Source organism: Streptosporangium sp. NPDC051022, from assembly GCF_040683035.1.
GTDB lineage: Bacteria > Actinomycetota > Actinomycetes > Streptosporangiales > Streptosporangiaceae > Streptosporangium.
This window is the reverse complement of the sequence record NZ_JBFBCF010000042.1, coordinates 1-87,436: the sequence shown is the minus strand read 5'-3', so window position 1 is coordinate 87,436 and position 87,436 is coordinate 1. Positions and strand designations below refer to the sequence as shown.

The window sequence follows — 87,436 nt, the reverse complement described above, 5'->3', positions numbered from 1 at the left end:
CCCGCCCCGGCCACACCCCCACCACCACCGACCTGCGCACCCACCTGACCCCCCACCTGCCCGACTACATGATCCCCACCACCTACCTCCACCTCGACACCATGCCACTGACCCACAACGGCAAAACCGACCGCAACGCCCTGCCCCCACCCCACACCTGCACCCCCCTCCCCACCACCGACACCGGAGGAGAGGAACAGCAGGGGCCGGCCACCCCCCTGCACCACACCCTCGCCCACATATGGGAACGGGTGCTGGGAGTGCCTTCTGTGGGTGCCGACGACGACGTGTTCGAGCTGGGGGCGCACTCGTTCGCGATCGCCAAGGTGAAGGCGCGCATCGCCGTCGCCCTGCGGATCGACCTGCCGCCGCGGGTGTTCTTCACCGCCCGCACGGTCGCCGAGCAGGCCGAGGTGCTCCTGGAGAAGGCGCCGTCACCGCGGGCCGTCCTGCGCCGCGCCGCGGCGGTCGCCGCGCTGCCGCGGCTCGACGACCAGGCGTGGGTGGCGGCCGTGAGCGACGTGACGGTCGATGAGGAGGGCTGACGTGACAACCGTCGAGCAGGGCTGGCAGCCGCTCAGGCCCGGGAACCTGGAGACCGCGCCGCTGTCGTACGGCCAGCGCGCGCTGTGGTTCCTCGACCGGCTGACCCCGGGCACCGCCGTCCACAACATCCCCTGGCTGCTCCCCCTCGAAGGCCCGGTGGACGCCGGGCTGCTCAAGGAGTGCCTGAACGCGATCGTGGCGCGGCACGACGTCCTGCGCACGGTGTTCGCGATCTCGGTCGCGGAGCCGTACCAGGTGGTCCGGGGCACCGCCGAGATCGACATGGCGGTGATCGACTGCCCGCGGGAGGCGGTGGAGGACCTGACCCGCCTGGAGGCGCGGCGCCCGTTCGACCTGGAGCGCGATCTGCCGGCGCGGGCGCGGCTGCTGCGGTGGGCTCCCGACGGGTGCGCGCTGGTCGTCGTCTTCCACCACATCGCCTGTGACGGGCTGTCCCTGCCTGTGTTCGAACGCGAACTGGCCGAGCTGTACGCGGCGCGGACCGAGGGACGCGAGCCCCGGCTGGCCGCGCCCGCCGTGCAGTACGCGGACTTCGCGGCCTGGCAGCGGGAACAGGATCCGGCGGAGGACCTCGACTACTGGCAGCGGCGGCTCGCCGGGGCGCCGGAGCGGCTGACGCTGCACACCGACAGGCCCCGCCCGCCGGTGCGGTCGACGGCGGGGGCGGTCCACGCGTTCGACCTGCCGCCCGAGGTGGGCGAGCGGGTGCGGGCGCTGGCCATGACGGAGGGGGTAACGCCGTTCGTCGTGCTGTTCGCCGCGTTCGTGGTGCTGCTGCACCGCTACACCGGCCAGGACGACATCGTGGTCGGCTCCCCGGTCGCGGGCAGGGACCGGATCGAGCTGGAGGAGCTGATCGGGTACTTCGTCACCATGCTGCCGTTGCGCACGCGGGTCGGCGGGGACGAGAGCTTCCACGAGCTGCTGGCGGCGATCGGCCGCGACGTCATGGAGGACCTCGACCACCACCGGGCTCCGCTCGACATGGTCCCCGACCGGCCGCTGATGCACGTCGCCTTCGGCGCGCACAGCAGGCACGACGCGGGCCCGCTGCGGCTGGGCGAGGCGAGCGGGGTGCCGCGCGTCCTGACGACGGACACGGCGAAGTTCGACCTTCTCTGGTCGGTCTTCGACGACGGGCACCGCCTCCGGGGTGAGGTCGAGTACAACACCGGCCTGTTCGACGCGGCGACGATCGAGCGGATGGCCGCGCACTGGCTGACCCTGCTGGCCGCCGCGGCCGAGGCTCCGGGCACGGCCGTCGCCGAGCTGCCCATGCTGACCGGCGCCGACCTGGACGTCGTCCGCGGGCCCGCCCCGGTGAGCCGGGGTGCCGACGCCTGCCTGCACGAACGCTTCGAGAGCGTGGCCGCGCTGTACCCGGGCAGGATCGCCGTGGAGGTCACCTACGGGGAGCTGAACGCGCGGGCCAACCGGCTGGCCCGTCACCTGCGCGCCACCGGGGTGCGCCCGGGGGACCGGGTCGGGCTGCTGCTGGAGCGGACGCCCCGCCAGGTGGAGGCCGTGCTGGCGGTCCTGAAGGCGGGCGCGGCCTACGTGCCGATCGCCCCCGAGACCCCGCGCGACCGCGTCGCGTTCATCGTCGCCGACGCGAACGTCAAGGTGACGGTGGCCGACCGGACGGGCGAGGGGGTGACGGTCGGCCTGCTGGACGACGAGGCGGAGATCGCCGCGCACCCCTCGGACGACCTCCGGCTGCCCGTCGCCACCGGTTCGACCGCGTACGTCATCTACACCTCCGGGTCGACCGGCCGCCCGAAGGGGGTGGCGGTCGCGCACGCGAACGTGATGGAGCTGTTCGCCGCGACGGCCGACCGTTTCGGCATGGGCCCCGGCGACGTGTGGACGCTGTTCCACTCCTACACCTTCGACTTCTCGGTGTGGGAGATGTGGGGGGCGCTGCTGTACGGCGGCCGCCTCGTCGTGGTGCCCAAGGAGGTCGGCAGGTCCCCCGAGGCGTTCGCCCTCCTCCTGCAGCGGGAACGGGTCACCTTCCTCAACCAGACGCCCTCCGCGTTCGGCCAGCTCGTCGGCCTGCTGGAGGAGGAACCGCGCCCCCTCGACCACCTGCGGTGGATCGTCTTCGGAGGCGAGGCGCTGCAGCCGCACCACGTCAGGCGGTGGTTCGCCACGGGCTCGGCGCCGAAGGCCCGGCTGTGCAACATGTACGGCATCACGGAGACCACGGTCCACGTCACCGCCTACGACATCACCCCGGAGACGCCCTTCGGGCGCAGTGTGATCGGGCGGCCCCTGCCGCACCTGTCGGCCGAGGTGCTCGACCGGTACGGCCGTGTCGTCCCCGTCGGGGTGCCGGGCGAGCTGTTCGTCGGGGGGTACGGCGTGACCGGCGAATACGTCGGCCGCCCCGGACTCACCGCCCGGCGTTTCCCGCCCGATCCGGCCGTGCCGGGCGCCAGGCGGTACCGCAGCGGCGACCTGGTGCGCTGGCTGCCCGACGGCGACCTGGAGTATCTCGGCAGGATCGACGACCAGGTCAAGATCCGCGGCTTCCGCATCGAGCCCGGCGAGATCCAGCGGGTCCTCGCCGACCACCCGGCGGTGCGGTCGTGCGTGGTCGTGGCGGCCGACGGGCGGCTGGTCGCCTACGTCGTCCCCGGCCCGGAGCGTCCGGCGGCGGCCGAACTCCGCGCGCACCTCACCGACAGGCTGCCGGAGTACATGGTGCCGTCGGCGGTCGTCCTCCTGGACCGGATACCGCTGACCGCCAACGGGAAGGTGGACCTGCGGGCGCTGCCGGAGGCGGGACGCCCCGAGACGGCCTACGACCCCCCGGAGGGACCCGTCGAGCAGGCCCTCGCCGACGCCCTGGCCGAGGTGCTGAAGCTGGAGCGGGTGGGCAGGAACGACAACTTCTTCGAGCTCGGCGGCGACTCGGTGCGCAGCATCCAGGTCGCGGGACGGCTGCGGAAGGCGGGCTACGCGCTGCCCCTCGACGTGCTGTTCGCCCACCCCACGGTGGCCTCCGCCGCGACCCAGGTGACGCGTGCCGAGGACGGGCCGCCGCTGGAGCCGTTCGCGCTGCTCGGCGAGCGCGACAGGGAGCGGGCGCGGGCCCGCGGCGACGTCGTCGACGCCTACCCGATGACCGCCATGCAGCTGGCGATGGTCTACCACATGGAGCTGGAGCCGGAGCGGCGGCCGTACCACAACGTCAACAGCTACCGGGTCGCGGCGCCGCTGGACGAGCGGACGCTCACGCGGGTCGTGACCGAGGCCGTCGAGCGCCACCCGGTGCTGCGGACCTCCTTCGACATGGTCTCCTTCGGCGAGCCCATGCAGCTCGTCCACCGTTCCGTGCCGCCGCCGCTGACGATCGAGGACCTGACCGGGGCCGACCAGCGGGCGGCGGTCGCCGCGCTCGTCGAACGCGAGTGGTCGACGCCGTTCGCCCTCGGGCAGGCCCCGCTGTTCCGGGTGACGGCCCAGCGGCTGTCCCCCTCGGCCTTCCAGCTGACGCTCACCGAGCACCACGCGATCCTCGACGGCTGGAGCTTCACCTCCCTGGTGGCCGAGATCCTCAACCGGCACGCCCTGCTGCGGGAGCACCCGGACACGCCGAAGGCACCGCCGCCGCTGTCGCGCTTCGGCCAGTTCGTCGCGCTCGAACGCGCCGCCACCTCCTCCGCCGAGTCGCTCGCCTTCTGGAAGGAGCGGCTGTCCGGTCTGGACGGCGCCCTGTTCCCCGACTCCGGTGCGGCGGCGACCATGGCCCAGACCATCGACCGCGAGGTGACGACCGAGCTGTCGCAGGCGATGGCGCGGCTCGCCAGGACCGCGGGGGCCGGTATGAAGAGCGTGGCGCTGGCCGCCCACCTGGTGGCGCTCGGCCGGGTGACGGGCCGGGCCGACGTCATCACGGGCCTCGGCGTCAACGGCAGGATCGAGGAGGCGGCGGGCGCGGAGGCCCTGGGCCTGTTCCTCAACATCATCCCCTTCGCCACGCGTCTCGACGGCGGGACCTGGATCGACCTGGTACGGCACGTGCACCGGCAGGAAACGTCGATCATGCCCCACCGGCGGACGCCGTTCGCGAGGTTCGCCCGCCACATGCGCAACTGGAACCTGGACGCCAACTTCACCTTCAACCGGTTCCACGCGCTCGCCGGTGTCCGGATCGACGACGAGCGCATCGGGTGCGCCCCCACGATGCGCTACGAGCCCAACCACTTCACGCTCAGCGTCGGATTCGTGCAGGATCCGGCGTCGGACCGGGCCCTGCTGCTCGTCGACTACCCGGCCGCCAAACTGCCGCACACGGTCGCCGCGGACTACGCCGACTCCTATCTGGAAGCCGTGCACGCCATGACCGGCCAGCCGTACTCCAACTACCGCGAGGGGTTCTGATGACGTACATCGTCGTGGTGAACGACGAAGAGCAGTACTCGATCTGGCCGGCCGAACGGGAGCTCCCGCCCGGCTGGGCCGACGCGGGCACGCGCGGCTCCGAGGAGGAGTGCCTGGCCCACATCGAGCGGGTGTGGACCGACATGCGCCCGCGCAGCCTGCGTGAACGGGTCTGAGGCCGTGCAGCTCATCGAGGAGGCCCTCGCGCGCCAGGCGAGCCTGCGCCCCGACCGCCTGGCGATCACCCACCTCGGATACGAGAGCGGAGGCGAGCCGCGGCGGTCCGACGTGACCTTCGGCGAACTCCACCGTCGGGCGGCCGCCTTCGCGGCGCGGCTGAGCTCGGCCGTACTGCCGGGGCAGCGGGTCATGCTGCTGCACAACACGGGTGTGGACTTCGTCGTCGAGTTCTTCGGCTGCCTGCTGGCCGGCGCCGTGCCCATCCCCGCGCCGGAGCCCGAGATCCCCTACCACCGGGCCGCCGAACGCCTCACGCGGATCGTCGAGGACGCCGACGTCACCGCGGCGACCGCCGCCCCCCAGGTGTCCACGGCCGACGTGATCGGGCTGAGCCCGCGCCTGGCCGGTGTGACGTGGCTGGACCGTACGGACGGCAGTGCGGGCGACGGTGCGGGCGACGGTACGGCCCCCGGCCCGGAGGTCCCCCTCCGCGAACGCCCGGCGCGGCGGGACGACGTCGCCTACCTGCAGTACACCTCCGGCTCGACCGGGTCGCCGCGCGGCATCGAGATCACGCACGGCAACGTGCTGGACGAGGTCGACCACTTCGGCGCGGCCCTCGAACTCGGCCCCGACTCGGTGCTGGTGAACTGGGCGCCGCTCTTCCACGACCTCGGCCTGGTGCTGGGTGTCCTGGTCCCGCTGCTGCGCGGCGGCCACATCGTGACGATGTCGCCGCAGGCCTTCATCCGCGACCCGGAACGCTGGCTGCGGGCGATCTCCGACTTCGGCGGCACCCACTCCGCGGCCCCGAACTTCGCCTACGACCTGTGCCTGCGCCGGATCCCCGAGGCCCGGCGGGCCGGGCTGAAGCTGGACACCTGGAAGGTGGCGATCAACGGCGCCGAGCCCGTGCGCGCCGAGACCGTCGACCGGTTCGCCGAGGTCTTCGCCCCGTACGGCTTCCGCGCGCAGGCGATGCGCCCGTCGTACGGGCTGGCGGAGTGCACGCTGGCGGTGACCACTCCCCCGCTCCACGAGACGCCCGGCCGGTTCGTCGCGGACCGGGACGCGCTCAGCGAGGGGCTCGCCAAGCCCGCGGCGGCGGGACGGGTCCTGGTGTCCTGCGGCCGCCCGGTGACCGGGATGAACGTCACGATCGTGACGCCGGGCACCCGGGAGGAGCTGCCCGAGGACACCGTGGGCGAGATCATGGTGACCGGCTGGGGCGTCGCCAGGGGGTTCCACGGGCAGCCGGAGAGGATGACCGAGCTGCACACCGGTGACCTCGGCTTCTTCCACGAGGGCGAGCTCTACATCACCGGCAGGCGCAAGGACGTGATCATCGTCCGCGGCCAGAACTACCACCCCGTGGACCTCGAACAGGTCGCCGAACGCGCCGACCCCCAGATCCGTCCCGGCTGCCTGGCCGCCTTCCAGACCGGCGATTCCGTCGGCCTGGTGTGCGAGGTGCGCGGCCAGCGGAGCGAGGAGTCGCTGGCGGAGACCGCCACCGCGATCCAGCACGTGATCTCCGAGACGTTCCAGCTCAAGCTGGACGTGATCGCCCTGGTCCAGCCGGGAAGCGTGCCCAAGACCTCCAGCGGCAAGGTGCGCAGGAACGAGTGCGGCCGGAGGCTGGCCGCGGGCGAGCTGCGCGTGCGCCACCGCACCCAGCGGGAGAGCGCGGCGGTGCGGATCAGCGCGGCGGCGGCCAAGCCGATGCTCCGCTTCCTGCTCGCCAGGGTCCTCGGCACGCCGGTCGCCGAGCTCGACGACCACGTCCCCTTCGCCGACTACGGCCTCGACTCCAAGGGCGCCCACGAGCTCGCGGGCGAGCTGGAGCGTCTGCTCGACAGCCCGGTGCCGTCGTCGACGATCTTCGACTATCCGACGATCTCGGATCTGGCGAAGGCACTGGAATCACGATGACAGCGATCGCCGTCGTCGCCATGGCCTGCCGGTTCCCCGGCGGCGTCACCTCGCCCGAGGACCTGTGGAGACTCCTCGTCGAGGAGGTCGACGCCATCGGGGAGGTGCCGCCGGAGCGGTGGCCCGTGGACCGGCTGTACTCGGCGGACCCGGCTGAGCCGGGAAAGATCAGCAGCCGGTGGGCGGGCTGCGTCGACGGTATCGAGGAGTTCGACGCGGCCTTCTTCGGCCTGTCCCCCGCGGAGGCCGAGCAGATGGACCCCCAGCAGCGCATGCTGCTGGAGGTCGCCTACGAGGCCATGGAACGTGCCGGACTGCCGCCCTCGCACGACCTGGTCCGCGACTGCGGCGTCTTCGTCGGCATCAGCGGCAGCGACTACGGCCGTGCCCTGGGCGGTGACCTGTCGGCCATCGGCCCGTACTTCAGCACGGGCCAGGCCCTCTCGATCGCCGCCAACCGCATCTCCTACGCCTGGGACATGCGCGGCCCCAGCGTCGCGGTGGACACCGCCTGCTCCTCCGGGCTGGTGGCCGTCGACATGGCCGTGCAGAGCCTGCGGCGCGGCGCCTGCTCCGTCGCGCTGGCGGGGGCGGTCAACGTCGTGCTGGGGCCGGAGAACTGGGTGTCGCTGTCGAGGTTCGGGATGATGGCGACGGACGGCCGCTGCCGGTCGTTCGGGGCCGGCGGCGACGGCTTCGTCCGCTCGGACGGCTGCGCCCTGCTGCTGCTCAAGCCGCTGGAGGCGGCCGAGCGCGACGGCGACGAGATCCTGGCCGTCATCCGGGGCTCAGCGGTCAACCAGGACGGCCGGAGCAACGGGCTCACCGCGCCCAACGGGCCCGCGCAGGAGACCGTGATCCGCCGGGCGCTGGCGGACGCGGGCCTGCGCGCCGACGCCGTCTCCTACGTCGAGGCGCACGGCTCGGGCACGCAGCTCGGCGACCCGATCGAGATGGGCGCGCTGCTGCGCACGTACGGCAGGCGGGAGACGGGAATCTGCCACGTGGGCTCGGTGAAGTCCAACATCGGGCACACCGAGGCGGCGGCCGGGATCGCGGGCCTGGCCAAGCTGATCCTGTGCCTGCGGCACGGCCACCTGCCCGCCTCGCTGCACTCCACGCCGCCGAACCCCCGGCTCCGGCTGGACGGCACGAAAATGCGGGTTGTCACCGAGGCACTGCCGTGGGCCGCCGCGGAACCGCTGACGGGCGCGGTGAGCTCGTTCGGCTTCGGCGGCACCAACGCGCACGTCATCGTCTCGGCGGGGCCGCCGGGCCGTACCCGGTCCTCCGCACCGGTCCCCACCCCCGTCCCCGTCCCCACCTCCGTCCCCGCCTCCACTTCCGGTTCCGTCCCCACCCCCGTTCTCGTCTCCACTTCCGGTTCCGTCCCCGTCTCCGTTCCCGGTCCCGGCCCCGCTCCCGGTTCCGTCCCCGCTCCCGGCCCGGCGTCCGTTCCGCCGCCCGGCCCCGTCTCCGTTCACGGGGCGCTCGTCCTGCCGCTGTCGGCACGGAGCGAGACCGCGCTGCGCGTCCTGGCCGGACGCTACGCCGACTTCCTGCGCGCCCGCGAGGAGGTGTCCCTCACCGACCTGTGCCACAGCGCGGCCGTACGGCGGGCCCACCACAGGCACCGCGCCGCCGTGGTCGTGCGGGACCGGGAGCAGCTCCTGCGAGAGCTGGAGGACCTTCCCGTGACCGCCGACGACGGCGCGCCCTGGCGCGACCCCGTCCTGGTGTTCTCCGGTCAGGGCGCCTGGCGTCCGGGCACGGCCCGTCACCTGCTGGACGAGGTGCCCTTCGCCGAGGTCGTGGCCCGTTGCGAGCCCGTCTTCAGGCGCTCGCTGAACGTGTCGGTGCGGGCGCTGCTGGGCGGCGAGGAGCCGCTTCCCCCGCACACCGACGTGGCGCAGGCGGTGCTGTTCACCTTCCAGGCCGGGATGTACGACCTGTGGCGTTCCCTGGGGGTGGTCCCCGCGGCCGTCGTCGGGCACAGCGCGGGAGAGACGGCCGCCGCCTACGCGGCCGGGCTGCTCGATCTGGAGTCGGCGGCGAGGCTCACGGCCGCGCGTGGCGCCTCGATGCGGCGCGTCCACGGGTGTGGCCGCATGGTGGCCGTCACGGGGCCGGCGGCCGAGGCCGTGCCGTACCTGGAGGACGGCGTCGTCATCGCCGCCCACAACGGCCCCGGCTCCTTCGTCGTCTCGGGGCCCGACCCGGCCCTCACCGGCGTGACGGAGGCGCTCGGGCGGGCCGGGTTCGGCTGTGTGCCGCTCCCCGGCGAGTACGCCTTCCACAGCCCGCACATGCGGCCCGCCGCGGAGGCGATGCGGGCGGCACGGGTGGATCCGGCGGCTCCCGCCGGATCGGCGCTGTTCTGCTCGACCGTCCTGGGCGAGATCGTCGGCGGCACCCGGCTCGACTCCGGCTACTGGGCGGAGGGCATCACCGGCCCTGTCCGCTTCCAGCAGGCGATCGAGACGCTCCTGGAGACCGGCTTCAGCGCCTTCCTGGAGATAGGCCCGAAACCGATCCACGCCTCGGGAATCGCCGGAACCGCGCGGCGGCGCGGTGACGCGGTGCGCGTCGTGCAGGCGCACCGCGACGGCGGAACCGTGCCCACGCTGGTGCGGCTCTACCGCGCAGGAGCCGAGCTGAACTGGGACGCCGTCTGTCCAACCGGCGTCTTCGTTCCCGACCTTCCCACCTATCCCTGGCAACGGACCCGACACTGGGCGATCACAAAGGACAGCGGCATGAGGGACGACATCGTCACAACGATCAGGACGTTGCTCGCCGACCACCTCAAGCTGAGTCCCGCCGAGGTCTCCGACCACGCGAAGTTCCTCGACCTCGGGGCCGACAGCCTGGTGCTGCTGAAGCTGGTGTCCCAGCTCAACGAGCGCTACGGCTCCTCGTTCCAGCCGACGATGCTCTTCGACGACTACCCGACCGTGCGCGCGCTCGCCGTCGCCATCGAGGCGCAGGCCCCCGCGCCCGCACCCGCGCCGGCGGCGGTGGCCGTGGCGGTGGCCGCCCCCCAGGTGACGGTCGTGCCCGCGGCGGCCGTACCGGGGACGACGGCCGTGCCCGCGGTGGCCGTATCGGGAACGACGGCCGTGCCGCCGGGAGCGGGGGCCGGGCCGGTGACGGCCGACGAGTCGATAACCCGCATCCTCGCCGCGCAGCTGGCCGTCATGCAGGAGCAGTTGCGCGTCCTCGGCACCGGCGGGAACGGCTCCGGCGGGAACGGCAGCGGAACCGGCGGTGGGGGAAGCGGCTCCAACGGGAACGGCGGCGGCGCCTCGGCGGCGCGTTCGCAGCCCGCCGTCCCGTCCGCCCCAGCCGCCGCATCGCCTGCCGCACAACCTGCCACGCCGCCCGCCGCACCACCTGCTACACCACCCGCCGCACCGTCAGCCGGTCGTTCCCGCGCCGACCGGCTCAGCCCGCCCCAGCAGCGCTACGTGGACGAACTCGTGGCGCGGATGAGCGCGCGCGACGACTCCGCCAAGAAGCTGGCGGGCACCTACCGGCCGCGCCTCGCCGAGAGCCGCCCGTGGGCGAACTTCCGGCCCGAGCTGAAGGAACTGCTCGTCCCCGTCGTGGCCGAACGGGCGCGGGGCGCACGGATCTGGGACGCGGCGGGCAACGCCTACACGGACTACTGCATGGGCTTCGGCGTCCAGCTGTTCGGCCACAACCCCGACTTCGTGACCGAGGCCGTACGGCGCCAGCTCGACCAGACCTACTCGCTGGGATACCAGCTCAGGCAGAGCTACGAGCTGGCCGAACAGTTCTGCCGGGTCACCGGCCACGACCGGGTCACGTTCTGCAACACCGGCTCCGAGGCCGTGATGGGCGCGGTCCGGCTGGCGCGGCTGGCCACCGGGCGGCGCAGGATCGCCTACTTCGAGAAGTCCTACCACGGGCTGGTCGACGCGGTCCTGGCCCGCGGGGGCCTGGAACCCGGACAGTCCCTGCCGATCGCGCCGGGCCTGTCCCCCGGGGCGGTGGACGAGGCGATCGTGCTGCCCTACGGCGAGGACGCCTCGCTGGAGCACCTGAGGGCCGTGGCGGACGACCTCGCCGCGGTCATCATCGAGCCCGTGCAGAACCGCAACCCGTCCGTACAGCCCGCAGCCTTCCTGGCGGCGCTGCGGCGGCTCACCGCCGAACGCGGCATCGTGCTGATCGCCGACGAGATGATCACCGGCTTCCGCGCCGGCCCGCGCGGCGCGATGGGCCACTTCGGCGTCACACCGGATCTCGCCACCTACGGGAAGATCCTCGGCGGCGGCCTGCCGATCGCGGCCATCGCCGGCCGCTCCGACCTGATGGACGGCATGGACGGCGGCTCGTGGGGCTACGGCGACGACAGCGCGCCGACCGCGAGGACCACCCTGTTCGGGGGGACGTTCCAGAAACACCCGCTCTCGGTCAGCGCGGCGCGCGCGGTGCTGGACCACATCGAGGCGCGGGGACCCGCCCTCTACGAGGAGCTGAACGGCCGGGCCAAGCGGGTCACGGACGCCCTGGCGGAGATCATCCGCACCGAGGAACTGCCGTACACGATCGCCTCGTTCGGCTCGCTGTGGCGCGTCGAGTACCGCGGCGCGTCCAGTTTCTACCAGCCCCTGCAGCTGGAGATGCTCTACCAGAGCCTGCTGGCCGACGGGGTCTACGTGTGGGAGGGCCGGACGTTCTTCCTGTCCACCGCCCACGACGACCGCGACGTGGACCAGCTCCTAGAGGCCGTCGAGCGAGGCGTCGACCGGCTCAGGGAGGCCGAGTTCCTGCCGCCGAGGAAGGACCTCCAATGGCCGGCGACCCCGCAGCAGCGACGGCTGTGGCGGTTGCAGCGCGACCACGGCCCCGAGTGGACCGCCTACCACGAGAGCGTGCTGCTCCACCTGCGCGGCCCGCTCGACGAGGAGGCCGCCGTCTCCGCGGTGCGGTCGGTCTGGCGCCGTCACACCGCGCTGCGGGCCACGGTGGCCGAGGAGGGAACGCTGCTGCGGTGCGACCGGAACGTCACGCTGGACGTCCCCGTCGTCGAGGGCGACGACTTCCGCCGGTGGACGAACGCCCCGTTCCCGCTCGAAGGCGGGCCCCTGTTCCGCGCCGCCCTGCTCAGGCACGGGCCGGACCTGCACACGCTGGTCCTGTGCGCGCACCACCTCGTCATGGACGGCGTGTCCGCCGCGCTCATCCTGGCCGACCTCACCGACGCCTACGCCCAGGCCGTACACGGCGGTTCGCCGCCCACCGCCGTCGTCCCGGTGCCCGAGCGCCTGCGCGGCCTCGCGCACGAGGGACGCGGAGGTACGGCTCCGCCGCCGGAACCGGTCGCCGCCGTCGACTTCGAACCGGCCTCGCGCCACACCTCCCGCCTGCCCTCCGGCTTCTGGTCCGCCGTCACCGACCGCGCCAAGCGGGTGGGGTGCACCCCGTTCATGCTCGCGTTCAGCGCGTTCGGGCACGCGCTGCACCAGGTCACGGGACGGGCGGAGCTGTCCGTCGGCGTACACGTCGACCGCCGGGCCACCCCGGACGAGCACGCGTTCGTCGGCCACTTCCTCGAGGTGGCCACCGTCACCAGCTCGTCGAGCGAGTCGTTCGACGACTACCACGGCCGGATCCAGGGACGGCTCACCAGGCTGCTGGGCGCCACCGACCGGCTCGACTCGGCGGTCGAGGTGGTGTTCGACCTCAACCCCGCGCTGACGGAGCTCTCCTGGCCCGGCCTGGAGGTCGAGATCGCCGCGCCCGAGGCCGGGCACGCGAAGTACGGGCTGTTCTTCGACGTCATACCGATCGGCGAGGAGGGCCTGGTCGAGGTGACCTACCGGGCCCCGTTCGACCACGACCTGGTCGAACGACTCCACGACCGCTGGATGTCCCTGCTCTCCTAGAACTCTCCCGGCGGCTCTCCCAGGACTCTCCCGGCACGGCGACCGCTCCCCCTCACCACCTCCGTGGCCGCCCGAGCCGGCCACCGCGTCCGTGATCGTCCGGGCGCCGGTACGGCGGGCGGTGGAGCGGGGCGGATCGGCGCCACGGCCGGGAGACCAGGACCGACAGGAGCATGGCCGCCCCCACCAGCCCGAAGACGGCTCTGGGCGCGACGAAGGCGGACATGACGCCTCCGGCCAGCAGCGCGGCCGTGCTCGCGACGTTGAGCAACGCCACGTGCGCCGCGAAGACGCTGCCCCTGACCGCCGTGTCGACCGACCCCGCCAGCAGGGTCTGGCGGGCCACCCCGAAGGCCCCGTAGGCGAAGCCGTTCAGCACCAGGAGGGCGAACAGCGTCCGGACGTCGCCGACCGCGGCCACCGAGGTCATGACGACGGCCATCACGAACGTCGCCACCGACGCCACCGACGCCGGGTTCCACCTCGCCGGCAGGCGACCGGCCGTCCAGGCCCCGCTGACCTGGCCGGACGACCAGCCCACCATGAGGACTCCGAACATCCCGGCGCCGGCCCCGAGGTCGTCGCGGACGAAGAAGACCTCCACGACGTTCACCACCTGAAGGGCCACGGTGAGGACGACCCCGAACCCGACCACCCGCAGGAGGCCCGGCGCGGCCGCCATCGCGCGAAGCCCCGGCAGCAGACCGGATCCGGCCCGCGCACCACCGGAGACGGAGGAGCCACAGGAGGAGGAGTCACAGGAGGAGGAGCCATGGGAGCCGATGGGGCGCGTCCCCTCCGTGCCGTCCCTTCCCGCCCGCAGGAGCAGGGCCGCCAGCGGCAGCGCGGCGAAGCTCGCCGCGTCCACAAGCAGAACCGTCCGCAGCCCGGCCGCCTCCATCAGGACACCGCCCGCAGCGGGTCCGATCAGGAAGCCGAGGTTGGCCATCATGGCCATCCGCGCCTGGGAGCGGCTCAGCAGATCGGCCGGGGAGGCGTCGGCCACGGCCTTCATCATCACAGGGGTGGCGAACGCCATGATCCCGGCGAGCGCCGCCAGCAGGACGACGATGAGGACGGCCGACGTGAGGTACGCCATCGCCGTACAGATGGACATCAGCGCCACACCGGCCGGGATCAGGACTCGCCGGACGGGCAGCCTGTCCGCCACCCGACCGGCGAAACCGACGAGGATCACGCTCGGTACCGACAGGGCGAGGAATACGGCGGCCGTCGCCGTCCCGTCCGCGTATCGATCGTGGAAATCGAGCAACAGGGCGGTCACCGCCAAACTGTCCCCGAAATTGGACAGGCCGACGGCGGGCGCCAGCACCTGAACCGCCCAGGGCAGGGAACGGCGCCCGGAAACGGCTTCACCGTGCGAAACACCCACCTTGCCCCTTTCCATCAAACATTCACATATTCCCGACGTCAAACATAGATCGGAGCGGGGAAACACGGAACGGAACACGTCCGAGAACATCGGCGACGGGACCGCAATCACCACGAACGTACCTTCCTTGATGCGGCGGACCGTTTCCGGAGAGACCAAAATTCCAGGTCGCCGAGGAGGAAACAGATAAAGCAGCCGGACCCGCCCCACCGTTATTTCGCCCCATTCCCAATGGGCATCGTCAAAGGTGCATTTACCGGGGACGCGTGTTTACATCGCACCTGGGCCACTGTGTCGTCGGCGGCCGGATGACGGCCCGTCGTGCCGCACAGCCCCTCACCGCAAACAGCCCCCTCACCACAAGGAGAACAGGATGGATCTTCCTCAGGTCGTGTCCCGGGACGAGTGGCTGGCCGCTCGCAAGGAGCTTCTCGTGAAGGAGAAGGAGTCCACCCGGGTACGGGACATGGTCAACGAGGAACGCCGCAAGCTGCCCATGGTCAAGGTGGACAAGGAGTACGTCTTCGAGGCCCCGGACGGCAAGGTCGGCCTGCCCGACCTGTTCGACGGACGCCGCCAGCTCATCATCTACCACTTCATGTGGCTGTGGGAGTCCGACCAGGGCTGCCAGAGCTGCTCGCTCCTGATCGACAACGTCGGCCACCTGTCGCACCTGCACGCCTCCGACACGACGCTGGCCCTCGTCTCCCGCGCGCCGCTGGCCGCCATCGAGCGGTTCAAGACGCGCATGGGCTGGACCCTGCCGTGGTACTCGTCGTACGGCAGCGACTTCAACTACGACTTCAACGTCTCGATGGACGAGGCCGTCGCCCCCGTCGAGTACAACTACAAGAACAAGGCGACGCTCCTGCTGGAGGGCATGGCCTTCATGACGCAGGGCGACGGGCAGGGAGTGAGCGTCTTCCTGCACGAGGGCGACAGCGTCTTCCACACCTACTCGACGTACGGACGCGGCCCCGAGCCGCTGGTCGGCACGTACAACTACCTCGACCTGACGCCGCTGGGCCGGCAGAGATACATCAACGAGTTCCTGCACCACGACAAGTACGAGGCATAGCCGTACGACACGCCGGCGACGAGGCCGCGCCGGGCGGGCAGGACCCGCCCGGCGACCGGCCGACCGGCTGAATATCACCGAAAGGCCACTGACCTCTTGCCCGACGGTCAAGAGGCGATCCGCTCCCTATACTTTCCGTAGCACATACGTCACCCTCTGTATGGAGAGCTTGATCGCATCCCCGGGGGTGTCCCTGCGGTGATACAGGTGATACGCACGTACGTGCACCGGTTCGACCATCGGGTCGGCTTCCGCGGGTCGGTGCTGCTCTTCCTGGCACTGTGGAGCGGCAGCCAGGCGATCCGGCTGTACTGGGTCGATCCGGCCGCCGTCGGCACACCCACCTACGCCTATCTCGCCTCCGTCGCACCGCTCTGGACCCTGGCGATCCCCTGGTGCGTCTGCGCGGTCCTGTGCACCGTCCAGGCGTTCGCCGTGACCGACTGGACGGCGTTCGCCCTGACCTCGGGCGTGCTGGTGGGCTGGGCCGTGATCCACCTGGTCGGCGGCATCCAGGGGGCGATCCCGCAGGCGTACTGGTCCTGCATCGTGCAGGTCGCCGTGGCGGGGCTCATCCTGCGCCTGTCGCGCTGGCCTGAACCGTCGGAACGGAGGCGATGATGGACCCCGGGATCATCGTCGGCGCCATCGGCGCGGCCGCGGGGCTGCTGTCGACCCTCTACACCGCGCGGCAGGCCAGGCGGGCCGCGCAGGATCAGGAGGCCGCGGCCGAGCGGGCGGCGCTCCGCCAGGCCGAACAGGGTGCCTACCAGCGGGCGAGCGCGTTCGACGTCAACACCCAGCTCCGCATGCAGGCCGAGATCGCCCGGCAGGCGGAGCAGATCCGCGTCCTCCAGCGGCAGGTCGCACGGCTGACGCGGCAGCTCACCCAGGTCGGCCTGGTTCCGGAGATCGAAGAGGAGGGGGAGAGTGTCTGACTCCCCCGGCACGGCCACCCCGTTTCCGCCCCCTCGCGGGCACGAGCCGAGGAGACGCCCATGACCATGATCAGCCGTCACGACTGGGGGGCCCGCGCTCCCCGGGGTGCCTACACCCCGCTCACCCACACCCGGGGCGTCAAGATCCACTACACCGGCGACCACGTCGACCCCGGCATCGCCGGGGACCACTCCAAGTGCGTGGCCGTGATCAAGGGGATCCAGAACTACCACATGGACAACAACGGCTGGATCGACATCGGCTACTCGATGATGGTCTGCCCGCACCGCAAGGTCTTCCAGGGCCGCGGCCCGGGACACCTGCCCGCCGCGAACGGCGCCGGCCTCAACGCCGGCCACTACGCCGTACTGGGCCTGGTCGGCACCTCGGGACTGACCCACCCACCGGACGACATGCTGCTGGGCATCCTCGACGCGATCGACTACCTGCGCGAGAACGGCGGCGCGGGCAGGGAGATCAAGGGCCACCGCGACGGCTACAGCACCGACTGCCCCGGCGAACCGCTGTACGCCTGGGTGGAGGCCGGAGCACCACGCCCCGGCACCCCCGCGCCGTCGGCGGAGACGATCACGGTCCAGCTGCCCCTGCTCAGTCCGGGCGACACCGGCCATCACGCCGCCAACTGCTTCTATCTGCTGCGTGCCAGGGGCTATGCCCTGAAGCTGGACCCGGAGGTGGCCGAACCCGCCGTCTACGGGCCGTCGGTCGTCGCCGAGCTGAGGCGTTTCCAGAGCGACACGGGGCTCGACGACGACGGGCTGGTCGGCGAGGCCACGTGGCCGAAGCTGCTGGGGCTTTGATCCGGGCCGCGTTCCACCCCGGCGAAGGGGCCTGCCGCTCCGTCCGTCCCCGGCGGAGTGTTACGGCCGCCCTCCGGTGGAAAAGTGTCAGGAATGCGCTTCCACGCGGACCTGCACATCCATTCGCGATACTCCAGGGCCTGCAGCAGGGACAGCGACCTGAAGCACCTGACCTGGTGGGCGCGGCGCAAGGGTGTCACGCTGCTGGGCACCGGTGACTTCACGCACCCGGCGTGGTTCGCGCTGCTGCGCGAGAACCTCGTGCCCGCCGAGCCGGGGCTGTTCCGCCTGCGCGACGAGCTGGACCGGGAGATCGCCCGGACGCTGCCGTCCTCCGTGGCCTCCGACCGGGTGCGGTTCACGCTGTCGGTGGAGATCTCCACGGTCTACCGGCGCGGCGGACGCACCCGAAAGATCCACCACCTGGTCCACGTACCGGACTTCGAGGCGGCGGAGACGTTCAACCGCAGGCTCGGGCAGGTCGGCGACCTGGGCGCCGACGGCAGGCCGACCGTCGGCATCGACTCCCGCGACCTGCTGGAGATCACCCTGGACAGCGGTGACGGTGCCCACCTGGTGCCCGCCCACGTCTGGACACCGTGGTTCGGCGTGTTCGGCTCCAAGTCCGGGTTCGACACGATCGAGGAGTGCTACGGCGACCTCTCCGGCCACATCTTCGCCCTGGAGACCGGCCTGTCCAGCGATCCGGCGATGAACCGGCGGGTCTCCGGGCTGGACCGCTACCGAATGGTGAGTTACTCCGACGCGCACTCCCCGCCCCGGATCGGCCGCGAGACCACGATGTTCGACGTCGACCTGGACTACTTCGCGGTCCTGCGCGCGTTACGGACCGGCACCGGATACGAGGGGACGGTGGAGTTCTTCCCCGAGGAGGGGAGGTACCACCTGGACGGGCACCGCAGGTGCGGCGTCCGGCTGGAGCCGGACAAGACGCGCGAGCACGGCGGGATCTGCCCGGTGTGCGGGAAACCGCTCACGGTCGGCGTGCTGAGCCGGGTCGAGGACCTGGCCGACCGCCCCGCCGGCCACGCCCGGCCCGGCGAGGCCGACGCCTTCGACAGGCTCGTCCCGCTCCCGGAGATCGTGGGCGAGATCCTGGAGGTCGGGCCGGGCAGCAAGAAGGTCTCCGGCGAGATCGACAGGCTCATCGCCGCCTTCGGCCCCGAGCTGAGGATCCTCCAGGAGGTGCCGGTCGGCGCCCTTGAGGCCCGCCTGCCCTCGCTCGGGGAGGCGATCGGCCGCCTGCGCCGCGGGGAGGTCGTCCGGGAGCCGGGATACGACGGCGAGTACGGCGTGATCCGCCTGTTCGCCCCCGGCGAGCTGAAACGGGCGAGCGACGCCACCGCCCCGACGCTCTTCGACGACCCCGCCGCCGACGCGGGCCGGCGCCACGACGGAAGTCAAGGCGGACCGGCCTGAGAGGTCCAGCCGGTGACCTTCACCGCGCCGCGCGCCACGTCATCACTGAACGCAGAACTCGTTGCCCTCGGGGTCGGCCATGACCACATGTTCGGTGCCCGGTTCCTTGACCTCCTGGAGGAGCGTGGCGCCGAGTTCCCGGAGCCGGGCGACCTCGGCGTCCCGGTGGTCCGGACCGGCGTGCAGATCGAGGTGCAGGCGGTTCTTGACCGTCTTGGGCTCGGCCACCTGCTGGAACAGCAGTCGCCTGCCCATTCCGATCCCGGTGCCCTCCTGAACCGGGTCGTCCGGATGCCGTACGGCCTGGAGCGTCCGGAACGCGGGTCTGTCGTCCACGGTCACGACCGCGTCCTGCGGGACCGCGCCGGCGCTCAGCAACCGCCCGATGAGCACGCGGTTGTCCTCCACCTCATAGCCGAGCGCGGCGGCCCAGAAGGCGGCCTGGGCATGCGGATCCGCGCAGTCGATGACGATCTTCCAGTTGAGTGCCATGCTCCCAGCATCCCGCTCGTTCCTGTCATCCGCCGTCAGGTATGACGCGCATGCCCTCGACGTCACCGTGCCGCTCCCGCGCGGTGTGCGGGGTAGCGGTGAACCCGGGACGCGACCCGGAGGTGTCGTGGGCGGGCGACGCGGTGTCGGAGGGGAGCAGCGGCGGCCGTGGCATCGGATCCTCCCGTGATATGAAGACTCGCGGTTACCGACGTGTCCGAACCGTGTCACCGGGAGACTGTCATGGATTTTCGGATCATGGGGGCGCTTCGGGTCGGCGACGGGGCGCGTGACTGCACCCCGACGGCCGCCAAGCATCGCGATCTTCTGGCGCTCTTCGTGCTCAATCCGCGCCGTCCGATGCCGCTGGCCCGGCTGCATCACCTGCTGTGGCCGCACGGGGACGCCGAGAGGTCCGACTCGCTGGTGCGCGGCTATGTCGGCCGGCTCAGGCAGCTGATCGGCAAGGACGTCATCACGACGGTCGCCGGCACCTACACCCTGGCGGTCGACGACGACCTGATCGACGTCCACCGGTTCCGGCGGCTGGTCGAGGAGGGGCTGACCGCCGCGCGCGACGGACGGGACGAACACGCCCGCTCCCTGCTCGGCGAGGCGCTGGAGCTGTGGCGGGGGCCGGTGCTGGAGGACGTCGACCCCGACGGGCACCGATGGGCGGAGACGTCGGCCATGCGCGAAGAGCTGGAGGAGTTCCGGCTGCTCGCCGTCGAACGGCGCATCGACCTCGATCTGAAGGCCGGTCGCCATCGCGAGCTGGTGGCCGACCTCCGGCGGCTCGTCAGGCTGCATCCGCTGTGGCAGCGTTTCCACGGACAGCACATGCTCGCCCTCTACCGCAGCGGACGGCGCGTGGAGGCGCTGGAGGCCTACGACAGCCTGCGCCGGGCGATGGACGACGGGCACGCGATCGAACCCGACCCCGATCTGCAGCTGCTGTACCACCGCATGCTGCACGACGACGCCTCGCTGCACATCACGGCCGGGCCGCCCGTGCTCCTCCCCCACGACGTGGCCCACTTCACCGGCAGGCAGACCCTGCTGTCGCGGCTGGAGCCGCTGATGGCCGACGCGGGAGCCCCGGCCCACGTCGTCGTCCACGGGCAGGCGGGGGCGGGCAAGTCGGCGCTCGCCGTACACGCCGCGTGGCGCATGCGCGAACGCTTTCCCGACGGCGTCTTCTACGCCGACCTGCGCGGCGACCAGGGCCGGCCGGTGAGCGCCGCCGCGGTACTGGAGGATCTCCTACGCTGGCTCGGCTGCCCCGTCCAGGCGATGCCCGCCACCCTCCAGCAGCGGGAGAAGCTGTTCCGTGCCTACACGGCCGGCCGGAGGATGCTCCTGCTGCTGGACAACGCCTGGCAGGAGAGCCAGGTGCGGCCCCTGCTCATCTCGTGCCCGACGATCGTCACCAGCCGTTCCTCGCTCGGCGGGCTCACCGACGCGGTGCGGCTGCCGGTGGACGTCCTGGACGACGACGAGGCGGTGGCCCTTCTCGTGCAGCTGATAGGCCCGCACCGGGCGTCCGCGGAGCCCGAGGCGACCCGCCGGCTCGGGCGCGCGTGCGGCGGCCTGCCCATCGCGCTGCGCATCGCCGGAGCCCGGCTGGCGGCACGCCCGGCCTGGACGGTCGAGCACCTGGCGACCCTCCTCGACGACGAGCACCGGCGGCTCGACCTGCTGCACTCGGGAGACCAGACCGTGCGCAGCGTTTACTCGATCGGCTACGACGAACTGCCGGACAAGGCCAAGCGCATGCTGCGCGCGCTCGGGGCGCTCTCGGCGCCCGACTTCGCCCACTGGGTCTCCGCGCTGTTCGGCGACGAGGCGGAGACACTGGTGGACGCGGGCCTTCTGGAGACGCACAGCATCGACGCCGCCGGACAGGTCCGCTACCGCACGCACGACATGACCCGCCTGTACGCCCGGGAGCAGCTGGTCGCGCAGAGCGGCGCGGACGCCGTTCACCAGACCCTCACCGGGCTGGCGAGCGTCGTCATGACGAGGGTCCGCGCCTCCCGGTTCCCCCTTGTGTCCGGCCGGGCGTCCGGCGTGCGCGTCGACCGGCCGGCCTTCGCGACCACCGACATCCGCGAGTCGGTGAACTGGCTGCTGGCCGAGCGTGTGTTCCTGACCGCCCTGGTCGAGGACCTGCACAGGGCCGGGCTGTGGGACGCCGCCTGGCGGCTGGCCCACCTGCTCACGCCGTTCATGGAACGCCACCGCTTCCTCGACTCCTGGCGGCACGTCGGCGAGCTCGCCCTGGAGGCGGCACGCCGTACGGGGGACGGGCGTGCCGAGGCGCTCGTCCTGCGCGACCTGGGCGACCTGCACCGGGCGGAGCTGCGCTGGGACGACGCCCACGAACGGCTGCGGCTCGCGCTCGGCATGTTCATACGCGCGAGATCGGCCAGGGACGTCGCCCACACCAGGCGAAGGCTCGGCCAGGTGCTCCTGGAGCAGGGCAGGCCGGCGGACGCCGAACGCAACCTCACCGCGTGCCTCGCCGAGTTCGACGAGCGCGCCGACCCGTCCGGCGCCGCCGACGCGCGCCACGCCCTCGGCACGGTGCTGCACCGGGCGGGCCGGCCGGACGAGGCGGCGGACGAGCTGGAGAAGGCGATCTCGATCCTGTCCTCTCTCGGCGACCGGCACAGGCACGCCGACGCGCTCCTCGACCTCGCCGCGGTACGGCTGTCGCAGCACCTGGTCCCCGAGGCCCGGACCCTCGCCCAGAAGGCGAGAGGCATCTCCGTACGGCTCGGCGACCGGCTGCTCAACGCCCGGGCACTGGTCGCCCTCGCCGAAGCCGACCTCGCCGAGGGGGCGGCCGAACGCGCCTCCCGGCTCGCCCGGGAGGCACTGGCCGTCTTCGACGGCGCGGGCGACGGCCCGGGACGGGAGAAGGCCCTCGGCGTGCTCGCCAGGACCGGGCACCCCTGACCGGCTTCTCTCATCCGAGGGCGGGACCGGGTCCGGGCCCGGGAGCGAGGCCGAGCCGTATGCCGCCGCGGCGCTCGGCAGTTGTTCGGCTCTCCCTGCCGGGAGTGGAGTGACACGGAGACCGTAGGCGGGGAGGCGTTGAGGACATGTTGAGGATTTGTTGGGTCCGACCGCCCGCTCGCCCGACCGCTTGCCCGCTTGCCCGGGAGGTGGCGTTCCGCGGCGATGACGGTGATGATGTGGAAGATCCACTTCATCGCCGTCGGAAGGACCGTCCCGTGATAGACGCCGAGACCGGCTGGTACTTCATGCACGCATCGATCAAAGCCGTGGTACTGGTGGACGACGGTGTACTGCTCTGCCGGAATCCTCGGGACAAGTGGGAACTCCCCGGCGGGTGGCCGGACAGGGAGGACCACACCCTGGCCGAGGTCGTCAGGCGCGAGGTCCACGAGGAGAGCGGTCTTGACGTGGTCGTCGGTCCCGTCGTCGGCGCGGAGATCCTGAGCATCGCGAAGTCGGGGAAGGTGCTCATCGTGGCGTTGCGCGCCACGGTCGACGGCTGCGCCTCACTACGGGTCAGCGAGGAGCACAGCGCCCTTCGTTTCTTCCCCGTGGACAAGCTCCCCGAGGACCTGGAGGACGGCTACGCCGACCTGATCGGCAAAGCCGTCGCCTTCCCCTCCTGAGCAGTACAGGACGCCCCCGAGCAGTACAGGACGCCCGGCCGCCCCTGAGCCGTACCGGGCGCCCGGCCCCGCCTGAGCCGTACGGACATGTCCTGCGCCGCCGGTTCCACGGGCCCCCGGGTCCGCGGAACCGGCCCCCGTGTCGCGGAGGTGCCGCGGGGCCCGGCACCGTACCGCGCCGGCCACGCCCGAGGGTGTCCGGGAGCGGCGTCGGCCGCGCCCGGGGGCGGAGGGCGGCGGGCACGGAGCCGGGCCCGGCCGGTCACGGGGTGACCTTGATCTCTCCCAGCTTGACCAGGCCCGCGAGGGTGCCGGGGTTGCCCGCCCCCGTGGTGTAGCCGAGCTCGACGATGAGCTGGTAGGTCGCGGGCGTCAGCTGGTTCTGCAGGTCGATCAGGTCACCGTAGGTGCCCGTGGCCGGGGTGAGGGGAACGTCGGGGCGGGCGACGACGACGGGGCTGCCGGGCCCCAGCGGGTCGGCGACGACCCTGAGCTGCCAGGTCCCGCAGATCATCTCCACGAGGGCCCCGGTGAGCCGCCACTTGGCGTCGATCTTCCAGGCGTCGCCCCTGCGGACGATGTCGGTCGGGTTGCCTCCCGGGTCGACGACGGTCGCCTCGATGGCGCCGTCCAGCGTGAAACCGGCCGGGAAGGACTGGAAATCTCCAGCGGCCATGACTGCCTCCTTTGCGCGTGCGATGGAACCGGGCAACAAGCACGCTAGGCCGGAGCCGGTGCGCCGCACCTCGGTGACGGCCTCGGGGGAATCCCGGGCGGCTCCACGCCGTCGGCCGGGGTCACCCACGCCGACGGCCACCCGCCGGAACCGACCCAGGCCTACGACCACCCGCCGGGGTCAGCCGGCGCCGACGGCGGAGAAGGACCATCCGGTGGCCTGGTGGAGCGCGTCGCGCGGCACGCGGCCCCGCGCGTCGCGCAGCGCCTCGGCCAGGCTCAGGCCGCGGCGCAGCCCGTCGTGCAGGGAGAGCATCAGCGGGATCACGGCCTCGTCGTCGACCGGAAGGCCGCTGGCCACGATGCCCGCCGTCCCCAGCGGCAGCAGGGCCGTGGCCAGCCCGAGCAGTTCGTCGGCCCCGACGGGCTGGAGCCTGCCGGAGTCGCAACTGGACAGGACCATCCGGTACGGCGCCTTGTCGAGGCGTTCGAAGTCGTGCACGGTGAGCGGGCCGTCGTCCATCCGCAGCGAGGAGAACATGGGGCTGTCCGCGCGGAAGGTGCCGTGGGCGGCGATGTGGGTGAGCCCGCTGCCGTCGATGGCCGCCAGGACGTCCGCCGCCGTGGCGGTGCCGTCGCGCAGCACCGTCGCCGTGCCGTACCGCGCGGCGAGCTTCGGAACCTCGGCGCCGCCCGTCGCCAGGCCGGGGCCGCGGACGAGGACGACGTGCTCGGCCGGTGGCCGCAGCCGCCGGGCGCGCAACCAGGCGGTCGCCGACGGCGACACGCTGAGCACGCGCTCCCGCAGCGAGGGCAGCAGCGCCCAGGGCACGCCGTGCAGGCGCCCCGGCGGGACCACCACGACGGGTCCGTCGCCCAGATGCCGTACTGCGGGGCCGAGCAGGGCCTCCTCCATGCGCCGCCCGGTGACCTCCAGCAGGGGCAGCCAGTCGCCCGGCCTGCGGTAGGCCACGCGCCGCAGCCCGGCGCGGGCGTGGTCGGCCTCCAGCGCCGCGTCGGCGAAGCGGCCCGCGGTGAACCTGCGCACGCGGCCCCTGCCGCACAGCAGGACGTGCAGCGTGCCGTCGACGGCGACGATCTCGACCAGCCGCCCGTCGCCGGAACCGTCGAGGCAGTCGAGGAGGGCGCCGACGTCGAGGTGGTGCCCGGCCCTGCCTCCCTGGCTGCGGGCGCGCAGGGTGTGGGCGCGGATGTCCCGTTCCAGTCTGCGCAGCTCGCGCTCCAGCGAGGGCACGGGGATCCCCTCGCCCCTGGCCTCCTCGACCCGGGCGGCGATCTCGCGGAAGGCCGTCACGTGCCGCAGAAGCTCCGGGTCGTCCGGCGGCCGGGTGGGCGGGACCGTCAGGGCGGTGGCCCGCCAGCGCTCGCTCCACCGCAGCAGCCCGCGCGCGTCGCCCCGGCCGAGGGCCACCCTCTGGGCGAGCAGGGCCAGTTCCGCCCCCTGCGCGGCGGCCCTGGCCCGCAGCTCCGAGGCGCCCATCGTCATGCGGTGCTCGTCCAGCAGCTCCAGCCCGCGCCGGCAGGCTCCCAGCACGGCGTGGGTGCGCCCGGCGGCCTCCGCGCACAGCGCGTGGGCCACCCATCCGTCGGCGCGGGCGAACGCGGGGCCGCGGTTCCTGCCCTTGGCCGCGACCGCGAGGTGGCGTGCCGCGTCGTGCGCCCGGCCGAGGGCGAGGGCCGTACGGCCCGCCAGCAGCTCGGCCTGCACCGCCTCGGGGGACCCCAGCCGGGCCAGCCGGGCGGCCACGGCGGCGGCGTCGCCGACCAGCCGCCCGGAGACCTGTCCGGAGGCGAAGCGCGCCTGCAGCAGGACCAGCCGGGCGTGGGCGTGCCACCAGTCACGGTGCTGGCGGGAGAACTGCCGGGCGGCGAGCGTGGCCCTGGCCATCGCCGTACGCGGGTCGCCCGCCGCGACGGCCGCCCGCGCCGCGGTGAGCAGGAGTTCGGCGCCCCGGGTGCTCTGCCCGCCGCTGCGGGCGAGCAGGTTCGCGGCGGCGTCGGCCTCCTCCAGTGCCTCCGTGGCCAGCCCCGCGGCGAGCAGGGCGGCGCAGCGCCGGATGTTCAGGACGAACATCGGCGTGCCCAGCTTCGCGTACAGCCTGGCGGCCTCGTCGAAGTGCCGCAGCGCCGCGGGCAGATCGCCCGCGCGGAAGGCGGCCAGCCCCCGGTTCTCCACGGCGTCGGCCTTGTCGTGGTCCTGGTCGGTGCCGGCCCACAGCAGTTCGGCGGCGAGGAAGTCCGCCTCGGCCTGGTCGGCCGACCCCAGGGCCAGGTGCACGGTCGCGCGCAGCGTGAGCGCGCGGGCGGTCCAGATCGTGTCGTGCGAGCGGCGCAGGACGGGGATGGCCTGGCGCAGGTCGGCCAGCGCCTCGCGGTGGTCGCCCAGAACCCAGCGGACGTAGCCGCGCCGGTAGAGCACGCGGGCGGCGGTGAGGCCGTCGCCGCGGGCGACGGCCCGCTGGAAGGCGCCCATTCCCTGGCGGGTACGGCCCGCGTGGATGAGCGCGGCGCCCAGGGTCGCCAGCACGTCCGCCTCGCGGTTGTGCGAGCCCGAGCGCGCGGCCAGGGCGCGGGCGCGTCGCAGGTGGCCGACGGCGACGGTGAGGTCACCGAAGTCACGCTGCCAGATGCCGATCACCTGGTGGGCCACGGAGGCGTCGTACGGCGCGGGCCCGGCCGCCAGCAGGGCGTGCGCCCCGGCCAGGGCCTCCTTCGGCCGCGCGAAGACCAAGGGCAGCAGATCCAGAGGATCTCCGTCAAAGCCCCGGATCTGTGACCTTCCCGGCGTCACGGATCGATGTTAGACGTGAGGGTGCACCGCGTCCATGCCACCGACACCGCCATGGAAACCGCCGCCGACTCCGCCGTCAGCACAGGCACCAGCACAGGCACCGACGACCTCGCGGACGCCGTCACAACCGGCACCGCCGACGCCCCGGGGGTGTATCAGCCCGCTCCCGACCGACTCCTGCTAAGTGACCACATCACTCTGACAAGGACCGTGTCATGAGACCTTACAGATTTCAAGAGCAGTTCGACCAGATACAGGAGGAGATGGAGGAGATCCCCCTTGCCGCGGGCCCCGGCCGCGCCCCCCGCTACCTCTACGAGAAGGGCCACATCCTGGCCAGGGACGCCGACGCCGACATGGTCGTCGAGGTGGTGAGGAGGGCCTTCGAACCGGACTCCGAGAGAGCGGAACAGGTCAGGAGGGTGCCGTCCGAGGAGCACGTGACCGGGGTGAGCCGGATCCGCGTCGGGGATCCCCGGAGCGACGGCCGCCGCTCCGACCGGAACGTGACCGACGCGCTGCGGGCGGTCGGCGAGGTGGAGCGCCGGGAGAGACGGCGGATCGCGACGCGCAACCACGTCGTCTCCATCGCGGTGAACTGCTGTCCCGGGGACGAGCCCGTGCCGGTGCCCGCGCCGTCCCCGCCGAACCCGGCGCCGTCGAACCCCTCGGACGACGAGAGCCTCACCCTCGCGTGGAAGGCCCCGCGCTCGCGGGACGACACCTCGCGTGAGCGGCCGGTGCGCGTGCTGGTGATCGACACGGGGCTGGTCGAGGGCTACGAGTCGTACGGGTGGATGAAGGGCGTGCGCCCCGCGCCGAACCCCGACGGGGTGGAGAAGCGGCCGCTCGACCGCGAGGGGGTGCTCAGGCAGTACGTCGGGCACGGCACCTTCATCGCGGGCCTGATCGGCGCGGTCGCCCCGCACGCCGAGGTCACGGTGCTCAACGCGCTGTCCCGCGCCGGTGCGGTCACCGAGCACGAGTTCGGCATCCGGCTGATGCACGCGATGGGCGAGATGGAGGGCGGCTGGCCGGACATCATCAGCCTGTCGGCCGGAACCCCGACCACCAAGGCCCGGGCGCTGCTGTCCCTGGAACGCTTCATGGACAGGCTCGGGGCGGCGCGGACGCTGCTGGTCGCCGCCGCGGGCAACAACGGCGACACCGGGAAGTTCTGGCCCGCCGCCTACGCCGGGACCAAGGAGTACGGCGACGCCGTCGTCTCCGTGGGCGCGCTGCGGACCGACGGCGCGGCCGGCGCCTGCTTCACCAACCACGGACCGTGGGTCGACGTCTACGCCCCCGGAGAACGTCTGGTCAGTGCCTTCACCGCGCCGGACGGCTCCCCCGAGGTGTACGACTACCAGCACTCCACCTTCAGCCGCTGCCGCTACGGCTCGGCCTACGAGTGCACCTGCCGTTTCCCGAAGCACGTGGGAGAGCGCAGCGCGCACCGCCGGTTCACCTCCGCCTCCCCCGACCGCGTGCGGTTCGACGGGCTGGCCATGTGGAGCGGCACGTCGTTCGCCACGCCGCTGGTGGTCGCGATGATCGCCAACCGGATGAGGGAGCTCCGTGTCACGGAGCCGCGGGTGGCCGCGCGCGACCTGCTCGGGAAGGCCTCCTCCGCCGCGGTGCGCGGCCGGACCGTCCGGGCGCTCATCCCCGGGACGTGGACGCCCACCCCGGTCAGAACCGTCCCGTGACCTGATCCGCCACCACCGGTGGCCCGTACGTTCCTCATCGACACAGACCTTCTGCCGGCCTTCTACCGAAAAGGAACTCCCGCATGGAGCGCGCTTCGATCGGCGCCCTCTTCCGAGCCGCGGCCGACGGGGACGCCGCGGCCTGGAAGGGACTCGTGGAGGGGTTGAGCCCGCTGGTGTGGTCCGTGGTGCGGTCATACCGGCTGTCCGACGCCGACGGGGCGGAGGTGTACCAGACGGCCTGGTTCCGGCTCGCGCAGAGCCTCCGGCAGATCCGCGAGCCGGACAAGGTGGGGTCGTGGCTGGCCACCACCGCCCGGCACGAGTGCCTGAAGGTGCTCAGGACCGACCGCGCCCTGTCGATCAGCGACAATCCGCAGGTGTTCGACCTGCTCAGCGACGAACCGACCCCCGAGGAGTCGGTGATCGCGGCGGAGGAGGCGGCCGGGGACAACGCCCGCCTGCGCCAGCTGTGGCACGCCTTCCAGCAGCTCGGGGACAACTGCCAGCGACTGCTGCGGATCCTGCTCGCCTCGCCGCCGCCCAGTTACGCGGAGGTGTCCGCCGCCCTGGGCATGGCGGTGGGAAGCATCGGCCCGATCCGGCAGCGCTGCCTGGGACGGCTGCGTGTGCTCCTGGCCGATCGGGGCATCCGGTGACCGACGACGAGCTGGAGCACGAGCTGCGGCGGGCGGCCGCGGTCTTCGACGCGCCCGCGCCGGCCGCCGTACAGGCGGCGATCGACGCCTTCGCGCTGCGCGCGCTGGATGACGAGCTCGCGGCGCTGACCTTCGACTCCCTGAGCCACCCGGTCCGGGTGCGCGGGCCCGGGCGGCCACGACTGCTGACCTTCCAGGGCGGCGGGGTGGTCGTCGAGCTGGAGATCTCCGTCGGTGAGCCCGGCGAGCCCGGCGGGACGGCGGGACGGATCGTGGGCCAGTTGCTGCCTCCGCAACCGGCCAGGATCGAGATCCGCGGCGGCAGCCCCGCGACGCTCACCGCCGACCGGTTCGGCCGTTTCGGCGGCGACCACGCGATCGCGGGCGCCTTCAGCCTCCGCTGCCACCTGGCCACATCCATGATCGCGACCGAGTGGATAACCCTCTGAGCGCCGAGGTGTATCAAAGTCCCTCCTTCCCGCTCCAGCTACCGAGAGGTGGTCGCGGCACAGAGGGAGGGATCGATGACAGCGTTCGTCGGCCGCAGGCACGAGCTGGCCCTGCTGGGGGCCGCGCTGGAGCACGCGCGCCGGGACCGTCCCCGGATCGTCGTCGTCGACGGACCGCCGGGAATCGGCAAGACCTCGCTGACACGACGGTTCCTGGACCGTTCCGGGGGCGGCGAGGAGGTGCGCCTGCTGCGGGCCGGCGGCGAGGCCGCGGAGTCCGCCCTGGAGTACGGGGTGCTCGCCCAGCTCGTGCCGCAGATCCCGCGGACGGCGTACGACGCCGGGCCGCTGGTCGCGGGGTCGGCCCTGCTGGACCACCTCGGGGGCCTGCAGGAACGGCCGGGCACGGTGGTACTGGTCGTCGACGACGCCCACTGGGCCGATCCGCCGTCGCTGACCGCGCTCACCTTCGCCCTGCGGCGGCTGCGGGCCGACCGGGTGCTGGCCGTCGCCGTCGTCGAGCACCTCGGCGACGCGCGGCTTCCGGACGGCCTGCGCAGGCTGCTGGCCGACGACTCGACGCTGCGCCTGAGGCTGCGGGGGCTCACCACGAGCGAGGTCCGGGAGCTGGCCTCGCGCCGGAACGGCCCCCGCCTGTCGACGGCGGCCGCGGAACGACTCCGCGTCCACACCCAGGGCAGCCCGCTGCACATCGGCACGCTGCTGGAGGAGGCCGCGCCGCAGACCCTGGTGGACACGCGCGCGCCGCTTCCCGCGCCGCGTTCCCACACCGCACTCGTGCAGGCCCGGCTCGACAGGTGCGGGCAGGCGGCGCGTGACCTCGTGCAGGCCGCCTGTGTGCTCGGGCCGTCCGGCTCCCTGGCGACGGCGGTGGAGCTGGCCGGGGTGCGGGAACCGCTGCCCGCGCTGGAGGAGGCCGTCGGCGCCGGGCTGCTGGAGGAGGTGACCGGTTCCACACGGACGATCGCCTTCCCCCATCCGCTGCTCCGCGCCGCCGTCTACCAGCGGCTGGGGGCGGCGCGGCGGGCCCTGCTGCACGCGGGCGCCGCCGTACTCGAGACCGACCGTGCCCTCTCGCTGCGGCACCGGGCCGCGGCCGCGGCGGGCCCCGACGAGGAGGTGGCGCGGGAGCTGGAGTGCCTGGCGGAGGAGGAGGCCGAGGCCGGCCGCTGGAACGCGGCGGCCGACCACCTGTTCACGGCGGTACCGCTCACCGCCGACACCGCCCGCCGCGAACGGCGGACGTGCACCGCGGTCGAGTACCAGCTGCTGGGCGGCAACGTCACGCAGGCGAGGGGCCTGACCGAGACCCTGGAGTCGATGGCGTGCACCCCGCTGCGCCAGTACGTGCTGGGCCGTATCGCCCTGGCCACGGGCAGGCGGGAGCGCGCCGAGCCGCTGCTCGCCCAGGCGTGGCGGGAGGGCACGCCCGAGCTGGGGCGGCGCGCCGCCGAACAGCTGGCGTGGCTGTGCCTGGCGCAGATGCAGGGCGCCCGGACGGTCGAGTGGGCCGGGCGCGCCGTCACGCCCAGCCCGTCGTCCGGCGACTCCTCATCCGACAGCCCCTCGTCCGACAGCCCGTCGTCCGGCGGCTCCTCGTCCGGCGGCCCGTACGGCCTTCGCGACGTGCTGGCCCTCGGCCACGGAATCCGCGGGTGCTTCGCGCGGGGCCTGGACCTGGTGGCGCGGGCGCGCGGAGGAGTCCCCGACGGCCGTCCCGAGTTGCTGGACGGCCTGGTCTCGCGGGGCGTCCTGCGCCTGTGGACCGACGACCTCGACGGCGCGCGGCGTGACCTGGGCGCCGCCGCCTCCGCACGGTCGGGCCTGGTGCATCTGGGACCGCTGGCCGTGGCCTACCTGGCGGAGGCCGAGTATCGGAGCGGACGGTGGGAGGACGCCGTCGCCCGCTCGGAACAGGCGGTCTCGCTCGCCCAGGACTCCGGCCAGCGGTGGCTGCTGTGCCTGGCGCACACCGTCGCCGCCTACCCGCTCGCCGGTCGCGGCGCCTGGCAGGCCGCGGCCGCGCACGCCGACGCCGCCGTCCGCCGGGCGCGCGAGCTGGGCGACCCCGGCAACGTGGCCTACGCCGCGCTGGCCCAGGCGTCGATCCAGCACGCGCGCGGCAACCACCCGAACGTGGTGGCGCTGCTGGCCCCGCTCCGGAGCGCGGAACACCGCGACGGCGTCGACGAACCGGGCGTCATCGGCTGGCGGGAGCCGCTGGTCGAGGCGCTGATCAGGACCGGCGCCCTCGACGAGGCGCACGCCCTCCTCACCGAGCACGAGACGCTCGCCGAGCGCCGGGACCGCGCCTCCGCGCTCGCCTCGGCGGCGCGGCTGCGCGGGCTGCTGGCCGCCGAACAGGGCCGGCGCGCGGAGGCGGAGGCGGCCTTCGACACGGCCCTGATCCGGCTCAAGCGGATCGAACAGCCGCTGGAGGAGGGGCGGACCCGGCTGGAGTACGGCGCGTTCCTGCGCCGGGGCGGCGCCCGCAGACTGGCGGCCGGCCATCTCCAGGCCGCCCACGACATCTTCGACGGGCTGGGCGCGGCCCCCTACCTCGTGCGCTGCCGGCAGGAACTTGCCGCCTGCGGCTCGGGCACCACCGGCCAGACCCACACCGATCCGCTGGGACTGACCCCCCAGGAGTACGCGGTCGCCCGTCTGGCGGCGGACGGCCTGACCAACCGGCAGGTGGCCCGTGAGCTGGTACTGAGCGTCAAAACCGTGGAATACCACCTGGGCCACGTCTTCACCAAGCTCGGCATAGCCTCCCGGGTCCACCTGGCCCGCCGCCTCCCCTAGTCGGGGTCAACGGGGACGGAGGGGGATCACCTGGGCGGTGGCACGGTCGGCGGACATCGCCCACACGGTCCGGTTGGTGGACACGAGCCGGGACAGGGGACCGAGCGGGTCGGCGGCCAGGGGGCGGGGGGCGGTGTCCGCGGTGACGTTCAGCTCGAACAGGCCTCCGCGCCAGGGCCAACCGACCAGGACGCCGCCGACACAGGCGAGCAGGGCCACCCGCTCTCCCGACGACGAGGCCGACAGCGGAACGGGTGAATCGGCCGGCGGAACGGGTGAGGTCGGCGGCGGAACGGGCGAACCGGACACTGAAGCGGGCGAGCCGGACGGCGGAGCGGGCGAGGCCTGCGGCGGAACGGGCGAGCCGGGCGGGTCCGGGGGTGGAGGTAGGGGCAGCGGGGGGCCGGGGACGGCCGCCCATGCCCCGACGCGCAGCAGCGCGCCTCGCGCGCCGATCCACACCGAGCCCGCGCAGACCGCCATGCCGCCCCTGGCGGACGCGCCCGTCTTGAGATCCACGATCGTGGAACCGCCGCGCAGGAACGTGTCGTCGCGGGCCGTCCACCACAGACGTTCGTCGTCCGGGACGTATCCGTCGAGTGCCGGCAGCGTGAGCGGCTCGGAGACCACACCGGGCTCCGAAGCGCGCCAGACGCGGTCGGAGTTCCTGTCGACCACCCAGAGCACACCGCCGGTGCCGCCCCTGGTCGCGCCGGCCACGATCTCAAGGGAGCCCCCGAAGGGGAGGCCGCCGATCGGCTGCCCCGTCACCGGATCGAGCCAGCGGACCGTTCCCGCCCCGTAGGCGCAGGCCAGCAGGCCGGGAGCGGCGGCCAGGCCCGTCAGGTCGTCGGTCGCGTCCAGCGGCACCGAACGCAGCGGGGTTCCGTAGGGGTCGTAGGCCGTCAGCAGGCCGGCCGCCGCGCACCAGACGGTCGTGCCGTCCGAGGCGGCGGCCAGCGCCGGGCCGGGAAGCGGGATCGTCACCGGGCCGTCCACATCCCGGAGCCTATCCGCCCAGCCCCAGGCGGCGGATCATCTCATTCGCCGGATGGGCTGGGGCTATCTCCCGTGCCAGCCCGATCCGCCGTACCGCCTCCGCGTACGGGACGCCGAGCGCGACGGCCTTGCCTACCTCGGCGTTGAGCAGGAGCGCGGTCACGTCGTTGTCCCCCGCGGTGGTGGGATAGGCGACGAAGACGTCGCTCGTCCCTGAGACGGCGACCGGCACGCCGCCGACGCGCCACAGCACGATGACCTCGACCCGGTGGTAGCCGGGCGTCGTGAAGGCGAAGCCGTCCGTTCCCCAGAACAGCGTGGTGGATCCGCTCCGCGACTCGCCGGGCCGGAGCGGCTCCAGCCGGATCGTCGGGCAGGACTCGATGTCGGCGGGACGCATGAAGGTGATCACGTCCCGTGGATCGGTGACGCTCACCCTGGCCGTCAGGGACGGCACGTCGAGCGTCAGGGGCACGGGCCGCGCCGGCGTGCCGCGGCCGGTCAGCTCCCAGGTCAGTGCGAGAGGCTCACCGAGGGTGACCTGGGACTTGGCCGGTGTCACGACCAGTTCGAGGTCGTGCGGCCAGTCCACGTCCGTGGCCTGCGGGGCGGCGACGGCGCTGCCGAAGAAGTCCATGGCGCCCGGCCGTACCGCGGGGTCGGGCAGGTGGTCGAGGTGCCCGGTCACCAGGGTGTTGAACGCCAGGGCGACCTCGTCGGGGAACTTGCCCGCCAACCCGATGGCGGTGGCGACGCTGGGGGTGGGGCTCATGATCGAGTTGTCGATCGGCGCCTCGAAGAAGGTGTGGATCTGGTTGAAGGCGTGCCCGATCTCGTGGGTGGCCGAGCGGAGGAACGCGCGCGGCACCTGACGCTGGAGCATGTCCGCCACCGCGTCGTAGTGGGAGCCGCCCTGGCCGTCGGGGCAGTCTCCGGCCGGGTAGCCGTCGTCGCTGAAGGTCGCGGCCCCCTCGCGGGCGACCTCGTCGGGGTCGGCGCCGAGGGAGGAGTCGAACATCACGCCGCGTCCGCATCCCAGCGTCGCCGGGACGGCCAGCAGGTGGACCCGCCACACCGTGTCCAGCTTGGCCGGGTCGTATCCCGGCAGGGAGGTCATGAGCCGGTGCAGCCGCTCCTCCGGCCAGCACGCGCCGATGTCGGTTCCCTCGAGTTCCGGGGGAAGCGGCACGGTGCCGTCGTCGACGACGGTCAGGTCCCATCCCGCCTTGGCGAAGGTGGTCGCGAAGGTCTCCCCGTCCAGCTCCGCGGGCGGGGGCTGCGCGCCCTCCAGGGTGCTCAGCCGTACCTCGGCCCGCCGGTAGAAGGGCGAGATCCAGCGGATCGAGGCGGTGCCCAGCACGGTGGACCCGTCGTAGACCTTGCCCTCGTAGACGTCCGGCGTCCCTGTGGCGTGCAGGGCGTATTTGATCTTCCGCGTCGGAACGGGGTCGAAGCCGCCCTTGAACCCCGTGGCCGGATGCTTGTAGTCGAACTGCTCGAAGTCCAGGTCGAACGTGCAGGGCGCGCCGCGGGGAACGAACGAGAGCAGCCGGATGCCCGTGCCCTTCAGGTAGGCCCGGTAGTCGCGCCGCGGGTAGATCGGAATGGCCGCCCCGGTGTCCCCGGCGACGTCCGGCACGACCTCGCCCCGCGCGACCTCGCCCGCCCCGGCGTCGTCCGGCACGGGCCCGTCGTGCCCGATCACGGGCGGGACCTGCAGCCGGATCGCGCCCCAGTCGACATACAGGTCTGCGGAGAGGCGCATGCCGCCTCCGGCGAGCTGTTCCACCCGGAGCGTGCCCTGGTATCGGGGGATGACGAACTTCGTTCTCGTGGTCACGAAGCTGAGCGCGTAGCAGCCCGGCTTCAGGTTGACGTGGCAGAGCCGCCAGTCGGGGGTGGGGATGTACGGACCGCCCAGATCTCCCTGATCTCCGTCCACGGCCACCCTCGGCCCCGTCACCTGGTCCGGGGGCTGGACGACGGCGGCCTCCGGGAGGAAGACCGTTCCGATGCGCTCCTGGAAACGTGCTGTCTGCGGCATGGCTGTTCCTTAGGGGGACTCGAAGGGGACGGGGACTCACGGAGAACCCGGACTCGCGGAGAGCCGAGGTCCGTGGAGGCCGAGGTCCGTGGAGGGCCGAAGTCGTGGAGGGCCGAAGTCGTGGAGGGCCGAAGTCGTGGAGGGCCGAAGTCGTGGAGGAGCACCGGTCAGGAGGTGGCCGCGACGGCCGACAGGATCATGTGGGCCGCTCGCGGGCCACGAGCGCACCCGCCGATGTGGGCACGCTAGGCGCGGGCGGGAAGGCGGCGCTTCGGGGCGGATACCGGGGAAAACCCTCGCCGTGAGCGGCGACCGTCTCAGGCACCCCTGTCGACGTCCCTCTCAGACGTCCGCTCAGACATCCACCCCGGACGCTCCTCCGGACGTCCACCCCGGACGTTCGCCCCGGACGTCCATCCCGGATGTCCGTCCCGGGTGGCGGACCGATATGGCGTTTCGGAAACGGATCGGTACGGCGTATCAGAGGCGGATCAGAGGCCGATCGGGGGCCGATAGGGAGCGGATCGGGATCGTGGGAAAGGCCGTCCGGGGCGACGGTCCGGTTCCGTGCGGGACCGCTTCAGCCGCGATAACCCGACAATCCCCTCATGTTAGGTACCTGTGTTATGGAACGGAAATATTAGGCATTCGTCTTATAGAGAAGATGATGTTAGGTATTTGCGTTATAGGTCACGGTCCCGGCAAATGCTTATATCCATGCCGAGAAAGGGGCCCATCATGCGCGACACGAGTAACGCTTCGATAACGATCCACCAATCGCCACCTGCGCCGTTTACAGAAAGTCATATTGAGATTGACTGGAACAAAATTGGGTTGCGACAAGGTCGTCGCAGCTAGAGTCCGGTGGCACGGTACACAAAAACACGGACGGAGAGTAATCAATCACGCTTCGTAGGTCTTGACCATTTTTATCCTTTTCTGGATCAATCATGAGGCTTCATCTCGCCCCTTATAGCGGCCCGGAGCCAGAGTGACACCGCTACCTCCCGATCCCAGGTTCGCCCGCGTCGCCCGGGCCTCCTCGTGGCGTGGGCGTGAAAGCCTGCTCCGTGCGGTCGGGGTGGCGCTGGCGATCGTGATGGCGATGACGCCGTGGATCAAGGCGATCGCTCCGTCCGCGGCCCGGGCCGGTTCCCCGGTGTGTTCAGACGCGTCCCTTTTCGGTCCGGCCGGGGGGGCGTTCCACCTACATCCGGACCTGGGACATCTCTCCCGGTCCGACTCCCGGCCTCCGGCCGCCCAGGGCACGACCGGCACCACCGGAGCGGCCGGCGGCGACAGGTCCGTCGTCCCCTCGGCCGATGGGAGCGACGGCGCCGCGACCATCATCGCGGTCGTCGACATCCTGGTCGCCACGGCCCTCCACAACGAGCAGTGCACGTTCGAGAACGACTCGACAGAGGTCAAGGATGACCTTTCGGACGTCGGAGCGAGCGAATCCCACCTCACCCCTCGGGGCGTCGCCGTCACGGTCGACCTCACCAGACCGTGCGAGACGAGTCAGGAGACGAGTGCGGCCCGCGGTCCGCCCGTGCGTACCGAACGCCTGAGAGCAGGCGTTCCCCGCACGCACCACCTCCGGCCGATCACGGCCGGAGTGGACCGCCCACGCCCTTGTGAGGACCGTAATGACCCCAGAACGGCAAGATCTGAAGACACATGACGACTTAGCCGTCGCGCCTCGGCGCGGCTTCCAGACAGCCGACGTGAAGTCCGGCTTCCTGGTCTTCCTCATCGCGCTCCCGCTCTGCCTGGGAATCGCGCTGGCCAGTGGATTCCCGCCGGTCGCCGGTGTGCTCACCGCGATCATCGGTGGCGTCCTGGTCAGCCTGCTCGGCAGCGCGGCACTGACCATCAAGGGGCCCGCGGCGGGCCTGATCGTGATCGCGCTGGGCGCGGTCCAGGAGCTCGGCGGAGGCGATCTCGCGGTCGGCTACCGGCGGGCGCTGGCCGTCGGCGTCGTCGCCGCGGCCATCCAGATCGTCTTCGCGCTGTGCCGCGTGGCCACCGTCGGCGTGGCCATGTCCCCCTCCGTGGTGCACGGCATGCTGGCCGCGATCGGGGTCATCATCATCTCCAAGCAGGTGCACGTCGCGCTGGGTGTCAAACCCGAGAGCAAGGAGACCCTCGGCCTGATCGCCGAGATTCCGCACAGCGTCGTCAACGCCAACCCCCGCATCCTGCTGCTGGGTGCGATCGGCCTGCTGATCATGTTCGGCATGCCCCTGATCCGCGCCAGGTGGGCCCGGGTCGTGCCCGCGCCGCTGGTCGTGCTCGCCGTGACCGTGCCCGTCGCGCTCTGGTTCCAGCTGGGCACCTCGCACGACTACCGGTTCATGAGCTCGACCTACCACCTCGGTCCCGAGTTCCTCGTCCGGCTTCCCGGCACCCTGCTCGACGCCGTCGCCTTCCCCGACTTCTCCCTGATCCTCACGGGCACGTCGCTGAAGTACGTGGTGATGTTCGCCCTGATCGGCACCATCGAGTCCACCCTGACCGTGCTCGCGGTCGACTCCATGGACCCGGAGAAGCGCTCCTCCGACCTCAACCGCGACCTGCTCGCCCTCGGCGGCGGCAACCTCGTGTCCGCCCTGCTCGGCGGCCTGCCGATGATCTCCGAGATCGTCCGGAGCAGGGCCAACATCGACGCCGGCGCCACCTCCCGGTGGTCCAACTTCTTCCACGGCGCCTTCCTGCTGCTGTTCGTCGCCCTCCTGCCCGGCGTACTGCAGGCCATCCCCCTGGCGGTCCTGGCCGCCATGCTCGTCTACACCGGCACCCGGCTCGCCTCGCCCCGCGAGTTCGTCCACGCCGGAGAGGTCGGGCTCGACCAGCTCGCGCTGTTCCTGACCACCCTGCTCGTCACGCTCGCCACCGACCTGCTCATGGGCGTCGCGGCCGGTCTCGCCCTCAAGATCATCCTGCATCTGGTCCGCGGGGTGCCGATCCCCGCCTTCGTCCGCCCCCGAGCCGAGGCCACCCGCGCCGGGAACGTGCTGCACATCCACGTCCCAGGCGCCGCCATCTTCACCACCCTGCTGCCCCTGCGGCGTACGGTCGCCGACGCGGGCGGCGCCGGGAAGGACGTCACCGAGGTCGTCGTCGACGTCGGGGACGCCGCCCTGGTCGACCACACCTTCCAGGCCGGACTGACCACGATGGCCCGGGAGTGGCATGCCACCCTCACCCTGCGCGGACTCGACCGGCTCACCCCCGTCTCGGCCCACCCGCAGGCGACCCGGCGCAGGGGGCGAGCATGAGCCCCCTGAACGTCGCCACGAGCCCGCCGGTCGAGAACCGGTCGGACGACATCCCCGGCCTGGTGGAGCGGGCGGCGAGGTTCCTGCCCGACCAGGCCCCGCTGCAGACGTTCGTCCACCACAACACGCTGCACGCGTTCGAGCACCTGCCCTTCGACGAGGCCGTCGTGCGCGCCGCGGACCTGTTCGGCACCGAGCCGTTCCAGAGCGAGGCCGCCTTCCGGGGCTTCCTCGAATCGGGCCGGATCCTCCCCGCGGACATCGAGGCGGTGGCCGAGGCGGAGGTCGCCGACGGCCCGCCGATCGTGCCGGGCGGCCCCACGTCCCGGCGGTTCCACGTCATCCGGCTCCAGCACCTGTTCGAGGTCCCCCAGGGCCCGGCGCTGAACTGGCTGCTCCACGAGACGGAGCAGCTGACCCGGTTCACCGCGGGCCTGGACGCGCGGCGCCGGGCCGAGCTGCTGCGACAGGCCAGGCGCGACTGGACTGGGCCCGCGACACCGGAACCGGGAACGCGGGCACTGCAGGCCCAGCTGCTGGAGCGGCTCTGGAGGCACCTGGAGGAGGCCGCCCCGCGCGTCCGCGACACCGGCGCCCCGGCACCGCGCAGACGTGACCGGATCCTCGCCGTCACCGGCCTGGACACCGACGAGCTCGTCCACCCGCTGCTGATTCGGCTGTCGGCGGCGTTCCTGGACCAGGGGATCGCCTACTGGCCGATGCCGGAGCGCGGGCAGGGTTTCCTGCACGCCTTCCGGCGGCTGTACGGCCAGGCCGGCGGCCCGCCCGACCGCTTCCTGCGCGGCCTGGGCCCCGAGCTGAGGCGGCAGGCGGCGGAGGGCTGGACGGCGGAGCGGACCGTCGCCTGGGCCCTGGCCGAGCTGGCCGTCCCCGAGCACGACCGGGGCGCCGTGATCCAGGCGACCCTGCTGTCGCTGCGCGGCTGGGCGGGCATGATGCGCCAGTTCGAGCACCGTCCCGACCGCGCCCCGGTCGAGGCGCACGCCGCGCGGCTGATCGACTACCTGGCCGTACAGCTCGTCCTCGACGTGTACGCCGCGCGGTACGCGATGGTCCGCTACCTCGGCGCGCACGCCACGGTCGCCGACCTCGACCGGCTCCCCGACCCGCGTGAGACGGCGGCCACCCGGGCGCGGCCCGGACTGGAGACGGTGTACGAGGCGTTCGTCCTGGCACAGGTGATGCCGGTCGACACCGCGGTGTTCGCCGACGTGGAGCACGCTCGGGCCTGGCTCGCGGCGGTCGGGGCGTGCGACGCGATCGAACGGCGCCGCCTGCTGCACCTCGCCTACGAGCACCGCCACCGGGTCGGGGTGCTCGACGCGCTCACCGCGCACCAGCGGGTGGCCCCCACGGAGGCGCCGGTTCCCCGGATGCAGGCCCTGTTCTGCATCGACGAGCGGGAGGAGTCGCTGCGCAGGCACCTGGAGGAGCACTTCCCGCAGGCCGAGACCTACGGGTACGCCGGCTTCTTCGGGGTCGCGATGACCTACCGGGGCATCCACGAGGTGCGCGCCCGCCCGCTGTGCCCGGTCGTCGTCACGCCCCGGCACCTGGTCGTCGAGGAGCCGGTGGGCGCGGCGCGGCCGGGACGGCAGGCCGTACCGCACCGCGGGCGGGGCACGTGGAACCGGGGTGTCACGGTCGGGAGCAGGACACTCGCGCGAGGCAGCGCGATCACGCTCGGCCTGGGGCTCGCCCACGTCGTCACCCTGGTCGGCCGCTGCGTCTTCCCCCGCCTGTTCCACCGCTGGTCCCAGCGCCTGGACCACGGCGCCGACGGCGCGCCCGTCACCAGGCTGGCCATCGAGCGGCTCCCGTCCACCGTTTCTCCCACCGCCTCTCCCACCGTCTCTCCCACGGCCTCGCCCACCGCACCGGTGGACGCGTCCCCGGTCTCGGCCTCGGCCGAGGGGCCCGGAGACGGGGACGGGGAGGGGCTCCTGCGGGGATACTCGGTGCCGGAGATGGTCGACGTGGTCTCGGCCGCCCTGCGGACGATCGGGCTCGACCGCCGCCTGTCCCCCGTGGTGCTGATCATCGGGCACGGCTCGTCCAGCCTCAACAACCCGCACGAGTCCGCGCACGACTGCGGCGCGACCGGCGGCGGGCGTGGCGGCCCGAACGCGCGCGCGTTCGCCGCCATGGCCAACCACCCCGGGGTGCGCGCGGGCCTTCGCGAGCGGGGGACGGACGTCCCGGAGAGCACGTGGTTCGTGGGCGCCTACCACAACACCTGCGACGACTCGATGACCTACTACGACGAGGACCTGATCCCGGAGTGGTGCCGTACCGCGGTCGCCGAGGCGAAGAACGCCATGGCCGCGGCGTGCGTCCTGGCCGCGCACGAGCGCTGCCGCCGGTTCGAGTCCGCGCCCGTCGACCTTCCCCTCGACAGCGCGCTCGCCCACGTCGAAAGCCACACCGTCGACCTCGGGCAGCCCAGGCCCGAGTACGGGCACGCCACGAACGCCGCGTGCGTCGTCGGGCGGCGCTCACGAACCCGTGGGCTCTTCCTCGACCGGCGGGCCTTCCTCGTCTCCTACGACCCGGACGGCGACGCCTCGGGCGACCTGCTGACGAACCTGCTGCTCGCGGCGGGGCCGGTCTGCGCGGGCATCAACCTGGAGTACTACTTCAGCTACGTGGATCCGGCGGGCTACGGATGCGGCACGAAGCTCCCCCACAACATCGTCGGCCTGTTCGGCGTGATGGACGGGCACGCCTCGGACCTGCGGACGGGACTGCCGTGGCAGATGGTCGAGATCCACGAGCCGGTACGGCTGCTGCTGGTCGTCGAGGCCGAGCCCGAGCGGCTGACCGCGATCCTGGACGCGCACGCGGTCCTGAAGCGGCTCGTGGCCAACGGCTGGATCCAGCTCGTGGCGTGGAGTCCCACTTCCGACGCGATGCACGTCTTCCACCGGGACGGGTTCCGGCCCTACAGCCCGGAGAGCACCGACTTCCCGGTCGTGAGCCGCTCGGCGCAGTTCTACACGGGCAACCGCGGACACCTGGGCTTCGCCCACGTGGCGGCCTCGTTCGAGACGGGACTCCCCGGGACGGCGTCCTACGGCACCGCGCTCACCGAGCCGGCGCCGTCGAGCGCGCTCACGGAGCCGGCCCTCCCGGACAGGGCGCCGTCGCAGACCGCGCGCGCGAAGGCGGCCTCCTTCGAGACGGGTGACGGAACCGCGAGCCCCGCGACGCGCATCCAGGAGGTGTCGTGAGCACCCCCGCCGAGCAGGTCCTCCTGCTGTCGGTCGCCGGGTTCCCCCTCTGCGCGTTCCTGCTGCTGGCGGTGTTCGCGTGGCGGGGAGGCCGACGGGTCGAGTGGACCATCTCGACGGCCGTCGTGCTGGCCTTCGGGCTCTCGGTGGCCTCCGCCCTCGTGCTCTCCGTCGCCATGATGAGCGGTGGCCGGCCGATGCTCACGGCCTCCGTCGGCACCTGGTTCGGCACCGGCGAGTCGGAGTTCCACCTGCTGCTCGTGGCCGACGGCCTCTCACTCCCCTTCGCCGTCCTCACCGCGCTGCTGGGAGGCCTCATCGGCGTCTTCTCCCAGCGGTACCTGCACAAGGAGCCGGGCTACCTCAGGTTCTACATGCTCCTGGCCCTGTTCGGCGCCGGTGTCGAGCTCGTCGCCCTCGCGGGCGCCCTGGAACTCACCTTCGTGGGGTGGGAGCTCGCGGGCCTGACCTCGGCGTTGCTGATCGCGTTCTTCCACGAGCGCAGGAGGCCCGTCGAGCACGGTCTGCGCGCGTTCCTGACCTACCGGGCCTGTGACGTGGGGCTGCTGGCCGCCGTCGTGTGGCTGCACCACGCCACCGGCTCGTCCACCGTCACCGCCGCCCAGGGCGGCACCGGATGGGCGGGCTTCTCGGTCCCCCCGGCCGCGTGGGACGCCCTGCTGATCGGCCTCGCGCTGCTGTGGGCGTCGATGGGCAAGGCGGCGCAGGTGCCCCTCGGCGGGTGGCTGCCCCGCGCCATGGAGGGGCCGACGCCGTCGAGCGCCGTCTTCTACGGCGCGATCTCCGTCAGCCTGGGGCCGTACCTGCTGCTGCGCACGGAGTCCGTCTGGTCGGGGACACCAGCGGTGCGGATCGCGATCATCGCCGTCGGGGCGCTGACCGCCGTCCACGCCACCCTGGTCGGACGCGCCCAGACCGACATCAAGAGCGCGCTGGCCTACGCCTCGATGACCCAGATCGGCATGGTCCTGGTCGAGGTCGGGCTCGGTCTGCGCTATCTCGCGCTGGCGCACCTGGTCGCGCACGCCGCGTTGCGCAGCGCCCAGATCCTGCGCTCGCCGAGCCTGATCCACGACCACCACCATCTGGAGCAGGCCGTGGGCAGGCCGCTGCCCCCCACCGGAAGACATCTGGACCGCGTGGTTCCCCCGGGAACACAGGCCTGGCTGTACCGGTACGCACTGGAACGGGGGTATTTCGACGCGTGGCTGCGCGACCACGTGGTCGGCGGGCTGACGCGTCTGGTCCGGCGCGCCGACTCGCTGGACGACCGGTGGGCGCGGCGGCTGAGCGCCGGGTGGGTTCCCGCGCCCCGTGACGGCTCGTCCGGGGATCTCGGGGAGCGGGCGGTCGCGGCGACCGCCGGCCGCGGTGGGGCGCCGGGCGCGCGGAGAGGAGGGCGGTGATCGTGATCGCACTGGTCCCGCTGCTGGTCGCGGCCCTGTTCCTGGTCTCCTCGACCGTCGTCGGCCGCCTCGCCGATCCACGGGTCGCGCGCCGTACCGCGGTGTACTGCGCGACGGCCGCCGCGGTGCTGTCGATCGCGCTGCCGTTGACGACCAGGTCCGCCTCGTTCGTCACCGGCAGGCAGGTCGCCGGCCTGACCGTGGTGACGCTGCCCGACGACGTCACCCGGCTCGTCACCGTCGCGACCTGCGTGGCCGGGCTGCTGATCGTGGCGATGAGCCCGCTCGCCTCCCATCCACCGGCGACGCTCGCACGGATACTGCAACTGCTGGCGATCTCGGCCGGTTTCGCGGCCGTCCGGCAGGGGGCGGTCTCCGTCGTGCTGTGGGCGCTGTCCGCCTGGCTCGTCTGGACCGGGCTGCGCGGACGCGGCGGCGCCCGCGAAGGCTCCCGCCAAGACGCCGGTGGAGGCGCCGGTGGAGGTCCCGGTGTGGGTTCCGGCGTGGGTTCCGGTGGAGGCGGCGACGGGCTCGCCCGCCTGTTCGCCGTCTACCACGTACCCGGTGTCCTGCTCTTCGGCGCGGGCACCGCGCTGACGGCGGCCGGCGCGCGGACCACGGGAGCGGTTCTCGTCGTGCTCGCCATCATGATCCGGTTCGCGGTCATCCCCCTGCACAGCTGGTATCCCCGGTTCGTCGAACGGTCCCCGCTGGGGATCGTGGTCGCCTTCGGCACCGCGCCCGTCGGCGTGCTCACCCAGCTCGGGCTGCGGGCCACACCGCTGCCGGTGTCGCTCGCGCACGACGTCGCCCTGGTCGGCGGCCTGACCGCCGTGGTGGCCGCGGTGTTCGCGCTGGTGCAGAGCGACGCGAGACGGGCCCTGGCCTTCCTGATGATGAGCCAGACCGGTCTGATCGCGTGCGGGCTCGGCAACGGCTCACCGGCCGCGGTGTCGGGGGCCGTTCTCACCTGGCAGGTCTCGGCCCTGGCCGTGTCGGGCTTCGCCATGGTCCTGGCGGCGCTGGAGGCCCGGCGCGGCACGCTGTCGCTGGTGGTGCCGGGTGGCAACTTCGCCCGGACCCCGCGCCTGGCCGTGGCGTTCCTGCTGTGCGGGCTCGCCACCGCCGGTTTCCCACTGTCCCTCGGGTTCGCGGGCGGGCACCTGCTGATCCACGGCTCGGTCGCCGAGTCCCCGCTGGTCTGGCTCGCGCTGATCGGGGCCGTCGGCGTCAACGGGATGACGGTGATGCGGTGCTTCTTCGCCCTGTTCGCGGGCAGCCGCGTGCACTCCGGTGAGCGCGACCTCGTCCCGCTTGAGACGTACGCGCTGACGATCGCCGTCGGCGCGCTGCTGATCGGAGGTGTCTTCCCGGTGATCCCCTGAACGGACACCACCGGGACGGGCGCCGCCTCGCCGGGGCGCCCACTCCTCGCCCGGTGTCCCGACCGGCAGCCGGTCTCCGGCAGCCGGTCCCCGACGTAACACCGGGCGGTGAGACGTCAGGGGAGGACACGTCACAGGGTCGGGGAGCGGGCGCGTCACCGTCGAGGGGCGCCGACGCCCGGGATCCGAAATGCGGAGGTCAGCGGTTGTGCAGCTCCTCCGCGGTGTCCTCCGCTCGGTCATCCGTAGTGGTGGTCCCGGAAGCGGCGCTGAGCTCCGCGCGCAACCGGTCAAGGTCAATCCCGTGGCTGCTGTACTTCAGCTCGCGCGCCACCTTCGTCTGCTTCGCCTTGGCTCGACCCCGCCCCATTGGCTGTACTCCCTCACACAGGCCGTGCTCGACCTTCTGTAACCATCGCGTTGCCGGTCGAATCCAGCCTGGCGCGGCAGGTCAGGCTGTGCTCGCCGGTACCCGTACCCAGCGGCGCCCTGCCTCATCCTCGATTCGACCGGGATCGGGGACGGCCGGGCGGTGTTGGGACCAGAACACCGCCTTATCCTACCTAGAAACCTGACGATTTGAACAATTATGCAATTTGCCAGATTATAACTGTCTTGTGTACCTCGGTTGGATGCGACAGGTCGGCGATCCACGGAGAGTGGACGGCATGAGCGGGATCGCGGCTGAGCCACGAGCACGCGCCGGCAAGGCCGACGGGGCAGCATGATCATGCCGGTGCCGATGTACCAGGCCAAGGCCGAATTCTTCCGCACCCTCGGGCATCCGGTCCGCATCAGGGTGCTGGAACTGCTGCAGCGGGGCCCGCTGCCGGTGCGGGACCTCCTGGTCGAGCTCGACATCGAGGCCTCCAACCTGTCCCAGCAGCTGGCGGTACTGCGCCGCGCGGGCATCGTGAACGCGACCCGTGACGGGGCCACCGTCGTGTACGCGCTGTCGACCCCGGACGTGGCCGAGCTGATGGTGGCCGCGCGCCGGATCCTGGCCGATCTGCTGGCGGGCCAGGGCGAGTTGCTGGCCGAGCTCCGCGGGGAGACCCCGGGGTAGCCTCCCGCCCCTGGAGAGCACCCGCCGACCGCCGCCGGAGAGCACCCGCCGGTCTCTCCCACCCCCGCCGCCCCCTCCTCGCCGCCGGCCCGCGCACCTCTCACCGCCGCCCCTCCCCCGTCGCGTGGAAAACCTTCCCCCACCGTACGGAAAACGGACGGCCGTAAATCGGCGTGAACAACGTCCGGCGCGTCGTGAACAATTAGGGAAATCTCTTTTTCGCACCCGTTGTCAGGCGCGGGCCCCGACTTCACACTACGGGGAAGAACAGGCTGACACATCCTGAAGAGAGGGATTTCATGTACATGCGTGTTCTCCGGCGCGTGACCGCCGTGGCCCTGGTAACCGCGGCCGGCACGGGGGTTTTCGCCTCGGCCGCCGCCGCGAATCCCCCCTCCTACGCCCGGCAGGGCGCTTTCCCGACCCTGCAGGAGTGCGACGAGGCCAGAACCGAGTTCATCAACAACGGCGAGGCCCGGGAGGTATATCTCTGCGTCTACGACGACCGGCCCGGTATGGCCCCCGGATGGTATTTCACCTTCCGCGTTCCCTGACGGGCACGGACGATTCCCGGCGGGGGAAAACGATTCCCCGGCGGCGAACACCCCGTCGGGCCGCACGTCACGCCTCCCAGCCGAGCGCGACCGACCAGCGGACCGGCAGCTCCCGCAGCCCCCGGATGAACATGCCCCTGCGCCAGACCAGCTCACCGGCCGGTACGGCGACCGCCAGATCGGGGAACCGGCGGAGCAGCGCCCCCAGCCCCACGTGGAGTTCGGCCCTGGCCAGGTGCGCGCCGAGGCAGAAGTGCCTGCCGTGCCCGAAGGCCACGTGCGGGTTGTCCTCGCGGCCGGGGGCGAACCGCCCGGGATCGGCGAAGACGGCCGGGTCCCGGTTGGCGGCGTCGGTCAGCGGCACCACCACCTGGCCCGCGTGGACCAGGGTCTCGCCGAGCCGTACGTCCTCGGTCGCGACGTGCGGCGCGCCGCCGGTGGCGACCAGCGAGCTCCACCGCAGCATCTCCTCGACGGCGGGGGCCAGCGCGTCCGGCCGCGCGCGCAGCCGGTCGGCCAGGGCCGGGTCGCCGAACACCGTCAGCGCGCACATGGCGAGCTGGTTGCCGGTCGTCTCGTAGCCGGCCATCAGCAGGCCCGCGCCGAACACCTCGATCTCCTTCAGGCTCAGCCGTTCGGGCTCGGGCGCGGTCAGCAGCTCGGTCAGCAGGTCCCGGCCCGCCTCCCCCCTGGCGATCTCGGCCCGCCTGAGCGCGACCAGGCCGGCGAAGTAGCGTCCCGCCTCCTCGTGCGCGGCGGCGACCTCCTCGGGGGCGAAGCGGCCGGCGGACATCATCCTGTCCACCAGCGGGCGCAGCCGGGCCCGGTCGGCCGCCGGGACGCCGAGCATCTCGGTGATGGCGCGCAGCGCGAACGGCACGGTGAACGCCTCCACCAGGTCGGCAGGCCGGGCGCGCGTCGCCAGCTCGTCGAGCAGGTCGTCGGCCAGCGCGCGCAGCCAGGGCGTCTGCTCCCTGGCCCGGCGCGCGGTGAAGGCCTGCAGGACGGCGCGGCGCCTGCGGGTGTGCAGCGGCGGGTCGCTCGTGGCCAGCGCCAGCGACTCGGGGGTGCGGGCGAACATGGGCCGGCCGGCGAAGGAGGCGCGGCTGAAGCGGTCGTCGGACAGCACCGCCCTGACCTCGGCGTACCGGGTGACCAGCAGCGCGTCACTGCCGTTGGACAACGTCACGGCGGGCAGCCCGGGACGGCCGAGCAGTTCCTCGTACTCCCGGGGCGGGCGGACGTCCGGCCCCTCCGGGAAGGGGAAGCGGCGCGGCGCGGTGCCGGTCATGCGAGGTCCTTTCCGAGCAGGGCGACGACCAGGTAGCCGAGGAAGCAGGTCAGCAGGAACAGCACCGCGGGCAGCAGCGGCCAGCGGACGGTCCGCGCCCGCCAGAACCGGTAGGCGCCGAAGGCGGCGAAGGCGAGCGGGAGCACCGCCAGCCACCCCCACGGCGCGACGCCGGGTCCCCGCCCCCAGGGGCGGGTCAGCACCAGGGTCAGGGTCACGGAGAGCACGGCGCAGGCCACCGCGATCACGGCGGTCCGCTGCGCACCCCACAGGACGACGTAGCTGCGCTCACCCGGGCGGAGATCACGGGTGACCTTGCGGCCGAACTCCAGGTGCAGGAACGCCGCGCTGACCGTCACCAGCACCGGTACGGCGAGCAGGCTCGGGGTCAGCCCCGTCCGGTGCAGCACCCCGGCATAGAGGTAGAGGTTGAGCAGCACCTGCACCGGGAAGCTGACCAGCGCGCCGAGCCCCACGGCGTCCCCCGGCGGCCAGTTCCACCCGCGGTCGACGACCAGCAGCAGGATCGCGTAGCCGAGCTGTACGGCCAGCGCGACCAGGGCGACGCCCCGGCCCGCGTTGAGCACCAGCGCGGCCGCGGCGCCCACCGCGATGAGCACCGTCAGGTCGGAGACCCGCACCGCGCCGCTCGGCAGCGGCCGTCCGGGGTTGTGCTCGCGGTCGTAGTCCAGGTCCCGGATGTCGTCGACGGCCCGCATGAGCAGCAGGTCGATCACGAAGGTCAGCGCCGCGACCAGGGCGCCGCCGTCCAGGCTCCAGCCGGTGACGCGCGGGTCGGCCAGGGTGAACAGCGCCGTCACCCCGAGGGCCCAGCTCACCGCGTAGGGCAGGTAGAACGCCGGGGGGTAGCTGCCGAGGACGTAACGGCCCAGCCGGGTGATCATCATCGTTCGTCCTCCAGGATGCGCACGGTGCCCGCGGCGCCGTCCAGCTCGATCAGGGCGCCGTCGGGAATGCGGGTGGTCGCGCCGGGCACCGCGACGACGGTCGGCACCCCGAGCAGCCGGCCCGTGATGGCGGTGTGGGACAGCAGGGTGCCGCGCTCGACCACCAGGCCCTTGGCCGCGGTCATCAGGAACAGCCACCCGGGATCGGTCTCGCGGGCGACCAGGATCCGGTCCTGACAGGACTCGGGCGGCACCGAGGGGTGCAGCACCACCTTGGCGCGGGCCCGCACGACCCCGGTGCTGGAGGCCAGCCCGCGCAACAGCCGGTGCCCGGAGCCCCGGGCGCCTCCCGCGTCCGTGGTCTCCGTGCCGCCTCCGATGTTCAGGGCGTCCACGGTGTCCGGGACGCCCGTGGCGTTCCCGGCATCCGCTCCCGTCCCCAGCCACGGCGTGGCCAGGGCGACACCGGCGGCGGTGAACCGGCGCGACGGCGGAACCGGCAGCGTGGCGTAGCGCTCCCGCTCCGCGCGGCGGTGCGCGGCCAGCGGGCGCAGGGCCGACCCGGGCAGCGTCCCCTCGAAGGCGCCGAGCACCTCCTGCACGGTCAGGTCGACGACGTCGTCCGCGTGGTCGAGGTGGCCCGCCTCGGCCAGCTCCGCGCCCAGCCGGAACAGCACCCGGCGGGACAGGCCGTACAGCTCGGTGCGGCAGAAGCGGGTGTCCTCCCGCGCCTTGGTGAGGGCGCGCAGCGCGGCGGCCAGCGTCCGCAGCACCGTACGGCGCAGCGGACCACGGCAGTGCGCGCGCAGTTCCCGCTCGGCTCCCCGGCGGACCCGCCACTCCTCGGCGCGGCTCCCGGCCACCGTACGGCGCTGCCTGACGAGGGGCCGCACCATGTCCAGCACCATCCACGGCCGCTGGCGGGGCGTCGGCTCCTCCAGTTTGAGATCACCGGCGGCGCGGTCACCGTAGCGGCGCAGGTGCTCGGTCGCCGCCTCGGCGAGCGCGGTGCCGTACCACCCGGTCACCAGCCGTCCCCACACCTCGCGTGCGGCGTCGGGCCGCTCGGCGCCCAGCACCTGCTCGCGCACCCGCTCGTCGGTGTTGATCGACTCGGCCAGCGCGATCGCCGACCGCAGCGCGGCCAGCGAACGGTTGTCGGGACCGCCGGAGAGCAGGCCGAGCATCAGGGCGCCGCCTCCCTGACCCGCCCACCGGCGCAACAGCCCGTCCAGCGCGCCCGCGACCAGGAAGCTGAAGACGCTGTTGGTCAGGGTGATCCCCCAGTGCACCGCGACCTGCGCCCACAGCCGCCGGTAGAAGACCACCAGCTCCTCCGGCCCGCGGCGGTCGATCTCCTCGGTCGCCGCCGCCGCGGTCCGGTCCCACCAGCGCAGGAAGTCACGGACGGCGGCCGGATGGGCCAGCGCCCCGCGGACCAGCCCCGGGGCCGCCCACAGCGCGCGCAGCCGCCATCCGGGGCGCGGCCGGACGGAACGGGGGTCCTCCGTCAGCCCCATCGAGTGCCCCCACCACCCCCTGATGAACTCGAAGGCCGGCATCTGGCCGTGCAGCGCGTACCAGGCGTCCAGCCGGTAGAAGATCCGGCCGTCGAGCATGCCGACCATCCGGTCGAGGTGGTGCGCGTTGCGGCGCAGGCTCCGCTCGGAGACGCCCATCCGCCGGTACAGGTCGGTGAAGATCCACCGGTAGAAGTCACGGGCCAGCGAGTAGGTCAGCGCACCGGACACGCCGGGATAGCTCTCGGTGATGTTGTGGTTGCTCCACGGCACCCGCCGCCCGGAGGAACCGGAAGGACCGGAAGCACCGGAAGCACCGGAGGGGCCGGGGAGATCTCGGTGGGCGGGGCGGGCGGCGAGGTCCGGTTCCGGGGGCCGCGCCGCGGTCACCATGGGCCTGGCCTGGACCACGTGCAGGTCCCCGTCCGCGGTGAAGGTGCCCTCGATGTCCTGCGGGCAGCCGAAGTGCAGCTCGATCCTGGCCGCCACCGCGACGACGCGCCTGATCTGCTCCCTGTCGAGCACCGGTGCCTCGGCCAGCTCGGGCGGCACGTCCGAAGGCGCCGGTCCGCCGGGACCGTCCGGCGCGGGCGGGCCGACCATCCGGTGCTTGCGCACCACCTCGGCGCGTACCCACCCGGTGTCCGGCCCGACGAAGAAGTGGTCCACGTCGGCCTTCTCCTGCACCACGCCCTCGCCGATGCCGTGCGCGGCGGCGATCACGTACCGGTTCGCGCCGTCGCGCGGATCGCGGGTGAAGGCCACGAAGGAACGGGTGCCGGGCGCCATGCGCTGCACGCCGACCGCGACGCTCGCGGCGCGGGGATCGCCGCCCCCGCGCAGGCGGTACAGCACGGCCTCCGGCTTGTAGGCCGAGGCCCAGCAGTCCACGATCCTGGCCAGCAGGTCCTCGCGCGGCACGTACAGGAAGCTGTCGCTCATCCCGGCGAACGGATCGGCGGCGTCGTCCTCACCGGGCCCGCCCGCCACCGGCACCACGCACGCCCGTACGGCCGCCAGCCCGCCGGCCCCGACCACCTCGTCGAACGCGGCGAGCGCCCGTTCGGCGACCCGTTTCGGCACGGTCAGCCGGGCCACCTCCGCGGCGGCGGCCTTGCCCCAGGCCCGCACCGCCTCGACGTCGCCGGGCGGGGGCACGACCGGCAGGCCGTCGCGGATCCGCCGGGTGACCTGCTCGAAGGCCTCCGCCGACAGGCAGTACAGCGGCGGCACGGGGAACCCGGCCAGCCGCATCGACTCCAGGCGGGCGAACTTGTTCCCCACCCTCGCCGCGTCGAGGAGACCGGCTCCCCTGACGAGCGACCGCGTCACCGATGTCATGGGCGCGCCTCCGAGAGGATCTCGCCGTTCCAGCCGTCGACGTGCAGGACTTCCTCCAGCGGCAGACGCGGGCCCGGCCGGAACCCGGTCCTGAGACTGTGGGCGGTGGGCAGCAGGCCGCCCTGGCGCACGGTCGGCGGCAGGCCGAGCAGTTCGGCGACCTCCCCCTCCCTGTCCAGGTGGACCGTCGTCCAGGCGGTGGCCAGGCCGCGGGAGCGCGCGGCCAGCGCGTAGCTCCACGCGGCCGGCAGCAGCGAGGACCACACCCCCGCCTGGTTGCCCTCGGGCAGCCGTTCGTCGTCCAGCTCCAGGCAGGGGATGACCAGCACCGGTATCCGGTGCAGCCGCTCGGCCAGGTCGCGGGCGTCGGTCAGCATCCGGCGCGCGGACGGCTCCGCCCCGTCGAGGCGCTCCAGCGCCGGGCCGGTGCGGTCGTGGAAGGCCCGGCGGTAGACGTCGGAGACCCGGGCCCGCAGGGCGGGGTCGGTCAGGACGATCCAGCGCCAGCTCTGCCGGTTCGAGCCGTTGGGGGCCTGCAGGGCGATCCGCAGGCACTCCTTGACCAGTTCCAGGTCCACCGGCCTCGTCTCGTCCAGCCCGCGGCGCACCGCCCGGGTGGTGGTCAGCAACTCGTCGCAGGTCAGGTCGGGTGGCGTGGTCACGTTCACCACACCCCGGGGACGAGACGGGGCCGACCGGCCGCGTACTCGCGGTAGGCCGGGATCGCCAGCAGTTCCCGCTCCTCGACGCGGATCCGCCGGCCGATGGCGAAGGCCAGGACGACCAGCAGCGGCACGCTGGCCCAGTTGAGGAAGAACAGCACCAGGCCCACGTGCCCCAGCAGCATCCCGGCGTAGGCCGGGTGGCGGATCAGCCGGTAGGGGCCGGTACGGACGATCACGTGGTCGTCGCGGCGGATCACGTGGTGCGAGTAGAACTGCCCGAGCACCCGCATCGCGACCAGGCGCAGCAGCACGCCGCCCAGGAAGAGCAGGACGGGCAGGGCCGCCGCCGGGGACAGGCGCTGCCAGGGGAGCGGCCCGAGGACGGCGGCGCCGACCGTGGCCATGCGGGCGATCCCGTAGGTCATCAGGGTGGACACCTCGCGGGGCGGCGCGGACGGCCTGCGGAAGGTGATCGGCGTTTCCAGCACCAGCCACACCAGGTTGGCCACGACGAACACGGCGGCGAACAGGTGCGGCGGCTCACCGGCCCGGCCGAGATGCAGGATCAGCCCGAGGACGTTGAGTACCACTGCGACGAGGAACAGCACCGACGTGATGTGGACGGTCCACGCCCGCGTCACGGCCGGTGCCGGGAGCCCGGAGGACGACGTCTCGCTCACGCCCGCCCCCCGTTCCGGCGAAGCCTGCGGTAGGCGGCCGGGGTGAGACACCGGGTGCCGTAGGACAGCGAGCCGAGCGGCCGGCCGGAGTCCCGGGTCACCAGGGTGAAGCCGAAGGTCCCGAAGTTGCCGCGGGCGGGCCGTACCGGCCAGTGCAGCGCCAGCGGGACGGAGCGGGGCGGCCGGGCGGGCAGGTCGGCCGTCACGTCCAGCCAGACCATCATCGTGTCGCGGGGCCGCCCGTGCGTCAGGTGACTGGCCACGGTCAGCAGCTGCCGTCCCGCCTCGATCATCTCCTCGGCACCGTGGTACTCCTCGCTCCGCCGCAGCAGGAAGTGCCCGGAAGGCGGGGAGAGCAGGGAGGCGTCGTACGCCCTCCCGGAGATCACGGGCTCGCCGACCAGCACGTTCCGCGGGTCCACGCGGTGCACCAGGTCCCGCGCGACCGGTGTCACCGGCAGGTCGCGCCCGGGAGGGTACGGCGGCGCCTGCGGCTCCCGGCGGCCGTCGAGCGGCTCGACGGTGCCGGAGCACACCGTGACGTCGTCCTGCACGGCCCGGACCGTCCAGGCGCAGCCACCGGGCGCGGGGGGATCGGCGAGCAGGACGACCCTGCCGTCGAGCTCGCACATCCTCACGAACGTCAGCGAGAGCCGGATCCGGCCGTCGCCGCACGTCCCGGGAGACAGGTCCGCGCGGGTTCGCACCAGCTCCAGCAGCCCGGTCACCAGCAGCATTCCCGGGACGTGGTCGAGGGGGTGGTCGAAGAAGAACGGATGGTCCCGATCCACTCGCAGCACCGCGCCGCACCGCCCCGCCTGCCCGGCCACCGGGGTGACGACGCTCAGCCGGTCCGGTGCCGGTGTGTCGAGCGAGGTGCCCGGGTGTGAATGAGATACCAAGGGTCAAACCTCCAACGTGGACTACGGGCGGTCGCTGCTTGGCGAGTACGACGGCCGGGAACGGGCCAGGGGCGGGCCAGAAACCCCAAAACCGACAATCCCCCATATTTCATGACATGTGCCACCAAAAACTCGAACTCCCCCGCGCCAATTCGTTAGCCGATCATCACCACTGAAACCCGGCGGCGCATCTTCTAAATTGCGCTGTTTTAGAGATGCGGTTGACATTCGGCGCTTCGGACGGATCACCTGGTCTCGAACACGCACGACACCGGATTTCGAACGGGGAATCGCTCTCCCGGTGATTCGACCACCGACTTCCCGGCATTTTTGTCGCGCTCACCACGGACGTCGCCTTGTTCGGCACGGACGTCGCCTCGCTCACGACGGACGGCGACGCGCGGCGCGGACGGCCCGCGAGAGACGGAGCCCACCCCTCCCCCTCGCCCCACGGGCCCCTGACTTCCCACTTCCCCGGCTCCCGCCGCGCACGGCGGCCTCCCGGGCCGGCGGATTCCGAGAATCCCTGTTTCCGGAAAGGTGGCGTTCCGGATTCCGGCCATCCCGGAAACGGGCCCGAGAATCACCGGACCGGCCCCCACGAAAACGAGACGGCCGAGGCGATCGATTTCCCGGAATGCGGTGCGCATCCGGCCGACCACGGCGCCGTAATAAAGTGTTAACGTGGCTGTGTTTTCGGCCGTCCCCCGCCCGCCGGGAAGAGCAGGAGTTCACACAAAGGCGCAGGCCGGGCCCGCCGGAAACGCTTCACCGCCCCCATATTCCCGTCTTCTGAAACCTGTCGAAAGGCTCCGTGGAGGCAAGCGTGGCCGCGCCCATCACGCACGACCAGTGGAAGACAGTACGCTCCTCGGTCCGGGAGACCGGCGACCGGTTCGCCGAGATGGTCTCCTCCGCGCCCGATCCCCGCGCCGAGGTGACCCCGGGCTGGTCCGTGGCCGAGACCGCCGCCCATCTGACCGTCGTCGCCTGGCTGTACACCTCCCTGCTACGGCCGCGGGACGTCCCGATCCCGATCCCCGCCCTCGAAGGGCGCCTCGGCGACATCACCGTCGACGACATCGACTCGTTCAACGACCTGACACTGCGCGACTTCGCCGAACGGGACCCCCGGACGCTCGCCGACCTGCTGCGCGCCCACATCGACGAGGTCCTGCGGACGACCGAGGACTTCGAGCCGAGCCGGCCGATCTCCTGGCTCGGCGGCTCCCAGGTCCCCGTCGCCGGGGTGCTCGCCCACCTGCTCAACGAGCTGATGATCCACGGCTACGACCTGGCCCGCGTCCTGGGCAGGCCGTGGCCGATGACGCCCAGGGACGCCGCCTTCTTCTTCGAGCTGTTCATGGTCGGGGTCGTCCGCCACGACTCGGGACGGCTGCTGGAGACGGGACAGCCCGTGTCCGGCCGCCGCATCGCGGTGGAGTTCCACTCCGCGTACACCACCCCCGTGACGCTGGTGCTGCACCACGGCAAGGTGACGGTCGAGGAGCCGGGCCCCGGGCCGGATGTGCGCCTGTCCTTCGACCCGGTGACGTTCAACCTGATGATGTTCGGCCGCGTCAGCAAGCCGCGGGCCCTGCTCAGCGGCAAGGTGACCATCCGCGGACGACGCCCCTGGCTGCTCCCCGCCTTCCTCCGCGTCGTCCACATGCCCTGACCGGCCGGATCAGACCGGGGAGGGGGTTCCGGCCGTGTTCAGCACGCCGTCGTGCAGCTCCAGGACCCGGTCGGCCAGGGTGATCAGGGCGGGATCGTGGGTGGCGACCAGCGCGGTCACACCTTCACTTCGGACCACGGCGCGGATCAGCCCCATGATCTGCCGGCCGGTCCGCGAGTCCAGCTGGCCGGTCGGCTCGTCGGCGATCAGCAGGCGGGGACGGTTGGCCAGCGCGCGGGCGATGGCCACCCGCTGCCGCTGGCCTCCGGAGAGCTCGTACGGGCGCTGGTCGGCGTGGTCGGCCAGGCCGACGAGCGACAGCAGCATGCGGACGCGCTCCTCTCGCTCGGCCACCGGGGTCCGGGTGAGCCGCATCGGCACGCCGACGTTCTCCGCCGCCAGCAGGACCGGTGTGACCAGGTCGGCCGGGTAGGCCTCGACGGCGAGGCCCCCGGTGTAGGAGCTGAGGTCGACGCCCGGCCCCAGTACGGCGGGCAGCGCGAGACCGAGCAGCAGCCCGGCCACGGCGGTGAGCACGATCATCGGGGAGATCTCCAGCACGGTCAGGCGGCGGGCCTGGGCCTGTGACAGTCCCAGGGCGCGCAGGTGGATCAGGGCACCGGCACGGTCGGCCCCGCCGGTCACCAGGGCGACGAGCACGGCGACGAGCACGTAGGCGGCCAGGGCGATCGTGGCGAAGGAGTCGGCGTGCAGCGGCGCGTTGACCACCGCTCCCGAGGTCCCGATCGGGATCGCCCCCAGGGTACGGCGGACGCCCGCGTCGACCATCGAGGTGGCGTACACGCTCAGCCCGACCAGCGTGGTGGTGGCGAGCAGAATCGCACCGAAGGCCGCGAACAGCAGCAGAGGCTCGCTGAGGGCACGCCGAAACACCAATGCCGTGGGCCCCCGCATGGCACCGCCTCCCCGCGCAGGCATCGCATCCGTCACAGGCACGTTCCGGGGAAACAGAATCAAGGGCAACTTAAATATCGATAAGGTGACAAACCTGGTATTTCAGGGAAACGTGTGTGTGATATCGAAATTAATACATTCAGTGTACGAAATCATGACATTCTGCGCACGGGACCATGACATTCGACATGTACGAAAGCACGAGGACGCCGGGAACACCCGGAACACCCGGAAACCGCTCTCCCGCCACCCCGCTACCCCGCGCGGTGCCGCGGCGTCTCGCGGGAGGTCAGCGCGGCACCGCCTCCCCCGGGCAGACCGTAACCGACCTGGAACCAGACCGCGCCGCCCGTGTCACTGTGACGCACCCCCCAGTCGACCGCCAGCAGATCGACCAGGAACAGGCCCCGCCCACCCACACGCTCGGCGTCCACACCGCGCACGGTGGGCACGCTCGCGGCCGATCCCGCGTCGATCACCTCGACGTGGACCACGCCGCGCCCCACGCCGATCCGGACCGTCACCAGACCGTCCTCGCGACGCCCGGATTCGGAGTGCACGACGGCGTTCGTGACCACCTCGCTCAGCAGCAGCACGACGTCGTCCAGCGCGCCCTCCGCGATCCCGCCCGTCAGCAGACCACGCACCCATCCCCGGGCCTCCGACACCGAGGAGGCCCGGCCCGCGAAACTCCGCAGGCCCACCGGACGCACCGCCTCCCAGCGGTCGGCCCAGCGTGCGTCCCAGCGCGCGGTCCAGCACCTGGCCCAGCAGGTGGCCCAGCGCGCGGACGTCGTCTCCATGCACTCGCCCTCCAGGAACACACATGGACGGGGTTGCCGCTGCACCTTCATGGCCTGCCGTGTCCTCGTCGTCATGTTCTCGCCGTGTCCCTGCCGCGACGTCCTCACCGTGCCGCGTGTCCTCGCCGTGCCGCGTGTCCCCGCCGCGGTGCCCCGCCGTGGGTTCCGGCGCGGGCCGGGGGAGCGACCGGCCGCGCCGTATGTAAGCACCATCCGTCCATGACCCAGCACCAAACAATCCGTAGACCCCTACGTAGGGATACGTGTTCATGGGGAAATTGCGATATTCACATCCCGAATGAGTTGACCTACGCTTTTCACTCCACGCGATGCGGCAGGGCAAAGCGGGACAGGAGCATGCAATGGTCACAGCTCCGAGGCACGAGGCGTCCGTTCCGGCGGGAACGGCCTCGCCGGTGTTCGTCGGGCGCGAGTCCGAGCTGGAGGTTCTGACGGCGGCGCTCTCCGGACAGCCGGCCGTGGCGATGATCGAGGGAGAGGCGGGAGTCGGCAAGACCAGGCTGGTGCGGGAGCTGCTCGCACGGCCCGAGCTCGGGCATCTGCGCGTCATGCTGGGCCGCTGCCGGTCGCCACGGGAGCCCTTTCTCTACGGCGCGGTGCTGGAGGCGCTGGGTGGCCTCCACCGTCCACCGGATCCTCTCTCCCCCGCCTCCCCCGGCGTCCCCCTCGTCGACCGGAACCGGCTGAGCCCCGTCACCGGCGTACTGCGCGCTCCACTGCCCGAGCTGTCGGAGTACCTGCCGGAGACACCGGAGCCGACGGGCGACCCGAGGTCGGAGCGTCACCGGCTGTTCCGCGCGATCAGGGAACTGCTGTCCGAGATCGGGCCGGCGCTGCTCGTCGTGGAGGACCTGCACTGGGCCGACGACGGCTCACGGCACCTGCTCCGCTTCCTGATGGCCGACCTGCCGCGCACCCTCTCGATCGTGGTCACCTACCGGCGCGAGGACGTGCCCGGCGGGGTGCCGCTGGGAAGCGCCTACCGCCCGCCTCCCGACGCGGCGAGCGTGCTGGTGGATCTGCGCCCGCTGGACGGCGCCCAGGTGCGCGCCCTGGCCTCCGCCCTCCTCGGTAGGAGTCCCATCTCGACGGAGTTCGCCGCGAAGCTGTACGAGCGCACCGCGGGCATCCCGTTCGTCGTCGAGGAGACACTGCGGGCCCTGCGCAGGTCCGCCGGGACGGGCTACCTCGACGGCACGAGGGCCAAGCAACTGCTGGAGAACGTCGAGGTGCCGGTACTGCTGCGCGAGGCGATGGCGGAACGTCTGGCCGGCATGCCCCTGGCCGCGGTCCGGCTGGCGCAGGCCGCGGCCGTCCTCGGCGTGCCGACGGGCGTGGAGCTGCTTCGCGAGGTCGCCGGGCTGACCGAGCACCGCGGCCACGTGGCGCTGACGTCCACGCTGGGCAACGGGGTGCTGTACGAGGTCGACGACTGCCTGTACGGCTACCGCCACCCGCTCGCCCGGCAGGCGGTCTACGACGTCCTCCCCGGACACGACAGGAGGCGGCTGCACGCCCGAGCGCTGCGGGCGCTCGAACGCCGCGTCCCCAGGCCCGTGGTACAGATGGCCGACCACAGCCACCGGGCGGGGGACGCCGCGCAGGCGCTGCGCTACGGCGAGGAGGCCGCCGACCTGGCGGCGCAGGTCGGCGACGTCTCGACCACCACCCACCTGCTGCAGCGCCTGCTGAAGACCCCCGGGCTGGCCCCGGAGGACGTCGACCGGCTGGCGGTCAAGCTCGGCCGGGTCGCGCACACCGGGCTCGACCAGTACGACCCGGTCGCGACCCTGGAGTGGCTGCTGAGCGACCCCCGGCTGTCGACCACCGCGCGGGGCGAGGTGCGATTCTTCCTGGGAATGCTCATGGTGCGGCAGATCGGCGGCCTGGAGGCGGGACGCGCCGTGATCGAGACGGCCCTGGGCGAGCTGGGGGAACGCCCCGGGCTGCTCGCCAGAGGGGTGTCCATACTGGCGCAGCCGTTCTACGGCGCCATACCGCTGGCGGAGCTCATGCCGTGGCGGGAGCGGCTGCGGGGTTTGATAGCGGCGTCGGAGGGCGAGGTGCGCCTGTCCCTGGTGGCCAACCACCTGTCGTCCCTGCTGCACACCGGGGACCCGAGCATCCTGCGGGACCTGTCCTTCCTCTCGCCGGAACCGCCGCTGTCCACCGGCGAGCAGCACCACCTCGCCCGCGTGCACTGCAACATGGCGGACGCCTGCACCTGCACCGGCCACTACCGGCAGGCGAAGACGCTGCTGGAGAAGGGAGTGCGGATGGCGATCGACGTGGGGGCGCCGTTCGTCGTGAGCACCGCGCGCGCGACCCAGGCCAGGCTCGCCTGGTTCATGGGCGAGTGGCACGGCCTGGCCGACCGCACCGCCGACTTTCTCGACCAGTACCACGACCTGTTCCCGGTGGTCAGCGAGCTGTCGCTCGTCCTCGGCTCGCTCGCGATCGTCCGCGGCGAGTGGCGGGAGGCGGAGGACTGGCTCGCGGCGACCGGCGTCGAAACACCGCGCGACTCCATCACCCCCGTCACCATCGGGGGCTTCGCGGCCCTGGCCAGGCTCCGGCTCTCCCAGGGAGACCACGTGCTCGCCGCCGCCGAGGCCGACCGCGGCCTGGAGCTGGCGCGGGCCAAGGGGATCTGGTCCTGGGCGGGGGAGCTGGTCCCCGTGGCGGTCGACGCCCTCGTGGAGTGCGGCCGTACCGGCGACGCGGAGAAGCTCGCCGACGAGCTCCAGCGCGGCATCGCCGGAAAGGACGCGCCGATGGCGACGGCCGCGCTGGAGATGGCCCGGGGGCGGCTGGCCCGAACCGAGGGGGACCTGGCCGCGGCGCTGGAACACTACGACCGCGCCCGGCGGAACTACCTGCGGATGTCCGCGCCGTACTACGAGGCGCTGGCCGCCGAACAGGTCGCGCTGTGCCGCCTGGACGGCGCCGAGGCCTCCGGCCCCGCCGAGGGCGGCGAATCCACCGAATCCACCGAGGCCACTGACGCCACTGAGGCCACTGAGGCCACTGATGCCACCGAGCTCACCGACGCCACCGAGGAGCTGTCCGCGCTGGCCGACAGGTTCACCGAGATGGGCGCGACGCGCGACGCCGACCGCTGCAGGCACCGGCTGCGCAGCCACGGCACCGTCAAACCCTCCCGCAGGGGACGGCGAGGATACGGCGACGTGCTGTCGCCCCGCGAGGAGGACGTGGCCAGGCTGCTGGCGCGGGGACGGACCAACCGCGAGATCGCCGAGGTGCTGTTCCTGTCCCCCCGCACGGTCGAGCAGCACGTCGCCCGCACGCTCAGGAAACTCGGCAAGCGCTCCAGAACCGACCTTCTCGACCCCTGACCCGCGCGACCCCGTACGGCGGTCATCCCGTGGCCCCCGTGGCCCCGTGGCCCCCGTGGCTCCACCCCGTACGGCGATCACCCCGGGAGAGAGTCATCCCGGAGGGAGCAGGTCCCTGCGGTCCGGCGCGGTCGGCGCCTGGCAGGTCATCCCGCCGTCCACCACGAGCACCTGGCCCGTCATGTAGCGCGACTCCTCCGAGGCCAGGAAGAGCATGACGTTGCCGATGTCCTCGGGGGTGCCGAGGTACGGCAGCGCGTTGTGCCCCTCCAGCCTCTCGATCGCCTCGGCGGGAAGGTTGTCCCGCAGGGCCGGGGTCATCACCGCCCCGGGGGCGACGGCGTTGCAGCGGACACCCCGCGGGCCGTACTGCACGGCGACATATCTGGTGATGTTGATCACCGCCGCCTTCACCGCGCCGTAGGCGGTCTGCAGGGAGTCGCCCAGCAGCCCCCCGACGGAGGCGGTGTTGACGATGGATCCGCCCCCGGCGTCGATCAGGTGCGGCAGGGCGTGTCGCGACCCGGTCAGGGTGCTGCGCACGTTGAGGTCGACGGCCCGCTGGAACTCGGCCATGTCCATGCGGAGCAGGTCGAGGTCCTTGCGCGGATCGGTCCCTCCCACGTGGTTGCACAGCACGTCCAGCCGCCCGTACTCCCGCACCGCGGCCTCCACCATGGCCGCGACGGAGTCGTCGTCCGTCACGTCGACCGCGTACGGCACGGCACGGCCACCGCCGTCCCGGATGCCGTCGGCCACGGCCCCCGCGGCGGCACCGTCGTAGTCCGCGACGAGGACGCTCGCCCCCTCACGACACATCAACTCGGCCGCGGCCTTGCCGATGCCGCTGCCGGCCCCGGTGATGATCACGACCTTGCCCCCGAGACGATCCACCGCCCACTCCCCCACGCCCCCATGATCGACGCCCTGCCCCCGCAGGCACCCATGGCGCTCCCACCCCGAAAATAACAAAGAGCGATCGATCACTCACACCGGGCCACCGTTCGGCTCGTCCGGCGCGGACGATGCTCGAATGAACGCCCGAACCGCCACCCGTGAAAGCACGGCTACCACCTGGGGACCTCTCGACGGTGTTGACGGCGAGCCGTCGCCGGACGCGCCCCGAGGTCTGGACGACTTCGACGACTGGGTCGTGCGGGCCATCCTGTCCCCCGGCAGCCCGATGTTCCTGGAGGCGCGGTATCTCCTGGCCGAGGAGCCCACCCTGCGAGACACCGCCCTCTACCACTCGGTGCTCAGCGCCATCGCCGAGGGCAACAGCAGACGCGGCGGGATCGCCGGATACGTCGGCCGCAAGAGCAATGAGCTGTCCCACCCGCTGACGGTCCTGGAGGACGCCGGGCTCATCGCGCGGGAGACCGACGCCTTCCACGGCAACCGCACCGACTTCCGGATCAGGGAGCCGTTGCTCACCTTCTACCACGCGATGATGCGCCCCTTCTGGCCACAGCTCATGCGCGCCACGGCCACCGACAGGATCTGGCAGCGCGCCCGCCAAAGGTTCACCGGAACGTGCTGGGGCCGCACTTCGAGCAGTTGTGCCGGGACTGGACGCTCCACTTCGCGGAGGACCGTTTCGGCGGCTGGCCCGTCCAGGTGACCGCCGGGACCGTCAACGATCCCGCCAACCGGACCACTCACCAGGTGGACGTGGCGGTCGTGGGACACATCGACGGCGGAAAGCCGCCCCTACTTGCGATCGGCGAGGTCAAATGGGAAGAGACCATGGGGACCGGGCACCTGGAACGGCTCCGGCGCATCCGCGATCTCATCGGCCGGAGCGACCGGTGCGACACCTCGCGAACCCGTCTTGTGTGCTACTCGGGCTCGGGCTTCACCACCGAACTCCTCCAGACGGCCGACCACGGCGACGTCGACCTCGTGAGCCTCGACCACCTGTACGACTGAGACCTCGGCGAGTGCCGTATCAGGCAACGTTTGCCCGGGGGTGAATGGTGGGCAGCGCGCTATGCGCGGGTAGCCTCGAAGGTCCAGATGTCGTCTGCCGCGGTTGGTGCGCTGCCTGTCCGGTACCCGCCATGGACGACGACGTGGGTGAAGCCCGCCTGGTGCAGCATGGCTGTGAATTCGGACAGTCCGAACCACAGCAGGGAGAAGATCTGGAGCTCGGTGCGCGTCAGGGTGCCGTCCTTCCAGGCTTCGTAGCGGAGCCAGCGGGTGGTGCGCTGGGCCACCGGGTCCACATGCATGCGCCAGGTAGTGAGGGTAAGGAGATCGCTTCCGTTCCACTGGTGGGGTACGGGGCCGGCATCCGGGGCTGTGCTGGTGGAGGGCGGTTCGATGTCGACGATCAGCCGGCCCGCCGGAGCCAGGTTGTCGTGCATAGCGGTGAGCGCGGTCTGCGCACTGTCACGGTCGGCAAGCAGGGCGAAGGAGCCGGTGGGGATCACGATCGCTTCGAAGGCTCCGGGATCGTGATGCTTGGTCATGTCGCCCTCGAACACGTCGGCCTTCAGGCCTCGCCGGGCACAGTTGGCGCGGCACTGCTCCAGCATGGAGGCCGAGGTGTCGTAGCCGCGGACGGTCATTCCCTGTTCAAGCAGGGGGATCAGGATGCGGCCGGTGCCCACGGCGGGTTCCAGTACGGGGCCAGTCACGTTCCGCAGACGGTCGGCGTAGAACTCGACATCTCCGAACGAGGTGCCGATCGGCTTGTCGAGCTCGTAGAACAGGGTTGCCAGCGGTCCGTAGTGCCAGGCGGGGTTGTCGAAATCGGTGTCCATGTGTTCCTTCGGTGATGATTCAGGCCGATAAGACATGCTCTGTCTAGGTATTTTGTGCACATGCTGCTACGACGCCGCTCCGAAAACCAGCGAGTATGCGGCCATGGCCACACCGGTGCGGTTACGTGAGATTGATGATGGCGAGGGGCAGAGGCTGCTGCGGATCATCCGCAGGGGCACGGGGTCGGTGGTGACCTGGCGACGGGCCCAGACGGTGCTGCTGTCCGCGCAGGGCATGCCGGTGGGACGGATCGCCGAGGTGTCGTTCACCAGCCCGGACCGGGTCAGGGACGTGATCCACAACTTCAACACCGACGGGTTCGACTCGCTCTATCCGAAGTACTCCGGCGGCCGGCCCAGGACGTTCACACTGCCCGAGCGGCGAGAGATCAAGAAGACTGCCAAGTCGAAGCCGACCGAGCACGGCCTGCCGTTCTCAGCGTGGAGTCTGACCAAGCTGGCGGACTTCCTGGTCGCCGAGGGGGTGGTCGACGACATCAGCCACGAGGGCCTGCGCATCCTGCTCCGTGAGGAAGGCGTGTCCTTTCAACGCCTGAAGACCTGGAAGACCTCCCGCGATCCGGACTACGCGGCCAAGAAGGCCCGAGTCGAGCACCTCTACTCGATCGCCGACGGAGAGGTCATACCCGAGGACGGTGAGCCCGATGTTGTCTTCTGCATGGACGAATTCGGGCCGCTCAACCTGATGCCCCACCCCGGCCGGCAGTGGGCCGAGCGCGGCGTCAAATACAAGGACCCCGACCGTGAACCCCGACGGCGGCGGCGGGCAACTTACAACCGCTACGGCGGAGTACGGCACCTGTTCGCAGCCCTCGACCTGACCCGGGACAAGCTCTACGGCCACATCAAACCCGTCAAGCGACGCACCCAGTTCCTGGAGTTCTACCGCTACCTCCGCCCCCTCTACCCACCGACGGTACGGATCGCGATCGTCTGCGACAACTTCTCCCCGCACCTGACCACGAAGAAGTGCTAGCGCGTGGGCACCTGGGCCGCAGCGAACAACTTCGAGATCGCCTGCACACCGACGAACTCCTCCTGGCTCAACCGGATCGAAGCCCAGTTCACCGCACTGCGCTACTTCACCCTCGATGGGACCGACCACGTCGACCACAAGGAACAGGACAGCATGATCCGCCGCTACATCATCTGGCGAAACCGCCACGCCGACGACCGACGCCTACGCGCCGTCGTCGACAGGGCAAACGTTGCCTGATGTGGCACGAGAGACCGGGGCACGCCAAGACCGCGAAACCCACCGGCACGATCACCCCGTACGGCGACCGCGAGGAGCGTCGAGCAGCATGACCGAGTCACCGAAGTCAGCGACGATCTTGAGCTGCCCACCGAGCGCGGTCACGTAAGCGGCCAGGGTGGCCACCTCGCTGATCGTTCCGTTCTCGATCTGTGAGACACGCGCCTGCGACACCCCCATCGCCCGAGCGACGTCTTCCTGCCGCAGGCCAAGCTCGCGCCTCGCCTCAGCAAGCTGATAGGCACGCTGACGGGCCACGAGTTCGTCACGGAACCGGGCGACCTCATGCTCGTCACCCGTCCGGACAAGCTCGGCACGCAGTTCCTCCCACGTCACCGCCTGATCGCTCATCGCTCCCCCTCCTCGATGTACCGGTCCTCGACATACCGAGCGAAACGCACTTCCGCAGTTTTGATCGCCACGTCATACCATCCATTCCAGTCGCTGGACTTGTCTCCGGCGGCCAAGAAGACGGCCTGACGCCAGGGGGCGAAGACGAAGAGCAGCCTCACCTCGCTCCGCCCACTGGATCCAGGCCGAAGCTCCTTGAGATTGCGGATGGTCGACCCCTGAAGCGTATCCACCAACGGCCGCCCCAACCCAGGACCTTCCTCAGCGATCCGGTCCAAAGCCGCAGCGATCAGCAAGAGCGTCTGTCGATCCACCCTCCGTAGTTCATGCAGCCAGTCACGGACCTCTGGAACAATCACTATCTGCCAGCTCACCCCAGCATAATAAATTTCTTATGTTGATCCAAGTGGAGAATCGAGAACTTACAGTATTCACTTCATCGCAATTAGATGATGGTGTGACTATCGTCCACCGATAGCAGCTCACCCGAAGTCCGGCAGAGACTCCGCAACTCGCCTGGCTTCCACTACCCGGAGCGCGCCACAGCCGAAAGGCGGTCGGACCAGCCGACGCGCGTCGAGATGAGGCCGTCGCCGGTTGACGGCCACCGGTACCGCGAGCATCGGGCCGCCCCTTTCCAGGGCTGCGGGAGCCGCGACCCTGGGCAGTCTGAACGTCACCCCCGCGGCTGCCACCGAACCGGGCTGGCGCTGGTGCGAGCGATGCACGGGGCTCTGGTCGAGCTGGAACAACGACGGCCTGTCCGGCTGGTGGCAGAACGGCTGGAACTTCTGCAGCAAGTGCCGGGGCATGTTCTACGGCCCCCTGGTGGGCCGAAGCCACTGCCCCGCCGGAGGGCAACACCTCCGAGGCGCGTGGAGTTACCTGTTACGAGCCGCCTGAACATCACGTGCACCGCTCCGGCGCCCTATGTCCCTGTCTTGAGGCGGTGACGGGCCGGAGTGGAGAAGACAGGTGTCCGGTCACTTCGGACGTCGGAGCAGGTCGGCGATGAGCAGCAGCGTCGTCAGCGGCCACAGGACGCTGCAGCCGATCACGGCGGCGACGAACACCGTACGCGGCCGGACACCGAGGGCTCGGGCGTGGGAAACGAGGAAGCGCTCGGCGAACCGGGGCTCCCTCACGGTGATCGACAACAGCAGGGTGAGCCAGCCGAACGCGCCGTAGAAGTAGAGCGCGGCCAGCAGGACCTGAATCTCGGGCACAGGTCTCCTGTGTGGATGAGTGCCGGGACGGGAGGTACCCGGCCGGAGCGAGGTCCGGCCGGGTACCGAAGGCGCACCGTACGGCGGGCGGTGCGGCGGCCCCCTCCCGTTTCCGTGATGGGACCGCAGGAGGTGTGCGGCCCGGGCCCCTCCTTCCCGAGCCGCACGTCGAGAGGCGCGACGGCGAGGACGGCACTCCCAGACGTCGCGCCGGTCCTATGCCGCGTCCCGATAGGGGCGGGAGCGGTACGGCGAGACGGCGGGCACGTGGGAACGAGCGCCATCGCGCCCGCTCGGATGAACCTCATGCCAGGAGCGCGCGTGAATCTCACGCCTGGAGAAGGCCGTCTCCGCGTCGTACATCCGCTCCTCCAGCCCTTCGGCGGTGTCGTCGGCCACCATCAGCGGTACGGGCGCCGCCCAGCCCGCGAGGGCGTAGAAACGGCGGTCGCCGAGGCTGTACAGCACGAGCCACGCGGGCCATTCCCGGTCGAGACGCTCGGCCTCGGCGCGTGCCGGACCGTCCCAGACGCGACGGTGCACGGTTGCGTTGGGCTGCCCGGCGCGGTGACGGCCGGACCGGCGGACAGAGCCGATCACGGCGCCTCCCGCTGGGCCGCTCTCTCCTGTCGTTCGACTTCGTCGAGCAGTTCGCCGGGAGTATCGGCGTCGACCGTGCGGGTCGCGCCGAGGCCCATCTCGGCGTCGGTGAACGGAATGACGCGCGAGGCCCACAGCCGTTTCCTGTCGCTGACGATCACCCGCCAGCCCGGGATCGCCGGTCTGGGCGTCGTGCTCCTGGCATCTTCCATGGGTCGGACCTCCTGAGTCTGGTCAAGAACCCCTCCAGCCGTGTACAGCGCCGGACGGGTCCGCCTTCGCTGCGAGGAGAAAGGCTCTGAGGCACGCCATCCGTCCTGGGCGGCGAGCCGTACGGCGGCTAGTGCTGTGACCGGGAACGTTCACCGGGTGGTGCGCCGTTCGAAGGCGCCGGGCAGGCCCGTTCCGGCCCTCGCCGTAGCGGCGCGGGGGAAGCACCACGAACCCGGTGAAGGTATGTGGTCACCGCACTAGATGAGGGGTGCGGTAGACCGCCCACCGAGGTCTGCCGTGGCGGCCCGGTCGCGAGACGGACCACCGGATGCGTTCTCCATCCGTCACCGCCACCAGAGCAGGGCCGACCGAGATACATACACGGCCGGCCCCGAACGGAAACAGGTCGGCTGGAACTCCATGGCCGTGAAGCGCTTCCTGGAACTGCTCGGCAAGGACGGTGCCGTCGACCTGGGCTGCTTCGTTCATCGGGGAATCCTCGAGTGCTCGAGAACCGGGGACGCCCTGATCGTCGTCCGCCAGACGGTCGACACCAACGTCGATGCGTCCCACCGGCACCGTCGCCGGTTAGGCCACTATGGCCTGAACAGCGATCGACCTGCGGCTACGGTTGAAGCCACACCGGATGCCAACGACAGGGATGACACGTATGGCGGGCGGGCAAGAAGATCGGGTCTGTCCGGCTTGTCGTATCACTCGCCTCAGCCGCTACAACCACGAGCCGTTGTGTGGAGCATGTCTGACCGCAGCTCGCGAAGGCACCGGGGTGACGCCGGTGTGGATATGGGACTCGGCGCCACTGCGCCAGGCATTGGCCCGCGCCGACATGGCGGCGGTGCTGACGATCCTGCGCGGTGCCGTCGGAATGAGTCAGATGGATTTCGGAGAACTGCTCGGCTGGTCACAGTCGGTGGTGACCAAGGTCGAACGACGTAAACGTGACACCCTCCACGACATCCGGGAGATCTTGCGTGTTGCCGACCTGCTCGGCATGCCGCGTCAGGCTCTCCTGCCGCTCATCGCGGGCCGGCCGGACGCCGGGCAGGACGGTCAGCTCGCGTTGTGGAAGGAGAATGCCGTGGGAGAAGAGGGAATGGATCGCCGGGAGTTCGCCGCGATGGCCTCCGGCCTGGCGCTGGGCTCCGTTCTGTCGCAAACGCCTCCGCCCGAACGGATCGATCAACCTCACGTCCGTCACCTGAAAGAATGCCTGAAGAGGCTGCGCCGTGCCGACCGCACGGTGGGCGGCGCCGTACTGCAGCATCAGGCCCGGGAACTGTTCTCCCGAGCCCGCGTGATGCTCGACGAATCCGACTACACCGAGTGCGTCGGCCGAGAGCTGATGGTCGTCACAGCCGATCTCGGGGTGGTCGCCGCCTGGCTCGCCTATGACTCCGGTGACCAGCATCTGGCGCGAGCGCTGTACGGCGAGGCCGCGCTGCTGGCCGGAGGCGTCGGCGACGACGAGGTCCTGGTGCACGTATACGCCAACATGGCCCAGCAGGCCACCCACCTGGCCCGCACCACGGGGCGGCGCGGCACCGCACGCGAGGCGCTACGGTTCGCCGACCGAGCCGCGGACGCCGCCCGTCACCTTCCCTCCCCGGCACTGCATGCGTTGATCGCACTGCGTCAGGCGCTCGCCCACGCCCAGCTCGGCGACGCGGTGGCATTCCGTGCCGCGATCGGCCGAGCCCGGCGCGAGGTCGACCGTGGCCACCATGACAGCGACCAGACGTGGACCGCGTTCGTCAGTCACTCCGAGATCACCGGGTACGAGGCCATGGGTGCTGTTCAGCTTGGCCACCTTGATACCGCCGCTGCCCTGTACAGAGAGGTGCTGGCCGACCCTTGCCGTTCCCCTCGTGACCTGGCCTACTACCGTGCTCGGCTCGCCGCCGCCCTATGTGCCGCCGGTGACGGCCACGGCGCTCTGGTCGAAGGGGTGCTGATCGTACGGGACCTGGGCGACAGGCTGACCTCCGTACGGGTCCTCAACGAGTTGCGACCTGTCCGCCAGACCGCCGCCGCCTCGCTTGAGGCCGAGTTCTGCCAGTTGTTCGATGCCGCGGCCCATACGCTCACTCCGGCCGCGGCATGATCGGGGAAGGCGATGACGTGACCACCGACCGGGTGACCTTTCAGCATTTGGACGCAGCCGGAGCCCAAGAGCACCGTGACCTGGTCGCCGACCTTCACCGCGACGCCTACGCCGAGCGGATCGCCACCGGGGAGGGGTTCGCCGGTACCGAGGCGTTCCTGCGGCGTTTCGACGCCTACACCACTCGTGATGGTTTCGACCTGGTCTTCGCCCACGTCAACGGCATCGCGGTCGGGCAGGCATGGGGCTGGGCACTCCCCCCGGAAACCACGTGGTGGAACGGCCTGGAATCCGAGCCTGAACCAGGTTTCACCCACGAGGACGGCACGCGCACCTATGCCCTGTCAGAGATCATGGTGCGGCGTTCCTGGACCGGTCAGGGCATCGCCCACGCCCTGCACGACACGCTCCTGAGCGCTCGCACCGAACAGCGGGCCACACTCCTGGTCCGACCGGACAACACCGCTGCTTACGATGCCTACATCCGATGGGGCTGGCAGAAGGCCGCCCGGCTCCGCCCCGGCTGGCCCGGCGCCCCGCTCATGGACGTACTCATCCTGCCCCTCCCCGTCACACCCTGACTCGTAATGAAAGGGTCTCGGGTTCGAATCCCGAAGGCGGCTCCAGCTCAGAGGCCCTACCGGATGATCCGGTAGGGCCTCTGACGTTGTCGTACAGCAACCCGTGCAGCAACGACCGCTCTTGTGGGATGGGGTCGCTCGCGTGCCGCGCGATGTATGGGCGACAAAGATCGAGCGCTTGACTGTTACGACTGAGCCAATAAGTAACCTTCGGCACCCTCGTCGAGGCTCTAAGATTGCCGAAAGCTTTGCAGCATGAGCAGCCCTTGGGGGATGATTTCGAACTGCCAGGCCCGTGTCGAGCGAACGGACCATAGGAATGCCTGAGGGGCGCCCGAATATCCCGACTGATCTTGTAAGAGCAGTCATGCTGGAGGCAGGGCATCGATGTGCGATCCCGACCTGCCGCACGGTCGCTCCGCTTAATATAGAGCACATCGAAGATTGGGCCAAAGTCGGCGAACATCGTTTCGAAAATCTCATCGTGTTGTGCGCCAACTGTCATGGCTTGAAGGTTGATAAGGCAAATCCGCGGCATTTGGATCGGAAGGCGCTTCGGCAATACAAGGCGAACCTTGGTCTGCTGAATGCTCGCTATAGCGATTTTGAGCGCAGGGTGATTCAGTGGTTTGCGGAGCGCCCAGGCGAGGTTGCAATCAAGCTGGGAGGGGTAGGATCTACCCTCGAGATAGAGCTTATGCATCTGCTGCGAGACGGAATTTTGATGCGCTTTATTACAACTAGTTGGGATGATCTCGCCCGGAGTGCGCATGAGGGAGAGTTGCTAAAAGTAGGTGAGGTTTTCGGTCTGACCGAGGCGGGAATGGTACTGGTTGAGCAATGGAAGGCGGCTCAGCCGATTGAAGCGCTTCCTGGAATTTCGGTGAGCGACACTGCGGACGATTAACGGTGGTTCTAGAAGTCGAAGGTCAGTTGTCGGACAAGAAGATCCCTATGGTCGACACTATCGCTGAACGACGTCTGGGACACCCAGGCCATACGAGCGCACTGTACTTAAGGTATCGGGGACGCGCTTTCAGGATCGCCCGCAGGGTTCTATTCTTCGATCCAAATGTACCGGCCGTTATCGTCAAGACTTTTGTTTAGGATCCAAGTGTCCTCGTCTGCCACGCTTTCCTCTTGGAGGATCGCTGCCGTTTCAGCCAGGCATCTTTCGACCTTCTGGCGAAAGACTAAAGATCGCTCGACTCCCCCGATCCTGATTCGGCCATTATTGGTCGTGTCCAGGGAGACTTGATTTCCTTCTAATAGGGCCTTGCGGATGAGTACGCTAAGCCGCGAGTCATTGCTGTTGGGCCTTGACTTATGCAGGCGCCTGTAGTCGTCCAGCCTTCTGAAAAGATTCGCGCTCTCACCAATGTAGATCCAAGTGAAATTTTTAGTGCTGATTCTGATTCGATATAAACCAGCTCTAGAATTTGGGAGATACGGCCACGAGAACGCGATGGCATCCCAGGTAGCGGGTGGGGTGGGATGGGGCCAAGGGAAATGTGGTACAACTAGGCCGCGTGGCTTCCAGCTGAGGGTGACCGAGACGTCGACGGTCTTCGGTAGGGAGGTTTGATCGGCAGGCACGAGGTTGAGAATAGAGATGCCCGCCGACAAAACAGACGCGTCGAAGTTCGGTACTGCAAAGTGCTGTCTCACGAGAGTTAGAGTGAGCGGTTGCCGCGTGGCTTCTTCCAGGGGCCGGGCCTATGGTCCTGGCTCCCACACCGGATGAGGATGGGCCATCGGATGAAGCTGCTGTACAGCAGTCCCGTACAGCAGCACCGTCTTACGTGATCACACCCCACTGAACCACACCTACCGCCTGACCAGCGCGTGAGCCCTCTGATCTGGCACCCACCGTTGACTCGGAAAGAAGTGGTCCTGGCGGCAGCGTCCTCATGGTGATGCGGATGGCCACACCAGACCGGTGGAGAGAACGCAAACCGCGCGAACGCCCTGTATCAGCCCATGGCAAAAGCCTGGTCTCCGTGGTCAGCCGCCCAATGCTCCGCCCCCGGGACAGGGCCAGGGGCCGGGGAGCGCGAGGGGCTGGAAAGCCTCTCGCCCGGGGTCTGGGGCAGCGCCCCGGAAGACGCTGCCCGAGCACGGGTCGCGCGTAGCGCGGGGACTGGCGAGGCCCGTTACGAGGCCCACACCTGAGGTCCGTGACGAGGCCCATATCGGTGAGGAACACAGCGCCGGGAGCCGGTCAGGCCACTCCTTCACCTCATCTCCGGACGCCTGAGATGAGAGTGTTTGCCCGAATTTGCCTGCTCGATAGTTCGTTTCTATCGCGCATCGTGCTGGAAATTATCCGACACGATGCGCGATAGAAAACGACATTCCGTCATGGCTCCGAGTCGCGCCGACCGCCTGCCCGCGACGGGCAGGTACGCACCTCGTCCGCGTCCACGAGGGTCAGACCACGCGTTCGCCGTGTTGCCAGACGGCCGTGACCAGGGGCACTCCGGGGCGGTAGGCCAGGTGGACGTGGGAGGGGGCGTCGAGCAGGACGAGGTCGGCGCGGGCACCCGGGGTGATCCGGCCGACGTCCGTACGGCGCAGCGCCCGCGCCCCGCCCAGCGTCGCCGCCTGCACCGCCTCGTCCGGGGTCATGCCCATCTCCCGCACCGCCACGGCGACGCAGAACGGCATGCTGGTGGTGAAACTGGAGCCCGGGTTGCAGTCGGTGGACAGGGCGACCGTCACCCCCGCGTCCAGCAGGCGCCGGGCGTCGGGGTAGGGGGACCGGGTGGAGAACTCGGCGCCGGGCAGCAGCGTGGCGACCGTGTTCCCCGAGGCCAGGGCGTCGACGTCGGCGTCGTCGAGGTGGGTGCAGTGGTCGGCGGAGGCGGCCCCGAGTTCGACGGCGAGCCGTACGCCGGGGCCGTGGCCCAGCTGGTTGGCGTGGACGCGGGGCACCAGGCCGCGCTTGGCGCCCGCCTCCAGGACGGCCCTCGCCTGGTCGCCGTCGAAGGCGCCGCGCTCGCAGAAGACGTCGACCCAGCGGGCGTACGGCGCGCACCGCTCCAGCATCGGCCCGGTGACGAGGTCGACGTAGGCGTCGGCGTCGAGCCCGGCCGGGACCACGTGGGCGCCGAGGTAGGTCACCTCGTCGGTGTGCTCGCCCGCGATCCGCAGTGAGCGGGCCTCGTCCTCGACGGTGAGCCCGTAGCCGGACTTGCACTCGATGACCGTGGTCCCCTGGCGCAGCGCCTCGGCGACCAGCCTGCCCACGTTCGCCGACAGTTCCGCGTCGCTCGCCGCCCGGGTGGCCGCGACCGTCGTGCGGATCCCGCCCGCGGTGTACGGCGTGCCCGACATACGGGCGTCGAACTCGGCCGTCCGGTCCCCGGCGAAGACCAGGTGGGCGTGGGAGTCGACGAACCCGGGGATCGCGGCCCTGCCTCCCGCGTCGTGGACCCGGTCGGCTGCGGGGGCCTGGGAGGCCGGTCCCGCCCACGCGACGACGGCGCCCTCGAAGACGACGGCGGCGTCCCGGATCACCCCGAGCGGGCCCGCGCCCAGTGAGGGGTCGTTGGTGACGAGGCCGGACAGACCGGTGACGAGCAGGCTCACGATGCCTCCGGATGGACGACGGCCACGGGTGGTGCGGGGCGGACGACGGGACCGGGAGCCCCCATGGCGGACGGGCCCATGGCGTCTCCACAGGGACGAAGGCCACACCCGACGGGGATGAACCGGACGAACCTCATGACGCCTCCAGGCGGGCGATGGCCGCGCGCAGGGCGGCGGGCACGTCGGGGACGAGGGTGTGGGCGCCGTGCCGTACGATCACCCGGCCGCCGGCGACGACGTCGCGGACGTCGGCGGCGGTGGCGGCGAAGACGGCGGTCTCCGCGCCGTGCAGTGGCCCGGCGGTGCGGACCGAGTCGAGCGAGACGGTCACCAGGTCGGCCACCGCGCCGACCTCGATGCGGCCGGCGTCCGGCCAGCCGAGCGAGGCGTGGCCGTCACCGGCCGCGGCGCGCAGCAGCCGGGCGGCGCTCCAGTGGCCCCTGCGGCGGGTACGCAGCCGTTCGTTCAATTCCATGCCGCGCGCCTCCTCGAACATGTCGATGACGGCGTGGCTGTCACTACCCAGAGTGAGCCGTGCCCCTGCCTCCTGGAGAGCCCTGGCGGGCCCGATGCCGTCGGCGAGGTCCCGTTCGGTCGTCGGGCACATGCAGACGGTGGTGCCGGTGCCGCCCAGCAGGCCGATGTCGTCGCCGGTGAGGTGGGTGGCGTGCACGGCGGTCGCGCGCGGACCGAGCAGGCCGTGGTCAGCCAGGAGCCTGGCGGGCGTGACGCCGTACGCCCGCAGGCATCCCTCGTTCTCCGCGGGCTGTTCGGACAGGTGCGTGTGGATCGGCGTCCGCCGGGCGTCCGCCCAGGCGGCGACCGTGCCGAGCTGGTCGGCGGGAACGGCCCGTACGGAGTGGACGGCGGCCCCGGCCAGGGCGTGGTCGCGGTCCTTCAGCGCCCCGGCCAGTGCCTCGGCGCGTTCGGCCCATGCCTCGGCCGAACCGTCGCTGAAGCGGAGCTGGGTGGCGTCGGGCTCGGCGCCGAACCCGGAGGACAGGTAGCAGGTGTCGAGCAGCGTGATCCGGATGCCCGCCTGCGCGGCGGCCTCGACCAGCGCCTCGCCCATCGCGTTCGGATCGGCGTACCGCACGCCGCCGGGCGCGTGGTGCAGGTAGTGGAACTCGCCCACGCAGGTGATCCCGGCCAGGGCCATCTCGGCGTAGACGGCTCTGGCGAGGTCGAGGTAGGTGTCGGGGTCCAGGGCGGAGGCGACCCGGTACATGACCTCCCGCCAGGTCCAGAAGGTGCCGCCGCCGGTCTGGGTGGCGCCGCGCAGCGCCCGGTGGAAGGCGTGCGAGTGGGCGTTGGCCAGGCCCGGCAGGACCAGGCCGTCGAGGACGACGGCGTCGCCGGGCGCGCTGCCCGGCCGCAGCGACGCGATGCGGCCCTCGACCACCTCGATGAGAACGCCGGACTCCAGGACGCCCGCCCCGGAGGCCCCGGCTCCGGAGGCCCCCGAGGTCTCCACCCCGGGGACCCCTGCTCCGGAGCCCCCGGATCCGGAGGTCCCAGCCCCGGATACCTCGGATCCGGGGACCCCGGAGGGTCCAGGGGGCATGGAAGAGCCGGAGGAACCGGGAGACACGGAGAAGTCAGGGGAGCCGGGAGCCGTGGAGGGGCCTGGGGCGCCGGGGCGCGGGCCCTCCGTCCAGGCGTACCTGGCCCAGAACCGGCCGCTCGCCCCGCTCCCGCCCGAACCGCCCACCGCGGCTCCGCCCGAGGTGCTCGCCGCGGACCCGGCCGGGGCGCTCACCGCGGATCCCGCGCGACGTCCGCGGCGGGGGCCGAGGGGGCGTCCGGCGGCGCGCACAGCAGTTCCTGGAGGACGTCGGTCAGTGCGACGACCCCGGCCAGGCAGTCGGGCTCCTCGGCGTGCTCGTGCGGGGAGTGCGAGACCCCGGTCGGGTTGCGCACGAACAGCATGGCGGTGGGGATCTCCGAGGCGAGGATGCCCGCGTCGTGCCCGGCCCCGGTCGGCAGTACGGGAACCCCGCCGAGCGCCCGTGACAGGCGGTCCCTGAGCGGCACGTCGAAGTCGACGACCGGCGTGTAGGACTCCCTGGTGACCTCGGCTCCCACGGCGGCGTCGGAGATCCCCTTCACGAGGGCGTCCAGGGTCTCCGCGTCCGCGGCCCGGGAGTCGAGCCAGGCGGTCACGAGGGAGGCGATGGCGTTGGTCCCGTTCGGCTCGACGCGGATCTTGCCGAAGGTGGCCAGGGCTCCGGCGGCCCGCGCCAGCTCCCTGGCGGACAGGACGGTCGCCGCGTAGCCCAGCATGGGGTCGTGGCGGTCCTGGAGGCGGGTGGTGCCCGCGTGGTTGGCCTCGCCTCTGAAGTCGAACCGCCAGCGGCCGTGCGGCCAGATCGCCGAGGCGACGCCGACGGAGTACGGCGTGTCCGCCAGGTACCGCCCCTGCTCGACGTGGAGCTCGACGAACGCGCCGACGCGGGACAGACGCTCGTCGTCGCGGCCGATCGCCGCGGGGTCCTGGCCCGCGCGCTCCATCGCGTCGGCGAGAAGGACGCCGTCGCCGTCGCGCAGGGACCGCGCGTGGCCGGGCTCCAGCACGCCCGTCATCAGCCGCGACCCGACACAGGCGACGCCGAACCTGGCGCCCTCCTCGTCGCCGAAGTTGACGACGGCCAGCGGGCGCACCGGCCGGATGCCCCGCTCACGCAGCGCGTCCAGGGCGGCGAAGGAGGACACGACGCCGAGCGGCCCGTCGTAGGCGCCGCCGTCGGGCACCGAGTCCAGGTGGGAGCCGGTGACGACGGCGTCACCGGCGGCGGGGTCGCCCAGCCAGGCCCACTGGTTGCCGTTGCGGTCGACCTCGTAGACCAGGCCCCTGCGCCGCGCCTGCTCGGCGAACCAGACGCGGCACTCGCCGTCCTCGGCCGTCCAGGCGTGGCGCCGGTAACCGCCGGTGGCGCCGTGGCGGCCGACGGGGAGCAGCTCCCGCCACATCTCGCGGAAGCCGTCCGCCGCCTCCTCCGCCCTCCCGTCCCGTGTGTCTGTCACGCGTCACCCTCACGCATCGGTACCCGCACCTCGCGCTCCTGGGCGATCTCGGCCGCCCGGTCGTATCCGGCGTCCACGTGCCGGATGACGCCCATGCCGGGGTCGTTGGTCAGCACCCGGCGGATCTTCTCCCCGGCGAGGGCCGTACCGTCGGCGACCGTGACCTGACCGGCGTGGATGGAGCGTCCGATGCCGACGCCGCCGCCGTGGTGGATGGAGACCCAGGACGCGCCCGAGGCGACGTTGACCATGGCGTTGAGCAGCGGCCAGTCGGCGATGGCGTCGGAGCCGTCCAGCATCGCCTCCGTCTCCCGGTACGGCGAGGCGACCGACCCGCAGTCGAGGTGGTCGCGGCCGATCGCCACCGGGGCGGAGAGCTCGCCGGAGGCCACCATGTCGTTGAACCGCTCGCCCGCCCTGTCGCGCTCGCCGTACCCGAGCCAGCAGATGCGCGCGGGCAGGCCCTGGAAGTGGACCCTCTCCCCGGCCATCTTGATCCAGCGGGCCAGCGACTCGTTCTCGGGGAACAGCTCCAGGATCGCCCGGTCGGTCGCGGCGATGTCGGCCGGGTCACCGGACAGCGCCGCCCAGCGGAAGGGGCCCTTGCCCTCGCAGAACAGCGGCCTGATGTAGGCGGGGACGAAGCCGGGGAAGTCGAAGGCGCGGGCGTAGCCCGCCAGCTTGGCCTCACCGCGGATCGAGTTGCCGTAGTCGAAGACCTCGGCCCCGGCGTCCTGGAAGCCGACCATCGCCTCGACGTGCCTGGCCATGGACTCGCGGGCGCGCTGGGTGAACCCCTCGGGGTCCTTGGCCGCCTCGCCGGCCATGTCCTCGAGGGCGACGCCGAGCGGCAGGTAGGCGAGCGGGTCGTGCGCCGAGGTCTGGTCGGTGACGATGTCGATCTCCGCGCCCCGCGCGAGCAGTTCCGGTACGGCCTGCGCCGCGTTGGCCTCGACGCCGATGGACAGCGGCCTGCGGGCGTCACGGGCCTCGTAGGCCAGGCGCAGGGCCTCGTCGAGGTCGGCGGCCTTGACGTCGAGGTAGCGGTGCTCGATCCGCCGGTCGATGCTGCGGGGGTCGCAGTCGACGCAGATCGCGACGCCGCCGTTCATGGTGACCGCGAGGGGCTGGGCACCGCCCATGCCGCCGAGTCCGGCGGTGAGCGTGATCGTCCCGGCGAGGGAGCCGCCGAACCTCTTGGCCGCGACGGCGCTGAAGGTCTCGTAGGTGCCCTGGAGGATGCCCTGGGTGCCGATGTAGATCCACGATCCGGCGGTCATCTGCCCGTACATGGTGAGCCCGAGCTGTTCGAGCCGCCGGAACTCCGGCCAGGTCGCCCAGTCGCCGACCAGGTTGGAGTTGGCGATGAGCACGCGCGGCGCCCACTCGTGGGTGGTCATGACGCCGACCGGGCGGCCCGACTGCACCAGCAGGGTCTCGTCGCCCCGGAGCGTGGTGAGCGTGCGCACGATGGCGTCGTAGGAACGCCAGTCGCGCGCGGCCTTGCCGGTGCCGCCGTAGACGACGAGCTTGTCGGGATGCTCGGCGACCTCGGGGTCGAGGTTGTTCATGAGCATCCGCAGTGCGGCCTCCTGCTGCCACCCCTGGGTGTTGAGCCCCGCTCCTCGCGGGGCCCGGACCGGACCTCGACCGCTCTCCTGAGCCACGCTTCCGCCCTCCAGCACCTCGGCTGCCGCCGACAGGTCAAATAGTTCTATTCATCTTTATATTGAATGAATAGATCCAGTCAACAACCTACTCCGTGAAGAGTTCCCTGGCCGCGGCCGACACCTCGAAGGCTTCCAGCCGCGCCTCGGCCCCCGGGATCTCGTCGCACATCGCCTCCAGCAGGATCCGGCCGAGCATCATGGGCCCGCAGGCGGTGTCGAAGACCAGGCTGGTGCCCACGGCCGCGGCGAGCACCACGTCCGACAGCGCCGCCGCGGGCGCGAACGCGCTGTCGGCCACGGTCACCACGCTCAGCCCCGCGTTCCTGGCGACGGCGAGGGCGTCGGTCAGCTCGGCCGGGTAGCGGGGCAGCGCGAAGCAGAGCAGCGCGCTCGCCCCCGCGGCGGCGGCCCGCTCGATCCGGTCGGCGAGCATGGAACCGCCCTCGTCGAGCAGGCGCACGTCGGGGTGGACCTTGGCGGCGAAGTAGGAGAAACCCGCCGCCTGGGCCGAGGCGGCGCGCAGGCCGAGGACGAGCAGCGGCCGGGAGGCGGCCAGCAGCCGCGCGGCGCCGACGACCGGCGCCGGGTCCGCCAGCGTCCCGGCGAGCCGCTGGAGGTTGCCGATCTCGGCGAGGATCGCCCGCTGGTGCTCGTTCAGCGCGCCGTCGCCCTCCTGCTCTCCCACGCGGACGCCCTGCGCGCCCGTCTCGGGCAGGCCGAGCTCGCGCAGTTGCTTCCGCAGCCCGGGGTATCCGTCGAACCCCAGCGCCATGGCGAAGCGGGTCACCGACGGCTGGCTGACCCCGGCCAGCTCCGCGACCTCCACGCTGGACAGGAAGGGCGCCTCCGCGGCGTGCTGGACCAGGCAGTGCGCGATCCGGCGCTGCGCCGGGGTCAGCCGGTGTCCTTCGAACAGGCGCAGCAGGCGGGCACCGGCGTCGTCCGGGTTCATGGTCCTCCTCGGCGGGACCGGGATCGCGTCGTGACACGGCCCCGGTGGTTCGCGGGTCGGCGGGCGGGATGGGCGGATTCCGGCTCCATAGTCTCCTCGCATCCCGGAGCGCGTCCCCTGCCCGACCTCCGGTACTCCCCCGCTCGGCATCCGAGACGCGACGGCGCCCGACCTCACCGGGCCTCACCCGGAGCGTGGCCGACGGCCGCCCCTCCGACCATTCACATATATTCATTCAACATGAAGTCTGCATGGCTACATGCAGAGCGGCAAGAAGCCCTAACGGCCTATTCGGTCGCCGCGCGACGCCCGGCGGCACGGTGGCCGCCTCCCCCTGCGGCAACGCGCGGGGACGATGCCGGTCGTTTCCGGGACTTCCGCGCCAGGCCCGGACGGCGGGTGCATGATCCTATAAAAAACCGGACACGATCCAGCGAAAGGGTTAAGGGGGGCATAGCTGGAGCCACCGGTTGCCGGAATATGCCCCCTAAGCATAAGAAAAGCGGATAGCCTCCGCAGAAACCCGATCTGCTGGATGGAGAGCACCGTGGCATCGTCGAAGCCGGAGCGGCCGAGGCTCGACACGACGATCCCCAACATGGGCCGGGTCGCCGACTACTTCCTCGGCGGCAAGGACAACTTCGCGGTCGACAGGGAGGCGGCGGAGGCCGCGCTGGCCATAACCCCCGAACTGCCCGCGCTCTGGCGGGAGGGGCGTCGCTTCCTCGGCAGGGCGGTACGGTTCCTCGCCCAGGAGGCGGGCATCCGGCAGTTCATCGACATCGGCTGCGGCCTGCCCACCCAGGGCAACGTGCACGAGATCGCCCACTCGGTCGCGCCCGACGCGCGGGTGGTCTACGTCGACAACGACCCGATGGTCGTGGCCCACGGCCAGGCCCTCCTCCAGGACGACCGGCTGACGGTGGTCATCGAGGCCGACGCCCGTGACCCCGAGCGGCTGCTGTCCCACCCGCGGCTCACCGAGATGATCAACCTCGACGAGCCGACGGCGATCCTGCTCTTCGGGGTGCTGCAGGACATCCCGGACGACGCCCTGGTGCTGCAGATCACCGACCACCTGCGCAAGGCGATGTCCCCCGGCAGCTACCTGGCCGTCTCCCACCCCGTCGCCGACCTGCGTCCCGAGGCGACCGCGAAACTCGCCGCCTTCTACCAGGACGAGGGCGCGATCACCGGCCCCCGCCGCGAGGGACTGCGTACCAAGGCCGAGGTCGAGCCCTGGTTCGAGGGACTCGACCTCGTCGACCCCGGAATCGTCTACATCCCGCAGTGGCGGCCCGACGGGGCCGTGCTCCACCGCCCCGACTCGATATGGGTCGTCGGCGGGATCGGCCGCAAGGAGTAGACGCAAGGGCGGGCTGCGGATGCCGCACCCGCCGCACGCGTCCCGGCCTTCCGGAAGCCGGCCCCGGCCCTCTGCGCTCAGATCTCCTTGAGGACCCGGTTGAGGATCGTGGCCGCCGCGCCCGGCTGCTCGGCCTCGATGTCCAGCCGGTTCATGACATGCCAGTAACGCTCGGTCTCGGCCGGCTTGTCGAGGTAGAGGGCTCCGGCGAGCTGTTCGAGGTAGACCACGTCGGGAAGCTCCCCCTCGGGGAAGCGCAGGATCGTGATGGGCCCGGCCGCCCCGGCGTGGCCGCACGCGCAGAACGGCATGATCTGGACGGTGACCTGGGGAAGCTCCGAGATGCGGATGAGATGCTCGATCTGCGCGCGCATCGTCGTGGCACCGCCGATGAGACGGCGCAGCGCCGTCTCATCGATCACGATCCACAGCTTGGGGGGATCCGGCCGGTACAGGATCTCCTGGCGCCGCATCCGCAGGGCCACCCGGCGCTCGACCTCGTGACCGGTGACGTTGCGGCGGCCGAGCTGGATGACTGCGCGGGCGTAGTCCTCGGTCTGCAGCAGCCCGGGAACGAACTGGACCTCGTAGCTGCGGATGACGCAGGCGGCCTGTTCCAGCCCGAGATAGGCGTCGAACCAGCCGGGCACCACGTCGCCGTAGGCCTGCCACCAGCCCGGCATCCCGGCCTGCTCCGTCAGCGACAGCAGGGTCGCGCGCTCGGCGTCGTCGGTGACGTCGTACAGGGTGAGGAGGTCGGCCACGTCACGCCGCTTGAGGCCGGTACGGCCCAGCTCCAGCCTGCTGATCTTGGAGTGCGACGCCCGGATGGCCTTTCCCGCCTCCTCGCGGGTGACACCCCGGGCCTCACGCAGCCGGCGCAGTTGCGCGCCAACCAGCATCCGCGCCACGGTGGGGCCCGTCTGCCGGTAATCCTGGGTGAGGCACTCATCCAGTTCGCCTACGGTCGTCCGAACAGTGCGCAAGCTCGCTCCCTATGCAGCAAACCGACACGGCGGACCACTGGCGTACGGCCGCGCTCAAGCTTTACACGCCGACCGGTCTCCGCGCACCCGAAGAGTCTTCCGTAGCGAAGAGTTCACTATCATTCCGAATGATCTCACCGGAGGCGTCACCGTACCCCAGGCGGCGAAAATCGGGCGGGCCGCCGGCGCGGAAAGCAAGGAGAACGTGTGGACGACAAGCCGAGCACTTCCGAGCCGAGCAAGCTGAACCCCACCGTCGCGCACAACGCCAGGGTCTGGAACTACTGGCTCGGCGGTAAGGACCACTATCTCGCCGACCGCCAGGTCGGCGACCGGATCTTCGAGATGTTCCCCAACATCGTCCACGTGGCCCGCGCCGACCGCGCGTTCCTCGGCCGCGTGGTCCGTCACCTCACCGCGGAGGTGGGGATCCGGCAGTTCCTGGACATCGGCACCGGCCTGCCGACGGTGGACAACACCCACGAGGTCGCCCAGCGCGTGGCGCCCGAGTCCCGCATCGTCTACGTCGACAACGACCCCCTGGTGCTGGTGCACGCCCGAGCCCTCCTGACGAGCACTCCCGAGGGCGCCACCGACTACATCGACGCCGACGCGCGCGACCTCGACAAGATCATCCAGGAGGCCACGCGGACGCTGGACCTCACCCGGCCCGTGGCGATCATGCTGCTGGGAATCCTGAACTTCGTCCTCGACACCGACGAGGCGCGGGCGATCGCGCACCGGCTGATAGAGGCCGTGCCCTCCGGAAGCCACCTGGTGCTCACCCACCCGACCCTGGAGCTCGGCGGCGAGGCGAACATCGAGGCGATGCGGTTCTGGAACGAGCACGCCACGCCCCCGATCACCGCGCGTACCGGCGAGGAGATCGCCCGCTTCGCCGAGGGCCTGGAACTGCTGGAGCCCGGAATGGTGTCGTGCGCCCTCTGGCGCCCCGAGCCGGCCTACGTCGGCGACGCCCCCCTCGAGGTCTCCCAGTACGGCCTCGTCGCCCGTAAACCCTGACATCCTCCTCGACGTCCCGGGCCCGGCACGGGAACCACCGGAAAGCGGCGAACCACCAGAAAGCGCAGACCGACCTCCCCACCACACCGGACAGGGGAGGCCGAGCCGGGAGTCCCCCGACCAGTGCCGTGACCCCGCGCGGAGATTCACCGGGCCCGGCGCCGTCCACCGGCGCCGGGCCACTCCGTGCCGCCGCTCGCCGTACCGGCGCCCTGGACGACCACAGACACCGTCGAGAGGGCGGTCACGGCCGGAGAACGACCGCAGGACGCGGTCACGGCCGGAGGACGGTCCTGGGGAATGCGATCACAGCCAGAGAACCTTCCGAAGGACGCGATCACGGGCGGGGGACGACCGTGAAGGACACGGTCACAACCGAAGAACCTCTGGGGAGATGATCACGGATGAGAACCCCCGGGGGCTGTGGGCATGATCGAGGAAAAGGTGGGGGTCAGAGAAGAGGGCGAGGGAGGCGGATGGTCAGGATGCGGCTGGTGACGCCGGAGTCGATCAGGCGGCCGTCCGCGCCGAAGGAGCCGAGACCGAAGTCGTTGTCGTTGGCGATGGCGATCGTCCTGGGGTCGATGACCGCGACGCCCTCGATCTTCCCGGGCAGGCCGGGCAGCGCCGCCAGGTCGACGGCCAGCGACTTGGTCGCGGCGGTGACACCCGCGGGCAGGGCCGCCTCCAGCGACGGCGTGGTCGCCGGGTCGTCCTGGGCTCCGCCGAGGAGGTTGGTCGCCTGGCGCAGGTCGACGGTGTAGAGGCGGGCCACGGCGTCCGTACGCTCCTGGAGCAGCAGGCGGCCCGGCCGCAGCACGGAGAGCGCGGAGATCTTCATGTCACCCTGCTCGGCGGCCGGGTCGAAGGTCGCGACGTTCTCCATGACGTAGGCCCACTCAGCGGTCGGCCGTCCGGTGCGGAGGTCCACGCGCAGGATCCGGGCGACGCTCGAAGCCTTGCCGGTCTTCTTGTCGGGGTTGGCCAGGGGGCTCTGCACGGCGAGGTACAGGGCGCGCTCGGCGTGCGAGATGCCCAGCGCCTCGAAGCCCCGGTTCTGCTGACGGGTGGCGAAGATCGCGGGCAGCGTCTCGTAGACGGGGTAGCCCGCCCCGGTCAGGCCGAGGCCCTTGGGCACGTACCTGGCGAGAATCCGTCCGTCGGCGGCCACGTGCACCAGCGAGGGAGAGTACTCCTCGACCAGCCAGAAACCGCCGCGCCCGTCGGTGACGATGTCCTCGGTGTCCAGCCCGTTCGGGTCGTAGGACAGCTGGGTCAGGCCGTCCCAGCTGTAGGGGATCTCGTCGTGACCGGCCTGGTTCGACAGGCCGGTGATCGGCGTGCCGTCGGACTTCTTCAGCGGGATGCTCTTGACGATCTTCGCCACGCCGTGCCGTACGGCCACGCGCACGATGGCGGGCGCGAAGTCGGGCACCGGGAACGTGCGCCGCTTCTCACCGTTGACCTTCGGCTCGCCGTTCGGACCGCGGTCGGTCACCATCCAGTATTCGCCCTCGCGCTCGGCGGGGTAGAGGCCACTGCCGACCCCGCCCAGCTTGACGCCCCTGTCGTCCTTGATGAGCCCGGGCTCGAACGCGGCCAGGGCGGGGGCGGGCAGCGTCACGTCGGAGGTGATCTGCGGCGTCCGGACCGGCGAGGCGACCGCGGGAGCGGCGATCGTGGTGGTGAGCGCCGCGGCGGCGGCCAGCGCGGCGAGGAGTGAACGCGACATGACGCTTTCCTTTACGAACGATTCGGCAGACGGAACCCGGAAGCTATCGACGCCCGGCGTCCTGGCGCCGAAGCCCCGGTGAACGCGAGAAGAAAAGGGGAGCGTCGGCCGCGTCACCGCGGCCCCGGCCGAACGATCGGGGGAAGATCGGGGGAAAACGCCCGCGCGTGCGGGGATGACAAGGTGATCGTGACCGCGCTGCGCCGTCGGCTGACAAAACGCCCGCTCGTGCGGGGACGGCGATCAGCTCGTGAGCAGTTCGGTGACCGTGACGGCTCGCAACCTGCGTCGGCGCAGGCCCGTGAGGATCCCGGGCAACGCCTCGGCCGTTCCGGGGTGGCCGAGGTGCAGGCTCACGATCGAGCCGGGCCGTACGGTGTCCAGGACGTTGGCCGTGACCACGGCGGAGCCGGGGTCGGTGTGATCGTAGGAGTCCACGTCGTAGGACAGGCAGGTCCGATAGCCCACGCGGGCCGCCAGCCCGCGGACCAGCGGGGTCGCGTGCCGGGCCGCGGAGGGCCGGAACCAGGAGCCGATCGAGCCGGTGAGCTCGCGCAGCCGGGCGGCGCACTCGGCGATCTCCGCGTACGCGGCGCCCTCGTCCATCGCGGAGATGTCCAGGTGACGCTGGGTGTGGTTGCCGAGGTCGTGCCCTCCCGACAGGACACGGCGGGCCATCCCGGGATACCTGTCGAGCCAGGTGCCGACCGCCAGGACCGTCAGGCGCGCGTCGTGCCGCTCGGCCTCCGCCAGGACGCTCTCCGCCAGCCGTACCGGACCCGCGCCGTGGAAGGTCAGCGCGATCCGTGGCCGGTCGCGGGGGCCGTTCCGTACCTCGGGTGGCGGATTCCGCCGCCGCGGTGCCGCCGGAGCCGGAACCGTGCTCCGCGCGGGGGCGGGCCGGGCGGCCGGTTCCGGGCCTCCCGCGTTCCGTCCGGTCTCCGCGTCGCCGGTTCTCCCCGGCAACCGCCCGGCATCCGCCTCCCGCTCGTTCCCGTCCGGTGACGACGAGCAGGCCACCGTGGCTCCCAAGGTGACGACGGCTCCGAGACGGAGGACGAGACGCCGGCCGACCGCCCCCGGCCTCTCTGCGTCGTCCGTCATCGGAAGACCCCCGTGTGGCCGAGCGAGTAGCGGCCCGGCTGGGGATAGACGGCCAGGCCGTGGGGCCCGGCGCCGACGGGGATCTTGCGCAGGAGACGGCCGCTTTCGGTGTCGAACACGTAGACGACGCCGTTGTAGCGCCCGGACAGCCACAGTCGCCGTCCGTCCGCGGACACCCCGCCCATGTCCGGTGAGCCGCCACCGGGGATGCGCCAGGTGTCGACGGGTCTGCCACGGGCGAAGGAGACGACGGAGACGGATCCCGCGCCCCGGTTGGACACGTACAGCAGCCGCGAGTCCCGGCTGACGTAGAGTCCGTGGGCGCCCGCGCCGGTCTTGATGAAACCCGTGACGCGGAACCTCACGGCGTCGACGAGCCACACGCCGTCCCTGGCCATGTCGGCGACGTAGAACGTGGTGCCGTCGGGGGAGAGCTTGACGTCCTGGGGCATGCTGCTGTGCCCCGCCATGCTGTGAGCCGCCTCGCGTGCCGTCTGGGACGACGTGCCGCGCGCCGCACCTTCCGCCGCTCCGTTCACCGCTCCTTCCGCCGCTCCGGGCGGCGCTCCGGGCGGCGCGGGCGCGCCGTGCGCCGCCTCGCCACCGGGCACATGCGATACGCCACCGGGCGGGGCCGCGCCGCCCTTCACCTCGGTGCGCTGCGCGATGCCGCGCGGTACGTCCCTGCCGGTGAGGGTGATGACGCGCAGGACCTTCCGCGCGCCGACGTCGATGGCCACCAGCTGGCCGGAGAACTCGCAGCTGGCCAGGAAGACGGCGCCGTCGGCGGTGAAGTCGCCGTGGTTGATCCCCCTGCAGGGCATGTTCATCGAGTGCCGCAGCCGCATGGTATGCGGGTCGCGGAAGTCGAGCCGGTTGTTCCGCTCGGCCATCACCAGTGCGGTACGGCCGTCCAGGGTGAAGTACAGGTTGTAGGGGTCGTCGACGGGTACGGCCTTGCCCGGCATACCGGTCACGGGATCGATCGGGATGAGCGTGTTGCCGTCGTTGTTGTTGACCCACAGGGTCTTGAGATCCCACGAAGGAACGACGTGCTGCGGCCTGCCGTGGACGGGGAACACGCGGATCACCCGATAGGTGCGCGGGTCGATCACGCTGACGGTGTCGCTCTCGCTGTTCGGCACGTAGACCCGCGAGGGGAACTTCGCCACGACCGGGCTGAGCATGCCGGGCCGGTCGTAGGCGTAGACGTCCACCTGTGGGGTCCCGCGGTTCTCGCGGGCGCCACCACCGGACGGATCCGCGGCGGGATGGGAGGCGTGCGGGGAGTCGGCGGCGGGATCGGCGTGGCCGGCGGAGTCGTGTGCCCCCGGAGAAGTGCCGCCGCAGGCGGACAGGGCACACACCGCCGTGATCAGCGCGACGCCCGCGGCGAACCGTCGTCTTTCTTCCAGCTGCCGCATGCCCCGCCTCCGGTCGCCCCCGGCGCTCGTGGCCGTATACGGAAACGGTAGGAACACGCGGGTCAGGAGATGCCCAAACCACGGTTAGCGGGGGACCTTGCCTTCTCCCACGGCGCCTCCGCGGAAGACGGCGTGGGAGATCTCGGGGCGTCAGGCCTTGGGGGTGGTGATGACGCGCAGGCCCGCGAGGGTGAGCTCCGCGGCTCGCCTGCAGGATTCCACCACCTCCTCGGAGGGGTCACCGCGTCCGAGGCTGATGTACCCCGCCAGCTTGGTCGCGCCCATCACCGCTCCGACCGCGGCGGCCGCCTCGACGAGGTCCAGTTCGTCGGGGCAGGCCCGGTGCAGGGCCTCGGCGAGCTCCCGCTGGGTGTCGAACAGCAGCAGCAGCGCGTGTGCCCTGAGCGAGGGAACAGTCATGATCAGATGGTTGACCGACGTGATCTCCCGTCCCAGCTCGGCGTCGCCCGCGATGACCTCGAAGACCGTACCGACCGCGCGGGTCAGCAGGTCGGCCGGCCCCTCGCCGCTCCGGCGCTCGGCGACCGTGCGCAGCACGCGGTCGAGGCTCTCCCTGGCGTTGTACAGGAGCACCTCTTCCTTGCTGGCGAAGTAGCTGAAGAAGGTCCGTGTCGAGACCTCGGCCGCGGCGGCGATCTCCGAGACCGTCGTCTGCTCGTATCCCTTTTCCAGGAAGAGGCGCACGGCCCCGGCGATCAGGGCACGTCTGGTGCGAAGCTTCTTGCGTTCGCGCAGCCCGGGAACCTCACCCATGCGGGAAGCGTAGTGCATGAATTTATCTTATGCATTTATTGCAAATTTGCATCCCATGTATTTTTATGGGTGTGACGGAGCACTTCGACTCCACGCCTCGCCGTACTCGCCGAGGAGGTGCCGATGCGCGACATCGAGTCCGGCCACGGCATGCACGTCCTGCCGGTGAGATGGGTAGGAAACGCGTCGCTTTCTTCCTCGGCCGTAACCCTGGATCTCCAGACTGGAGGAATCAGATGAAAGTCCAGACCGACACGCAGCGGTGCGTCGGCGCGGGCATGTGCGCGCTCACGGTGCCGGAAGTGTTCGACCAGAGCGAGGAGGACGGCACCGTCGTCCTTCTCGACGCGGAGCCCCCGCCGGAGCGGCAGGCCGCCGTCCAGCGCGCCGAGCGGCTGTGCCCGTCGGGCGCCATCTCGGTGCTCCTGTCCGGCGACTGACCGGACCCGCCCGCCCCCTCGGTCGCGAATCCGGACGATTTCGCGTTCGAGGGGGCGCCGGGCGGTCTCCGCCACCGCGACGGCGGCCGCCCGCGGCAGGCTCAGAGGTGGTAGGCGTACTCGCGGAACTCCCAGTCGGTGACGGTCTTGGAGAACCGCTGCACCTCGTCGCGCTTGTAGGCCAGATAGGCGGCGGAGAACTC

The 87,436-nt window shown here is 71.5% G+C and carries 68 protein-coding genes; 35 read left to right on the top strand and 33 right to left on the bottom strand.

Annotation, left to right across the window (positions count from 1 at the left end):
- The 5 genes from AB0N02_RS41880 to AB0N02_RS41860 all read left to right on the top strand — a co-directional run.
- The coding region (locus AB0N02_RS41880) for a phosphopantetheine-binding protein (RefSeq protein ID WP_363959240.1) at window positions 1–545 on the top strand (545 nt) is incomplete at its 5' end.
- Between the two features lies 1 nt (window position 546).
- Entirely contained in the window at window positions 547–4,956 is a 4,410-nt protein-coding gene (locus tag AB0N02_RS41875; RefSeq protein WP_363959238.1) for an amino acid adenylation domain-containing protein, read from the top strand.
- On the top strand, window positions 4,956–5,132 hold the full coding sequence (locus AB0N02_RS41870) for an MbtH family protein (protein WP_363959236.1): 177 nt from the start codon (window positions 4,956–4,958) through the stop codon (window positions 5,130–5,132). The genes AB0N02_RS41875 and AB0N02_RS41870 overlap by 1 nt, the downstream gene beginning before the upstream one ends.
- Window positions 5,119–7,068, top strand: a complete 1,950-nt coding sequence (locus AB0N02_RS41865; RefSeq protein ID WP_363959234.1) for an AMP-binding protein — start codon at window positions 5,119–5,121, stop codon at window positions 7,066–7,068. Before AB0N02_RS41870 ends, AB0N02_RS41865 begins: the two co-directional genes overlap by 14 nt.
- Window positions 7,065–12,983 (top strand): aminotransferase class III-fold pyridoxal phosphate-dependent enzyme, encoded by a 5,919-nt coding sequence (locus AB0N02_RS41860; RefSeq protein ID WP_363959232.1) that lies wholly within the window; start codon window positions 7,065–7,067, stop codon window positions 12,981–12,983. Before AB0N02_RS41865 ends, AB0N02_RS41860 begins: the two co-directional genes overlap by 4 nt.
- A 52-nt stretch (window positions 12,984–13,035) precedes the next feature.
- Here the strand turns inward: AB0N02_RS41860 and AB0N02_RS41855 are convergent, their stop codons facing one another.
- Entirely contained in the window at window positions 13,036–14,391 is a 1,356-nt protein-coding gene (locus AB0N02_RS41855; protein WP_363959230.1) for an MFS transporter, read from the bottom strand.
- A gap of 358 nt (window positions 14,392–14,749) precedes the next feature.
- Between AB0N02_RS41855 and AB0N02_RS41850 the strand changes: the two genes are divergently transcribed.
- From AB0N02_RS41850 to AB0N02_RS41830, 5 genes are all read left to right on the top strand, one after another.
- Entirely contained in the window at window positions 14,750–15,454 is a 705-nt protein-coding gene (locus AB0N02_RS41850) for a DUF899 domain-containing protein (RefSeq protein WP_363959227.1), read from the top strand.
- A 207-nt stretch (window positions 15,455–15,661) separates the two neighbouring features.
- Entirely contained in the window at window positions 15,662–16,075 is a 414-nt protein-coding gene (locus tag AB0N02_RS41845) for a hypothetical protein (RefSeq protein ID WP_363959225.1), read from the top strand.
- Window positions 16,075–16,392 (top strand): hypothetical protein, encoded by a 318-nt coding sequence (locus tag AB0N02_RS41840; protein ID WP_363959222.1) that lies wholly within the window; start codon window positions 16,075–16,077, stop codon window positions 16,390–16,392. Before AB0N02_RS41845 ends, AB0N02_RS41840 begins: the two co-directional genes overlap by 1 nt.
- 60 nt (window positions 16,393–16,452) lie before the next feature.
- On the top strand, window positions 16,453–17,214 hold the full coding sequence (locus AB0N02_RS41835; RefSeq protein ID WP_363959219.1) for a peptidoglycan-binding protein: 762 nt from the start codon (window positions 16,453–16,455) through the stop codon (window positions 17,212–17,214).
- Between the two features lie 93 nt (window positions 17,215–17,307).
- Window positions 17,308–18,654, top strand: coding sequence for an endonuclease Q family protein (locus AB0N02_RS41830; RefSeq protein WP_363959216.1), 1,347 nt, complete (start codon window positions 17,308–17,310; stop codon window positions 18,652–18,654).
- A 42-nt stretch (window positions 18,655–18,696) separates the two neighbouring features.
- Here the strand turns inward: AB0N02_RS41830 and AB0N02_RS41825 are convergent, their stop codons facing one another.
- Complete coding sequence (locus AB0N02_RS41825) at window positions 18,697–19,146, bottom strand: VOC family protein (protein WP_363959214.1); 450 nt, start codon at window positions 19,144–19,146, stop codon at window positions 18,697–18,699.
- Window positions 19,147–19,171: 25 nt separating this feature from the next.
- Window positions 19,172–19,321: a hypothetical protein gene (locus tag AB0N02_RS41820; RefSeq protein ID WP_363959212.1), complete on the bottom strand. Its 150-nt coding sequence runs from the start codon at window positions 19,319–19,321 to the stop codon at window positions 19,172–19,174.
- Window positions 19,322–19,389: 68 nt separating this feature from the next.
- Here AB0N02_RS41820 and AB0N02_RS41815 point away from each other — a divergent pair, with 68 nt between their 5' ends.
- Both AB0N02_RS41815 and AB0N02_RS41810 read left to right on the top strand, forming a co-directional pair.
- Window positions 19,390–22,107: a BTAD domain-containing putative transcriptional regulator gene (locus AB0N02_RS41815; RefSeq protein WP_363959209.1), complete on the top strand. Its 2,718-nt coding sequence runs from the start codon at window positions 19,390–19,392 to the stop codon at window positions 22,105–22,107.
- A gap of 278 nt (window positions 22,108–22,385) precedes the next feature.
- Window positions 22,386–22,796, top strand: coding sequence for an NUDIX hydrolase (locus AB0N02_RS41810; protein WP_363959206.1), 411 nt, complete (start codon window positions 22,386–22,388; stop codon window positions 22,794–22,796).
- Window positions 22,797–23,058: 262 nt separating this feature from the next.
- Here the strand turns inward: AB0N02_RS41810 and AB0N02_RS41805 are convergent, their stop codons facing one another.
- The gene (locus tag AB0N02_RS41805; protein ID WP_363959203.1) at window positions 23,059–23,472 is read right to left on the bottom strand and encodes a hypothetical protein; all 414 of its coding nucleotides are present in this window, start codon (window positions 23,470–23,472) and stop codon (window positions 23,059–23,061) included.
- A 180-nt stretch (window positions 23,473–23,652) separates the two neighbouring features.
- The gene (locus tag AB0N02_RS41800; protein WP_363959200.1) at window positions 23,653–26,283 is read right to left on the bottom strand and encodes a CHAT domain-containing protein; all 2,631 of its coding nucleotides are present in this window, start codon (window positions 26,281–26,283) and stop codon (window positions 23,653–23,655) included.
- 215 nt (window positions 26,284–26,498) lie between these two features.
- On the opposite strand from AB0N02_RS41800, the gene AB0N02_RS41795 reads away from it, so the two are divergent.
- The 4 genes from AB0N02_RS41795 to AB0N02_RS41780 all read left to right on the top strand — a co-directional run bounded on the left by AB0N02_RS41795 (window position 26,499) and on the right by AB0N02_RS41780 (window position 31,926).
- A complete protein-coding gene (locus AB0N02_RS41795) occupies window positions 26,499–27,992 on the top strand; it encodes a S8/S53 family peptidase (RefSeq protein ID WP_363959197.1) in 1,494 nt (497 codons plus the stop codon).
- 83 nt (window positions 27,993–28,075) lie between these two features.
- Complete coding sequence (locus AB0N02_RS41790; RefSeq protein ID WP_363959194.1) at window positions 28,076–28,651, top strand: sigma-70 family RNA polymerase sigma factor; 576 nt, start codon at window positions 28,076–28,078, stop codon at window positions 28,649–28,651.
- Window positions 28,648–29,100 carry a hypothetical protein gene (locus AB0N02_RS41785; RefSeq protein WP_363959191.1) on the top strand — a complete coding sequence of 151 codons (453 nt, stop codon included), beginning with the start codon at window positions 28,648–28,650 and terminating at the stop codon, window positions 29,098–29,100. Before AB0N02_RS41790 ends, AB0N02_RS41785 begins: the two co-directional genes overlap by 4 nt.
- Window positions 29,101–29,175: 75 nt before the next feature.
- Complete coding sequence (locus AB0N02_RS41780; protein ID WP_363959188.1) at window positions 29,176–31,926, top strand: AAA family ATPase; 2,751 nt, start codon at window positions 29,176–29,178, stop codon at window positions 31,924–31,926.
- Between the two features lie 6 nt (window positions 31,927–31,932).
- On the opposite strand, the gene AB0N02_RS41775 is transcribed toward AB0N02_RS41780, so the two are convergent.
- Both AB0N02_RS41775 and AB0N02_RS41770 read right to left on the bottom strand, forming a co-directional pair.
- Window positions 31,933–32,925 carry a hypothetical protein gene (locus tag AB0N02_RS41775; RefSeq protein WP_363959185.1) on the bottom strand — a complete coding sequence of 331 codons (993 nt, stop codon included), beginning with the start codon at window positions 32,923–32,925 and terminating at the stop codon, window positions 31,933–31,935.
- 10 nt (window positions 32,926–32,935) lie between these two features.
- A complete protein-coding gene (locus tag AB0N02_RS41770) occupies window positions 32,936–34,969 on the bottom strand; it encodes a hypothetical protein (RefSeq protein WP_363959182.1) in 2,034 nt (677 codons plus the stop codon).
- 1,727 nt (window positions 34,970–36,696) lie between these two features.
- On the opposite strand from AB0N02_RS41770, the gene AB0N02_RS41765 reads away from it, so the two are divergent.
- From AB0N02_RS41765 to AB0N02_RS41750, 4 genes are read left to right on the top strand one after another with little or no spacing between them, the layout of a single operon-like run.
- Window positions 36,697–38,250, top strand: a complete 1,554-nt coding sequence (locus tag AB0N02_RS41765) for a SulP family inorganic anion transporter (RefSeq protein WP_363959180.1) — start codon at window positions 36,697–36,699, stop codon at window positions 38,248–38,250.
- Window positions 38,247–41,501, top strand: coding sequence for a DUF2309 domain-containing protein (locus AB0N02_RS41760; RefSeq protein ID WP_363959177.1), 3,255 nt, complete (start codon window positions 38,247–38,249; stop codon window positions 41,499–41,501). The genes AB0N02_RS41765 and AB0N02_RS41760 overlap by 4 nt, the downstream gene beginning before the upstream one ends.
- Complete coding sequence (locus tag AB0N02_RS41755) at window positions 41,498–42,928, top strand: proton-conducting transporter membrane subunit (RefSeq protein WP_363959174.1); 1,431 nt, start codon at window positions 41,498–41,500, stop codon at window positions 42,926–42,928. Before AB0N02_RS41760 ends, AB0N02_RS41755 begins: the two co-directional genes overlap by 4 nt.
- Window positions 42,925–44,313, top strand: a complete 1,389-nt coding sequence (locus tag AB0N02_RS41750) for a proton-conducting transporter membrane subunit (protein ID WP_363959171.1) — start codon at window positions 42,925–42,927, stop codon at window positions 44,311–44,313. Before AB0N02_RS41755 ends, AB0N02_RS41750 begins: the two co-directional genes overlap by 4 nt.
- 199 nt (window positions 44,314–44,512) lie before the next feature.
- Here AB0N02_RS41750 and AB0N02_RS41745 read toward each other — a convergent pair whose 3' ends face one another.
- Entirely contained in the window at window positions 44,513–44,683 is a 171-nt protein-coding gene (locus AB0N02_RS41745) for a DUF3073 domain-containing protein (protein ID WP_363959168.1), read from the bottom strand.
- Between the two features lie 360 nt (window positions 44,684–45,043).
- On the opposite strand from AB0N02_RS41745, the gene AB0N02_RS41740 reads away from it, so the two are divergent.
- Both AB0N02_RS41740 and AB0N02_RS41735 read left to right on the top strand, forming a co-directional pair.
- Window positions 45,044–45,379, top strand: a complete 336-nt coding sequence (locus tag AB0N02_RS41740; RefSeq protein ID WP_363959165.1) for a metalloregulator ArsR/SmtB family transcription factor — start codon at window positions 45,044–45,046, stop codon at window positions 45,377–45,379.
- A 305-nt stretch (window positions 45,380–45,684) separates the two neighbouring features.
- Window positions 45,685–45,933: a hypothetical protein gene (locus tag AB0N02_RS41735; protein WP_363959162.1), complete on the top strand. Its 249-nt coding sequence runs from the start codon at window positions 45,685–45,687 to the stop codon at window positions 45,931–45,933.
- Window positions 45,934–46,000: 67 nt separating this feature from the next.
- On the opposite strand, the gene AB0N02_RS41730 is transcribed toward AB0N02_RS41735, so the two are convergent.
- The 6 genes from AB0N02_RS41730 to AB0N02_RS41705 are packed head-to-tail and all read right to left on the bottom strand — an operon-like array spanning window position 46,001 to window position 53,240.
- The gene (locus AB0N02_RS41730; protein ID WP_363959159.1) at window positions 46,001–47,224 is read right to left on the bottom strand and encodes a cytochrome P450; all 1,224 of its coding nucleotides are present in this window, start codon (window positions 47,222–47,224) and stop codon (window positions 46,001–46,003) included.
- Window positions 47,221–48,132, bottom strand: coding sequence for a hypothetical protein (locus tag AB0N02_RS41725; RefSeq protein ID WP_363959156.1), 912 nt, complete (start codon window positions 48,130–48,132; stop codon window positions 47,221–47,223). The genes AB0N02_RS41730 and AB0N02_RS41725 overlap by 4 nt, the downstream gene beginning before the upstream one ends.
- Complete coding sequence (locus AB0N02_RS41720) at window positions 48,129–50,993, bottom strand: PEP/pyruvate-binding domain-containing protein (RefSeq protein WP_363959153.1); 2,865 nt, start codon at window positions 50,991–50,993, stop codon at window positions 48,129–48,131. The genes AB0N02_RS41725 and AB0N02_RS41720 overlap by 4 nt, the downstream gene beginning before the upstream one ends.
- Window positions 50,990–51,655 carry a nitroreductase family protein gene (locus AB0N02_RS41715; protein ID WP_363959150.1) on the bottom strand — a complete coding sequence of 222 codons (666 nt, stop codon included), beginning with the start codon at window positions 51,653–51,655 and terminating at the stop codon, window positions 50,990–50,992. The genes AB0N02_RS41720 and AB0N02_RS41715 overlap by 4 nt, the downstream gene beginning before the upstream one ends.
- Window positions 51,656–51,657: 2 nt before the next feature.
- Complete coding sequence (locus tag AB0N02_RS41710) at window positions 51,658–52,338, bottom strand: isoprenylcysteine carboxylmethyltransferase family protein (protein ID WP_363959148.1); 681 nt, start codon at window positions 52,336–52,338, stop codon at window positions 51,658–51,660.
- Complete coding sequence (locus tag AB0N02_RS41705) at window positions 52,335–53,240, bottom strand: AfsA-related hotdog domain-containing protein (RefSeq protein ID WP_363959145.1); 906 nt, start codon at window positions 53,238–53,240, stop codon at window positions 52,335–52,337. Before AB0N02_RS41705 ends, AB0N02_RS41710 begins: the two co-directional genes overlap by 4 nt.
- A gap of 826 nt (window positions 53,241–54,066) precedes the next feature.
- Between AB0N02_RS41705 and AB0N02_RS41700 the strand changes: the two genes are divergently transcribed.
- On the top strand, window positions 54,067–54,918 hold the full coding sequence (locus AB0N02_RS41700; protein ID WP_363959142.1) for a maleylpyruvate isomerase family mycothiol-dependent enzyme: 852 nt from the start codon (window positions 54,067–54,069) through the stop codon (window positions 54,916–54,918).
- 9 nt (window positions 54,919–54,927) lie between these two features.
- Here AB0N02_RS41700 and AB0N02_RS41695 read toward each other — a convergent pair whose 3' ends face one another.
- Both AB0N02_RS41695 and AB0N02_RS41690 read right to left on the bottom strand, forming a co-directional pair.
- Window positions 54,928–55,833, bottom strand: coding sequence for an ATP-binding cassette domain-containing protein (locus AB0N02_RS41695; protein WP_363959139.1), 906 nt, complete (start codon window positions 55,831–55,833; stop codon window positions 54,928–54,930).
- 254 nt (window positions 55,834–56,087) lie between these two features.
- Window positions 56,088–56,711, bottom strand: a complete 624-nt coding sequence (locus AB0N02_RS41690) for an ATP-binding protein (RefSeq protein ID WP_363959136.1) — start codon at window positions 56,709–56,711, stop codon at window positions 56,088–56,090.
- 287 nt (window positions 56,712–56,998) lie between these two features.
- Here AB0N02_RS41690 and AB0N02_RS41685 point away from each other — a divergent pair, with 287 nt between their 5' ends.
- A complete protein-coding gene (locus tag AB0N02_RS41685) occupies window positions 56,999–60,013 on the top strand; it encodes an AAA family ATPase (protein WP_363959133.1) in 3,015 nt (1,004 codons plus the stop codon).
- A gap of 93 nt (window positions 60,014–60,106) precedes the next feature.
- Here AB0N02_RS41685 and AB0N02_RS41680 read toward each other — a convergent pair whose 3' ends face one another.
- A complete protein-coding gene (locus AB0N02_RS41680) occupies window positions 60,107–60,907 on the bottom strand; it encodes an SDR family NAD(P)-dependent oxidoreductase (RefSeq protein ID WP_363959130.1) in 801 nt (266 codons plus the stop codon).
- Window positions 60,908–61,046: 139 nt separating this feature from the next.
- Between AB0N02_RS41680 and AB0N02_RS41675 the strand changes: the two genes are divergently transcribed.
- Together AB0N02_RS41675 and AB0N02_RS41670 are read left to right on the top strand one after the other, a co-directional pair.
- Window positions 61,047–61,634 (top strand): hypothetical protein, encoded by a 588-nt coding sequence (locus AB0N02_RS41675; protein ID WP_363959127.1) that lies wholly within the window; start codon window positions 61,047–61,049, stop codon window positions 61,632–61,634.
- Entirely contained in the window at window positions 61,631–61,942 is a 312-nt protein-coding gene (locus AB0N02_RS41670; protein WP_363959125.1) for a hypothetical protein, read from the top strand. Before AB0N02_RS41675 ends, AB0N02_RS41670 begins: the two co-directional genes overlap by 4 nt.
- A gap of 59 nt (window positions 61,943–62,001) precedes the next feature.
- Here the strand turns inward: AB0N02_RS41670 and AB0N02_RS41665 are convergent, their stop codons facing one another.
- Window positions 62,002–62,778, bottom strand: a complete 777-nt coding sequence (locus tag AB0N02_RS41665) for a class I SAM-dependent methyltransferase (RefSeq protein ID WP_363959123.1) — start codon at window positions 62,776–62,778, stop codon at window positions 62,002–62,004.
- A gap of 103 nt (window positions 62,779–62,881) precedes the next feature.
- On the opposite strand from AB0N02_RS41665, the gene AB0N02_RS41660 reads away from it, so the two are divergent.
- On the top strand, window positions 62,882–63,775 hold the full coding sequence (locus AB0N02_RS41660) for an IS630 family transposase (protein ID WP_363959121.1): 894 nt from the start codon (window positions 62,882–62,884) through the stop codon (window positions 63,773–63,775).
- A 3-nt stretch (window positions 63,776–63,778) separates the two neighbouring features.
- Window positions 63,779–64,015, top strand: a complete 237-nt coding sequence (locus AB0N02_RS41655; protein ID WP_363959119.1) for a hypothetical protein — start codon at window positions 63,779–63,781, stop codon at window positions 64,013–64,015.
- 51 nt (window positions 64,016–64,066) lie between these two features.
- On the opposite strand, the gene AB0N02_RS41650 is transcribed toward AB0N02_RS41655, so the two are convergent.
- Window positions 64,067–64,405, bottom strand: coding sequence for a helix-turn-helix transcriptional regulator (locus AB0N02_RS41650; RefSeq protein ID WP_363959117.1), 339 nt, complete (start codon window positions 64,403–64,405; stop codon window positions 64,067–64,069).
- Window positions 64,402–64,779: a type II toxin-antitoxin system RelE/ParE family toxin gene (locus tag AB0N02_RS41645; protein WP_363959115.1), complete on the bottom strand. Its 378-nt coding sequence runs from the start codon at window positions 64,777–64,779 to the stop codon at window positions 64,402–64,404. The genes AB0N02_RS41650 and AB0N02_RS41645 overlap by 4 nt, the downstream gene beginning before the upstream one ends.
- 223 nt (window positions 64,780–65,002) lie before the next feature.
- On the opposite strand from AB0N02_RS41645, the gene AB0N02_RS41640 reads away from it, so the two are divergent.
- A complete protein-coding gene (locus AB0N02_RS41640; protein ID WP_363959113.1) occupies window positions 65,003–65,308 on the top strand; it encodes a hypothetical protein in 306 nt (101 codons plus the stop codon).
- A gap of 80 nt (window positions 65,309–65,388) precedes the next feature.
- Here the strand turns inward: AB0N02_RS41640 and AB0N02_RS41635 are convergent, their stop codons facing one another.
- From AB0N02_RS41635 to AB0N02_RS41625, 3 genes are all read right to left on the bottom strand, one after another.
- The gene (locus AB0N02_RS41635) at window positions 65,389–65,631 is read right to left on the bottom strand and encodes a hypothetical protein (protein ID WP_363959111.1); all 243 of its coding nucleotides are present in this window, start codon (window positions 65,629–65,631) and stop codon (window positions 65,389–65,391) included.
- A 216-nt stretch (window positions 65,632–65,847) separates the two neighbouring features.
- Complete coding sequence (locus AB0N02_RS41630) at window positions 65,848–66,231, bottom strand: hypothetical protein (protein WP_363959109.1); 384 nt, start codon at window positions 66,229–66,231, stop codon at window positions 65,848–65,850.
- Window positions 66,228–66,443, bottom strand: a complete 216-nt coding sequence (locus tag AB0N02_RS41625) for a hypothetical protein (RefSeq protein ID WP_363959106.1) — start codon at window positions 66,441–66,443, stop codon at window positions 66,228–66,230. The genes AB0N02_RS41630 and AB0N02_RS41625 overlap by 4 nt, the downstream gene beginning before the upstream one ends.
- 671 nt (window positions 66,444–67,114) lie before the next feature.
- On the opposite strand from AB0N02_RS41625, the gene AB0N02_RS41620 reads away from it, so the two are divergent.
- The 3 genes from AB0N02_RS41620 to AB0N02_RS41610 all read left to right on the top strand — a co-directional run bounded on the left by AB0N02_RS41620 (window position 67,115) and on the right by AB0N02_RS41610 (window position 70,054).
- Window positions 67,115–68,566, top strand: a complete 1,452-nt coding sequence (locus tag AB0N02_RS41620) for a helix-turn-helix transcriptional regulator (protein WP_363959103.1) — start codon at window positions 67,115–67,117, stop codon at window positions 68,564–68,566.
- A 17-nt stretch (window positions 68,567–68,583) separates the two neighbouring features.
- Window positions 68,584–69,147, top strand: coding sequence for a GNAT family N-acetyltransferase (locus tag AB0N02_RS41615; RefSeq protein ID WP_363959100.1), 564 nt, complete (start codon window positions 68,584–68,586; stop codon window positions 69,145–69,147).
- Window positions 69,148–69,514: 367 nt separating this feature from the next.
- Entirely contained in the window at window positions 69,515–70,054 is a 540-nt protein-coding gene (locus AB0N02_RS41610) for an HNH endonuclease signature motif containing protein (RefSeq protein ID WP_363959098.1), read from the top strand.
- A gap of 1,523 nt (window positions 70,055–71,577) precedes the next feature.
- Here AB0N02_RS41610 and hutI read toward each other — a convergent pair.
- From hutI to AB0N02_RS41585, 5 genes are all read right to left on the bottom strand, one after another.
- Entirely contained in the window at window positions 71,578–72,738 is a 1,161-nt protein-coding gene (hutI, locus tag AB0N02_RS41605; RefSeq protein ID WP_363959095.1) for an imidazolonepropionase, read from the bottom strand.
- 133 nt (window positions 72,739–72,871) lie between these two features.
- Complete coding sequence (locus AB0N02_RS41600; protein ID WP_363959093.1) at window positions 72,872–74,212, bottom strand: formimidoylglutamate deiminase; 1,341 nt, start codon at window positions 74,210–74,212, stop codon at window positions 72,872–72,874.
- A gap of 281 nt (window positions 74,213–74,493) precedes the next feature.
- On the bottom strand, window positions 74,494–75,708 hold the full coding sequence (locus AB0N02_RS41595) for an allantoate amidohydrolase (protein ID WP_363959245.1): 1,215 nt from the start codon (window positions 75,706–75,708) through the stop codon (window positions 74,494–74,496).
- 50 nt (window positions 75,709–75,758) lie between these two features.
- Window positions 75,759–77,429: a urocanate hydratase gene (hutU, locus tag AB0N02_RS41590; RefSeq protein ID WP_363959090.1), complete on the bottom strand. Its 1,671-nt coding sequence runs from the start codon at window positions 77,427–77,429 to the stop codon at window positions 75,759–75,761.
- Window positions 77,430–77,517: 88 nt separating this feature from the next.
- Complete coding sequence (locus AB0N02_RS41585) at window positions 77,518–78,384, bottom strand: MurR/RpiR family transcriptional regulator (RefSeq protein WP_363959088.1); 867 nt, start codon at window positions 78,382–78,384, stop codon at window positions 77,518–77,520.
- 547 nt (window positions 78,385–78,931) lie between these two features.
- Between AB0N02_RS41585 and AB0N02_RS41580 the strand changes: the two genes are divergently transcribed.
- Window positions 78,932–79,750 carry an SAM-dependent methyltransferase gene (locus AB0N02_RS41580; protein ID WP_363959086.1) on the top strand — a complete coding sequence of 273 codons (819 nt, stop codon included), beginning with the start codon at window positions 78,932–78,934 and terminating at the stop codon, window positions 79,748–79,750.
- 77 nt (window positions 79,751–79,827) lie between these two features.
- On the opposite strand, the gene AB0N02_RS41575 is transcribed toward AB0N02_RS41580, so the two are convergent.
- Entirely contained in the window at window positions 79,828–80,652 is an 825-nt protein-coding gene (locus AB0N02_RS41575; protein ID WP_363959242.1) for a helix-turn-helix transcriptional regulator, read from the bottom strand.
- A gap of 291 nt (window positions 80,653–80,943) precedes the next feature.
- On the opposite strand from AB0N02_RS41575, the gene AB0N02_RS41570 reads away from it, so the two are divergent.
- Complete coding sequence (locus AB0N02_RS41570; RefSeq protein WP_363959084.1) at window positions 80,944–81,759, top strand: SAM-dependent methyltransferase; 816 nt, start codon at window positions 80,944–80,946, stop codon at window positions 81,757–81,759.
- A 451-nt stretch (window positions 81,760–82,210) separates the two neighbouring features.
- Here AB0N02_RS41570 and AB0N02_RS41565 read toward each other — a convergent pair whose 3' ends face one another.
- The 4 genes from AB0N02_RS41565 to AB0N02_RS41550 all read right to left on the bottom strand — a co-directional run bounded on the left by AB0N02_RS41565 (window position 82,211) and on the right by AB0N02_RS41550 (window position 86,793).
- On the bottom strand, window positions 82,211–83,491 hold the full coding sequence (locus AB0N02_RS41565; protein WP_363959082.1) for an esterase-like activity of phytase family protein: 1,281 nt from the start codon (window positions 83,489–83,491) through the stop codon (window positions 82,211–82,213).
- A 243-nt stretch (window positions 83,492–83,734) separates the two neighbouring features.
- Complete coding sequence (locus AB0N02_RS41560) at window positions 83,735–84,595, bottom strand: polysaccharide deacetylase family protein (RefSeq protein ID WP_363959080.1); 861 nt, start codon at window positions 84,593–84,595, stop codon at window positions 83,735–83,737.
- Window positions 84,592–86,019: a YncE family protein gene (locus AB0N02_RS41555; protein WP_363959078.1), complete on the bottom strand. Its 1,428-nt coding sequence runs from the start codon at window positions 86,017–86,019 to the stop codon at window positions 84,592–84,594. Before AB0N02_RS41555 ends, AB0N02_RS41560 begins: the two co-directional genes overlap by 4 nt.
- A 150-nt stretch (window positions 86,020–86,169) precedes the next feature.
- Window positions 86,170–86,793, bottom strand: coding sequence for a helix-turn-helix domain-containing protein (locus AB0N02_RS41550; RefSeq protein WP_363959075.1), 624 nt, complete (start codon window positions 86,791–86,793; stop codon window positions 86,170–86,172).
- A 236-nt stretch (window positions 86,794–87,029) separates the two neighbouring features.
- Between AB0N02_RS41550 and AB0N02_RS41545 the strand changes: the two genes are divergently transcribed.
- A complete protein-coding gene (locus AB0N02_RS41545; protein ID WP_363959072.1) occupies window positions 87,030–87,233 on the top strand; it encodes a ferredoxin in 204 nt (67 codons plus the stop codon).
- Window positions 87,234–87,436: the final 203 nt, after the last annotated feature.

What these genes read in the sequence shown, in the direction of transcription:
- AB0N02_RS41870 (WP_363959236.1), top strand. Translation starts at nt 4,956, where the DNA reads ATGACGTACATCGTCGTGGTGAACGACGAAGAGCAGTACTCGATCTGG.
- AB0N02_RS41860 (WP_363959232.1), top strand. Translation starts at nt 7,065, where the DNA reads ATGACAGCGATCGCCGTCGTCGCCATGGCCTGCCGGTTCCCCGGCGGC.
- AB0N02_RS41855 (WP_363959230.1), bottom strand. Translation starts at nt 14,391, where the DNA reads ATGGAAAGGGGCAAGGTGGGTGTTTCGCACGGTGAAGCCGTTTCCGGG.
- AB0N02_RS41850 (WP_363959227.1), top strand. Translation starts at nt 14,750, where the DNA reads ATGGATCTTCCTCAGGTCGTGTCCCGGGACGAGTGGCTGGCCGCTCGC.
- AB0N02_RS41840 (WP_363959222.1), top strand. Translation starts at nt 16,075, where the DNA reads ATGGACCCCGGGATCATCGTCGGCGCCATCGGCGCGGCCGCGGGGCTG.
- AB0N02_RS41835 (WP_363959219.1), top strand. Translation starts at nt 16,453, where the DNA reads ATGACCATGATCAGCCGTCACGACTGGGGGGCCCGCGCTCCCCGGGGT.
- AB0N02_RS41830 (WP_363959216.1), top strand. Translation starts at nt 17,308, where the DNA reads ATGCGCTTCCACGCGGACCTGCACATCCATTCGCGATACTCCAGGGCC.
- AB0N02_RS41825 (WP_363959214.1), bottom strand. Translation starts at nt 19,146, where the DNA reads ATGGCACTCAACTGGAAGATCGTCATCGACTGCGCGGATCCGCATGCC.
- AB0N02_RS41820 (WP_363959212.1), bottom strand. Translation starts at nt 19,321, where the DNA reads ATGCCACGGCCGCCGCTGCTCCCCTCCGACACCGCGTCGCCCGCCCAC.
- AB0N02_RS41815 (WP_363959209.1), top strand. Translation starts at nt 19,390, where the DNA reads ATGGATTTTCGGATCATGGGGGCGCTTCGGGTCGGCGACGGGGCGCGT.
- AB0N02_RS41805 (WP_363959203.1), bottom strand. Translation starts at nt 23,472, where the DNA reads ATGGCCGCTGGAGATTTCCAGTCCTTCCCGGCCGGTTTCACGCTGGAC.
- AB0N02_RS41795 (WP_363959197.1), top strand. Translation starts at nt 26,499, where the DNA reads ATGAGACCTTACAGATTTCAAGAGCAGTTCGACCAGATACAGGAGGAG.
- AB0N02_RS41790 (WP_363959194.1), top strand. Translation starts at nt 28,076, where the DNA reads ATGGAGCGCGCTTCGATCGGCGCCCTCTTCCGAGCCGCGGCCGACGGG.
- AB0N02_RS41780 (WP_363959188.1), top strand. Translation starts at nt 29,176, where the DNA reads ATGACAGCGTTCGTCGGCCGCAGGCACGAGCTGGCCCTGCTGGGGGCC.
- AB0N02_RS41770 (WP_363959182.1), bottom strand. Translation starts at nt 34,969, where the DNA reads ATGCCGCAGACAGCACGTTTCCAGGAGCGCATCGGAACGGTCTTCCTC.
- AB0N02_RS41760 (WP_363959177.1), top strand. Translation starts at nt 38,247, where the DNA reads ATGAGCCCCCTGAACGTCGCCACGAGCCCGCCGGTCGAGAACCGGTCG.
- AB0N02_RS41745 (WP_363959168.1), bottom strand. Translation starts at nt 44,683, where the DNA reads ATGGGGCGGGGTCGAGCCAAGGCGAAGCAGACGAAGGTGGCGCGCGAG.
- AB0N02_RS41740 (WP_363959165.1), top strand. Translation starts at nt 45,044, where the DNA reads ATGCCGGTGCCGATGTACCAGGCCAAGGCCGAATTCTTCCGCACCCTC.
- AB0N02_RS41735 (WP_363959162.1), top strand. Translation starts at nt 45,685, where the DNA reads ATGCGTGTTCTCCGGCGCGTGACCGCCGTGGCCCTGGTAACCGCGGCC.
- AB0N02_RS41730 (WP_363959159.1), bottom strand. Translation starts at nt 47,224, where the DNA reads ATGACCGGCACCGCGCCGCGCCGCTTCCCCTTCCCGGAGGGGCCGGAC.
- AB0N02_RS41725 (WP_363959156.1), bottom strand. Translation starts at nt 48,132, where the DNA reads ATGATGATCACCCGGCTGGGCCGTTACGTCCTCGGCAGCTACCCCCCG.
- AB0N02_RS41720 (WP_363959153.1), bottom strand. Translation starts at nt 50,993, where the DNA reads ATGACATCGGTGACGCGGTCGCTCGTCAGGGGAGCCGGTCTCCTCGAC.
- AB0N02_RS41695 (WP_363959139.1), bottom strand. Translation starts at nt 55,833, where the DNA reads ATGCGGGGGCCCACGGCATTGGTGTTTCGGCGTGCCCTCAGCGAGCCT.
- AB0N02_RS41690 (WP_363959136.1), bottom strand. Translation starts at nt 56,711, where the DNA reads ATGACGACGAGGACACGGCAGGCCATGAAGGTGCAGCGGCAACCCCGT.
- AB0N02_RS41685 (WP_363959133.1), top strand. Translation starts at nt 56,999, where the DNA reads ATGGTCACAGCTCCGAGGCACGAGGCGTCCGTTCCGGCGGGAACGGCC.
- AB0N02_RS41675 (WP_363959127.1), top strand. Translation starts at nt 61,047, where the DNA reads ATGAACGCCCGAACCGCCACCCGTGAAAGCACGGCTACCACCTGGGGA.
- AB0N02_RS41665 (WP_363959123.1), bottom strand. Translation starts at nt 62,778, where the DNA reads ATGGACACCGATTTCGACAACCCCGCCTGGCACTACGGACCGCTGGCA.
- AB0N02_RS41660 (WP_363959121.1), top strand. Translation starts at nt 62,882, where the DNA reads ATGGCCACACCGGTGCGGTTACGTGAGATTGATGATGGCGAGGGGCAG.
- AB0N02_RS41650 (WP_363959117.1), bottom strand. Translation starts at nt 64,405, where the DNA reads ATGAGCGATCAGGCGGTGACGTGGGAGGAACTGCGTGCCGAGCTTGTC.
- AB0N02_RS41625 (WP_363959106.1), bottom strand. Translation starts at nt 66,443, where the DNA reads ATGGAAGATGCCAGGAGCACGACGCCCAGACCGGCGATCCCGGGCTGG.
- AB0N02_RS41620 (WP_363959103.1), top strand. Translation starts at nt 67,115, where the DNA reads ATGGCGGGCGGGCAAGAAGATCGGGTCTGTCCGGCTTGTCGTATCACT.
- AB0N02_RS41610 (WP_363959098.1), top strand. Translation starts at nt 69,515, where the DNA reads ATGCTGGAGGCAGGGCATCGATGTGCGATCCCGACCTGCCGCACGGTC.
- AB0N02_RS41595 (WP_363959245.1), bottom strand. Translation starts at nt 75,708, where the DNA reads ATGTGGCGGGAGCTGCTCCCCGTCGGCCGCCACGGCGCCACCGGCGGT.
- AB0N02_RS41585 (WP_363959088.1), bottom strand. Translation starts at nt 78,384, where the DNA reads ATGAACCCGGACGACGCCGGTGCCCGCCTGCTGCGCCTGTTCGAAGGA.
- AB0N02_RS41575 (WP_363959242.1), bottom strand. Translation starts at nt 80,652, where the DNA reads ATGCTGGTTGGCGCGCAACTGCGCCGGCTGCGTGAGGCCCGGGGTGTC.
- AB0N02_RS41565 (WP_363959082.1), bottom strand. Translation starts at nt 83,491, where the DNA reads ATGTCGCGTTCACTCCTCGCCGCGCTGGCCGCCGCCGCGGCGCTCACC.
- AB0N02_RS41560 (WP_363959080.1), bottom strand. Translation starts at nt 84,595, where the DNA reads ATGACGGACGACGCAGAGAGGCCGGGGGCGGTCGGCCGGCGTCTCGTC.
- AB0N02_RS41555 (WP_363959078.1), bottom strand. Translation starts at nt 86,019, where the DNA reads ATGCGGCAGCTGGAAGAAAGACGACGGTTCGCCGCGGGCGTCGCGCTG.
- AB0N02_RS41550 (WP_363959075.1), bottom strand. Translation starts at nt 86,793, where the DNA reads ATGGGTGAGGTTCCCGGGCTGCGCGAACGCAAGAAGCTTCGCACCAGA.
- AB0N02_RS41545 (WP_363959072.1), top strand. Translation starts at nt 87,030, where the DNA reads ATGAAAGTCCAGACCGACACGCAGCGGTGCGTCGGCGCGGGCATGTGC.